The 81,692-nt window shown below is 72.4% G+C and carries 69 protein-coding genes (1 of these 69 only partly in view); 37 read left to right on the top strand and 32 right to left on the bottom strand.

The features are described from left to right. The 9 genes from AB0E07_RS24975 to AB0E07_RS25015 all read left to right on the top strand — a co-directional run. On the top strand, positions 1-38 hold the final stretch of the coding sequence (locus AB0E07_RS24975; RefSeq protein ID WP_362256233.1) for a riboflavin synthase. It extends 565 nt beyond the left edge of the window; only the last 38 of its 603 coding nucleotides appear in the window; the start codon falls outside the window, past its left edge; its stop codon occupies positions 36-38. After that, on the top strand, positions 35-676 hold the full coding sequence (gene pnuC / locus AB0E07_RS24980) for a nicotinamide riboside transporter PnuC (RefSeq protein WP_362256236.1): 642 nt from the start codon (positions 35-37) through the stop codon (positions 674-676). Before AB0E07_RS24975 ends, pnuC begins: the two co-directional genes overlap by 4 nt. Next, complete coding sequence (locus tag AB0E07_RS24985) at positions 673-1,962, top strand: bifunctional 3,4-dihydroxy-2-butanone-4-phosphate synthase/GTP cyclohydrolase II (RefSeq protein ID WP_362256239.1); 1,290 nt, start codon at positions 673-675, stop codon at positions 1,960-1,962. Before pnuC ends, AB0E07_RS24985 begins: the two co-directional genes overlap by 4 nt. A 23-nt stretch (positions 1,963-1,985) precedes the next feature. After that, positions 1,986-2,471 carry a 6,7-dimethyl-8-ribityllumazine synthase gene (ribH, locus tag AB0E07_RS24990; protein ID WP_362256242.1) on the top strand — a complete coding sequence of 162 codons (486 nt, stop codon included), beginning with the start codon at positions 1,986-1,988 and terminating at the stop codon, positions 2,469-2,471. Positions 2,472-2,505: 34 nt separating this feature from the next. Continuing rightward, entirely contained in the window at positions 2,506-2,778 is a 273-nt protein-coding gene (locus tag AB0E07_RS24995; protein ID WP_362256244.1) for a phosphoribosyl-ATP diphosphatase, read from the top strand. Between the two features lie 48 nt (positions 2,779-2,826). Then, positions 2,827-3,675, top strand: a complete 849-nt coding sequence (hisG, locus tag AB0E07_RS25000; protein WP_362256248.1) for an ATP phosphoribosyltransferase — start codon at positions 2,827-2,829, stop codon at positions 3,673-3,675. Positions 3,676-3,685: 10 nt separating this feature from the next. After that, the gene (locus AB0E07_RS25005) at positions 3,686-4,141 is read left to right on the top strand and encodes a PH domain-containing protein (protein ID WP_362256251.1); all 456 of its coding nucleotides are present in this window, start codon (positions 3,686-3,688) and stop codon (positions 4,139-4,141) included. Positions 4,142-4,339: 198 nt separating this feature from the next. Continuing rightward, a complete protein-coding gene (locus tag AB0E07_RS25010) occupies positions 4,340-5,665 on the top strand; it encodes a hemolysin family protein (protein WP_362256254.1) in 1,326 nt (441 codons plus the stop codon). Beyond that, the gene (locus AB0E07_RS25015) at positions 5,662-6,708 is read left to right on the top strand and encodes a hemolysin family protein (protein WP_362256257.1); all 1,047 of its coding nucleotides are present in this window, start codon (positions 5,662-5,664) and stop codon (positions 6,706-6,708) included. The genes AB0E07_RS25010 and AB0E07_RS25015 overlap by 4 nt, the downstream gene beginning before the upstream one ends. A gap of 299 nt (positions 6,709-7,007) precedes the next feature. Here AB0E07_RS25015 and AB0E07_RS25020 read toward each other — a convergent pair whose 3' ends face one another. After that, a complete protein-coding gene (locus AB0E07_RS25020) occupies positions 7,008-8,867 on the bottom strand; it encodes an AAA family ATPase (protein ID WP_362256260.1) in 1,860 nt (619 codons plus the stop codon). 431 nt (positions 8,868-9,298) lie between these two features. Next, positions 9,299-9,712, bottom strand: a complete 414-nt coding sequence (locus AB0E07_RS25025; protein WP_362256263.1) for a hypothetical protein — start codon at positions 9,710-9,712, stop codon at positions 9,299-9,301. Between the two features lie 424 nt (positions 9,713-10,136). Between AB0E07_RS25025 and AB0E07_RS25030 the strand changes: the two genes are divergently transcribed. After that, on the top strand, positions 10,137-11,504 hold the full coding sequence (locus AB0E07_RS25030) for a peptidase C39 family protein (RefSeq protein ID WP_362256265.1): 1,368 nt from the start codon (positions 10,137-10,139) through the stop codon (positions 11,502-11,504). Positions 11,505-11,569: 65 nt separating this feature from the next. Here the strand turns inward: AB0E07_RS25030 and AB0E07_RS25035 are convergent, their stop codons facing one another. Beyond that, complete coding sequence (locus AB0E07_RS25035) at positions 11,570-11,866, bottom strand: hypothetical protein (protein WP_362256268.1); 297 nt, start codon at positions 11,864-11,866, stop codon at positions 11,570-11,572. Positions 11,867-12,130: 264 nt separating this feature from the next. Here AB0E07_RS25035 and AB0E07_RS25040 point away from each other — a divergent pair, with 264 nt between their 5' ends. Together AB0E07_RS25040 and AB0E07_RS25045 are read left to right on the top strand one after the other, a co-directional pair. Continuing rightward, positions 12,131-12,271 (top strand): SCO1431 family membrane protein, encoded by a 141-nt coding sequence (locus tag AB0E07_RS25040; protein WP_362256271.1) that lies wholly within the window; start codon positions 12,131-12,133, stop codon positions 12,269-12,271. Between the two features lie 67 nt (positions 12,272-12,338). Then, positions 12,339-13,001: a TetR/AcrR family transcriptional regulator gene (locus AB0E07_RS25045; RefSeq protein WP_362256274.1), complete on the top strand. Its 663-nt coding sequence runs from the start codon at positions 12,339-12,341 to the stop codon at positions 12,999-13,001. A 52-nt stretch (positions 13,002-13,053) separates the two neighbouring features. Here AB0E07_RS25045 and AB0E07_RS25050 read toward each other — a convergent pair whose 3' ends face one another. Continuing rightward, positions 13,054-14,295 (bottom strand): glycoside hydrolase family 18 protein, encoded by a 1,242-nt coding sequence (locus AB0E07_RS25050; protein WP_362256277.1) that lies wholly within the window; start codon positions 14,293-14,295, stop codon positions 13,054-13,056. A gap of 327 nt (positions 14,296-14,622) precedes the next feature. Between AB0E07_RS25050 and AB0E07_RS25055 the strand changes: the two genes are divergently transcribed. Continuing rightward, entirely contained in the window at positions 14,623-15,795 is a 1,173-nt protein-coding gene (locus AB0E07_RS25055; protein ID WP_362256280.1) for an acyl-CoA dehydrogenase family protein, read from the top strand. 366 nt (positions 15,796-16,161) lie between these two features. Here AB0E07_RS25055 and AB0E07_RS25060 read toward each other — a convergent pair whose 3' ends face one another. Beyond that, positions 16,162-16,599, bottom strand: a complete 438-nt coding sequence (locus tag AB0E07_RS25060) for a hypothetical protein (RefSeq protein WP_362256283.1) — start codon at positions 16,597-16,599, stop codon at positions 16,162-16,164. Between the two features lie 267 nt (positions 16,600-16,866). Between AB0E07_RS25060 and AB0E07_RS25065 the strand changes: the two genes are divergently transcribed. The 4 genes from AB0E07_RS25065 (at position 16,867) to fxsA (ending at position 20,966) form a co-directional block, all read left to right on the top strand. Then, positions 16,867-17,307 (top strand): Lrp/AsnC family transcriptional regulator, encoded by a 441-nt coding sequence (locus AB0E07_RS25065; RefSeq protein ID WP_362256286.1) that lies wholly within the window; start codon positions 16,867-16,869, stop codon positions 17,305-17,307. 48 nt (positions 17,308-17,355) lie between these two features. Then, positions 17,356-18,969 carry an amidohydrolase gene (locus AB0E07_RS25070; protein ID WP_362256288.1) on the top strand — a complete coding sequence of 538 codons (1,614 nt, stop codon included), beginning with the start codon at positions 17,356-17,358 and terminating at the stop codon, positions 18,967-18,969. Between the two features lie 550 nt (positions 18,970-19,519). Beyond that, a complete protein-coding gene (locus AB0E07_RS25075) occupies positions 19,520-20,335 on the top strand; it encodes a polyprenol monophosphomannose synthase (RefSeq protein ID WP_362256291.1) in 816 nt (271 codons plus the stop codon). A 73-nt stretch (positions 20,336-20,408) separates the two neighbouring features. Beyond that, the gene (gene fxsA / locus AB0E07_RS25080; protein ID WP_362256293.1) at positions 20,409-20,966 is read left to right on the top strand and encodes an FxsA family membrane protein; all 558 of its coding nucleotides are present in this window, start codon (positions 20,409-20,411) and stop codon (positions 20,964-20,966) included. A gap of 147 nt (positions 20,967-21,113) precedes the next feature. On the opposite strand, the gene AB0E07_RS25085 is transcribed toward fxsA, so the two are convergent. The 4 genes from AB0E07_RS25085 to AB0E07_RS25100 form a co-directional block, all read right to left on the bottom strand. Further along, positions 21,114-21,488 (bottom strand): RNA polymerase-binding protein RbpA, encoded by a 375-nt coding sequence (locus AB0E07_RS25085; protein WP_003977404.1) that lies wholly within the window; start codon positions 21,486-21,488, stop codon positions 21,114-21,116. A 255-nt stretch (positions 21,489-21,743) separates the two neighbouring features. Further along, the gene (locus AB0E07_RS25090) at positions 21,744-23,099 is read right to left on the bottom strand and encodes an MFS transporter (protein WP_362256296.1); all 1,356 of its coding nucleotides are present in this window, start codon (positions 23,097-23,099) and stop codon (positions 21,744-21,746) included. A gap of 43 nt (positions 23,100-23,142) precedes the next feature. Beyond that, a complete protein-coding gene (locus tag AB0E07_RS25095; protein ID WP_362256299.1) occupies positions 23,143-23,910 on the bottom strand; it encodes a glycerophosphodiester phosphodiesterase in 768 nt (255 codons plus the stop codon). Continuing rightward, positions 23,907-24,560 (bottom strand): hypothetical protein, encoded by a 654-nt coding sequence (locus tag AB0E07_RS25100; RefSeq protein ID WP_362256301.1) that lies wholly within the window; start codon positions 24,558-24,560, stop codon positions 23,907-23,909. The genes AB0E07_RS25095 and AB0E07_RS25100 overlap by 4 nt, the downstream gene beginning before the upstream one ends. Before the next feature lie 99 nt (positions 24,561-24,659). Here AB0E07_RS25100 and AB0E07_RS25105 point away from each other — a divergent pair, with 99 nt between their 5' ends. After that, positions 24,660-26,159 (top strand): PLP-dependent aminotransferase family protein, encoded by a 1,500-nt coding sequence (locus tag AB0E07_RS25105; protein ID WP_362256304.1) that lies wholly within the window; start codon positions 24,660-24,662, stop codon positions 26,157-26,159. A gap of 57 nt (positions 26,160-26,216) precedes the next feature. Here AB0E07_RS25105 and AB0E07_RS25110 read toward each other — a convergent pair whose 3' ends face one another. Both AB0E07_RS25110 and AB0E07_RS25115 read right to left on the bottom strand, forming a co-directional pair. Beyond that, on the bottom strand, positions 26,217-27,803 hold the full coding sequence (locus AB0E07_RS25110) for a hypothetical protein (RefSeq protein WP_362256307.1): 1,587 nt from the start codon (positions 27,801-27,803) through the stop codon (positions 26,217-26,219). Positions 27,804-27,843: 40 nt separating this feature from the next. Beyond that, positions 27,844-28,038, bottom strand: a complete 195-nt coding sequence (locus AB0E07_RS25115) for a hypothetical protein (RefSeq protein WP_015661880.1) — start codon at positions 28,036-28,038, stop codon at positions 27,844-27,846. Positions 28,039-28,297: 259 nt separating this feature from the next. On the opposite strand from AB0E07_RS25115, the gene AB0E07_RS25120 reads away from it, so the two are divergent. The 5 genes from AB0E07_RS25120 to AB0E07_RS25140 all read left to right on the top strand — a co-directional run bounded on the left by AB0E07_RS25120 (position 28,298) and on the right by AB0E07_RS25140 (position 33,681). Continuing rightward, positions 28,298-28,690 carry an ankyrin repeat domain-containing protein gene (locus AB0E07_RS25120; protein ID WP_362256310.1) on the top strand — a complete coding sequence of 131 codons (393 nt, stop codon included), beginning with the start codon at positions 28,298-28,300 and terminating at the stop codon, positions 28,688-28,690. 300 nt (positions 28,691-28,990) lie between these two features. Further along, on the top strand, positions 28,991-30,409 hold the full coding sequence (locus AB0E07_RS25125) for a HEAT repeat domain-containing protein (RefSeq protein ID WP_362256313.1): 1,419 nt from the start codon (positions 28,991-28,993) through the stop codon (positions 30,407-30,409). A 139-nt stretch (positions 30,410-30,548) separates the two neighbouring features. Next, positions 30,549-31,676, top strand: coding sequence for a glycosyltransferase family 1 protein (locus tag AB0E07_RS25130; RefSeq protein ID WP_362256316.1), 1,128 nt, complete (start codon positions 30,549-30,551; stop codon positions 31,674-31,676). Continuing rightward, on the top strand, positions 31,673-32,833 hold the full coding sequence (locus AB0E07_RS25135) for a glycosyltransferase (protein ID WP_362256318.1): 1,161 nt from the start codon (positions 31,673-31,675) through the stop codon (positions 32,831-32,833). The genes AB0E07_RS25130 and AB0E07_RS25135 overlap by 4 nt, the downstream gene beginning before the upstream one ends. Continuing rightward, positions 32,830-33,681 (top strand): SGNH/GDSL hydrolase family protein, encoded by an 852-nt coding sequence (locus AB0E07_RS25140; protein WP_362256321.1) that lies wholly within the window; start codon positions 32,830-32,832, stop codon positions 33,679-33,681. The genes AB0E07_RS25135 and AB0E07_RS25140 overlap by 4 nt, the downstream gene beginning before the upstream one ends. Positions 33,682-33,780: 99 nt before the next feature. Here AB0E07_RS25140 and AB0E07_RS25145 read toward each other — a convergent pair whose 3' ends face one another. Genes AB0E07_RS25145 through AB0E07_RS25155 form a run of 3 tightly spaced genes read right to left on the bottom strand, consistent with a single transcriptional unit; the run spans position 33,781 to position 36,028 of the window. Beyond that, complete coding sequence (locus tag AB0E07_RS25145) at positions 33,781-34,650, bottom strand: biotin-dependent carboxyltransferase family protein (protein ID WP_362256323.1); 870 nt, start codon at positions 34,648-34,650, stop codon at positions 33,781-33,783. Then, the gene (gene pxpB, locus AB0E07_RS25150) at positions 34,647-35,273 is read right to left on the bottom strand and encodes a 5-oxoprolinase subunit PxpB (protein WP_362256326.1); all 627 of its coding nucleotides are present in this window, start codon (positions 35,271-35,273) and stop codon (positions 34,647-34,649) included. Before pxpB ends, AB0E07_RS25145 begins: the two co-directional genes overlap by 4 nt. Then, positions 35,270-36,028 carry a 5-oxoprolinase subunit PxpA gene (locus AB0E07_RS25155; protein WP_362256329.1) on the bottom strand — a complete coding sequence of 253 codons (759 nt, stop codon included), beginning with the start codon at positions 36,026-36,028 and terminating at the stop codon, positions 35,270-35,272. The genes pxpB and AB0E07_RS25155 overlap by 4 nt, the downstream gene beginning before the upstream one ends. Before the next feature lie 155 nt (positions 36,029-36,183). Between AB0E07_RS25155 and AB0E07_RS25160 the strand changes: the two genes are divergently transcribed. The 4 genes from AB0E07_RS25160 to AB0E07_RS25175 are packed head-to-tail and all read left to right on the top strand — an operon-like array spanning position 36,184 to position 44,058. Further along, entirely contained in the window at positions 36,184-36,930 is a 747-nt protein-coding gene (locus AB0E07_RS25160) for a GntR family transcriptional regulator (RefSeq protein ID WP_362256332.1), read from the top strand. Positions 36,931-36,973: 43 nt separating this feature from the next. After that, positions 36,974-38,500 (top strand): hypothetical protein, encoded by a 1,527-nt coding sequence (locus AB0E07_RS25165; RefSeq protein ID WP_362256335.1) that lies wholly within the window; start codon positions 36,974-36,976, stop codon positions 38,498-38,500. 31 nt (positions 38,501-38,531) lie between these two features. Further along, positions 38,532-39,413: a hypothetical protein gene (locus AB0E07_RS25170; protein WP_362256338.1), complete on the top strand. Its 882-nt coding sequence runs from the start codon at positions 38,532-38,534 to the stop codon at positions 39,411-39,413. Positions 39,414-39,450: 37 nt separating this feature from the next. After that, the gene (locus AB0E07_RS25175) at positions 39,451-44,058 is read left to right on the top strand and encodes a hypothetical protein (protein ID WP_362256341.1); all 4,608 of its coding nucleotides are present in this window, start codon (positions 39,451-39,453) and stop codon (positions 44,056-44,058) included. Between the two features lie 12 nt (positions 44,059-44,070). On the opposite strand, the gene AB0E07_RS25180 is transcribed toward AB0E07_RS25175, so the two are convergent. The 8 genes from AB0E07_RS25180 to AB0E07_RS25215 form a co-directional block, all read right to left on the bottom strand. After that, entirely contained in the window at positions 44,071-45,624 is a 1,554-nt protein-coding gene (locus AB0E07_RS25180) for a GMC family oxidoreductase N-terminal domain-containing protein (protein ID WP_362256343.1), read from the bottom strand. Positions 45,625-45,634: 10 nt separating this feature from the next. Continuing rightward, positions 45,635-47,176: an amino acid permease gene (locus AB0E07_RS25185; RefSeq protein ID WP_362256346.1), complete on the bottom strand. Its 1,542-nt coding sequence runs from the start codon at positions 47,174-47,176 to the stop codon at positions 45,635-45,637. Between the two features lie 81 nt (positions 47,177-47,257). Further along, the gene (locus tag AB0E07_RS25190; RefSeq protein WP_362256349.1) at positions 47,258-48,727 is read right to left on the bottom strand and encodes an aldehyde dehydrogenase family protein; all 1,470 of its coding nucleotides are present in this window, start codon (positions 48,725-48,727) and stop codon (positions 47,258-47,260) included. Continuing rightward, positions 48,708-49,850: an aromatic ring-hydroxylating dioxygenase subunit alpha gene (locus tag AB0E07_RS25195; RefSeq protein WP_362256351.1), complete on the bottom strand. Its 1,143-nt coding sequence runs from the start codon at positions 49,848-49,850 to the stop codon at positions 48,708-48,710. The genes AB0E07_RS25190 and AB0E07_RS25195 overlap by 20 nt, the downstream gene beginning before the upstream one ends. 9 nt (positions 49,851-49,859) lie before the next feature. Continuing rightward, on the bottom strand, positions 49,860-51,014 hold the full coding sequence (gene solA, locus AB0E07_RS25200; protein ID WP_362256354.1) for an N-methyl-L-tryptophan oxidase: 1,155 nt from the start codon (positions 51,012-51,014) through the stop codon (positions 49,860-49,862). A 25-nt stretch (positions 51,015-51,039) separates the two neighbouring features. Continuing rightward, positions 51,040-53,484, bottom strand: a complete 2,445-nt coding sequence (locus AB0E07_RS25205; RefSeq protein ID WP_362256357.1) for an FAD-dependent oxidoreductase — start codon at positions 53,482-53,484, stop codon at positions 51,040-51,042. 89 nt (positions 53,485-53,573) lie between these two features. After that, positions 53,574-54,668 (bottom strand): S-(hydroxymethyl)mycothiol dehydrogenase, encoded by a 1,095-nt coding sequence (locus tag AB0E07_RS25210; protein WP_362256360.1) that lies wholly within the window; start codon positions 54,666-54,668, stop codon positions 53,574-53,576. Positions 54,669-54,957: 289 nt separating this feature from the next. Beyond that, positions 54,958-55,701, bottom strand: coding sequence for an IclR family transcriptional regulator (locus tag AB0E07_RS25215; RefSeq protein WP_362256417.1), 744 nt, complete (start codon positions 55,699-55,701; stop codon positions 54,958-54,960). 446 nt (positions 55,702-56,147) lie between these two features. Here AB0E07_RS25215 and AB0E07_RS25220 point away from each other — a divergent pair, with 446 nt between their 5' ends. Continuing rightward, positions 56,148-56,471 (top strand): bifunctional 3-phenylpropionate/cinnamic acid dioxygenase ferredoxin subunit, encoded by a 324-nt coding sequence (locus AB0E07_RS25220; RefSeq protein WP_362256363.1) that lies wholly within the window; start codon positions 56,148-56,150, stop codon positions 56,469-56,471. Continuing rightward, entirely contained in the window at positions 56,471-57,721 is a 1,251-nt protein-coding gene (locus tag AB0E07_RS25225; RefSeq protein WP_362256420.1) for an FAD-dependent oxidoreductase, read from the top strand. Before AB0E07_RS25220 ends, AB0E07_RS25225 begins: the two co-directional genes overlap by 1 nt. 14 nt (positions 57,722-57,735) lie before the next feature. On the opposite strand, the gene AB0E07_RS25230 is transcribed toward AB0E07_RS25225, so the two are convergent. Beyond that, positions 57,736-58,317: a hypothetical protein gene (locus tag AB0E07_RS25230; RefSeq protein WP_362256423.1), complete on the bottom strand. Its 582-nt coding sequence runs from the start codon at positions 58,315-58,317 to the stop codon at positions 57,736-57,738. A gap of 419 nt (positions 58,318-58,736) precedes the next feature. On the opposite strand from AB0E07_RS25230, the gene AB0E07_RS25235 reads away from it, so the two are divergent. From AB0E07_RS25235 to AB0E07_RS25255, 5 genes are read left to right on the top strand one after another with little or no spacing between them, the layout of a single operon-like run. Beyond that, the gene (locus AB0E07_RS25235; protein WP_362256366.1) at positions 58,737-61,583 is read left to right on the top strand and encodes a nitrate- and nitrite sensing domain-containing protein; all 2,847 of its coding nucleotides are present in this window, start codon (positions 58,737-58,739) and stop codon (positions 61,581-61,583) included. Then, positions 61,580-62,017, top strand: coding sequence for a roadblock/LC7 domain-containing protein (locus tag AB0E07_RS25240; protein WP_362256369.1), 438 nt, complete (start codon positions 61,580-61,582; stop codon positions 62,015-62,017). The genes AB0E07_RS25235 and AB0E07_RS25240 overlap by 4 nt, the downstream gene beginning before the upstream one ends. A gap of 9 nt (positions 62,018-62,026) precedes the next feature. Further along, positions 62,027-62,422 carry a DUF742 domain-containing protein gene (locus AB0E07_RS25245; RefSeq protein WP_362256372.1) on the top strand — a complete coding sequence of 132 codons (396 nt, stop codon included), beginning with the start codon at positions 62,027-62,029 and terminating at the stop codon, positions 62,420-62,422. 24 nt (positions 62,423-62,446) lie between these two features. Beyond that, positions 62,447-66,064: a hydantoinase B/oxoprolinase family protein gene (locus tag AB0E07_RS25250; protein ID WP_362256376.1), complete on the top strand. Its 3,618-nt coding sequence runs from the start codon at positions 62,447-62,449 to the stop codon at positions 66,062-66,064. Then, positions 66,045-66,650 (top strand): ATP/GTP-binding protein, encoded by a 606-nt coding sequence (locus AB0E07_RS25255; protein WP_362256379.1) that lies wholly within the window; start codon positions 66,045-66,047, stop codon positions 66,648-66,650. The genes AB0E07_RS25250 and AB0E07_RS25255 overlap by 20 nt, the downstream gene beginning before the upstream one ends. 81 nt (positions 66,651-66,731) lie before the next feature. Here the strand turns inward: AB0E07_RS25255 and glpK are convergent, their stop codons facing one another. The 5 genes from glpK to AB0E07_RS25280 form a co-directional block, all read right to left on the bottom strand. Beyond that, the gene (gene glpK / locus AB0E07_RS25260) at positions 66,732-68,243 is read right to left on the bottom strand and encodes a glycerol kinase GlpK (protein WP_362256382.1); all 1,512 of its coding nucleotides are present in this window, start codon (positions 68,241-68,243) and stop codon (positions 66,732-66,734) included. Positions 68,244-68,265: 22 nt separating this feature from the next. Then, complete coding sequence (locus AB0E07_RS25265; protein ID WP_362256385.1) at positions 68,266-68,991, bottom strand: MIP/aquaporin family protein; 726 nt, start codon at positions 68,989-68,991, stop codon at positions 68,266-68,268. A gap of 323 nt (positions 68,992-69,314) precedes the next feature. Then, positions 69,315-70,967: a GGDEF domain-containing protein gene (locus tag AB0E07_RS25270; RefSeq protein WP_362256388.1), complete on the bottom strand. Its 1,653-nt coding sequence runs from the start codon at positions 70,965-70,967 to the stop codon at positions 69,315-69,317. 120 nt (positions 70,968-71,087) lie between these two features. Further along, positions 71,088-72,320 (bottom strand): lipid-transfer protein, encoded by a 1,233-nt coding sequence (locus tag AB0E07_RS25275; protein ID WP_362256390.1) that lies wholly within the window; start codon positions 72,318-72,320, stop codon positions 71,088-71,090. Next, positions 72,278-72,703: a zinc ribbon domain-containing protein gene (locus AB0E07_RS25280; protein ID WP_362256426.1), complete on the bottom strand. Its 426-nt coding sequence runs from the start codon at positions 72,701-72,703 to the stop codon at positions 72,278-72,280. Before AB0E07_RS25280 ends, AB0E07_RS25275 begins: the two co-directional genes overlap by 43 nt. A 170-nt stretch (positions 72,704-72,873) precedes the next feature. On the opposite strand from AB0E07_RS25280, the gene AB0E07_RS25285 reads away from it, so the two are divergent. After that, positions 72,874-73,410: an NUDIX domain-containing protein gene (locus tag AB0E07_RS25285; RefSeq protein WP_362256393.1), complete on the top strand. Its 537-nt coding sequence runs from the start codon at positions 72,874-72,876 to the stop codon at positions 73,408-73,410. Between the two features lie 2 nt (positions 73,411-73,412). Here the strand turns inward: AB0E07_RS25285 and AB0E07_RS25290 are convergent, their stop codons facing one another. Beyond that, positions 73,413-75,779, bottom strand: coding sequence for a TIM-barrel domain-containing protein (locus AB0E07_RS25290; protein ID WP_362256396.1), 2,367 nt, complete (start codon positions 75,777-75,779; stop codon positions 73,413-73,415). Between the two features lie 213 nt (positions 75,780-75,992). On the opposite strand from AB0E07_RS25290, the gene AB0E07_RS25295 reads away from it, so the two are divergent. Then, positions 75,993-77,960 (top strand): acetoacetate--CoA ligase, encoded by a 1,968-nt coding sequence (locus AB0E07_RS25295; protein ID WP_362256400.1) that lies wholly within the window; start codon positions 75,993-75,995, stop codon positions 77,958-77,960. A gap of 121 nt (positions 77,961-78,081) precedes the next feature. After that, positions 78,082-78,975 (top strand): hypothetical protein, encoded by an 894-nt coding sequence (locus AB0E07_RS25300; RefSeq protein ID WP_362256402.1) that lies wholly within the window; start codon positions 78,082-78,084, stop codon positions 78,973-78,975. Positions 78,976-79,045: 70 nt separating this feature from the next. Here the strand turns inward: AB0E07_RS25300 and ptsP are convergent, their stop codons facing one another. The 3 genes from ptsP to AB0E07_RS25315 all read right to left on the bottom strand — a co-directional run. Next, on the bottom strand, positions 79,046-80,716 hold the full coding sequence (gene ptsP, locus AB0E07_RS25305) for a phosphoenolpyruvate--protein phosphotransferase (RefSeq protein WP_362256405.1): 1,671 nt from the start codon (positions 80,714-80,716) through the stop codon (positions 79,046-79,048). A 78-nt stretch (positions 80,717-80,794) separates the two neighbouring features. Next, positions 80,795-81,244: a PTS glucose transporter subunit IIA gene (locus AB0E07_RS25310; protein WP_362256408.1), complete on the bottom strand. Its 450-nt coding sequence runs from the start codon at positions 81,242-81,244 to the stop codon at positions 80,795-80,797. A gap of 235 nt (positions 81,245-81,479) precedes the next feature. Further along, positions 81,480-81,692, bottom strand: a 213-nt coding sequence (locus AB0E07_RS25315) for a hypothetical protein (RefSeq protein ID WP_362256411.1), incomplete at its 5' end; no start/stop codon positions are given.

Here is an 81,692-nt window from a genome sequence, read left to right on the forward strand (position 1 = left end):
TCGAGAGGCTCCTCGCGGACCGGGGGCGGCAGGCGTGAACTCGCTCAACTCCGAGGCCTTCGTCCTGTTCGGCCAGCACATCATCTGGTCGGACATGGTCGGCAACACCCTGGGCCTCACCGCCCTCGCGCTCGGCTTCCGGCGCTCGCTGTGGACCTGGCCCGTGCAGTTCCTCTCCGGCCTCGTCCTCTTCGGCGCCTTCTACGGCCACCTGACCGGCAGCGCCGGCAAGCAGGCCGTCGTCATGGCCGTCGCGCTGTACGGCTGGTGGCAGTGGAACCGCGGCACCGACCGGGACCGCGACGGCAGGATCTCGGTGCGGTTCGCCACCTGGACCGAGCGCGCCGCCATGGCCGCCCTCGCCGCCGTCGGCACCGTCGCCGTGGCGCTGCTGTTCAAGGCGTACCCGAGCCTGTCCTGGGACCCTTGGCCGGACGCCTACATCTTCGTCGGCACGATCGTCGCCATGTACGCCCAGGCCCGCGGCATGGTCGAGTTCTGGTTCGCCTGGCTCCTCGTCGACCTGGTCGGCGTCCCGCTGAACTTCGCGAACGGCTACGCCTTCTCCGGCTTCGTCTACGTCATCTACGGCGCGCTCGTCCTGTGGGGCATGCGCGACTGGTGGCTGCGTTCCCGCAGGGACACGCGGCCCGTTCCGGAAGGAGCACCCGCATGAGCAGGGTTCCCGTCCTGTACAGCACCGACAACATCGAGGACTGGTCGCTCGACCCGGTCGAGCAGGCCGTGGCCGACATCGCCGCGGGCCGCCCGGTCGTGGTCGTCGACGACGAGAACCGGGAGAACGAGGGCGACCTCGTCATCGCCGCCGAGAAGGCGACCCCCGAGATCATCGCCTTCATGATGAGCGAGTGCCGCGGCATGATCTGCGCCCCCATGGAGGGCGAGGACCTGGACCGGCTCGACCTCCCGCTGATGGTGGAGAACAACACCGAGTCCATGCGGACCGCGTTCACCGTCACCGTCGACGCCTCCGCAGCCCACGGCGTGACCACCGGCATCTCCGCCTCCGACCGCGCCACCACGCTCCGGCTGCTGGCGAGCGGCGACGCCGTGCCCGGCGACTTCGTCCGCCCCGGCCACATCTTCCCGCTGCGCGCCCGGCCCGGCGGCGTCCTGGTCCGCGACGGCCACACCGAGGCCGCCGTCGACCTCGCCCGCCTCGCGGGCCTGCGCCCGGCCGGCGCCATCGTCGAGATCGCCGGCGAGGACGGCCGGATGCTCCGGCTGCCCGAGCTGATCCCGTTCGCCCGCAAGCACGGCCTGACGATCATCTCCATCGAGGACCTGATCGCCTACCGCCGCTCCGCCGAGCCCACCGTCCGCCGCGAGGCCGAGGTCCACCTGCCGACCTCGCACGGCACCTTCACCGCCTACGGCTACCGCTCCACCGTCGACGGCGTCGAGCACGTCGCCCTGGTCCACGGCGAGATCGGCGACGGCAGGGACGTCGTGGTCCGCGTCCACTCCGAGTGCCTGACCGGCGATGTCTTCGGCTCCGCGCGCTGCGACTGCGGACCCCAGCTGGACGCCGCGCTCGACCGCGTCCAGGACGAGGGCCGCGGCGTCGTGGTCTACCTGCGCGGCCACGAGGGCCGCGGAATCGGCCTGCTCTCGAAGCTGCGCGCCTACGAGCTCCAGGAGCGCGGCCGCGACACCCTGGACGCCAACCTGGAGCTCGGCCTGCCGGCCGACGCCCGGGACTACGCGGCCGGCGCCCAGATCCTCAAGGACCTCGGGGTCACCAGCGTCCGCCTGCTGACCAACAACCCCGACAAGTCCGACGCGCTCGTGCGGCACGGCGTCGAGGTCACCGAACGCGAACCGATGCCCGTCACCGCGGGCGAGCACAACCTCCGGTACCTGCGCACCAAGCGGGACCGCATGGGACACGACCTGCCCTGGCTGGAGGCGGCCCCCGTCTCCGCCTGCGGCAACCAGTAGCGAGAAAGCACACAAGGAGAGACGTGAGCGGCAAGGGTGCACCGGAACTGTCCGTACAGCGCGTGGACGACCTGCGGGTCGCCGTCATCGCGGCGCAGTGGCACGAGAAGGTGATGGACGGCCTGGTGGACGGCGCCCTGCGCGCCCTGCACGACCTCGGGATCGACGAGCCGACCCTGCTCAGGGTCCCGGGCAGCTGGGAACTGCCGGTCGTCGCCAAGGTCCTCGCGGGCCGAGGCTACGACGCGGTGGTCGCCCTCGGTGTCGTCATCCGCGGCGGCACCCCGCACTTCGAGTACGTGTGCCAGGGCGTCACCCAGGGCCTGACCCAGGTCTCCGTGGAGACCGGCGTCCCCATCGGCTTCGGTGTCCTCACCTGCGACACCGAGGAGCAGGCCCTGGACCGGGCCGGGCTGCCCGGCTCCAACGAGGACAAGGGCCACGAGGCGGTGACCGCCGCGGTCGCCACCGCGGCCACCCTGCGTTCAGTATCCGAACCCTGGCACTGACGAACCGGGTGTGTGGCATAGGCTGAGCGTCACCATGTCCAAGAAGACGTTCGAGGAGCTCTTCGCCGAGCTCCAGCACAAGGCCGCCACCGGCGACCCCGCCACCTCCCGCACCGCCGAACTGGTCGGGAAGGGCGTCCACGCCATCGGCAAGAAGGTCGTGGAAGAGGCCGCCGAGGTCTGGATGGCCGCCGAGTACGAGGGCAAGGACGCGGCAGCGGAGGAGATCTCCCAGCTGCTCTATCACGTCCAGGTGATGATGGTCGCCCGGGGGATCTCCCTCGACGACGTCTACGCCCACCTCTGAGCCACCGCCGCACACCCGCCCACCCCACACGCAAAGGAAGCCGACCTCATGCTGCGCATCGCCGTCCCCAACAAGGGTTCCCTCTCAGGCCCTGCGGCGGACATGCTGCATGAGGCCGGCTACCAGCAGCGCCGGGAATCCAAGGAACTGCGGATCGTCGACCCGGAGAACGAGGTCGAGTTCTTCTACCTCCGCCCCCGCGACATCGCGATCTACGTCTCCTCCGGCCGCCTGGACATCGGCATCACCGGCCGCGACCTGCTGATCGACTCCGCGGCCGACTCCGAGGTCATCCTCCCGCTCGGCTTCGCCCGCTCCACCTTCCGCTTCGCCGCCAAGCCCGGCACCGCGAACGGCATCGAGGACCTCAAGGGCAAGACGGTCGCCACCTCCTACGAGGGCATCGTCGAGGGCCACCTCGCCGACAACGGCATCGACGCCTCCGTCGTCCACCTCGACGGCGCCGTCGAGACGGCCATCGAACTGGGCGTCGCCGAGGTCATCGCCGACGTCGTCGAGACCGGCACCTCGCTGCGCAACGCGGGCCTGGAGGTCTTCGGCGAGCCGATCATGAAGTCCGAGGCCGTCGTCATCCGCCGCACCGGAGCCGACGCCGAGGACCCCAAGGTCCAGCAGTTCCTGCGCCGCCTCCAGGGCGTCCTGGTGGCCCGGACGTACGTGATGATGGACTACGACTGCCGGGTCGAGCAGCTGGAGAAAGCCGTCGCCCTCACCCCCGGCCTGGAGTCCCCGACCGTGTCCCCGCTGCACAACGAGGGCTGGGTCGCCGTCCGCGCGATGGTCCCGTCCAAGGAGGCCCAGCGGATCATGGACGACCTGTACGACATCGGCGCCCGGGCCATCCTCACGACGGCCATCCACGCCTGCCGCCTCTGAGAGCCCCGCCATGTCCGAACTGCCCGCACTGCCCGTCACCTTCCGACCGGGCCGCACCCGTGCCGTCCTGCTCACCGCCGGTGCCACGATCTTCGTGGTCATCACGGCCGTCGCCCTCCTGCTGGAGAAGCTCGGCCCGGGGGAGCGCCTCAGCTTCGTCCTCACCGGGGCGCTGATGTTCGGCGTCCTGGCGATGCTGGCCCGGGTCAAGGTCGTCGCCGACGACTCCGGGGTCACGGTCGTCAACATCGCGAGCCGGCGCCGGCTGGACTGGGCCGAGATCCTCCGGGTCAACCTGCGCCCCGGCGACCCCTGGGTCTTCCTCGACCTCAGCGACGGCACCAGCCTGCCCGCGCTCGGCATCCAGCCCGGCATCGCCAAGCAGCGCGCCATCGAGGACGCGCGGACCCTGCGCGCCCTCGCCGAGGCCCGCTCGATCCGCGACTCCGGCGAACACCGGGCCTGAGTGAGGGCGCTCACCCTGCCGCACGGGCCCGGGTCTTGATTAATCTGTTGGCGGAGGCGTTTTCACGACGCCTCCGCCGCTGATGTTCCCCCCGGTCCTCAGAGGCCCCCTGCTACCCGAGGAGTGACTCCCTCCAGCGATGGACGGATCGTCCTGTAGTACCTGCGCCGCCCCCTCCCGACATATCGAGGCGGCGGCATGACCATCCCCCTGCTGCTGCTCGCAGCCGCGTTCCTGCTGATCCTCGCCAACGGCTTCTTCGTCGCCGCCGAGTTCGGCCTGGTGACGGTCGACCGGCCCGAGGCCGAGAAGGCCGCCGCCGAGGGCGACCGCCGGGCCCGTACGGTCGTGGAGTCCCTGAAGGAACTCTCCTTCCAGCTCTCCGGCACCCAGCTCGGCATCACCATCACCTCCCTCGTGGTCGGCATGCTCGCCGAACCCGCCCTCGCGGCGCTGCTGAGCGGCCCGATCACCGCGCTGGGCATCCCCGAGGGAGCCGTCTCCGGGGTCGCCGTGATCGTCGGCATGCTCATGGCGTCAGCCGTGCAGATGGTGATCGGTGAACTGGTGCCCAAGAACTGGGCGGTCTCCCGGCCGCTCCAGGTGGCACGGTTCGTCGCCGGACCCCAGCACCTCTTCGCCCGGATCCTCCGGCCCGTCATCGCGGCCCTCAACGCCGTCGCCAACCGGATGGTGCGCGCGCTCGGCATCGAGCCCACCGAGGAGCTGGCCTCCGCCCGCACCCCCGGCGAACTCGTCTCCCTGGCCCGCCACTCCGCGCGGGCCGGCACCCTGGAGCAGGACACCGCAGACCTGTTCGTGCGGACCCTGTCGCTCGGCGAGCTGACCGCGCAGCACGTGATGACCCCGCGGGTGCGGGTCAGCGCGCTCCAGTCCTCGGCGACCGCCGAGGACGTCGTCAACCTGACCCGCGCCACCGGCCTGTCCCGCTTCCCCGTCTACCGGGACCGGATCGACGAGGTCGTCGGCATGGTCCACCTCAAGGACGCCCTCGCCGTCCCCGCGCCGGACCGGCTGCGCACCTCCGTCGACCGGATCGCCCGGCCGGCCCTGCTGGTCCCCGAGACCCTGCCGGTCCGGCCGCTGCTGGCCCGGCTGCGCAGCGAACAGCCCATCGCGGTCGTCGTCGACGAGTACGGCGGCACCGCCGGTGTGGTCACCCTGGAGGACATCGTCGAGGAGATCGTCGGCGAGGTCCGCGACGAGCACGACGGCCAGGACCTCCCCGAACTCGCCTCCGCCCCGGCGGAGGACGGCAGGCCCGCCTGGGACGCCGACGGCAGCTGCCGGGTCGACGTCCTCAGGCGCATAGGACTCGACGTGCCCGAGGGCCCGTACGAGACCGTCGCCGGACTGGTCGCCGACCTGCTCGGCCGGATCCCGGTCCCCGGCGACCGGGCCGAACTGCCCGGCTGGCGGCTGTCGGTGCGCCAGGTCGGCCACTACCGCGCCGAGCGGGTCCGCCTGGTGCGGACCGCCCCCGTGCCGGAGGCCGTCCGATGAGCCTCGTCCAACTGCTCTTCGCCGGCCTGCTCGTACTGGCCAACGGATTCTTCGTCGGCGCCGAGTTCGCCCTGGTCTCGGTCCGCCGCAGCCAGATCGAACCGCTCGGCACCGCCCGCGCCCGGCAGGTCCTGTACGGCCTGGAGCACCTGCCGCAGATGATGGCCGCCGCCCAGTTCGGCATCACGATCTGCTCGCTGACCCTGGGAGCGGTGGCCGAACCGACCGTGGCGCACCTGCTGGAGCCCCTCTTCGAGTGGATCCACCTGCCCCACGCGATGATCCATCCGCTGGGGTACGTCATCGCCCTCGCGACCGTCGTCTTCTTCCACCTCGTCATCGGCGAGATGGTCCCGAAGAACCTCGCGATGGCCGCGCCCGAGAAGGCGGCCCTGTGGCTCAGCCCGGGTCTGGTCGCCTTCGCCCGGCTGTGCCGGCCGATCACCGTGGCCCTCGGCGCCTGCGCCCAGGGCATCCTGCGGCTGTTCCGGGTCGAGCCCAAGGACGAGGTCGAGGCGGTGTTCACCAGCGAGCAGCTCAACCGGCTGGTGGAGGACGCCGGTCAGGCGGGCCTGCTGGACCCGGAGGAGCAGGAGCGCCTGGAGGACGCCCTGGAGCTGGGCTCCCGGACGGTGACGGACGTCCTGCTGGGCCGGGAGTCACTGGTGACGGTCCCGCCGTCGGTGACACCGGGCCGGATCGTCGAGCTGACCGCCCGCACCGGCTACTCCCGCTTCCCGGTGGTGGCCGAGACGGGCGCCTTCATGGGCTACCTGCACGTCAAGGACGTACTGGACCTGGAGGACTCGGAGCGGGCGGTGCCCCAGCAGGTCTGGCGCCCCATGACGACACTGCGGCCGGAACTCCCGCTGGACGACGCCCTCACGGTGATGCGGCGGGCGGCCACGCATCTGGCCCAGGTCGCGGACGCCTCGGGCAAGGTCCTGGGCCTGGTCGCCCTGGAGGACGTACTGGAACACCTGGTCGGCGAGGTAACGGACCCGGCCCACCGATCCCTGCCCCAACAGGCCCTGGCCAGCTGACCAACAGCCCCCGCGCCCCCACCAGGGGCGCGGGGACCCGCACCTGCCCAACACGGGTATCGACCACCCCCTGAGGGGCGCGGGGAACCGCGCGCCAAGCCACGACCCACCCGCACCTGCCCAACACGGGTATCGACCACCCCCTCAGGGGCGCGGGGAACCGCGCGCCAAGCCACGACCCACCCGCACCTGCCCAACACGGGTATCGACCACCCCCTGAGGGGCGCGGGGAACCGCGCGCCAAGCCACGACCCACCCGCAGCCGCCGCACAACGACAACCCCACCCCAGGAGGCGGCCCTACACCCCAGGAGGATCCTGGGGCCCCCGCCCCGACAGAACCTCCCCGTACGCCTGCATCAGATCCGGCAACCGCAAGGTCGACAAGTCGTCCCGGGTCAACACCCCCGGGTATGTCGACAACCGCAGATCCCGGTACGCGCAGCTCTTCTCGTACAGCGTCCGCAGGAACCGCCCGTTGCCCAGCTCGTCGATCCACCCCTGGTCCACCACGTGCCCGGCGATGGAGCGCAGCTCGTCCAGCGCCTCCTCGTCCCACACGTCGCCGTTCTCCCCGGCGAGCACCTCACCGATGGAGGTGAGTTCCAGCGGCCGGTAGGAGGGGAAGTCCACCCGGGTCGTGAAGCGGGAGGACAGCCCCGGGTTGGCGGCCAGCAGCCGGTCCATGCCCTCCGGGTAGCCGGCCAGGATCACCACGAGATGGTCCCGGTTGTCCTCCGCCCGCTTCAGCAGGACCTGGAGCGCCTCGTCCCCGTACGCGTCGCCCTTGCCGTACCCGGAGTTGGACAGCGCGTACGCCTCGTCGACGAAGAGCACGCCGCCGAGCGCCGAGTCGATCAGTTCGTTGGCCTTCACGGCCGTCTGCCCGAGGTACTCGCCGACCAGGTCAGCCCGCTGGGCCTCGACCAGATGGTCACCGCCGAGCAGTCCGAGGGCGTAGAACACCCGCCCCAGGATGCGCGCGACCGTGGTCTTCCCGGTGCCCGAGGGGCCGGAGAAGACGAAGTGCCGTTTGGGCGGCTGCACCGGAAGGCCCTGCCCGGCCCGCAGCCGGGCCATGTTCAGCTGCGCCGACAGCGCCTTGACCTGGCGTTTGACCGGCTCCAGGCCGACCATGCGCTCCAGTTCGGCGAGCGCCTCCTCCAGCAGCCCGGGATCGGTGGGCCCCGCCGGCGGCGGCTGCCCGGGAAGCCCGGCCCGCTCCCGCACCCCCGGCTCCGGCACCGGCGGCAGGGGCCCCGACGCCACCGGATCGAGCCCCGAGAGCTTCAGGTCGCGCCCCTCGAAGAGCGGGTCGAGGGTGTCGGGGCCGTCGACGGAGTCCTGCCCGAAGCCGGCGAGCGCGATCGGCGCGAGATCACCCGCCTCGTCGAAGCCGTCGCCCTCGGCGATGGCCGCGAGCCGCGCCGAGGTGTCCATGAAGGCGGCGTCCACCCGGTGCACGGCCCGGTACAGGGGGAGCGCGGCCGCCGAGCGGCCGGTTCCCTCGTGGGCCCGCGCCAGCCAGTAGCGCAGCTCCTTGCGCTGCGGCTGCTCGCTGCGGCAGCGCATCAGGGCCGCGGAGAGCAGCGGCTCGGCCTGGCCGTACATCTCCAGGCGGACCCGGGCCATGCCGCCGAACAGGCCCGCCTCGATGCCGAGCATGGGGTCGTCGATCAACGGGTCGGTGTGCCGGACGAGTTGTTCCCAGTCCTTGACCAGGTAGGCCCGGCAGGCGTGCAGGAAGCGGACCTGGGCGTCGGTGTCCACCGGCGGCAGGCCGGCGAGGGCCCGGTCCAGCTCCGGTACGTGCCGGCCGTCCAGCCAGTGCGAGGCGTGCGCGAGCAGCAGATCGCGCGGGCTCTCCAGCACCGGCTGCACCCACCAGCCCAGCCAGTACCAGGAGTTGAGGGTCCGCCGGTGCCGGGTGCGTTGTTCGCCGAAGCGGTCCCGGTGCCGGAACATCCGCAGCAGCGCGGTCGTCGTGTCGACGCGCAGCGCGTGCAGCCCGAGCCAGCCGTCGGCCATGCCGGGATCCAGCCGCACCGCGGTGCGGAACTCCTCCTCGGCCTGCGGATAGGCGCCCATCGTGTAGGCGTCCACGCCTCGCAGCCAGGCGAGGTCGGCCGGGGCCTCGGGGCCCCGCGTGCCGAAGTCCATCACGTCCCCCACGAACCGTGCCCCCGTCGGTCGGTCACCGGGCCGTGGTCCGTCTGCCGCCGGAGTCGAACCGCCGTACCGCGGACCGGAGTTGCAGCGGTGCGCGGAGCCCGGATCCCAGGTCGCACCTAGGGCATCGTACCTGCGGTGGTGTCGCCCGCCCCAGGGTGCGGCACGAGCCCGTTCGGCGAGGTGGGAGCAGAGGGGGCGCACGGTTAGGTGACCGAGGGTGAGCGAATCGTGCCTCGGTGCGGCCGAACTTCGGGGGAGGGCAGAACGAAGCCCCCGATCACGGGGGAACAACCGGGGGCTTCGCGTCTTGGGGGCGGTCCCGAACGGGCCGCACATCCAGAACGTAAGACCTGTACGGCCTTTGGGTCAAGCGGAGTTGGGGCAGTCCGGGAAGTTCCCGCGAGAGGATCTTCACGAGTTCACCACACAGCGGACGGTCCGTCACTCAACGTGAGGAGACGGTTCGTCTCCCGCGTCCCGGCAGGCCCGGGACGCAGCTCGTATCCCTCCCCGCGCTGCCGTACCAGCACCTCGGAGTGGGGGCGCGAGGGGTCCGCCGCGAAGTGCCGCTGCTCCGCCCCGACCCAGCCGTCCCAGAACTCCCGCTGCTCGTCCCCGTCCCTCGACCGACCGCGCGCCCAGGACTCGGCCCGCGGCAGGTCCATCCAGAACAGCAGGGCCAGATGCGGCCGCAGCGCGCGCCGCCCGGCGCCGACCCCTTCGACCAGGACGACGGGGCGGGGCTCCAGGGCGACGGGCGGTCCGAAGCGGCGGGCCCGCCAGTCGTAGGGGGCGTAGTGCGCGGTGGTTCCGCGGGAGAGGGGGGTGATCACCTGCGTCAGCAGTCGGCCGGTCCAGTCGAACAGCTCCTCGTGGCTGGCGATGTCGTCCAGCCGCAGGACCGGCGCCCCGTCCAGCGCGGTGGCCAGCCGGGCGGCGAACGTGGACTTCCCGGATCCCGCGTGTCCGTCGATCCCGATCAGTCGGACCGGGCCGCAGGATGCGGGAAGGCGGTTCAGGCGCGAGGCGAGGTCGTGGATGACGGTTCCCGGGAGTGAGTCGTGGGTGCGCCGGGGGTCCGGTGGCGCACCGGAAGTCTAGTGACGCGGCGACCCGGGGATGCCAGTGGTCCAGTCCAATATTCCTGGGCGCGGCATGCCCCGAAGTGCTGGCAGGAGGCGCCCCCTGCGTTCATAGTTGGCGCACACACCAAGCACTGGACCTGCCCCGACTCGGACACCTGGGGGTCTTCCGCCCATGAGCAGAGCCGAACAGCCGTCCCGCAGAACCGTCCTGACCGCCGCGGTCGCCGCGGCCGTGGCCGGAGGCGCCGGCGCGGTCCCGGCCGTCGCCGCTCCGGCGGGCGGCGCCGGCCGACCCGGGCACGGCCCGGCCCGGCCGATCGACAACCGATCCTGGACGACGTACACCGACTGGCGTTCGGGCACCGCGAAGGGCACCCGCGCCGTCGCGGGCGCCCGCCCCGGCCTGGTGATCGCCGCCCCGGCCGGCGTGGCCGACTACACCGACCCGCACACCGGCACCACCGGAGCCTGGGAGTACGCCACCTGGACCTCCCCGGTCCACCGGCTCCGGGTGCCCGCCACCGAGGCCATCGCGTCCTGGAACGCGGACACCCCGGCCGGGACCTGGATCCAGGTCGAGCTGAGGGGCACCTACTCCGACGGCACCGACACCCCCTGGTACGTCATGGGCCGCTGGGCCGCGGGCGACCAGGACATCCGGCGGACCTCGGTCGACGACCAGACCGACGACAAGAGCACGATCTGGACCGACACCTTCTCCATCGACGACCCGGCGACGGGACTGCGCCTGAACTCCTACCGGTTGCGGCTGACCCTCTACCGCGAGCCGGGCACCAGGCTGACCCCCACCGTGTGGCGGCTCGGCGCCATGGGCTCCGACGTCCCGGACCGCTTCACCGTCCCGGCCTCCACGCCCGGTCTCGCCCAGGAACTCGCGGTCCCGCGCTACTCGCAGGAGATCCACGCGGGCCAGTACCCCGAGTACGACAACGGCGGTGAGGCCTGGTGCAGCCCCACCTCCTCGCAGATGATCATCGAGTACTGGGGCGGCCGGCTCACCGAGGACCAGCTGGCCTGGGTCGACCCGTCGTACGCCGACCCCCAGGTGTGCCACGCGGCCCGGTTCACCTTCGACTACCAGTACGAGGGCTGCGGCAACTGGCCGTTCAACGCGGCCTACGCGGCCACCTTCGACGACCTCCAGGGCGTGGTCACCCGGATCGGTTCGCTGACCGAACTGGAGACGCTGATCGCGGCCGGCATCCCGGCCATAACGTCCCAGTCCTTCCTCAAGGAGGAGCTGACGGGGGCCGGCTACGGCACGTCCGGCCATCTGATGACCGTCATCGGCTTCACGGCCCAGGGCGACGTGATCGCCAACGACCCCGCCTCGCCGAGCAATGACGCGGTGCGGCGGGTGTACCTCAGGCGCGAGTTCGAGAACATCTGGCTGAGGACCAAGCGGTACAACGCGAGCGGCCGGGTCGTCTCGGGCACCGGAGGCGTCTGCTACCTCTACTTCCCGGCCCGCCCGTCGGTGCGCCAGCGACTCGCACTGGCGAGCGTCGGAATCCGCTGACCCCCGGGTGGGGCCCTCCCGCCTCCCTGGAGGACCCCACCCGCGACTGCGTCTTCCGGCGCGCGTCACGCCCGGAAGACGTGGAAGCCGGCGAGGCAGATCTTCTTCCGGTCGTACTCGCTGACCGCTGCGGCGTGGGCGCGCTGTTGCTGCTGCATCACGGCACCCCACACCAGGCCGCACACCACGACGAGCAGCCCGGCCAGGACTCCGCCCGACACGGTCATCGCGACGCCGACCACCACCGCGGCCAACGCCATCCAGAGCCGCACGCCCTCAGCGTCGGGCGGCTTGAACGAGCCCCGGTGCGGGGACTCCGCGGGCAGGGACTCGTACCAGCCGCGGAGATGCTGCACGTTCATCGACTGGCAGGTTGGACACACCATGCCAAACCCCTTACTCCACTCGGCACTTGGCCGAAGGTTCGGGTCCGCGGTACGGGTCCGGCAAGCCACCCGCCCGGTGTGTGATCGACCTCACTGAATGCGGGCAACACGGGCACCGGTCGGCACGCGCGCAACGCTCGCGCAGCCGGTCGGTCACACGGGCGGACGCCATGGACGGGGCTCGTCGGCTGTGAGCAAGGTCTCGGCGGTGGGAGGGCCTTTCGGTGGCAAGGTGGACGGATGAGTACGAATGCAACCACCGCCGCCCGGGTCCGCACCGGCGGTCCCCGCCAGGACGGTCCGAAGGTCCTCGAACATGTCATGGGGTGGACCCTCGTCGTGGTCGTCGCGATGCTCGTGACCCAGCTCGGCCTGATGTGACCTGATTCATTTCCGGACCTGCGATACTGCGGGGGTCTTGCCGCCCGCTCGTAGACCAGGGTCGACATTGAACCAACAGCAGCGCGTCGCGGTGCCCCGTCCCAGGGCCCGCGGCACCGAGCGGTCGGCCGCCCGCCGTGCCGAACTCATCGCCATCGGGCGACGGTTGTTCGCCGACACCTCCTACGACGCGCTGTCGATGGACGACATCGCGCGCCAGGCCCACGTGGCCAAGGGGCTGATCTACTACTACTTCCAGTCCAAGCGCGGCTACTACCTGGCCATCGTCGAGGACGCCGTGGCCGATCTGGTCGCCTGCGCCGCGAGCGGTCTCGAACTGCCCTCCGTGGAGCGGGTGCACCGCACGATCGACAGCTATCTGCGCTACGCCGAGCACCACCAGGCCGCCTACCGCACGATCGTCAGCGGCGGTGTCGGCTTCGACACGGAGGTGCAGGAGATCCGGGACGGGGTGCGCGCGGCGATCGTCGCGACCATCGCCGAGGGCGCCTACGGCCGCACCGACATCGGCCCCACGGCCCGGACCGCCCTGCTGGCCTGGGTGTGCAGCGTCGAGGGCGCGACCCTGGACTGGACGGCCCGGCCCCTGCTGTCCCGCGAGACCATGTGCGAGCTGCTCGTCAGGACACTGGGCGGCACCCTGCGCGCCGTCGAGGAACTGGACCCGGAGTACCCGGCTCCCGCCCCGGCCCGCCGCGCCGGGGCATGACGAGGGGGCGGAGTCTCGTGGTCTCCGCCCCCGGGTCCCCCCTGTCAGGGGTTCACTTGATGGCCTTGATCAGCTCACCGCCCGCGGTGTCACCGCTCAGCTCCCAGAAGAAGGTGCCGGCCAGACCCTGCTGGTTCTTGTACGTCATCTTGGTGGCGATGGTCGCCGGGGTGTCGTAACTCCACCAGTTGGAACCGCACTTGGCGTAGGCGGTGCCGCCCACGGTGCCGGTCGCCGGGCACTTGGTCTTCAGCACCTTGTAGTCCTCGATGCCCTGCTCGTACGTGCCCGCCGCCGGACCGGTCGCGGTGCCGCCGGGGGCCGCCTGGGTCACTCCGGTCCAGCCGCGGCCGTAGAAGCCGATGCCGAGCAGGAGTTTGGAGGCCGGGATGCCGAGGCCCTTGAGCTTGGCGATGGTCGCCGCGCTGTGCATGTTGGCCTTCGGGATGCCCGAGTAGGAGTTCAGCGGCGAGTGCGGGGCCGTCGGACCGGTCGCGTCCCAGGCGCCGAAGTAGTCGTACGTCATCGGGTTGTACCAGTTGACGTACTGCGCGGCGCCCGCGTAGTCGGCCGCGTCGATCTTGCCGCCGGCGGTGGCGTCCGCGGTGATCGCCGCGGTGACCAGGTTGCTGCCGCCGAACTTCGCGCGCAGCGCCTGCATCAGGTTCTTGAAGGCCGCCCGCCCGCTGGTGTCACAGCTCAGCCCGCAGGCGTTGGGGTACTCCCAGTCGATGTCGATGCCGTCGAAGACGTCGGCCCACTTGGAGTTCTCGACCAGGTCGTAGCAGGACTGGGCGAACGCGGCCGGGTTCTGGGCCGCCTGGCCGAAGCCGCCGGACCAGGTCCAGCCGCCGAAGGACCACAGGACCTTGATGTGCGGGTGCTTCTTCTTCAGCTCGCGCAGCTGGTTGAAGGTGCCGCGCAGCGGCTGGTCCCAGGTGTCGGCGACCCCGTCGACCGACTCGGCCGCGGTGTAGGTCCGTTCGGTGGCCGCGTAGTTGTCGCCGACGACGCACTTGCCGCCGGTGACGTTGCCGAAGGCGTAGTTGATGTGGGTGAGCTTCGCCGCGGAACCGGAGGTGTCGATGTTCTTGACGTAGTACTTGCGGTCGTAGGTGCCCCATTCGGTGAAGTAGCCGATCACCTTGGAGCCGGCGGCCCGCTCGGCCGCGGGAGCGTTCGCGCCCGCGCCCGCGGCGGCGGTGCCCGCCCCGGCGAGCAGTCCGGCGCCGAGGACGGCCGCGCAGGCGGCGGAGACGAGCGCCCGGAAACGGGTGCGGTGGGGTATGTGCATCGGGTGTCTCCTCGTGGGGGAGAGGGGAACGCGCGCCGATTGGCATGAACGCGGTAAAGCGTTGTGTCCGCACCCTAGGAGGACTAGACCAGTCGGGTCAATGGTTCGGACCAATCCCGCCGGGCTTGAGTTTTCTTGGAGTAAGCGGTCGTTAACTGGTGACTCGGTGCCTCCGATCGGGCATACTCACAGCGCGCAGCCGCTGGTCAGCAGCTTCCGAGACCCGGAAGTGCGAGCATCGGCCCGCACCATGTGAGACCCCGGCGGAGTCGCCCCACCCAAGGCGCACGGCCGCCGATGCGCCCGAAAAGGGAGGAGAGCGTCGACATGCCCGACCGCGCCCCGCAACCGGTGGACCGTCAACTGCCCACGGACGAGGCCCGGGATCTGATCTCGCTCGTCCGGGACATCGCCCAGCGCGAGATCGCCCCGAAGGCGGCCGAGGAGGAGGACGCCGGACGCTTCCCGCGCGAGGTCTTCTCCCTGCTCTCGGAATCGGGCCTCCTCGGACTGCCCTACGACGCCGACCACGGCGGTGGCGAGCAGCCCTACGAGGTCTACCTCCAGGTCCTCGAAGAGCTCGCCGCGGCCCGCCTCACGGTCGGCCTCGGCGTCAGCGTGCACACCCTCGCCTCCTACGCGCTCGCTGCCTACGGCACCAAGGAACAGCAGGTCGAGCACCTCCCGGCGATGCTCGGCGGAGGTCTGCTCGGCGCCTACTGCCTGTCCGAGCCGTCGTCCGGCTCCGACGCCGCCTCCCTGCGCACCAAGGCCGTCCGGGACGGGGACGACTGGGTGATCAGCGGCACCAAGGCCTGGATCACCCACGGCGGCATCGCCGACTTCTACACGGTCATGGCCCGCACCGGCGAGGAGGGACCGCGGGGGATCACCGCCTTCCTGGTGCCCGGCGACGCCGAGGGGCTGAGCGCGGCGCCGCCCGAGAAGAAGATGGGCATGAAGGGCTCCCCGACCGCGCAGGTCCACTTCGACGGTGTGCGGGTCTCCGACGCCCGACGGCTCGGCGAGGAGGGACAGGGCTTCGCCATCGCCCTGTCCGCACTGGACTCCGGGCGGCTCGGCATCGCGGCCTGCGCGATCGGCGTGGCCCAGGCGGCGCTGGACGAGGCCGTGGCGTACGCCGCCTCGCGCAAGCAGTTCGGACGTCCGATCGCGGACTTCCAGGGGCTGCGCTTCATGCTCGCCGACATGGCGACCCGGATCGAGGCCGGCCGGGCGCTCTACCTGGCGGCGGCGCGGCTGCGGGACGCGGGGCGCCCGTTCGCCAAGCAGGCGGCCATGGCCAAGCTGCACTGCACGGACGCCGCGATGAAGGTGACCGTCGACGCGGTGCAGATCCTCGGCGGGTACGGCTACACCGCCGACTTCCCCGCCGAGCGCTACATGCGTGAGGCCAAGGTGCTCCAGATCGTGGAGGGCACCAACCAGATTCAGCGGATGGTCATCGCCCGTCACCTCGTGGGTCCCGAGGGGCGCTGAACTCGCCGGGCCGCACCGTCGGCGCCGCCAGCCTGACCCACTCGGGGTCGTGGTGGCCCGGCAGGGTGCGGCCCCGGTCCGCCCAAGTGCGCATCAGATCCCGGTAGATGGGCGGGTCCGGGAGTTGCGGCGGTGCGAGCGGAACCGATTCTGCGGGCTGCGGCACGAAGACGATCCGCGGACGCTCCGCCGTCGAATGTGTGAGGGCCATACCAGGGCAACGCCGGGCGGCCGCACAGGTCACCGATCCGTCGAATCGGGCGTGCGTTCGCCGCCCTCACCCGGGCACGCCGAACCCGCACCACGACCCGCTGGAAGTGGTGCGGGAGGCCGGCCGTCAGAGCCGGGAAAGCGGGGCGTGGTGGCTCAGGCCGCGGCCTGGCCGCGCATCGTCGGTACGCGCATCGGGCGCGAGCCCGGACCGCCGACGTGCGAGAAGGGCTGGGTCCGCCAGTCGAGTCCCTGAGGGAGCGTCAACAGCAGCGCGGTGACCTGCTCCTGGGGCTCGGCCGACTCGTCCGCCGAGCGGGCCTCGGAGGCGCGGCGTCCGGTGCCGGCGCACACCGTCAGGCCGAACGGGTTCCACGGAGAGGCGCACAGGGCGTGCTCCGGCAGGACCTCCTCGTCCGCCAGCAGCGCGATGGGCTGCGCGCAGTCCGGGCAGATCACCCGGTACATCTCGAAGGTGTCGTACGCGTCGAACTCGTCGTCCCCGAAGTCGGGTTCGACGCCCTCCGGCTCGGGTTCGACGACGAGCTGCGGGCGCTTGGGTGCGGTACGACCAGGGCGCTTAAGACTCTGCATGGGATTCTCCCCCTCGGGCTGGGCCGTGAACGGCGCTGCGGCCTCGACCACAGCAAGCACTTCCCGCCCGGTCTCGGCGGTAATCACGACCGCATCACGGAGGAGCCCCGAGTGCTGTGGCGTTCGTCACATGCCGCCCGCAGGTGCCCGAGGCGGCCCATTTGTCCCCCGGGTGACGCACCGGCGCCACCCGTCACATCACGGAACGGGTATGACCTGGACCGCTCAGCTATCCCATGAGGTCAGGGGCACTGTAGGTTCTGCGCCATGGAGGAGCTGGACCGACAGATCGTGCAGCTGCTCGTCAAGGACGGGCGGATGAGCTACACCGACCTGGGCAAGGCCACGGGCCTGTCCACGTCGGCCGTGCACCAGCGGGTGCGACGGCTCGAACAGCGTGGTGTCATCCGCGGGTACGCCGCGGTCGTGGACCCCGAGGCCGTCGGGCTGCCCATGACCGCCTTCATCTCGGTGAAACCCTTCGACCCGAGCGCCCCGGACGACATCGCGGAGCGCCTCGCCGGCGTTCCCGAGATCGAGGCGTGCCACAGCGTGGCCGGCGACGAGAACTACATCCTCAAGGTGCGTGTGGCGACCCCGCACGAACTGGAGGAGCTGCTGGCCCGCCTGCGCTCGCTGGCGGGGGTCTCCACCCGTACGACGGTCGTGCTCTCCACGCCCTACGAGGCCCGGCCGCCGCGCGTCTGACCCCACCTGCGTGCCGGGCGGCGCACGCGAGGCGGGAGACTGTTCCCCATGAGTGAGCGCACTGCCCCGTCCGATTCCGCGTCCAGGACCGTCCTGCTCCGCCGCGGAGAGGTCCACAGCCCCGCCGACCCCTTCGCCACCGCGATGGTCGTCGAGCGCGGCCAGGTCGCCTGGGTCGGTTCGGAGGGCGCCGCCGACGCCTTCGCCGACGGTGTGGACGAGGTCGTGGACCTGGACGGCGGGCTCGTCACCCCGGCCTTCACCGACGCCCACGTCCACACCACCGCCACCGGTCTCGCCCTGACCGGCCTCGACCTGTCCGCCGCCCCCTCCCTGGAGGCGGCCCTCGCTCTCGTCCGGGACTTCGCCGCCGCCCGCCCCGCCGACCGGGTGCTGCTCGGGCACGGCTGGGACGCGGCCCGCTGGCCCGGCGGCCGGCCCCCGACCCGGGCCGAGCTGGACGCGGCCACCGGCGGCCGCCCCCTGTACCTCTCCCGCATCGACGTCCACTCGGCGGTCGTGACGACGGCCCTGCTGGACCTGGTGCCGGGCCCGCCGCCCGCCGACGGCCCGCTCACCGCGGACGCCCACCACGCCGTACGGGCCGCCGCGCTCGCCGCGGTGACCCCGGCCCAGCGCGCCGAGGCCCAGCGGGCCGCGCTCGCCCACGCGGCCTCCCTCGGCATCGGCACCGTCCACGAGTGCGCGGGCCCGGAGATCTCCTCCGAGGACGACTTCACCGGGCTGCTCCGGCTCGCCGCCGACGAGTCCGGGCCGCGGGTCGTGGGCTACTGGGCCGAACAGGACGTCGACAAGGCGCGGGAGCTGGGCGCGGTGGGCGCGGCGGGCGACCTCTTCGTCGACGGCGCGCTCGGCTCGCACACCGCCTGTCTGCACCAGCCGTACGCCGACGCGGGCCACTCGGGCCTCGCGTACCTCGACTCCGCCGCCGTCGCCGCCCATGTCGCCGCCTGTACCGAGGCGGGGCTCCAGGCGGGCTTCCACGCCATCGGCGACGCCGCCGTGACGGCCGTCGTGGAGGGCGTGCGGGCCGCGGCGGAGAAGGTCGGCCTCGCCCGTGTCCGGGCCGCCCGCCACCGCGTCGAGCACGCCGAGATGCTCACCCCCGAGACGATCGCCGCCTTCGCCGAACTCGGCCTGACCGCCTCCGTGCAGCCGGCCTTCGACGCCCTGTGGGGCGGCGAGGAGGGCATGTACGCCACCCGCCTGGGCGCCGAACGGGCCCGCACCCTGAACCCGTTCGCGGCCCTGCTGCGGGCCGGTGTCCCGCTCGCCTTCGGCTCCGACAGCCCCGTCACCCCGCTCGACCCCTGGGGCACCGTCCGGGCCGCCGCCTTCCACCGCACCCCCGGGCACGGCATCTCGGTGCGGGCCGCCTTCACGGCCCATACCCGGGGCGGCTGGCGCGCGGTCGGCCGCGACGACGCGGGCGTCCTGGTCCCGGGCGCGCCCGCCGACTACGCCGTGTGGCGCACGGACGAACTGGTGGTCCAGGCGCCGGATGACCGGGTCGCCCGCTGGTCGACCGACCCCCGCTCCGGCACCCCCGGCCTGCCCGACCTCACCCCCGGCCGTGACCTGCCCGTCTGCCTGCGCACGGTGGTGGGCGGCCGGACCGTGTTCGTACGCCCGGGCGAGTGATCTCCCGGGCCGGCGTACCGCCGATCAGGCGCCGCGACGGCGTCGCACGACCTGCGTATCCTCGGCGCTGACCTGGGAGTTGGCGAAGGAAGCGCAGGTCGAACGGCTGTTGACAGCCGACGGCGGGGGGCCGGTAGGTTCGGCCGAGTCCACCACCGGACGCCCGACCAGGTATGCGCGAACTTCCGGGACTCGTCGCGAACGCCGCTGGGTCAGGGACGGTGTGCCGCACCGGCGCACCGCCACTGGGAGCCAGGCTCAGCGTCCGCGTCACGGCGAGGGAACGTTCCGGCCGGTCGGGGAGGTGTGACCCGGGTGGGGCCCGGGCGCTCAGTAGACAACGGCTTTCGGTCGACCCGCAGCCAGCGGGCCCCAGGTCGGCCCGAAGGGCGCCGGGCCCCCATCCGCAGAGTCCACCGCTCATGATCCCGAAAAGCAGATGGCTACCCCGCTCTTGTGGAATCGACACCACCATACGAACGTGATGTCACTTAATCGCAGGCCGAGCCCACTAAGGTGGACCTCTGCGGACGCACACGAAGGGGCAGCAGTGAACGACGGCGACGGGATCATCCGTGAGGAGCAGTCCTCGGGGAGGCGGTTCGGCCCGCTCGGCACGGCGTTGGTGATCATTCCGACCTACAACGAGGCGGAGAACATCAAGGCGATCGTCGGCCGGGTGCGCTCGGCCGTACCCGAGGCCCATGTCCTCGTGGCCGACGACAACAGCCCCGACGGCACCGGCAAGCTGGCCGACGAGCTGGCCGCCGAGGACGAGAACGTCCGGGTCCTGCACCGCAAGGGCAAGGAGGGCCTCGGCGCCGCCTACCTCGCGGGCTTCCGCTGGGGCATGGAGCACGGCTACGGCGTCCTGGTCGAGATGGACGCCGACGGCTCGCACCGGCCGGAGGAACTGCCCCGGCTGCTCACCGCCCTCAAGGGCGCCGACCTGGTGCTGGGCTCCCGCTGGGTGCCCGGCGGCCGGGTGGTGAACTGGCCCAGGAGCCGCGAGTTCATCTCCCGCGGCGGCAGCCTGTACTCGCGGATGGCGCTGGACCTGCCGCTGCGCGACATCACCGGCGGCTACCGCGCCTTCCGCACCGAGACCCTCCAGGGCCTCGGTCTGGACGACGTCGCCTCCCAGGGCTACTGCTTCCAGGTCGACCTCGCCCGCCGCGCCGTCAAGGCCGGCTACCACGTCGTCGAGGTGCCCATCACCTTCGTCGAACGGGAGCTGGGCGACTCCAAGATGAGCCGGGACATCCTGGTGGAGGCGCTGTGGCGGGTCACGACCTGGGGCGCCCAGGAGCGGGCCGGGAAGATCCTCGGCAAGGTGAAGCCGCAGCAGCAGCCGCCCCGGCCGTAGTCCACGGGGCCGCACAGGTCCCGTTGATCGTCCCCTTATCCCGCACTGAGCCGGACCCAGGCACACTGGACGCATGACGACTGGCGCACCGACTCCCACGCATCCCGCCCGGCCCCGGCGTTCCCGGCTGCGCACCTTCCTGCCGCTGGGGATCGCCGCCTGGCTGGTGCTGGAGATCTGGCTGCTCCTGACGGTCGCGGACGCGGCCGGCGGCCTCACCGTCTTCCTGCTGCTCCTCGCCGGCCTCGTGCTCGGCGCGGTGGTCATCAAGCGGGCGGGACGGCGCGCCTTCCGGAACCTCAACGAGACCCTCCAGCGCGGCGGCGCCCCGGCGCCCTCCGGCGGCGGCAACGGCCTGATGATGCTCGGCGGACTGCTGCTGATGCTGCCGGGCCTGATCTCGGACGGGATCGGACTGCTGCTCCTGATCCCGCCGGTGCAGAAGGCCCTGGCGCGCTACACCGAGCGCACCCTGGAGCGCCGACTGCGCACGGCCGGTCCGGGCACGCTGGGGGACGCCTTCCAGCAGGTCCGCATCCACCGGCCCGACGGGAAGGTCGTGCAGGGCGAGGTCGTCCGGGACGAGCCGAGGGACACCCCCGAGGGTCCGCGCCCGCCGCTGACGCACTGAACCGCCCCTGCCGGAACCGCCCCTGCCGGAACCGCCTCTTCCGGGCAGCCTGGGACGAGCACGGCAAAAGCCGCGGGCTCCGTACGTTCTTTCGAACGTACGGAGCCCGCGGCCTTGTGCTGTATCGGGTTCCGGACCCGGTGGGGGTCAAGCCGACTTGCGGCTGTCCCTCGGGTGGACCGCGATGTTCATCGCGCCGGAACGCAGAACGGCCAGACGCTCCTCAAGGACCTCTTCGAGTTCCTCGCGGGTGCGCCGCTCCATCAGCATGTCCCAATGCGTACGCGCGGGCTTGGCCTTCTTCTCTTCAGGGCCGTCGCCGTCAACGAGGAGTGCCTGGGCCCCGCAGACCTTGCACTCCCACTCCGGCGGGATCTCCGCCTCGACCGAGAAGGGCATCTCGAACCGGTGCCCCTTCTCGCATGCGTACTCCACGGCCTGGCGCGGAGCCAGGTCGATGCCGCGGTCCGTCTCGTAGCTGGTCACCACGAGGCGCGTGCCGCGAAGAGCTCGCTCACTCATGAATCGTGCCTCCCGGGCTTGTCGCCCACAGGACAGGTGTCGCTGTCGTCGTCATCCGGTCAACGTCCGGTCGGCGGTAAAGATTCCCGTTCAGGGTCATGCGTCGCCGTCGTAGCCGCCCCTTGTTGTACCCACCAGTGCCCGGTTTGTCACATCTGCTAGCAGATGTCACCCAGCGTTTCGGCATCTTTGACGCGCAGTAACGGTACGCCTGGCAGGCCAAACGCGTACACTACAGCCCTTTCGCTCTGAACGCTAAATCCTCGCCGGAACCGGGTTGCCCGCGTCGCTGATCGCGCGCCGCACCGGAACCCGGGCCAGCAGCGCGAACCCGATCACGAAGAAGGCGACCAGCGAGATGATCGCGTCCCGGTAGCTGCCGGTGAGCTGGTAGGTGAGCCCGAACAGCAGCGGCCCCAGCCAGCTCATCCCGCGGTCGCTCACCTCGTAGGCGGAGAAGTACTCCGCCTCCTTGCCCGGCGGTACGAGGTGGGAGAACAGGGAGCGGGACAGGGCCTGGCTGCCGCCCAGCACCAGGCCGATCCCGGCCGCCAGGACGAAGAACCACACCGGGGCGCCGGCCGGCAGGAAGTACCCGGCCGTCAGGGTCACCGTCCACGCCACCAGCGAACCGAGGATCGTCCGCTTGGCGCCGTACCTCCGGGCCAGCCGGCCCAGCAGCAGCGCCCCCGCCACGGCCAGGACCTGGACCAGCAGGATCGCGCCGATCAGCGTGGACTGTCCGAGTCCCAGTTCCTCGGAGCCGTAGATCGACGCCTGGGAGATCACCGTCTGGATGCCGTCGTTGTAGACCAGGTAGGCCAGCAGGAAGGCGAGTGTGAGCGGATGGCGGCGCATGTCGCGGATCGTCGCCACCAGCTGCCGGAAGCCCGTGGTGGTCGGGGCCGCCGTCCCGTCGGTGGTGGTGCGGCGGTCGCGCAGTCTGCGCAGCGGCACCAGGGTGAAGGCGCCCCACCACAGTCCGGCCGAGGCCAGGCAGATCCGGACGGCGGTGGACTCGGAGACGCCGAAGGAGTCGTGGGCCAGATAGAGCACCAGGTTCAGCACCAGGACCAGGGCGCCGGCCGCGTACCCGAAGGCCCAGCCCCGGGAGGACACCGCGTCGCGTTCCTCGGGCCGGGCGATCTGCGGGAGGTAGGAGTTGTACAGCATCATCGCCACGGACTGCGCCGCGTTGGCGACGATCAGCAGCGCGCCGCCGAGGAGATAGCGGTCGCCGTCGAGGAAGAACATCGCCGCGGTCGCCGCGGCCCCGGTGTACGCGGCCGCCGCCAGCAGCGGCTTCTTGCGGCCCCTGCGGTCCGCCGCCGCACCCACCAGCGGCATGACCAGCACGGCCACGATCACCGAGAGGGAGACCGAGTAGGCGAAGAAGGATCCGGCCCGCACCGGGATGCCGAGCGGATGGACGAACCCGTCCGCGTCGGCCGCCTCCTCGGCGACCGAGGTCAGGTACGGGCCGAGGAACACGGTGAGCACGCTCGTCGAATAGACGGAGCACGCCCAGTCGTAGAAGTACCAGCCGCGCTGCTCGCGCCGCCGGTCCGCGGCCTCCTCGGCCGCCTTCGTCCCCATGGTGCCGGTGTCCACCCGCGCCCTCGCTTCCCCGTCCGGGCACGCGGTCCGCCGGGTCTCAGACCCAGACGCCCCGGTCCTCCATGACCTTGCGCAATGTCTCGATGTGATCGGTCATGATGCCATCGACTCCCAGGTCCAGGAGCCGGTGCATACGGTCCTCCTCGTTGACCGTCCACACGTGCACCTGGAGGCCCAGCGCGTGGGCGGTGCGGACGAAGCGCCGGTCGACCACCTTGACGCCGGACTGCGCCTCGGGAACCTGCGCGGCGACCGCCGAGCGGCGCACCGCGGCCGGCAGTCCCCAGGAACGCAGCCGCAGCCCGAGCACCCCGCGGGTGCCGAACGAGGTGGCGAGCCTGGTTCCGGCCAGCCGCCGCGCCCTGACGACCCGCGCCTCGGAGAAGGAGCCGAGGCAGATCCGGTCCCAGGCGCCGGTGCGCTCGACCAGGTCGAGGAAGGGCAGCAGTGCCGGTTCCGCCTTGACGTCGACGTTCCAGCGCGCCTCGGGGAACTCCTCCAGCAGCTCCTCGAACAGCGGCACCGGTTCCGCGCCGGCCACCCGCGCCTGCCGTACGTCCGCCCACGGCAGGTCGGTGATGCGGCCCGCGCCGTCGGTGACCCGGTCCAGGGTCGAGTCGTGGAAGGCGACCAGCCTGCCGTCGCGGGTGGCGTGGACGTCGGTCTCCAGGTACCGGTAGCCCAGGTCCACCGCCCGCCGGAACTGCGGCAGCGTGTTCTCCAGGCCGTCCGCGGACCCGCCCCGGTGGGCGAAGGCGATCGGGCCGGGGTGGTCGAGGTAGGGGTGGCGTATCGGCGTGCTCACCGTCGCAGTATGGCCCGCCGGGGTTGACCGGCGGCAACGACCGTGCTGCCGTCGGGTGCCGGGGGCACGGCGAAGACGCGCAGGAACAGCTGGGCGAGCGGGCCGATCGACACCGCGTAGAGCAGGGTGCCGATGCCGATGGTGCCGCCGAGCAGGAAGCCCGAGACGACCACCGTCACCTCGACCGCGGTGCGCATCAGCCGGATCGAGCGGCCGGTGCGCCGGTGCAGCCCGGTCATCAGACCGTCGCGGGGGCCCGGCCCGAAGCGGGCGGAGATGTACAGGCCGGTGGCCACGCCGTTGAGGACGATGCCGGCCACCAGCAGGGGGATCCGGACCGCGAGGGTGTGCGCCGCGGGCAGGGCGGCCAGTGTGCCGTCCATGGCGATGCCGACGACGAAGACGTTGGAGACCGTGCCGAGGCCCGGTCGCTGACGCAGCGGGATCCACAGGAACAGCACTCCCGCGCCCACCACGATCGACACGACGCCGATGGTCAGACCGGTCAGTTCGGCCAGGCCCTGATGCAGCACGTTCCAGGGTTCGAGGCCGAGGCCGGACTCGACGAGCAGGGCCGAGCTGGCTCCGTACAGAGCGAGACCGGCGTACAGCTGGATCAACCGTCGCCCGAGACGGTTCCTGGTGGACAAGGGGTGCCCCCTATGGTGGTAGTGGCCTGCCTCATGACACCCTGTGGCTTGAGGAGAACGGCCATCCATGGCCAATTCGGGGAAGGTGGACTGATTTCCATGGCGCAGTGGACCTCAGCGGTGGGGCCGGCGCAGCTCGCCCGGCTGCTCAGCTCCCAGCAGGACCGCCCCGCCGGCCCCGGCACGCGCCGCCCGCCCGCCTACCGCGCGCTCGCCGACGGCATCCGGCTGCTGGTGCTGGAGGGCCGGGTGCCGGTGGCGGCCCGGCTGCCCGCCGAGCGCGAACTGGCCCTGGCCCTGTCCGTCAGCCGGACCACCGTCGCCGCGGCCTACGAGGCGCTGCGCGCCGAGGGCTTCCTGGAGTCCCGGCGGGGCGCCGGCAGCTGGACGGCCGTACCGGCCGGCAACCCGCTGCCCGCGCGCGGACTCGAACCCCTGCCCCCCGAGGCCCTGGGCTCGATCATCGACCTCGGCTGCGCGGCGCTGCCCGCGCCCGAGCCGTGGCTCACCCGGGCCGTCCAGGGTGCCCTGGAGGAACTGCCGCCTTACGCGCACACGCACGGCGACTATCCGGCCGGGCTGCCCGCCCTGCGCGCGATGATCGCGGACCGCTACACCGCCCGGGGCATCCCGACCATGCCCGAGCAGATCATGGTGACGACCGGGGCGATGGGCGCGATCGACGCCATCTGCCATCTCTTCGCCGGGCGCGGCGAACGGATCGCCGTCGAGTCGCCGTCGTACGCCAACATCCTCCAGTTGATGCGCGAGGCCGGTGCCCGGCTGGTGCCCGTCGCCATGGCCGAGGGGCTCACCGGCTGGGACATGGACCGCTGGCGCCAGGTACTGCGCGACGCCGCGCCCCGGATCGCCTACGTCGTCGCCGACTTCCACAACCCGACCGGCGCGCTCGCCGACGACGACCAGCGGCGCCGGATGGTCGACGCGGCGCGCTCGGCCGGCACGGTGCTGATCGCCGACGAGACGATGAGCGAGCTGTGGCTGGACCCGGACGTCACGATGCCGCGCCCGGTGTGCGCCTTCGACCCGGCCGGCGCGACGGTGATCACCGTCGGATCGGCGAGCAAGGCGTTCTGGGCGGGCATGCGGATCGGCTGGGTGCGGGCGGCCCCCGACGTGATCCGCAGCCTCGTCGCGGCCCGCGCCTATGCCGACCTGGGCACGCCGGTGCTGGAGCAGCTCGCCGTGAACTGGCTGTTCGGCACCGGGGGCTGGGAGCAGGCGGTGGAACTGCGCAGGGCCCAGGCCCGGGAGAACCGGGAGGCCCTGGTCGACGCGGTGCGGCGGGAGCTGCCCGAGTGGGAGTTCGAGGTGCCCCGGGGCGGACTGACGCTGTGGGTCCGCACGGGCGGACTGTCCGGCTCACGGCTCGCCGAGGTGGGGGAGCGGGTCGGGGTCCGGGTGCCGTCCGGGCCCCGGTTCGGGGTCGACGGCGCCTTCGAGGGGTATGTGCGGCTGCCGTTCACGGTCGGCGGCGCGGTGGCGGAGGAGGCCGCGACCCGGCTGGCCGCCGCGGCACGCCTGGTGGAGAGCGGCGCGACGGGCGGTGGCGAGACACCCCGCACCTTCGTGGCGTGAACAGCACGGAACCCCGCGCCCTGGGCGCGGGGTTCGGTGTTCTGCGGTCGTGGTGAATCAGGGAGTCTCCGCCGCCACGGCCTCGGCCGGGACCGGCTCGGGTTCGGGCGCCGGGTGCTGTTCCGCGTCCGCCGGGGTGGTGCGGGGCGGGAGCAGGGCGAGGACGGCCTGGCGGTGGGCTCCGCCGGTGGCGTCGTCGTAGGGGTCGGGGGTGGCCGGGACCTGGAGGCGTAGCACCGGTCCGGTGCCCAGCCGGGCGTAGCCGCGGCCGGGCGGGACCTGGGCGACCGGGGTGGTGGGCGGCGGCGCGCCCAGGTACCCGGTCAGCTGGTCCGCCGTGGCGGGGCCGAGGACGGCACGCGCGCGTGTGTGCTGCCGCACGGCGTCGCTCAGCAGGTCCGCGTTGTCGAACTGTTCGGCCACGACCACCGTGACGTTCGCCGCCCGGCCGTGCCGAAGCGGGACCTGGAGCAGGGACTGCGGGTCCCGGTGACCTTCCGCCGCGGAGAGGTGGGCGAACGCGGTCGGCCGGTCGAGGAGGATCCACAGCGGTCGCCTGGTGTCCTCCGGTGGCGGGTGCCCGGCCTGCCGGGCCCGGTTGGCCGCGATCAGCCGGCGCTCGGTCTCGTGCGCCGCCCACTCCAGGCTGGCCAGCGCTCCGGCGGGCGCGCACTCGACGGCGAGGACGCCGTCCCGGCCGGTGAGGCAGGCGTACTCGCCGGTGCCGCCCCCCTCGACGACGACGACGTCGCCGTACTGGAGCGCCTGGAGGGCGATCGAGCGGAGGAGGGTGGAGGTGCCGCTGCCGGGCTGGCCCATCACGAGCAGATGGGGCTCGGTGGACCGGATCCCGGTGCGCCAGACCACCGGGGGCATGTCGCGCTGCTCCTCGCCGTGGGTGAGCGGGAGCGTGCGCTGGACCTCGCCGGGGTCGGTGAACCCGAGCACGGTCTCGCCCGGTGCCGTGACGAAACGCTGGGCGGCGATGTCCGTGGGCAGCGGCGGCAGGGCCGTCAGGGAGAGCTGGTTGCCCTCCTCGTCCCAGAGGAAGCGGTACTCGCGGCCGCGCCCCGACTTCGCGGTGAGCAGGTGCTCGATCCGCGCGCGGGCCTCGGGCTCGCCGTCGGTGAAGTAGGCCGGGTAGCGGACGGCGAGGCTCGTGACCCGTCCCGCGGCGTCGAACTCGTAGCCGGGGAAGGCGTTCTCCCACTCGCCGCCGTGCGCGTACAGCGGAGCGGGGTCGTCGGCCGTGGAGAAGTACGGCACCAGCGCCTCGTACAGGGATTTCAGGCGCTCCGTCTGCGACTCGTCCGGCCCCTCGGGGGCCGGTTCGGTGCGGTCCCGGCCGTGCCAGGCTGCCGCCGCCATCAGGCTGATGACGGCGAGCAGCGGGCCGTACGGGACGAGCGCCACGACCAGGATCACCGAGGCCACCAGGAACAGCAGCGGCCCGCGCTTGTCCTTGGGGGTCTCGGCCCACTTGCGGCGCCCGGCCGATGCCAGTCGGCGCAGTCCGCGGGTGATCCTGATCAGCGGATGGAGGACGTCGGTGGCGCTGTCGGCCGCCGTTCGGGCCAGCTCCCGGCTCCGGGCGATCTGCGCGCTGCCGGTGCTCAGGATGCGGGGAAGGGGGCGCCGGGCCACTGCGGTCTCCAGGAGGTGCGTGCGGACGGGACGGGCGGGATCAGAACTTGATGCCGCCGAGGAGGCTCGCCAGGCTCTCGCCGCCGGCCTTGATGCTCGGGGCGATGGCCGTACTGGCCAGGTAGAAGCCGAACAGGGCCGCGACCAGCGCGTGGGACGCCTTCAGCCCGTCCTTCTTGAAGAACAGGAAGACGATGATGCCGAGCAGGACCACACCTGAGATGGACAGGATCATTTGGATCTCCTGGTTCGTGGGGACAGTCACCATGAGTACTTCCAGGATCACAGGATGTATCCATACGATAAAAGGTGCAACTGGGTGAATTCCGGCGGATTTCCCCCGAGTGGCAGAGCCGTCCCGTACCGGTTGAGCTGCGCCGATGCGTCCGAGCGGGTACGTCGTGATCCTTACCTCGGGCACAACGGGTCATGTGCCGCGTGAGCCAGTACCCTGGCGATTCACCTGAACGGTTGTAAGGAGAGGCGGTCCGGCGATGAGTGAAGCCCCCGACCCCGAGGTCGTGGAGCTGGCGACCAAGATCTTCGATCTGGCCCGGCAGGGGCGGACCGAAGCGCTCGTGGCGTACCTCGACGCCGGTGTTCCGGCCAACCTCACCAATGACCGCGGCGACTCCCTGGTGATGCTCGCCGCCTATCACGGCCACGCCGAGGCGGTACGGGCGCTGCTCGCCCGCGGCGCCGAGGCCGACCGGATCAACGACCGGGGTCAGACCCCTCTCGCCGGGGCCGTGTTCAAGGGGGAGACGGACGTCATCAAGGTGCTCGTGGACGGCGGCGCCGACCCGCTGGCGGGCACTCCGTCGGCCGTCGACACCGCCCGGATGTTCGGCAGGACGGAACTGCTGGAACTGTTCGGCGCGCACTGAGCGCACCGCGTTGAACAGCTGAGACACAGAAAACGGGGGAGGCGGTAAAGGGCCGCCGAAATTTCGGTCGCGGCAGGTGGAACCGCCGGGTCATCATGACGACGTGATTCACGGACGCGATGGCTGGGCAGGTGTTGCCGCACCGCGCGGGCCGTGATGCGGTCCGCATGGGCCACCTACGAGAGGCAGAGGAAGATGGCTTACAGCAAGCAGGAAACGGCGGGCGCCCCGACGTGTTGTCACGCATCCAGGTAGAGCACGTCCCCGGTTGCGTCGACGCTTGATGTGAGGCTGTTTCCCATGTTCGATCCGGTCATAGCGCCCAGCGGTACGCTGCTCGGCCTGCTCCAGAGGGGCCGCGGCGACGGCACGCTGCACGCGCTCACCGCACCGCGGGCCGACGCGCTCGCGGCCCTCAACCACTGTGTGCTGAGCGACCCCCGCCACGACTGGCAGGTGGAGAACCGCTCCCTCTACTACGCCCGCCTCTACCTCGACCTCAACGGCGAGCTGGACGAGATCGAGACCCATCTCTTCGCCGTGGAGGACGTCTTCGACGCCGAGGAGTCACGGACCGGCCTGGCCCTCGCGGTCCTCGGCCACCTCGCGTCCTACGGCAGGCGCGACGCGCTCGCGCTGCTGCGCAGGTACGCCGCCACCGGCACCAACTGGGCCTGGGCCCTCGACGAACTGGCCCTGCGCGACGACGACGCCGGACTGCGCGCCCTGGCCGCGCCGGTGCTCGCGCGCTTCGCCACCGACACCGCCGGCGAGGCCGAACTGGCCGCCGCCGTGCGCGACGCCTTCGAGCCACGCCCCTGGCGGCTGTGGGCGGAGGATCCGCGCCCGTCGATCGCCACCCGCGTGCGGGCCGCCCAGGAGGCCGGCTGCTTCGACCGCTGGCAGCGCCAGATGCGCCCCACCGGGCCCCGGCCCGGCTGGAGCGTGGGGGCTGTCTTCGAGTGGGCCCAGCAGGGCATCGACCGCGGAGCCGCGCTCCATGTGCCGGCCGCCCGCTGCCTGTCGGCGGTCGCCGGACCCGAGGACCGGCCCGAGATCGTCCGGGCCGCCCGGGAGGGCACCGAGGGAGCCCGCTGCACCGCCCTGCGCTACCTCGCCGACAGCGACGACCCCGACGCGCTCGACCTGATCGAGGCGGCCGTGACCTCGGGCCCGACCCCGGTCGCGGAGGCGGCCGTCGACGCCTTCGAACGCATGCGGGGCGACCTCGTCGTGGACCGGGCCCGCGGCTGGGCCCGGCGCCCCGACCGGCTCGGCGCGGCCGCCGGACGGGTGCTCGCCTGCCGCGGCGGGGCCCAGGACAGCGAACCCGTCCTCGCGGCCCTGCGCGAGGCCGTCCGGGGCGAGGGCCCCGACGCTCCCACCCTGTGGACCCTGGTGGACGGCGCCGGACGGCTCGGCATCGCCTGCGCCGCCCCCGTCCTGCGCCATGTCTACCGCGAGACCGCCTCGTCCCATCTGCGCGGCCGCACCGCCCGTGCCCTGGCCGCCACCGACCCCTCCTTCCCGTCCGGCTTCGCCGTCGAATGCCTGTGGGACTGCGAGGAGACCACCCGCGAGATCGCCGCCCGGCACGCCGAGACCGGTGACAACCGGGTCGTGGAACGCCTGCGCCGGCTCGCCGCCGACCCGGCCGAGGAGGACGAGGTCCAGACAGCCGTCCGCAGCCGGATCGGACCCGACACGCCCGCCGGGTGAACGAGGGGTGACCCGCGGGTCAGGCAGGCGTGGACACGGCCTGACCTGCGCGGGTGTGCAGCGGAACGCTCATGGGACGTTCCCTGTTCGGAAAGATCCACGTTGACGCGGCCACGTCCAGCACGGCGACAACACCGGTATGCGAGTCGTCATCGTGACCGAATCCTTTCCCCCCGATGTGAACGGCGTGGCCCACTGCGCGCTCCAGACCGCCCGACACCTCGTCGATCGCGGTCACGCCCCCGTCGTCGTCGCCCCGGCCCCCGCCCCCGGGAGCAAGCTCGGCGCCCTCGCGCCGTGCCCCGTCGTCCATGTCCCCTCCCTCCCGCTCCCCGGCTACCCCCAGGTGCGCGTCGCGCTCCCCAGCCGGCGCCTGGCCTCGACGCTGATCGAGCACAACGCCGACATCGTGCACCTGGCCAGCCCCTTCGTCCTCGGCGTCCGCGGCATGGCCGCCGCGGCCCGGCTCGGCATCCCCGCCGTCGCCGTCTACCAGACCGACCTCGCCGGATACGCCCGCACCTACATGGGCGCCGGCGAGGCCGCGGCCTGGCGCCGTATCCGCTCCGTCCACTCCGCCGCCGACCTCACCCTCGCCCCGTCCAGCGCCTCCCTGAACGACCTTCGGGCGCACGGCGTGCCCCGGGTCAAGCTGTGGCCGCGCGGCGTGGACACCGTCCGCTTCCGGCCCGACCTGCGCGACGAGGCGCTGCGCCGGGAACTCGCCCCGAACGGTGAGCTGATCGTCGGCTACGTCGGCCGGCTCGCCCCCGAGAAGCACATCGAGCTGCTCGCCGGCGCCTGCGCCCTCGACGGCGTCCGGGTGGTGATCGTGGGCGACGGACCGAGCCGACCGAACCTGGAGCAGGCGCTGCCCGGCGCGGTCTTCCTGGGCCGCCGCACCGGCGACGACCTGGCGCGGATCTTCGCCTCCCTGGACGTCTTCGCGCACACCGGCCCGTTCGAGACCTTCTGCCAGACCGTGCAGGAGGCCATGGCCAGCGGAATCCCCGTGGTGGCGCCCGCCGTCGGCGGCCCCCTGGACCTCGTCGCCCACGGGCACACCGGACTGCTGTTCCCGGCCGGTGACGCCACCGCGGTACGTGACGCGGTGCGCGCCCTGCACGCCGACCCCGCGCTGCGCGCCGCCTACGGCACCGCCGCGCGCGCCATGGTCGAGGGGCGCACCTGGGCGGCCGTCGGCGACCAGTTGATCGGTCACTACGCGGGCGTGCTGGCCGACCGCAGAGCGGCGGTGGCGGCGTGACCGAGTCACTGCGCATCGTCCGGCTCGCGAACTTCGTCGCGCCCTCCTCCGGCGGACTGCGCACGGCGCTGCGCGAACTGGGCAAGGGCTTCAAGGCGGCCGGACACGAACCCGTCCTCGTCGTCCCCGGTGAGCGGCACACCGACCGCGAGACCGAGCAGGGCCGCGTCATCACCCTGCCCGGCCCGGTGCTCCTCGGCACCGGCGGCTACCGCGTGCTCGCCGACAAGCGGCGCGTCGCGGCCCTCCTGGAGGAACTCGGCCCGGACCGCCTGGAGGTGTCCGACCGTACGACCCTGCGGTGGACCGGCAAGTGGGCGCGACGCGCGCGGGTGCCCGCCGTGATGGTCTCCCACGAGACCGCCGACGGAGTGCTGCGTACCTGGGGCGTGCCCGAGGGCACGGCCCGGCGCGCGGCCGACGCGCTCAACGTCCGCACGGCCCACACCTACTCGCGCGTGGTGTGCACCACGGAGTTCGCCGAGCGGGAGTTCGTACGGATCGGGGCGCGCAACGTCGTCCGCGCGCCGCTCGGCGTCGACCTGGTCCAACGGCATCCCGTGCTGCACGATCCGGGGCTGCGGGCCCGGCACGCGCGCCCGTCCGAGGCGCTGCTCGTCACCTGCACCCGGCTGTCGGTGGAGAAACGGCCGGGCACCGCGCTCGACGCGCTGGAGGCGCTGCTCGGCCGGGGGCGCCGGGCGGTGCTCGTGGTGGCCGGGGACGGGCCGCTGCGCGCGCGGATGGAACAGCGGGCGCGCGAGCGAGGGCTGCCGGTGACCTTCCTCGGGCACGTCTCCGACCGCGCCCTGCTCGGCGCGCTCCAGGCGTCCGCCGACGTGTGCCTGGCGCCGGGCCCCGCGGAGACCTTCGGGCTCGCCGCCCTGGAGGCGATGGCGTGCGGCACGCCCGTCGCGGTCAGCGTGTCGTCCGCGCTGCCCGAGGTGATCGGCTCCGCCGGGGCCGTCGCCGCGGACCACGGGGAGGGCTTCGCCGACGCCGTGGAGGACCTCCTGGCGCGTCCCGAGGCCCAGCGCCGCGAGGCGGCACGCGCGCGAGCCGAGTGCTTCGGCTGGGACACCGCGGTCGCCGCCTTCCTCGCCGCGCACGACGCGCCCGCCCCCGGGCGGGACCGGGTGCCGGAGGGCGTCGTATGAGACCGCTGCGTTTCGTCGCCCTCGGCGACTCGCTGAGCGAGGGGGTGGGCGATCCCGTCGGGGACGGGTGGCGCGGCTGGGCCGCGCTGCTCGCCGGCGGGCTCGCCGACACGCCCGTGGACTTCACCAACCTCGCCGTCAGCGGGGCACAGACCCGGGACGTCCTGGAGCGCCAGCTCCCCGACGCGCTGGCGCTGCGGCCCGACGTGGTGTCCGTCCTCGTCGGCGTGAACGACACGCTGCGCTGCACCTTCGACATCCAGGCCGTGGCGGCACGGCTGGACCGGGTGTACGCGGCGCTCGCCGAGCGGGGCGCGGTCGTCCTGACGGCCTGCCTCCCCGATCCGGGGGCGATGCTCGGACTCCCCGGCGCGCTGGCGCGTCCGCTGGCCCGGCGCCAGCGGGCGGTCAACACGGTGGTGCACGCCCTGTCCGAGCGGTACGACGCGGTGCACCTGCACGCGGCCGAGGCCGCCTGGACCGGAGACCGGGCGATGTGGAGCGCGGACCGGCTCCATCCGGGGGAGCGGGGGCACCGGCAACTCGCGGTCCGGTTCCACGCGCTGCTGGCCGAGGGCGGGCTGGCCACCGGCGCCGCGCCGGCCGTGGAGCCCGAGTTCCCCGCCCCCACCAAGTCGGCGAGCCTGTGGTGGCTGGCCACCGCGGGGACCGGGTGGGTGGCCCGCAGGTGCACCGACCTGCTGCCGCAGCTGCTGACGCTGGCCCTCGACGAGATGCGGCACCGGGCGCGCGGCACGAGCGCCCGGCTGGACCTGCGGACGGCCGCGGCGGTGTCGGCGGCCCTGGCCGCCCTGTCGGTCACGGAAGCGCACCCGGACGCCGCTTGACCGGCCCCCCCACGGGGGCGTGGTGGGGCCGCGGGTGGGACGGGGCCCAGGGCCGGGTCCCCTTCCCCGGGGGCCCAGTGCCGGGCCCCCGGCCGAGGGTCACCTTCCCTGGGTGACGGTGAAGCGGATCGGTGTTCCCGGTCGGGCCTGGGCCGCCGACGGGAGGTCCTGGGGGCGGACCACCGCGATCACCGGGTAGCCCCCGGTGGTCGGGTGGTCGGCGAGGAACACGACCGGCCTGCCGTCCGGAGGGACCTGCACCGCGCCCAGGACCATGCCCTCGCTGGGCAGTTCACCGGGCAGCGCCCGCTCCAGGGCGGGCCCCTCCGTGCGCAGCCCGATGCGGTTGCTCGCGGGGGAGACGCGGTACACGGCGCTGAGGAAGGCGGACACGGCGCCCGGCGTGAACCAGTCGTCCCGGGGGCCCAGGGTCACCCCCAGGACCAACTCCCGGGGCGGGCCCGGCTGCGGCGCCACGTCCACGCGCGCGGGCGGGGCGCCGGGAGGGCCCAGGGCCAGCACCGCGCCGTCGGTCAGCGGTGGGGGACCCAGTCCGGACAGCAGGTCCGTCGAGCGGCTGCCGAGGACCGGGTCCACCGCGATGCCCCCGGACACGGCCACGTAGGCGCGCAGCCCCGCGACGGCCGCGCCGATCTCCAGCAGGGCCCCGGCCGGGACCGCCACCGGGGCGCCCCAGGCGGCCGGTCGGCCGGCCACGGCGACCGCGCCCGGCGCCCCGGTGACGGCCGCGAGGACCGGTGAGCGCGGGCGCACCGAGACACCGGTGAGCGTGGTCTCCAGCACCGCCGCCCCGACCGGGTTGCCCACCAGCCGGTTCGCCAGCGCCGCCGCGGGGCCGTCGAGCGCGCCGGACCGGGGCACACCCAGGTGGGCGTGGCCGGGGCGGCCGGTGTCCTGGACGGTGGTGAGGGCCCCCGCGCGTACGACGACCAGCGCACGGTCGCTCATGCGGGCCTCACCGCCGCCGCGGGGACGAAACGCACCCGCGTGCCCGGCGCGAGGAGCGCGGCCGGCACGCGCGCGTGGTCCCACAGCACCGCGTCCGTGGTGCCGATGAGCTGCCAGCCGCCCGGCGACGAGCGCGGGTAGACGCCCGTGTACGGCCCGGCGAGCGCGACAGCCCCGGCGGGCACCGCCGTGCGGGGTGTGCTCCGGCGCGGCACGTCGTAGCGGGACGGCAGGCCGGTGAGGTAGCCGAAGCCGGGGGCGAAGCCGCAGAAGGCGACCGTGAACTCGGTGGCCGCGTGGAGCCGGGCCACTTCTTCGGCGGTCACGCCCCAGTGCGCGGCGACCTCCGCCAGGTCCGGGCCGTCGTAGCGCACCGGGAGTTCGACGACCTCACGCGCGTGGCGCGGCGCGTCGGGGATCTCGGAGGCGGTCAGTTCGGCCGCGAGCCGCGCCGGGTCCGTGACGCCGTCGAGCAGGACCGTGCGGGCCGCCGGGACGATCTCCCGGACCCGCAGCGAGCCCTCCGCGCGGCGCCGCAGCAGTTCCGCGTGCAGGGCCCGGGCCCGCTCCCCGGAGGACACCTCGACGAGCAGGGCGTCAGCGCCCACCGGCAGCGCCCTCACGCGAAGGCCTCCACCCGGACACCCGAGAGACGGAGTTGCTCGCGGACCCGGCGGGCGAGGTCGACCGCGCCCGGCGTGTCGCCGTGCAGGCACAGGGAGCGGGCCCGGACCCGGATGCGGGCCCCGCAGTGGGCGTCGACCTCGCCGAGTCTCGCCATGCTCACCGAGCGGGCGACCACGGTGTCCGGATCGGTGACGACGGCGCCCTCCTGGTCGCGCGGTACGAGGGTGCCCCGGTCGGTGTAGGCGCGGTCGGCGAACGCCTCCGTGACAGTCGGCAGCCCCGCCTCGGCGGCCAGCTCCAGCAGGCGCGATCCGGGCAGGCCCAGCACGGGCAGGCCCGCGTCGGCGAGCAGCACCCCGTCGACGACCGCGGCGGCCTGCCCCGCGTCGTGCACCACGCGGTTGTAGAGGGCGCCGTGCGGCTTGACGTACGACACGCGCGTGCCCGCCGCGCGGGCGAAGACCTCCAGGGCGCCGATCTGGTAGGCCACCTCGGCGGTGAGTTCCGCGGCCGGCACGTCCATCGGGCGCCGTCCGAAACCGGCCAGGTCCCGGTAGGAGACCTGGGCGCCGATCCGTACCCCGCGCTCGGCCGCCTGCTCGCACACCCGGCGCATGGTGACGGCGTCCCCGGCGTGGAACCCGCACGCCACGTTGGCGCTGGTGACCACGGACAGCAGCCGCTCGTCGTCGGTGAGCCGCCAGCGGCCGAAGCCCTCGCCGAGGTCGGCGTTGAGATCGATCGGGGTCATGGGGCTCCTGTCGGGTGACCGCTTCCAGGACGCGGTACCGCTCGTCGTGGCGGCCGCGGCGGTGGGTGGTGCCGTGCCCGGAAGGTAGAGGATCGTTGAACGATCCTTCAATACCCGCGTTGTCTCGTTCTCGTGACTGCGGTTGAATTCCGGGCATGGCAGAGCAGCTGACGGGCCTGGCCGACGACCGCGCCCTCCTCGGGCGCACCAGCACCGCGGAACGCGTGTCGGACATCCTCAGGACCCGGATCGCCGAGGGCTACTTCCCGCCCGGCACCCGGCTGTCGGAGGACGGCATCGGCGGCGCCCTGGGGGTCTCCCGCAACACCCTGCGCGAGGCGTTCCGGCTGCTCACCCACGAGCGGCTGCTCGTCCACGAACTCAACCGGGGCGTCTTCGTCCGGGTCCTGACCGTCGACGACGTCGAGGACATCCACCGCACCCGGCGCCTGGTCGAATGCGCCGTCGTCCGCGGGCTCGGGGAGCCGCCGTACCGCCTCGACCACCTGGAGGCGGCCGTCGGCGAGGGACAGCGGGCGGCGCGCGAGAACGACTGGAAAACGGTGGGTACCGCCAACATCCACTTCCACCGCGCACTGGTGGCGCTGGCGGGCAGCGCCCGCACGGACGAACTGATGCGCGGCGTCCTCGCCGAACTGCGGCTCGCCTTCCACACCGTGGACGATCCGCGCCTGCTCCACGAGCCCTACCTGGCCCGCAACCTGGAGATCCTCCAGGCCCTGCGGGGCGGGGACCGGGCACGGGCGGAACGGCTCCTGGAGGGCTATCTCGACGACTCGCTGCGCCGGGTCGTGGACGCCTACCGGGGCCGGACGGGCGAGGACGCCCCGCCGCCCTCCGCCGAGGCGCTGTCGCGCGTCGGCGACGGCCGTCGCTTCTGAGTCGTTTGGGTCGATGTCAGACCTAGGACCTAGTCTGTGCACCGTGACTTCGCCTGCACCGACGGACAGCGCTCCGCCCCAGCTCAGCGCGGGGCCGCGCCCCGCGCCGGGCCCGGCCGCCGACGAGGGCCTGGCGCGGCGCCTGCGCGCGCTCGCCTGCACGGCACCGCTGCACGACCTGGACGCGCGCAAGGCCAACCTGGCCGGTGAGTACTCGGTGTACGGCATGGCGGAGGTGGCGCTCGCCGCCATCGACCTGGTCACTCTGAACATGGACTTCGACACGGGCGCCGACCACGACCAGATAGTGGCCAGGCTCATCCCGCGCATCGCCGCCCAGGCCCCCCGGCGCCCGGTCGCCGAGCACGAGCGCGTGGCGCGCTGGGTGCTGGAGAACCTGATCAACGTCGGCAGCGTCGACCGCGGGTTCCGCGCCGTGTACGGCACCTTCGCGCCCGACGGCAGCTATGTCCGGCGCGACTACGACTTCAAGCTGATCGAGGAGGTGCCGGGCGCCGGCGGCACCGTGTACCTGCGCACCACCGACGAGGCGGTCAACGTCCTCGTCGGCGCCCTCGACACCGACGTCACCAGCGCCCAGATCGCCGCCGAGGTCAAGCTGGAGGTGCTGATCAGCCGCGGCCGCCTCGCCGACGCCCAACTCGCCGCCGAGCAGGCCCGGTACCGCACCGTGCAGTACTCGGAGACCCTCCGCCGCGCCCTCGACGCGACCCGGCGCAACGTCCGCGCGGTGGACTGGCTCGATTCGGTGCCCGACATGATCGCCGAGGCCCTGGACCACGTCGCCGACCGCTACCGGCACGAGAACGCCATCCTGACCAACATCCGCAAGGCACGCGACGAGTCCGAGGAGCCCGAGCACAAGCGCCGGGCCGCCGAACTCGTCGACATCGTCAAGGACTGCATCCGACGCCACACCCAGCTCCAGTCGCGTCTGCTGGAGGCCGGGCCGCTGTTCCGCGCCGAGCAGGACCGGCAGGCCTTCGCCACGCCGATGACGACCTCGGGCACCGACCTGTACGGGCACCTCGTGGCGCCGCTGCTGCCGCTCCCCGTGGAACAGGCCGTCCGGGTCACCGACGCCTTCTTCGCGCGCGGCACCGGACTGCGCACCCCGGTGTCCGTCCGGGTCGCCGACCTGGTGGACATCCTGCTCACCCCGCCCGTGGAGCGGGAGCACCTCGGCGCCGAGATGCCCGAACCGGACCTCGTCGCCACCCCGGACGACAGCAGGTTCAGCGAGGAACAGCTCGCCGCCGCCAGGGAACTCCTCGACCTGCCCGCCGACGCGCCCCGGCGGCTGTCCGGGCTGCTGGCCCAGGCCCGGCGCACCGACCCCGACCTGCCCTATCTGGTGGCCCTGCTGGCCGTGCACGCGGCCAGCCCCGCCGTCGGCACCGCCTACCGGCAGGGCGAGGAGAGACTCCTGTTCGCCGTGGACGACGGGACCGAACTGGACGACCCGGAGTTCGGCGGCGCGGACCTGATCGTCGGGACCGCCCTGCTGGACGCCGCGGGCATGGCGGCGGACCGGACGGAAGCGGCATGAGCCGAGTGACAGCACAGCGAGGAGACCGATCGTGACCGAGCACGACGAGTGGAGCGAGCCGGAGGCCGCCGCCCCGTCCACCGGTGCCGCCGTCACCCCCGCCGACGCCGCCGACGCCGCGCGGCTCGTCGCCTTCGGCCTCCAGCCCAAGCTCCAGCCCGCCCGCGACCAGGAGTACACCGAGCTGCTGCGACGGCACCGCGAGGACCCGGCGTTCGCCCGGCTCGCGGACGCGGTCGCCGCGGGCCTCGGGCTGGTCGTGCTGGAGGTGTCCCCGCGCGCGGGGATGGCCGTAGCCGCCGCCGAGGACTCCGTGTTCGCCGTCCGCATGGGCGACTACGCCCGGCGGACCTCGGCCGACGGCGGCGACCGCTTCCTGCACGGCCTCGCCCATCTCGCCGTCGCCGCCCTGGCCTTCCCCCGCCCCGAGGACCTCGCCGACGACGGCTACATCGGCCGCGTCTCCGTCAACGGCGTCGACGCGTTCGTCCGCCAGGCCTGCCGGCGGCTGGAGGAGCGGGCCGGGGAACAGGGCGAGAACACCGACCCGGCCACCGACGCGCCCGGACTGGAGGCCGCCTGGCGGATCTGGGCCAGACGCACCGCCACCGGCGCCACCAAGGACGCCCGCAGACTCGCCGGGTCCACCACCGGCATCGTCGGCAAGGCCGTGGTCTTCCTCACCGACTCCGGGTTCCTCCAGCGCACCGGCGACGACAACGGCGGCACCTACCGCACCACCGCCCGCTACCAGCTCCAGGTGCGCGACATGGCGGGCGGCGCCGCCATGGCCGAACTGCTGGAACTGGGCGTCGTCCCGGTGACCGACGGCACGGCGACGCTGCTGCCCCCCGAGGAGGGCGACGACCTCGACCTGGTGGCCGAGGCCGGACTGCCCTTCCACTCCGCCTGAACCACCCCCACCTGCCGAAGACTTACGAGAGTCCGCCATGTACGAGCTGTCCCGGGTCCGCCTCTACTCCATCGGGCCCGCCGGTGCGCGCTACGCCGACACCGTGCTTGACCTGCGGGGCGTGGGCGCGCCCGTGCCCGATCCCGCGCCCACCCAGGCGGAGTTCTTCCAGGACGAGCCCGTGGGCCCGCCGCGCCGGCCCGCGCCCGCCGGCGTGCTGTTCCTGGAGAACGGCGGCGGCAAGTCGGTCCTGCTCAAGCTGATCTTCTCGGTGATGCTGCCCGGCCACCGCAACACCCTCGGCGGCGCCAGCTCCGGTGTGCTGCGCAAGTTCCTGCTCGCCGACGACTGCGGACACGTCGCCCTGGAGTGGCAGCACACCCTGACCGGCGAGTGCGTGGTCGTCGGCAAGGCCAGCGAGTGGCGCGGACGGCAGGTCTCCAACGACCCGCGCAAGTTCGCCGAGGCCTGGTACTCCTTCCGGCCCGGCCCCGGCCTGAGCCTGGACAACCTGCCCGTCGCCGAGTCCACCGCGGTACGCCCGCCCGTCGAGGGCGCGTCCGGCGCGCAGGGCCGCCGCCGCACCATGAAGGGCTTCCGGGACGCGCTCACCGAGGCGGGCAAGGCGTACCCGCACCTTGAGGTGCACTGGGAGGAGATCCACGACCGCTGGATCGAGCACCTCGGCGACCTCGGCCTCGACCCCGAACTCTTCCGCTACCAGCGGGAGATGAACGCGGACGAGGGCGAGGCGGCCGGCCTGTTCGCGGTGAAGAAGGACTCCGACTTCACCGACCTGCTGCTGCGCGCGGTGACCGACACCCGGGACACCGACGGGCTCGCCGACCTGGTCAGCGGTTTCGGCAACAAGCTCGGCCGACGCGCCGAACTGATCGCTGAACGGGACTTCACCGCCGGGTCCGTCGACCTGCTCGGCCGGATCGTGGAGGCCGCCGAGGCCCGTGCACGCGCGCGGGACATCCACGCCGGAGCCGAGCGCCGCACCCGGACCCTGGCGCGCCGGCTGTCGGCCCGCGGGGCGCGGGAACGGGTGCGTGCCGCCGACCTCGCGCAGCGGGTCACCGCCGCCGCCTACGCCGTCACCCACGCCGAGGCGGGACGCGAGCGCAGCGCGCTGGTCGCCGCCGAACTCGCCTACCGGCACGCCTCGCTGGCGCTCGCCGCCGCCGAGAAGTCCGCCGCCGCCCAGAAGCGCGAACTGGCAGACGCGCGCACGCTGCACGCGGCCTGGCAGGCCGCCGAGGCCGTGCTGCGCCACCGCGCCGCCGCCGACCGCGTCGCACGCGTGGCCACCGCCATCCAGGAGGCCGAGCGCGACGCGGCCCCCGCCCTCGCCGCCCGCACCAAGGCCGCCGTCGACCTGGTCCGCGCCCTGCACGCGGCAGCCGAGAGCGCCGAGGACCTCGCCAACGAGGGCGAGGAGCGGTCAGCCGCCCTCCAGGAGGCCGGCGAGGCCGCCCACCGCGACGCCACGGCCGCCGCCACCGAGGCGCAGCGGGCCCGCAGCGAGATCGGCCACCTCAAGCAGCGGCTCACCGAGGTCGAACAGGAGACGGCCGAGGCGGTACGCGCCGGATGGCTGGACGACAGCACCCCCGACGCCGACCCGGCCCGCGCCGCCCTCGCCGCCAGCGACGCCGAGAAGGGCGCCGTCGCCGCCTGGGACAGCGCGCGGGAGGTGTCCCGGCGGGCGTCGGAGCACGCGCGCGAGGCGGGCGCCGCCGAGTCCCGCGCGGAACTCACCGCCGCCCGCGCCGCCGACGCGGCGACCGCGGCCCGGCGTTCCCACGAGGCGGAGTGCCGGCTGGCCGGATCGCTGGCCGCAGAGGAGCGGCTGGCGGAGCTGCTGAGCCTGACCGGCTCGGCCCGCGGCACCGCCGTCCCCCAGCCCCGCCAGGAGGACGAGGAGGAGCGGCCCGGCCTCGGCTCCGAGGAACTGGACCGGTTCGCCGACGAACTGCGCGAACTCCTCGACGACGCCGTCTCCTCCGCCGAGCGCCAGCTCTTCGACCTGCGCACGGCCGCCGCCGACGACTCCCGCATCCTCGGCGCCCTCGGCGACGGCGGACTGCTGCCGCCGGGCCCCGACGTACTGGCCACCGTGGAGTTCCTCGGCGAGCACGGCATCCCCGCGCTGCCCGGCTGGCGCTACCTCGCCCAGGCCGTCGACCCCGCCGACCACGCGCGCGTCCTGGCCGCCCGGCCCGAACTCGTCGACGGCGTGATCATCACCGACCCCGGCACCCACGCGCGGGCCCGCGAGACGCTCGGCGAGGCGGCCCTGCTGCCCCGCTCCGCGGTGGCCGTCGGCACCGCCGCCGCCCTGCTCGCCCCCACCCCGGCCCCCGACACGCTCGGCGGCGACGTCTTCCTCGTCCCCCCGAACCCGGCCATGCACGACGAGAACGCCGCCGACGAGGAACGCCAGGCCCTCAGGGCCCGGGCGACCGAGCGCGACGAGGAGATCCGCACCCTCGCCGCCCGCCTCGGCAAGGACCGCGAGCTGGCCGCCCGGCTCTCCTCCTGGCGCACGGGCTGCCCGGCCGGACGGCTCGTCGAACTGGCCCGCGCCGCGAGCGAGACGGCCGCCTTCGCGGAGGAGGCGGAGGCCGAACTCGCCGAGGCCCGGACCGTACGCGCCGAGGCCGACGAAGCCGCCGCCGAGGCGGCCCTGGTGCGCGACGAGCGGCAGGAGGCCGCGCAGAAGGCCCGGCGCGCCGCCGACGCCCTCGCCGGACTCGCCTTCCGGCTGCGCGAGCGGGCCGGCTGGCAGGCCAAGCTGCGCGAACTCGCCGACGAGGCCACCGAGTCGGAGGCCCGCGCCCAGTCCTGCCTGGAGCGGGCCCGCGCCGCCGACGAGGACCGGCGCGCCGCCCAGCGCGCCGCCGACGACGCCCGCCGCACGGCACGCGCCCTGCGCGCCGAGCGCTCTGAGATCGCCGGCGCGCCCGACGACGTCCCCGCGTCCGGCGCGGACACCCCGCAGTCCTCGCTGCCCGCGCTGCGGGAGGCCTACCGAGCCGCCTCGCAGGTCTACGAGAAGGTCGGCGTCGGCGCCGACCTGCGCGCCGAACAGGCCCGCGCGGAGAGCGACGAGAGCGCGGCGCGCGCCGAACTGGACCGGCTCAGCAACAAGGTCCGTACCCGCGCCGAGCAGTTGCTCCAGTCGCCCGACGGCTCCGACGGCCCGTCCCGGCAGGCGGCCGCCGCCCGCGCGGAGGAGCTGGTGCAGCTCCTGGAGACGCGTATGTCGACCGCCAGCGAACAGCTCGGTCGGCTGCGCGGCGAGGCGGAACGGCACGCGCCCGAGGACGGCGAGGCACACACCGAGCTGGCCGAGGAGGGCCGGCCGCGCGACGCGGAGCACGCCCAGGCGCTGCTGCGCACGGCCACCGCCGAACTCGCCTCCCGCGCCGGGGCGCTGGACCGGGCCCGGGAGGCGCACGGCGAGCTGCTGACCGCGCACCGGGCCGCCGAGGACGCGGCCGGCGGCTTCGACGAGATCGCCGCCATGCTCCGGGACCTGCTGCGCGAGCACACCGCGGAGGAGGACCAGGAGGAGCCGGAGCCCTACCCGGGCACCCCGGAGGAGGCCCGGCAGTCCGCCGCCGAGACCCGCCGCTCGCTGCGCGGCTGCGCCGCCGACCTGTCCGCCGCGGAGTCCGCCGTGCGCGAGGCGAGCGACATCCTGGTGCGGCACGCCAACTCCACCCGGTACGAGCAGGTACGCACCCCGGCACGGCAGCAGATCCGCGAACTGCCCGCCTCCGCGCTGCCCGAGCACGCCCAGAAGTGGGCGGACGCCTTCGCGCCCCGGCTGCGGGTCCTCACCGACGAACTGGAGCAGCTGGAGCGGAACCGGGACTCCATCGTGGACCGGCTGCGCGGCCTCGTGGAGTCCGCGCTGGCCACCCTCAGGTCCGCCCAGCGGCTCTCCCGGCTGCCCGAGGGCCTCGGCGAGTGGTCCGGGCAGGAATTCCTGCGGATCCGGTTCGAGGAGCCCGACCAGGCCACGCTCACCGAGCGGCTCGGCGAGGTCATCGACGAGGCGACCCGCGCGGCCGTGAAGAAGAACTCCGACCTGCGCCGCGACGGCATGTCCCTGCTGCTGCGCGGGGTCGGGGCCGCCCTCCGGCCCAAGGGCGTCGCCGTGGAGATCCTCAAGCCGGACGCGGTGCTGCGCGCCGAGCGGGTGCCGGTCGGACAGATGGGCGACGTCTTCTCGGGCGGGCAGCTGCTGACCGCCGCCATCGCCCTGTACTGCACGATGGCGGCCCTGCGCTCGAACGACCGGGGCCGCGACAAGCACCGCCACGCCGGCACGCTGTTCCTGGACAACCCCATCGGCCGTGCCAACGCGACCTATCTGCTGGAGCTCCAGCGCGCGGTGTCCGACGCCCTCGGGGTGCAGCTGCTGTACACCACCGGCCTGTTCGACACCACCGCGCTCGCCGAGTTCCCCCTGGTCATCCGGCTGCGCAACGACGCCGACCTGAGGGCCGGGCTGAAGTACATCAGCGTCGAGGAACACCTCCGCCCGGGACTGCCGCAGCAGGCCCGGACGGGGGAGGCGGTGCACAGCGAGATCACGGCGACCCGCATGTTCAAGCGGCCGCAGGGCTGAGCGGCACGGCCGTCAGCGGGCGTCCTCCTTCAGCAGGTCCGCGCACTTCTCGCCGATCATCATCGTCGTGACGCACGGGTTGACGGTGACGAGGTCCGGCATCACGGATCCGTCGGCGACCCGGAGGCCCTCGACCCCCTTGACCCGCAGCCGCGGGTCGAGCGGGGCCGCGGGGTCGTCCGCCGCGCCCATCCGCACCGTGCAGGCCGGGTGGTAGACGGTGTTGTGGGTCCGGTGGATGTAGTCCAGCAGTTCGTCGTCGGTGCGGACGTCCGGTCCCGGGGCCAGCTCCGCGCCGGCCCAGCCGCTCAGGGCGGGCCGCGCGGCGATACGGCGGGCCAGCCTCAGGCCGTACGTCATCACCCGTACGTCGTGCTCATGGGTGAAGTACCGGGGGTCCACCCGTGGTTTGTCCCGGTAGTCGCGCGTCCTGAGCCGCACGGTGCCCCGGGACTTCGCCCGGGTGACGTTCGGGGTGAGGCAGAACGCGTTCTCGGAGGTGGGGTAGCCGTGGCGGGCGGTGTTCAGGTCGAACGGCACCGACCCGTAGTGGAACATCAGGTCCGGCCGGTCCAGGCCCGGTTCGGTGTCGTAGAAGATGCCGGCCTCCCACCACTGGCTGGACGTGGTGGGCATGGGCTGTCGCGCCTCCCACATGATCACGCCCTCCGGGTGGTCCTGGAGGTTCTCGCCCACGCCGGGCGCGTCCACCACCACCTGCACGCCGCACTCGCGCAGGTGTCCCGCGGGGCCGATGCCGGACAGCATCAGCAGCTTCGGCGAGTCGATCGCCCCGCAGGAGACGACGACCTCGCGCCGGGCCCGTACCGTCCTGGTGTGGATCAGGTCGGGGTCGAGGTACTCGGCGCCGACGCAGCGCCGCCCCTCCAGGACGAGCCTCTTGGCCCGCACCCCGGTACGGACCTCCAGGTTGGGCCGCTTGCCCATGACCGGGTGGAGGTAGGCCACCGAGGAGGACTGGCGGATGTTGTTCTCGTCGGAGTTGATCTGGAACCAGTTCGCGCCCCGCACCACCGTCGTACCGGTGTTGAAGGCCGTGGTGGGGATGCCCTCCTGGGCGCACGCCTCCAGCAGGGCCGTCCCGCACGGGTCCTCGCCCTTGAGCGTCCGCAGCCGTACCGGGCCGGTGCGGCCGTGGTGGTCGCCGGGGGCGTCGTTGTTCTCCAGGCGCCGGTAGAGCGGGAAGAGGTCGGCGGCGCTCCAGCCCGTACAGCCGCCCGCCGCCCAGTCGTCGAGGTCCTCGGCAGGGGCCCAGAAGGCGATGCAGGAGTTGTGGGAGGAGCAGCCGCCGAGCACCTTGGCACGGGCGTGGCGCATGAAGCTGTTGCCGCTGGCCTGCGGTTCGACCGGGTAGTCCCAGTCGTAGCCGGACTCCAGCAGCCCCATCCAGCGCTCCAGCCGGAGGATGTCGTCGTCGCCGACGTCGCTCGGGCCGGCCTCCAGGACACAGACCGTCACCGCGGGGTCCTCCGACAGCCGGGCCGCGACGACGTTGCCCGCGGTGCCTCCGCCGACCACGACGTAGTCGAACTCTTCGATGTTCATCGGCCCTCCCTCACTCGGCGTCGCTCGTGGGCGCGGCGGATTCCAGCCGGTGCTCGGCGAGGACGCCGGTGCGGTGCCGCTGGACGAACCAGTAGTAGGCGAAGCCGCCGCCCGCGATGATGCCGACGAAGAGCACCGCGCCCCACTGGAAGTACCAGTGGAAGGGCGCGCTCGCGTTGTAGACCGAGGCCCGCGGCCAGATCAGGTTGATCGTCATGCCCAGGCCCCACAGCACGGCCAGCACGTTGACCAGGAGACCCCAACGGCCCAGCGAGAAGCGGCCGTCGCCGGCGGGCTGCCACCTGCCGCGCACCCGGGCCACCAGCATCGGCACGGTCACGCCCAGGTAGGCGAGGTAGATCATGATGATGCCGATGCTGGTGACGACGGTGAAGATCTGCGGCTGGCGGATGTTGACGACCAGGATGGACAGGGCCAGGATCCCGATGATCACCGTCGGCAGCACCGGCGTCTGGAACCGCGGGTGGCACCTGGCGAGCTTCGAGGACGCGGGCAGGTTGTTGTCCCGGGCCATCGCGAAGGCCAGCCGGACCGCTGCGGTGTGGACGGCCAGCGCGCAGACCGTGACCGCGATGAGCACGCACCACAGCATCGCCTTGCCGGCCGTCGAGCCGAGCACGTCCAGCACGATGTACTGAAGACCGTCGGTGGAGAGCCGCTCGCCCTTCAGGCTGGAGACGCTCATCAGCGCCAGCAGCAGGATCAGACCGCCCAGGACGAACGAGGCGACGATCGCGCGGATGATCGCCCGCGGTGCGTTGCGCGTGGGGTCCAGGGACTCCTCGCCGAGCGAGGCGGCCGTGTCGAAGCCGTACATGACGTACGCGGACGCCAGCGACGCGACCAGGAACGCGCCCAGGTACCCGGCGCCGTAGCCCGCGCCCGTGTCGTTGGTCTCCATGACCACCTGCGGGCCGCGCGTGATGTGGACGGCGAACAGGACGATCAGTACGACGGTGGCGATCAGCTCGATGAACACGCCCGCCGTGTTGATCCTCGCCATCAGCTTGACGCCGAAGGCGTTCACCACCGTGGTGAACAGGATCAGCACCGCGGCCAGGATGACCGCGTTGGTCGCCACGTCGTACTTGCCGGTGCCGTCACCCACGAACTGGAACACGTCCGAGATCTGCGGCAGCGTCAGCTGATAGGCCAGCGCCACCGCCGAGATGGACACGATGGACGCGACCAGCATCATCCATCCGGCGAGCCAGCCCAGGTGCCGATTGCCTATCTTCTTCGACCAGTTGTAGACGGACCCGGCGACCGGGTAGCGGGCCGCCAGCTCCGCGAAGCACAGGGCGACCATGAACTGGCCGGCGAAGACCATCGGCCACGACCACCAGTAGGCGGGGCCGCCGCTGCCGTAGCCGAAGTAGAAGAGCTGGAAGGTCCCGGTGAGGATCGAGATGTAGCTGATCCCCGCGGCGAAGGTGTGGAAGTTGCCCAGGGTGCGCTTGAGTTCGGGCCGGTACCCGAACTCGGCGAGTTCGGTGTCGTCGGACTGTCTCGGTGGCTGGATCGTGGTCATGAGCGGGCTCCTGGTATGCCTGAGGGAGGGGAGGGAGCGGCTCGTGCGGGTGCCGAGGTGTGGCGCGCCGCTACCCGGGGATCAGCTGAACCATCCCTGGGGTGCGGGGCTGGTGTTGCGCCAGATGTGTTTGGTCTCGCGGTACTCGGCGAGCCCGGACGGGCCCAGTTCGCGCCCGGATCCGGACTGTTTGAAGCCGCCCCACTCGGCCTGCGGGACGTACGGGTGGTAGTCGTTGATCCAGACCGTGCCGAGCCGCAGCGCGGCCGCCACCCGCGCGGCCTTCGCCTCGTCCCGGGTCCACACGGCCCCGGCCAGGCCGTAGACGGTGTCGTTGGCCAGGCGCACGGCCTCGTCCTCGCCGGTGAAGCGCTCCACGGTGAGGACCGGTCCGAAGGACTCCTCCCGGACCACCGACATCCCGGCGGCGCACTCGTCCAGCACCGTGGGAGGGTAGTAGAAGCCCTGGTCGAGCCCGGGACCGGAGGGGCGGGTTCCGCCGCAGCGCAGGACCGCGCCCTCGGCGACACCCCGGGCCACGTACTCCTCGACCTTGGCGCGGTGCGCCGCGGAGATCAGCGGGCCGGTCTGCGCCCGCTCGTCGAAGGGCCCGCCGAGCCGGATCTCCACGGCCCGCCGGACGACCTCGTCCACCAGCCGGTCGTGCAGCGAATCCTCCACCAGCAGCCGGGCACCGGCCGAGCAGACCTGCCCCGAGTGCAGGAACACCGCCGTCAGGGCCATGTCGACGGCCGTGTCGAAGTCGGCGTCCGCGAAGACGATGTTGGGGTTCTTGCCGCCGAGTTCCAGCGCGACCTTCTTCACCGTCCCGGCCGCGGCCGCCATCAGCCGCCGCCCGGTCTCCGGGCCGCCGGTGAAGGAGACGAGATCGACGTCCGGATGGTCGGCCAGCGGCGCGCCCGCCTCGGGGCCGGCGCCGAGGACCAGGTTGCCGGTTCCGGCGGGCAGCCCCGCCTCGTGGAGCAGCCGCATCAGATGGATCGCGGTGTGCGGGGTCAGCTCGCTCGGCTTCAGTACGAAGGTGTTGCCGGCGGCGAGCGCGGGCGCCACCTTCCACGCCGTCTGGAGCAGCGGGTAGTTCCAGGGCGTGATGAGCGCGCACACACCGACCGGTTCGTGCACCACCCGGCTGTCGATGCCGTCCGCTCCGGTGTCCACGACCCGGCCGGACTCCTCACCTGCGACGAGCCCTCCGAAGTAGCGGAAGCAGGCGGCCACGTCGTCGACGTCGTACTCGCTCTCCACCAGCCGTTTTCCGGTGTCCAGCGACTCCGCGCGGGCGATCCGGTCCTTGTCGCGGACCAGGAGTTCGGCCACGCGCAGCAGCAGGGCGCCGCGCTCCTGAGCCGGAGTGCGCGGCCAGGGACCGGTGTCGAAGGCGCGGCGGGCGGCGCCGATCGCCTCCGCCGTGTCCTTGCCGCCGGCCTCGTCCACGGTTCCCACCCGCGAGCCGTCCGCGGGGCACCGGATCTCCCGGGTCCGCCCGTCGAGCGCGCCCCGCCACTCGCCGTCAATGAACAGGTCCGGCATGGCCGCCTCCCAGCTTGTCGAGGACCCACGCGTGGAAGATCCCGAGGTGATGCTCGTTGGGGACCAGCACACCACCACCCCGGTACGCGCGGGACGCCATCGCGGGCTGTGTCCGCTCGCACGCCTCGAAGTCCTGCTCGTTGACCCGGTGGAACAGCTCCACCGACTTCGACACGTCGGCGCCGGACGCCACCACCTCGGGCGCGTACAGCCAGTCGCACTCGACGACCGTGCGGTCCTCGGCCAGCGGGAACATGCGGTGCACGATCACGTGGTCCGGCACCAGGTTGACGAAGACCGTCGGTTTGACGGTGATGGCGTAGTAGCGGCGGTCCTGGTCGGCCGAGACCTCGGGGAGCCGGTCGAAGCCCGCGCTGCCGTCGACCGTGAAGCCCTTCACCTCCGCGCCGAACTCGGCGCCGTGGCCGACGTAGTACTGGGCGGCGTAGCCGTCGGCGAACTCCGGCAGCACCTCGGTGAGTTCGGGGTGGATCGTGGCGCAGTGGTAGCACTCCATGAAGTTCTCGACGATCAGCTTCCAGTTGGCCCGCACGTCGTAGGTGATCCGCCGGCCGAGGGCGAGCCGTTCGGTGCCGTAGTGCTCGATGGCCGCCGCGTCGCCGAGCCGTTCAACGGCGGCGCCGAGCACGGTCTCCTCGAAGGAGGGGGGTTCGTCGGCGAGGCACACCCAGGCGTAGCCGAGCCACTCGCGCAGCGCCACCTTGATCAACCCGTACGCGACCCGGTCGACGTCGGGCATCTTGATCAGGTTGGGGGCGGCGATCAGCGTACCGTCGAGGTCGTACGTCCAGGCGTGGTACGGGCACTGGAGGGTGCGCCGGACCTCACCGGAGTCCTCCGTGCACAGCCGCGCCCCACGGTGACGGCAGACGTTGAGGAAGGCGCGCAGCTCGCCCTTGCGGGTCCGGGTGATGAGGACGTTCTCACGGCCGACCTGGACCGTGCGGAAGGCGCCCGGCCGGTCGAGGTCGGCGCTGCGGACGGCGCAGAACCACATCGACTCGAAGATGTGTTCCTGTTCCTGCCGGAAGACTCCGGGGTCGGTGTAGTAGTGGCCCGGCAGCGTCGCGATGAGGCTCGGGGGCAGGGGTGTCGTCGTCACGGGTGCTCCTCAGGCGGGCGCGGCGGCGAGGCGGGCGGGGTCGAACAGGCCGATGGGGTGCGGGGTGGAGCCGGTCAGCGCGAGGTCGGCGAGGATCTCCCCGACCACGGGCACGAACTTGAAGCCGTGCCCCGAGAACCCGCAGGCGACGGTGACCGACCCGGGGTGGGCCGGGTGGGGGGCGATGACGAAGTGCTCGTCGGGGGAGTTGGAGTACATGCAGGTCGCGGCCTTGAGGAAGGCGCCGGGCAGGTCGGGGATGCAGCCCGCCATCTGCTCCGCCATCGCCTCGACCTCGTGGTCGTGGACCGTGCGGTCGATGGTCTCCGGGGTGGTGATCGCGCCCTTGCGGAAGAAGGCCACCTTGGCGCCCTGGCCGGGGCCGTCGATCGCCGGGAATCCGTAGACCTGGACGCCGTCGGCGTCCTCCCAGATGTAGATGGGGTGGCGCTCCGGGCGGAACGCCTCGACGCCGTTCCTCGGCTGGAACCAGTACATGACCTGCCGCTCGATGGTGAACGGCACGCCGAGGTCGGTGAGGAGCCGCGGTGCCCACGCGCCCGGGCAGATCACCAGCCGGCCCGCGGTGTAGGTGTTCTCCCCGGTGTGCACGCGCACGCCGTCCCGGTAGGGTTCCCAGCGGGTCATCGGCTCGTCGAAGTGCAGGTCGGCGCCCTGCCGGGTGGCGAGTTGGAGGTGGGCGGCGACCGTGTTCTCCGGGCGCAGCAGGCCGGCTTTCCTCTCGTACAGCGCCACCTCGTCGTCCCGGGGTGTGAGCGTCGGGAAGCGGCGGCGCAGCTCCTTGGCGTCGAGCATCTCGTGCGGCAGGTCCCACTGGCGGGCCGACCGCAGCGAGCCGGAGACGGCCAGCGTGTCGGGGCGGCCGACCATCACACCGCCGCACAGGGTGGCGATGTCCCGGCCGGTGGCCCGTTCCAGCTCGTCGTACAGCTCGTAGGCCCGCAGCAGCAGTGGTACGTAGGCGGGGTCCTCGAAGTAGGACTGGCGGGTGATGCGGGAACCGCCGTGGCTGGAGCCCCGGTTGTGGACCGGGCCGAACTTCTCCAGGCCGAGGACCCGGGCGCCGCGGGCGGAGAGGTGATGGGCGGCGGCGCTGCCCATACCGCCGAGACCGACGACGATCACGTCGTACGTGGGTGACATCTGCGCGTCTCCTGACGTGCGGCCGCTAGCGGCGGATGCGGGTCATCTTCGGGTCGAACAGGGGCTCTTCGGCGACGGTGGCCGGGAGCCGCTCGCCGAAGTACTCGATGTGCACGGCCGTCCCGGCGGGCAGCACCGGCAGCCAGGCGTACGCGACGCAGCGGCCGAGGGTGTAGCCGTACGCCGCGCTGGTCACGTAGCCGGACGGGACTCCGCCCACCAGGACGGGCTCCTTGCCGAGGACGACGTGGGCGGGGTCGTCCAGGAGCAGTGGGGTGAGCCGGCGTTCCCCCGGCCGGTCGGTGAGCGCGTCGCGGCCGAGGAACTCCTTGTCGGGGCGGACGGCGAACCCGAGGCCCGCCTCGTACGGGTCGTGCTCGTCGGTCATGTCGACGCCCCAGGCCCGGTACCCCTTCTCCAGGCGCAGGGAGTTGAAGGCCGAGCGGCCCGCAGCGATCACACCGAGGTCCCGGCCCGCCTCCCAGAGGGTGTCCCACAGGCGCAGGCCCAGATCGGCGGTGGTGTAGAGCTCCCAGCCCAGCTCGCCGACGTAGGACAGGCGCAGGGCGGTGACCGGAACGTGCCCGAGGTAGGTCTCCTTCGCGCGGAAGTAGCCGAAGCCCTCGTGCGAGAAGTCGTCGGCGGTGAGGGGCTGGACGAGGTCACGGGCGAGCGGGCCCCAGACACCTATGCAGCAGGTACCGGAGGTGATGTCTCTGAGCTGGACGTCCTCGGGGGCGTGGCGGGCCAGCCAGTCCAGGTCGGCGGGGGAGTTGGCGCCGACCTGGAAGCGGTTAGGTGCGAGCCGGGCCACCGTGAGGTCGGAGCGGATGCCTCCGGTCCGGTCCAGGAGGAGGGTGTAGGTGACCGCGCCGGGCTTCTTGCGGAGGTTGTTGGTGGTCATCCGGTCGAGGAAGCCGAGGGCTCCGGGTCCGGTGACCTCCAGCCGGCGCAGGGGTGTCATGTCGTACAGGGCGACCTTCTCGCGGGTCGCGCGCGCCTCCGCGGCGGCGATGGGGGACCAGTACCGGGAGGACCACGCGTCGCGCGGCGGGAGCCGGAGTCCGTCGGCGAGGGGCGCGTTCGCCTCGTACCAGTGGGGGCGTTCCCAGCCGCCGCCCTCCAGGAAGAACGCTCCGAGCCGCTCCTGGCGGGCGTGAAAGGGGCTCACGCGCAGGGGACGCGGCCGCTCCATGGGCTGGAGGGGGTGGAGAACGTCGTACACCTCGACGAACTGCTGTGAACCGCGCTCACGGACGTACGCCGGTGAACGCTGTACCTCCTCGAACCGCGTGAGGTCGCACTCGTGCACGTCGACGGCGGGCCGCCCGTCCACCATCCACTCGGCAACGGCTTTGGCGACACCGGCGGAGTGCGTGACCCAGACCGCCTCGGCCAGCCAGAAGCCGCGCAGCCGCCGTGACTCGCCGAGCACCGGCATGCCGTCCGGGGTGAAGGAGAAGACGCCGTTGAAGCCCTCCTCGATCCCGGAGTCGCGCAGGGCCGGGATCAGCCAGCGGCAGTCGTCCCAGCTCGGCGCCCAGTCCTCCGGGGTGAAGGGGAACGACGAGGGCATGTCCAGGCTGCGGGCGCGGGCCTCGTCGTAGGGCAGCACCGCGAACGGGTCCACGGGCAGCGGCCGGTGGGCGTAGGAGCCGATACCGAGCCGGTCGGTGTGCTCCCGGAAGTACAGGTCGCGGTCCTGGAAGCGGAGGATCGGCCTCGACGCCTCCTCCTCGTGAGCGGCCAGCTCGGGCAGCGGCTTCGTCCGCGCGTACTGGTGGGCGAGGGGCTGCAGCGGTACGTCGACCCCGGCCATGCGGCCGATCACGGGGCCCCAGAACCCGGCGGCCGACACGACGTGGTCCGCGGGGAAGGTGCCCCGGTCGGTGACGACCGCGGTGACCCTGCCCCCCTCCTGTTCGATGCCGGTGACGGTGTGCCGGTCCAGGAAGCGGGCGCCCCTCGCGGTGGCCCGGTCCATCTGGGCGCGGGCGGCCGGCAGGGCGCGGGCCAGGCCGTCGTCGGGGGTGTGGAGGCCGCCCAGGACGGCCGACTCCTCGATCAGCGGCCAGAGTTCCTTGCAGCGGGCGGCGCTGACGATCTCGCCGCGGATGCCCCAGGCGGCGGCGTAGCCGGCCCTGCGGTGGAGTTCGGCGAGGCGTTCGGGGGTGGTCGCCAGCTCCAGACCTCCCACCGGCTGGAAGCAGGGAACTCCGTCGACGGTCAGCGCGTTGAACTTCTCGACCGTGTACCGGGCGAACTCGGCGAGTGTCCTGGACGGGCTGGTCCGGAAGACGAGACCCGGGGCGTGGGAGGTCGAGCCGCCGGGGGCGGGCAGGGGGCCCTGTTCGAGGACGGTGACGTCGGTCCAGCCGCGCGCGGTCAGTTCGTCGGCGAGCGAGCAGCCGACGATGCCGGCGCCGATGACGACCACGCGGGGGGACTGGCTTTCGGGCGTGCTGGACATGCCCCTCCTTGCCGGGGTGGGGTGAACGCGCTCAGGGATGCCGGGACACGGGCGGACGACGGGACGTTCGAAGCACGCCCGGGAGGGCCCTAAGGACCCTGGAGGACCACCACCGAGCGCAGGACCTCGCCCCGGTGCATCTTGGCGAACGCCTCCTCGACCTGGTCGAGGGCGATCGTCTCGGTCACGAAGGCGTTGAGGTCCAGCAGCCCGTACAGGTACTGGTCGATGAGGAACGGGAAGTCCCGGCTCGGCAGACAGTCGCCGTACCAGGAGGACTTGATCGCGCCGCCGCGGGAGAACACGTCGAGCAGGGGGAGTTCGACCGTCGTCTCCGGGGAGGGGACGCCCACCTGGACCAGCAGGCCGGCGTGATCGCGCATGTAGAACGCCTGCTTGAACGTCTCGGGCCGTCCCACCGCGTCGATCGCGATGTCCACGCCGTGGCCGTCGGTGAGGGCCCGTACCGCCTCCACCGGATCGGTGCCGCGGGAGTTGACGGTGTGGGTGGCGCCGAACCGCTCCGCCTGGTCGAGCTTCCTGTCGTCGACGTCCACGGCGATGACCTTCATGGCGCCGTTGAGGCAGGCGCCCGCGATGGCCGCGTTGCCGACCCCGCCGCAGCCGATGACGGCGACCGAGTCACCTCGGCCGACGTTGCCGGTGTTCACGGCGGCACCGTACCCGGCCATCACTCCGCAGCCGATGAGTCCGGCGGCCTCGGGGCGTGCCGCCGGGTCGATCCTGACCGCCTGTCCCGCGGCGACCAGGGTCTTCTCCGCGAAGGCGCCGATGCCCAGGGCGTTGCTGAGCGGGGTGCCGTCGAGCAGGGTCATGGGCTGGACCGCGTTGCGTGAATCGAAGCAGTACCAGGGGCGGCCGCGGAGGCAGGAGCGGCAACCGCCGCAGGGGGCCCGCCAGGCGAGGACCACGTAGTCGCCGGGCGCGAGGTCGGTGACGCCCTCGCCGACCGCCTCCACGGTGCCGGCCGCCTCGTGCCCCAGCAGGAACGGGAACTCGTCGTTGATCGCGCCCTCGCGGTAGTGCAGATCCGTGTGGCACACCCCGCACGCCTGCACGGTGACCAGAACCTCCCCGGGCCCCGGATCGGGCACGAGGATCGTCCGCACCTCGACGGGTGCGCCCTTCTTCACAGCGACTACGGCACGGACCTCGTGTGGCACGACAAGCTCCTCTGCTGTTGCGCAATGCACGATGGGTTGCGCGATGAGGAACATATTGAGAACGCCATCAAGCGGCCGTCAAGAGGGGCGAGTTAACCCTTGGCAAAAGGCGCGGGCCGGTGGAAACGTGCCGGACACACAGCGGCGCGGGACCAGGTCTTCCCGGTCCCGCGCCGCTCTGCTCGCTGTTCTCGGCCGGCTGTCTCCGTCAGGCCGCGCGCCCATCGGCTCGAGGTCGGGCGCCCGTAAGGGCGTGGTCCGACCGGCCGGTTGTCCGCCGGACCGTGGGTCAGAAGCCGTACCCCATCCGGCGCGACAGCTCCGCCCCCGCCGCCACGATGCGCTTGGCCACCTCGGGCAGCCGGTCGGCGTTGAGCCGGTAGACCGGCCCGGAGACGCTGATCGCCGCGATCACCTTGCCGTCGTGCGAACGCACCGGGGCCGCCACGGCGGCCAGCCCCAGCTCCAGCTCCTCGGCCGTGATCCCGTACCCCTGCTCGACGACCGCCTCCAGCTCCCCGCGGAGCATGGCGGCGCCGGTGATCGTGCGGTCGGTGAACCGCGGCAGCGGACGGGCCAGCAGGCCCTCCCGCAGGGTGGGCGGCATGTGCGCGAGCAGCACCTTCCCGCTGGACGTGGCGTGCAGCGGGGTGCGTCTGCCGAGCCAGTTCTGGGCTGTCACCGACGCGGTGCCGCGGGCCTGCATGATGTTGACCGCCGCGTCGTCGTCGAGGACCGCGATGTTGACGGTCTCGCCCAGTTCGTCGGCGACCTCCCGGCAGACCGGGACGCCCTCCTGGGAGATGTCCAGCCGCACGGCCGCCGCCCCCGCGAGGCGCAGCACGCCGGCCCCCAGGTAGTACTTGCCGCGGTCCTTCGCCTGGGCCACCAGGCCACGGTTCTCCAGGACTCCGAGCAGCCGGAAGGCGGTCGACTTGTGTACGTCCAGCTCGTCGGCGATCTCGGTGACGCCCGCCTCACCGAGCCGGGCGAGGATCTCCAGGACGCTGACGGCCCGGTCCACCGACTGCACGGCGCTCGCCGCGCCCCTGCCGCCCTGTTTCTCCGCGCCCGCCGTCCTCGCGGCCGGGCCGGACTGCTGTCTCTGCGTGCGGGTCATGGCTCAACTCTCACCACCTGGGGGCCCGGTTCGGGCCGCATCTGCGGGAAACCCTTGACGCGGCGGTCACCCCGCCCGGATTCTGTTGCGCATAGCGCTTGCTCGTGCGCCATACGAAACATCATGTTACCGAAGCGTCCGGTCCTCGGAAGGGGCCGAGCAGCACGTACGGCCCTTCGGGGGCGCGGCACGCTTCAGTTCCGTCTCTCCTTCCATGTTCTCCCGCCGGACCGACCGACGAAGGTCGACGCCCGGCACTCCCTGCCGCACCAGGGCCACATCCGCCGTACCCGAACCACATCCGCCGCTTGTGAGCCACATCCGTCCGGACTCCGCGTCCAGGACCGAGAGGGGGGCCCGTGATTCCCGTCTGCCGCCTCGAAGACCTCCCCGAGGGTGAGTCCGTCCGCATCGGGACGACCCCGCCCGTCGCCGTGTTCCGCACCGACGACGGTGAGCTGTACGCCATCGACGACACCTGCACCCACCAGGACGCCTCGCTCTCCGAGGGCTGGCTGGAGGGCTGTCTGATCGAATGCCCGCTGCACGCCGCCTCGTTCGACCTGCGCACGGGTGAGCCGACCTGCCTGCCCGCCCGCCGTGCCGTCCGCACCCACCGGGTCACGGTCGACGACGGCGTCATCCATGTCCACCTGGCGGTGGAGGAGGGTACGGCCGCATGATGAGGACCGTGACGGTCGTCGGTGCCTCCCTCGCCGGGCTGTACGCGGCCCGGGAACTGCGCGCCCAGGGCTTCGACGGGCGCCTGGTGATCGTCGGCGACGAACCCCACCACCCCTACGACCGACCTCCCCTCTCCAAGGACTTCCTCACCGGCCGGGCCGACGAGGGCCGACTCGCCCTCACCGACGCCGAGGAGCGCGCGGAACTCGGTGCCGACTGGCTGCTCGGCACCAGGGCCCTGGGCCTCGACGCCCGCGGGCGTGCGGTGCTGCTCGACGACGGTCGTGCCCTGCCCACCGACGGTGTCGTCGTCGCCACCGGCGCCTCGGCCCGCCGGCTTCCCGGCGACGGCCTCGGAGGCGTCCACACCTGGCGCACCCTGGACGACGCCCGTGCCCTGCGCGCCGGGATCGCCGGCTCTTTGCGCCGGGTCGTCGTCATCGGGGGCGGCTTCATCGGGGCCGAGACCGCCTCCTCGTGCGCCCTCCTCGGCCATGCCGTCACGGTGGTCGAGGCCGCCCCCCTTCCGCTCGTGGGCCAACTCGGCCCGGAGATGGCCGCCGTGTGCGCCGCCCTGCACCGACGCGGCGGGGTGCGCCTCCTCACCGGCGTCGGAGTCGCCGGACTGCGGGGCGCGGCCGCCGTCACCGGAGTGGCGCTGACGGACGGACGTGTCCTCGATGCCGACGTCGTCATCGTCGGCATCGGGGCCGTCCCCAACGCCGGCTGGCTGGCGGGGTCCCCGGTCTCCGTGCACGACGGCGTCGTGACCGACGAGGGCTGCCTGACCGCGCTGCCCCAGGTGGCCGCCGTCGGTGACGTCGCCCGGGTGGGCGGGGTCCGCGCGGAACACTGGACCTCCGCGACGGAACAACCCCGGGTGGCCGTCACCAACCTGCTCGCCGGGCACACGGTCGAAACGGCGGGCTCCGTGCCCTACTTCTGGTCCGACCAGTACGGCGCACGCATCCAGTTCGCGGGCCGTCACGGTGTGGGCGACACCCTGCGGGTCCTGGAGGGCGGCATCACGGCGGGCGCACCGGCCGAGGGCGGCCTGCTCGCCGTGTACGAGCGGGACGGCCACGTCACGGCGGTGCTGGGAGTGGACCGGCCACGCCCGTTCACACGGGTGCGGCGGGAACTGGGGGAGCGGGCGGACGGGGTGGCCCGGCGGCCGTCCGGCGAGGTGCCGGGCTCTGACGCTGGGTGCCGGTGTCGGTGCGCGACGCATCAACCGGCCGGAGGATGATGGCGCACGCCGCCTCAGGAGTGCGACAGCTGCCCCGCGCCGCCGCGCCCGGGTATCCGCTCCTGGGCCCGCTCGGCCGCCTTCGCCTGGCGCCGTGCCCTGCGCCGCTCCCGCCGCAGTGCCCGCGCGGTGCTCGCCGGGGTCGAGACCACCCCGTTGCGCTGGTTCCAGACCTGGCGCGTCACCCAGACGTCCAGCGCGCCCCACGTGGCGACCACCGTGCTGGCCACGCTGCTCAGCACCATCGGGAACGCCAGCCAGGACCCGGCCAACGTGCACAGGAAGGCCACCATCGCCTGGATCAGCGTGACGGCGATGATCAGGACGGCGCGCACCGCCGCCGTCCTAACCGGGTCGGGCATCCGGCGCCGCCTGGCCGGTTCCTCGACCCACAGCGGCCGGTAGGGCGTCCGGGTCTCCTCCTGCTCGTACCGCTCGCTCCGTTGGTGCGCCTCCGGCAACTCCCGCCCCTTCGCCGGTGCTTCGCCCCGGGCCGCCGGGATGCCGAGATCCGGTGGCCGAGGGCTCCGAGGCACCGTCGAGGATGCCGTCGCTCCGCCGTCGTCGGGCGCCCTGCGCCGCTCCACCGTGCCCATCACCGTGTCACTCCCCACCGCCGGCAGACCACTCACATCCATGTCCGAAGACCCGTACTGCAGTGGCTGCCCGGCTTGCGCTGATTTACGCCGCCGGGAGGCGAGACACGGCTCCTGTGGCCGATTCCGCCCCCGTTTCCCATGAAGAAGGACGAACGACCTCGCCCGAAGATTCCCAACCAGGGAAAAATTCCGGCCAATTGGCATGGCGCGTGCGCGAGGCCGTCACGAACGGCCGAGGCCGGATTCCGGGAGGCAATCTCACCCAATGGCCGGACAACTCCGCATCTCTCGCCGTCGGTGCGGAAGTTCAGGTTCCGGACGGCTCTTCGAGTTACGTGCGCGTCGGTAGTAGGCTCGCGCCGTTTGTTGACGCACATGTGTACCCCCGGCCGGCGGGGGTCGAGCTGGGGGAGGCCATGCGCTTTCGCGGGAAGTCCATCCGCCGGAAGATCGTGGCGTTGCTTCTCGTGCCGCTGGTGTCCCTGACTGCGATCTGGGGATTCGCCACGGTACTGACGGGTCGCGAGGCACAAGAGCTGTTCAACGTGTCGTCCGTCGTGGAGAAGATCGGCTACCCGATCGAGGACACCGTCCGTGTCCTCCAGCAGGAGCGCCGGCAGACACTCGTCCACCTCGCCGACCCGCGCGCCTCCGACGGGCTCACCGCCCTGAGGCGCAGCCGCAGCGCCACCGACGACGCCATCGCCGAGATCCGCAGCAACGCCAAGGATCCCGATGTCCGCGACGCCATGGGCCAGGGCACGGACGAACGCCTGGCCGCCGTCATGGACGCGTTCGACGGGATCAGTTCCCTGCGCCGCAGCGTCGAGGACGGCACCGTCGACCGGGAGACCGCGCTCAACCTCTACAACAGCCTGGTCGACCCCTGCTACGTACTGCTCGCCAACCTCCATGTCGTGGACAACGTGGAGATGGACAAGCAGTACCGGGCCCTGGTCAATCTCGCCCGCGCGAGGGAACTGCTCTCCCGGGAGGACGCCCTCCTCGGTTCCGCGCTGATCGTCGGCAGGCTCTCGCACAAGGAGATCCGCGATGTCTCCGACTACGCCGCCCAGCGCAGCCTGCTCTACGACGTCAACCTCCCGCTGCTGCCCTCCTGGGAGCGGGACCGCTTCACCCGCTTCTGGAAGAACGCCGCCAGCGCCCCACTGCGCGTGGCCGAGCAGTCCGCCGTCTCCGTCGGCCCCGGCGCCCCCAGTGGTGTCACCGCGAAGAGCTGGGACGTCGCCGCCGGCAACGTCCTGGAGGAGCTGGCCGAGCTCAACGACCAGGCGGGCGACCGCTACCAGGACCGGGTCCGACCGGTCGCGATGGGCGTCATCGCCAAGGCGGCGGTAGCCGGCGCCCTCGGACTGGTCGCCCTGCTGCTCTCCCTCTTCCTCTCGGTGCGCATCGGCCGCGGCCTCATCCGCGATCTGCGCCAACTGCGCCTGGACGCCCACGAGGCGTCCGGGGTACGGCTCCCCAGCGTCATGCGCAGGCTGTCGACCGGCGAACAGGTCGACGTCGAGACCGAGGTCCCGCGCCTGGAGTTCGACCGGAACGAGATCGGCGAGGTCGGCCAGGCGCTCAACACCCTCCAGCGCGCCGCCGTCGAGGCCGCCGTCAAACAGGCCGAACTGCGGGCCGGTGTCTCCGAGGTCTTCGTCAACCTCGCCCGCCGCAGCCAGGTCCTCCTCCACAAGCAGCTCACCCTCCTCGACACGATGGAACGCCGGACCGAGGACACCGACGAACTCGCCGACCTGTTCCGCCTCGACCACCTGACCACGCGTATGCGCCGGCACGCCGAGGGCCTGGTGATCCTCTCCGGGGCCGCCCCCTCCCGCCAGTGGCGCAAGCCCGTCCAGCTCATGGACGTGGTGCGGGCCGCCGTCGCCGAGGTCGAGGACTACGAGCGCATCGAGGTCCGCAGGCTGCCCCGCGTCGCCGTCACCGGCCCGGCCGTCGCGGACCTCACCCATCTCGTGGCCGAACTCCTGGAGAACGCGACCGTGTTCTCCCCGCCGCACACCGCCGTCCAGGTGCTCGGCGAACGGGTCGCCAACGGCTTCACCCTGGAGATCCACGACCGCGGACTCGGCATGGCCGCCGACGCGCTCCTGGACGCCAACCTGCGGCTCGCCGAGACCCCCGAGTTCGAGCTGTCCGACACCGACCGGCTCGGTCTCTTCGTCGTCAGCCGGCTCGCCCAGCGCCAGAACGTCCGGGTCTCTCTCCAGCCCTCCCCGTACGGCGGCACCACCGCCGTGGTGTTCATCCCCGACGCCCTGCTGACGGACGACGTGCCCGACACCAACGGCATCGGCTTCCGGCTGGACCGCCCCGGCCCCTCGAAGGAGGCCGAGCTGGAGGAGACCCGCAGGCTGGAGGAGAGCCGCCGCTCCGCCCTGGCCCAGGTGCCCGTACAGCTGCCGGGCCTGCCCACCCAGCTGCTGGACGGGCCCGTCGAACTGGAGGCGCCGGTCGACCTGGACGCCCTCGACGACTTCGCGGACGAGGAGGACGGCGAGCGCGGCGGTCTGTTCCGGCCGCGCCGCTCCCACCTCTCCCGCGCGCAGGACGGTCCCGCGACGCGCCACGAGCCGATGAGCACCGGCGGCCCGGTCCAGGAGTCCGGACAGGACCCATCCGGTTCGGCGGTCCCGGGTCCCCGGCGCCACACGCCGAAGCTCGTCAGCTCGCACGGGCGGCCGGTCTCCGAGCAGCGGCTCCGCCGGGCCGACACCCCCGGAGAGCCCTCCGCGCCCCAGGGGCGCCCGGAGCCGGGTGCCCCCGCACCCCTGCCGACCCGGCGCCGGGGAGCCTCCCCGACCCGTCGCGGCGCCGGCACCCCCGACCCGGCGGCCGAGCGGTCCGCCGCGGGAGAGCCCACGGGCCGGGACCGCTCCGGGGAGCCCCCCGCGCTTCCCCGGCGCACCCGGCGCGCCGAGATCGAGTCCAGCAACGCGAACCCGCAGGACCGGCGGACCGAGGCCGAGCCGCCGCAGGACGGTCCCGTCACGGGGCCGCTGCCCCGGCGTGTTCGCCAGGCCAACCTCGCCCCACAGCTGAAACGGGATCCCGCCCGACCGACCGAGGGCCCGGAAGAGCCCGTCGAACGGGACGCCGACGAGGTGCGCAGCCGCATGGCCTCGCTCCAGCGCGGCTGGCAGCGCGGCCGCGAGGAGAACGCCGCGGGCGACGATGCCCAGAGCAGCGGCACAGCACGACGAGGAACGACTAAGGGGGACGGTCGATGACCGCACCGAAGGTGACCGACCACACCGCGCCCACGGCGTCCGGCGAGCTCAACTGGCTCCTCGACGACCTGGTGGACCGCGTCGCCAGCATCCGCAGGGCCGTCGTGCTCTCCGGGGACGGCCTCGCGACCGGGGCGTCCAAGGACCTGACCCGGGAGGACAGCGAGCACCTCGCCGCCGTCGCGTCCGGCTTCCACAGCCTCGCCAAGGGCGTGGGCCGGCACTTCGAGGCGGGCAGTGTGCGGCAGACGGTCGTCGAGCTCGACGACGCCTTCCTCTTCGTGACGGCCGCCGGTGACGGCAGCTGCCTGGCCGTTCTCTCCGACGCCGACTCCGATGTCGGCCAGGTCGCCTACGAGATGACCCTCCTGGTGAAGCGAGTCGGTGTGCATCTGGGCACCGCTCCACGCACCGATCTGTCCGCGGGCGGGTAGTGGGATGACATGAGCGCAGACGGTCAGGGAAGAAGCCATTGGTTCGACGACGAGGCAGGACCTGTCGTCCGTCCGTACGCCATGACACGGGGCCGCACCACGAGTGCGGCCCAGCACCGCCTCGATCTCATCGCGGTGGTCGTCACCGAGTCCCACGGCGACGACCCGGAAGAGGACTCGACCCTGTCCCCGGAACACGTGGACATCGTCGACCTGTGCCGTGACACCCCTCAGTCCATCGCCGAACTCGCCGCCGAACTCGACCTCCCGATCGGAGTGGTCAGGGTGCTCGTCGGTGACCTCGTGGCCGGGGAACTCGTCCACGTCAACCGGCCCGTCCCGCCGGCCGAACTGGTCGATGAGAGTATCCTGCGCGACGTGATCAACGGCCTCCGGGCGCTGTGACCGGCGCGGAAGCGGGGTACTGACGTGACTGGCTGGCAGTTCTGGGTCGACCGGGGCGGCACCTTCACCGACATCGTCGCGCGACGCCCCGACGGCCGGCTGCTCACCCACAAACTCCTCTCGGAGAACCCGGCGCGCTATTCCGACGCCGCCGTCGCGGGAGTGCGCCTGCTGATGAAGGGCTCCGACGAGCCCGTCGACACCGTCCGCATGGGCACCACCGTCGCCACCAACGCCCTCCTCGAACGCGAGGGCGAACGCACCCTCCTCGTCGTCACCCGGGGCTTCCGCGACGCCCTGCGCATCGCCTACCAGAACCGCCCCCGCATCTTCGCCCGCCGCATCGAACTCCCCGAGCCGCTCTACGAACGGGTCGTCGAGGTCGACGAGCGCGTCGCCGCCGACGGAACCGTCCTGCGCGCCCCGGACCTGGAAGCCCTCGCCGGACCACTGCGCCGTGCCTACGACGACGGAATCCGCGCCGTCGCCGTACTGTGCATGCACAGCCATCTCCACCCGGCCCACGAACAGGCCGTGGGACAACTGGCCGCCCGGACCGGATTCCCCCAGATCTCGCTGTCCAGCGAGGTCAGCCCCCTGATGAAGCTCGTCCCGCGCGGAGACACCGCCGTGGTCGACGCCTACCTCTCGCCCGTGCTGCGCCGCTACGTCCGGCACGTCGCCGACGAACTGCGCGACGTCCGGCTGATGTTCATGCAGTCCAACGGCGGCCTGGCCGAAGCCGGACAGTTCCGCGGCAAGGACGCCGTCCTGTCCGGCCCGGCCGGCGGCATCGTCGGCATGGCCCGGATGTCGCAGCTGGCCGGATTCGACCGGGTCATCGGCTTCGACATGGGCGGCACCTCCACCGACGTGTCGCACTTCGCGGGCGAGTACGAACGCGTCTTCACCACACAGATCGCCGGGGTCCGGCTGCGCGCGCCCATGCTGGACATCCACACCGTCGCGGCGGGAGGCGGCTCCGTCCTGCACTTCGACGGATCCCGCTACCGGGTGGGACCCGATTCCGCGGGAGCGGACCCCGGGCCGGCCTGCTACCGAGGCGGTGGCCCGCTCACCGTCACCGACGCCAACGTCATGCTCGGCCGCATCCAACCGGCTTACTTCCCCCAGGTGTTCGGCCCGGGCGGCGACCAGCCGCTCGACGCCGAGCTGGTCCGCACCCGATTCACCGCCCTCGCCGACCGGATCAGGGAGCGGACCGGCGACGACCGCAGTCCCGAGCAGGTCGCAGACGGTTACCTCCACATCGCCGTCGCCAACATCGCCAACGCCGTCAAGCGGATCTCCGTGCAGAAGGGCCACGACGTCACCCGCTACGCCCTCACCACTTTCGGCGGCGCGGGCGGCCAGCACGCGTGCAGGGTCGCCGACTCGCTCGGCATCCGCACCGTCCTCGTCCCGCCCATGGCGGGCGTCCTGTCCGCACTCGGAATCGGACTCGCCGACACCACGGCCATGCGCGAGCAGTCCGTCGAGGCCCCCCTGACGGCCGCCTCGATGCCGGACGTCCTCAAGACCGCGGACGACCTCGAAGCGGCCGCCCGCACCGAACTCCTCGCCGAGGACGTCCCCGAGGACCGCGTCGACGTCGTACGCCGGGCCCAGCTCCGCTACGACGGCACCGACACCGCCCTCACCGTCGGGCTGGCCGAGCCCGACACCATGCGCCGCACCTTCGAAGAACGTCATCGCGCCACGTACTCCTTCGTCCTCGACCGCCCGATCGTCGTCGAAGCCCTCTCCGTCGAAGCCACCTGCATCACCGAAGCCCCCGATCTCTCCACCCCGGCCACTCGCCGGGACCACCCCCAACCCCCCGGTACCGTCCGCCTGCACACGGGCGGCACCTGGCGCGAGGTACCCCTCCACCGCCGTGAGGACCTCCCTCCCGGCGAAGCCGTCACCGGACCAGCGATCATCGCCGAGGCCGGCTCGACGACCGTCGTCGACGACGGCTGGCGGGCCGCGACGACCGACGACGGGCATCTGGTCATGGAACGCCCGACGATTACGGAGAGTTCCGATCTCGACACGAAAGTCGACCCGGTTCTCCTGGAGGTCTTCAACAACCTCTTCATGTCGATCGCCGAACAGATGGGCGCCCGTCTGGAGGCCACGGCCCAGTCCGTCAACATCAAGGAGCGTCTGGACTTCTCCTGCGCCCTCTTCGATCCCGACGGAAACCTGGTGGCCAACGCCCCGCACATCCCCGTCCACCTGGGATCGATGGGCACCAGCGTCAAGGAGGTCGTCCGGCGGCGGGGCGCGTCGATGCGACCCGGTGACACCTACGCCGTCAACGACCCCTACCACGGCGGCACGCACCTGCCCGACGTCACCGTGATCACCCCGGTCTTCGACACACAGGGTGACCGGATCCTGTTCCACGTCGCCTCCCGCGGCCACCACGCCGAGATCGGCGGCATCGCCCCGGGCTCCATGCCGGCCGACAGCCGCACCATCGAGGAGGAGGGCGTCCTCTTCGACAACTGGCTTCTCGCGGAGGGCGGTCGCCTCCGGGAGGAGGAGACCCTCCGCCTGCTCACCGAGGCGCCCTTCCCCTCCCGCAACCCCCGGACCAACCTCGCCGACCTGCGGGCCCAGATCGCGGCCAACCAGAAAGGCGTGGACGAAGTCGGGCGCATGATCGAGGACTTCGGCCTCGACGCGGTCCAGGCCTACATGCGGCACGTTCAGGACAACGCCGAGGAAGCGGTCCGCCGCGTCATCGACACCCTCGACGACGGCACCTGCGCCTACGAGACCGACTCCGGTGCCGTCATCCGCGTCGAGGTGCGCGTGGACCGGGCCGGCCGCTCGGCCACCGTCGACTTCACCGGCACCTCGCCCCAGCTGGCGACCAACTTCAACGCGCCCTTCGCCGTGGTCAACGCGGCGGTCCTGTACGTCTTCCGCACTCTCGTCGACGACGACATCCCCCTCAACGACGGCTGTCTGCGCCCCCTGAGGATCGTCGTACCGCCCGGCTCCATGCTCGCGCCCGAACCGCCCGCCGCGGTCGTCGCGGGCAACGTGGAGACCTCCCAGGCGATCACCGGAGCGCTCTACGCGGCGCTCGGCGTACAGGCCGAGGGGTCCGGCACCATGAACAACGTCACCTTCGGCAACGCACGCCACCAGTACTACGAGACCGTCGCCTCGGGCTCCGGCGCCGGCGACGGCTTTCCCGGCGCGCCCGCGGTGCAGACCCATATGACCAACTCGCGGCTCACCGACCCCGAGGTACTGGAGTGGCGGCTGCCCGTACGGCTCGACGAGTTCTCCGTCCGGCGCGGCAGCGGCGGCGACGGCCGGTGGCCCGGAGGCGACGGAGTGGTCCGCCGGATCCGCTTCCTGGAGGACATGACCGTGTCGACGCTCTCCCAGCACCGCAGGGTCCGTCCCTACGGGCTGGCCGGCGGCGCGCCCGGGGCCCTCGGCGTCAACCGGGTGGAACGGGCCGACGGAACGGTCACCGCATTGGGCGGCAGCGACGCCGCGGACGTCGGACCCGGCGACGTACTCGTCGTCGAAACCCCCGGTGGCGGAGGCTACGGCCCACCCGCCGCCCGACCCCATCAAGCAGGAGAAGTGAACGATGATCTTCGGGCGTTCTGAGCGCGGCAAGCCCCCGGTCGAGCCCGTCACGCTCAAGATCCTGGTGGCCGGCGGCTTCGGCGTGGGCAAGACCACGCTGGTCGGCGCGGTCAGCGAGATCCGGCCGCTGCGCACCGAGGAGTACCTCACCGAGGCAGGGCGCCCGGTGGACGACACGCGCGGGGTGGAGGGCAAGCACACCACCACGGTGGCGATGGACTTCGGCCGCATCACCCTGCGCGAGGACCTCGTGTTGTACCTCTTCGGCACGCCCGGTCAGGAGCGGTTCTGGTTCATGTGGGACGAGCTGTCCGAGGGCGCCCTCGGAGCAGTCGTCCTGGCCGACACCCGGCGGCTGGAGGACTGCTTCGCCGCCGTCGACTACTTCGAACGGCGCTCCATACCCTTCCTCGTCGGTGTCAACTGCTTCGAGGGCGCCGACCGCTACCCGTCCGACATGGTCCGACAGGCCCTCGACCTCGGCGAGGACGTACCGCTGGTCCTGTGCGACGCCCGCGACAGGGAGTCGGTCAAGGAGGTCCTCATCGGCGTCGTCCAGCACGCCATGGCCCTCTCGGCGGGCCGCAGACACGCCGTCACCACCTGAACCACGCCCGCTTCGCACGGCCCGTACCCCCGCCGACAGGGGTACGGGCCGCGGCTCGTGGAGCCCCGTACGCGCGCGTGGCTACTCCGCGTCGTCCTCCAGCCAGCCGAAGCTCTTCTCCACCGCCTTGCGCCAGTTGCGGTACTCCCGGTCCCGCACCGCCGGCTCCATCGACGGCGTCCACTCGACGTCCTTGCGCCAGTGCGACTTCAGCTCGTCGAGGTCGTTCCACACACCGGTCGCCAGGCCGGCCGCGTAGGCGGCGCCCAGGCACGTCGTCTCCGACACGCGGGGCCGGATCACCGGCACGCCGAGGACGTCCGCCTGGTGCTGCATCAGCAGCTGGTTCCCGGTCATGCCGCCGTCCACCTTCAGGGTGGTGATCTGCACCCCGGAGTCCTGGTACATGGCGTCCACGACCTCGCGTGTCTGCCAGCTCGTCGCCTCCAGCACGGCACGCGCGAGATGCGCCTTGGTCACGTAGCGGGTCAGGCCGGTGACCACCCCGCGCGCGTCGGACCGCCAGTACGGTGCGAAGAGGCCGGAGAAGGCGGGCACGACGTAGGCGCCGCCGTTGTCGTCCACGCTCGCCGCGAGGGACTCGATCTCGTCCGCGGAGCGGATGATGCCGAGCTGGTCGCGGAACCACTGGACCAGTGCGCCCGTTATGGCTATGGACCCTTCCAGACAGTACACCGGCGCCTCCCCGCCGATCTTGTAGCCCATCGTGGTGAGCAGACCGTTCTTCGACGGTACCGGCCGGTCGCCGGTGTTGAGCAGCAGGAAGCTGCCGGTGCCGTAGGTGTTCTTGGCCGTGCCCACGTCGTAGCAGGCCTGACCGAACACCGCCGCCTGCTGGTCGCCCAGCGCGGAGGCGACGGGCACTCCGGCGAGCTGTCCCACGGCCGTGCCGTACACCTCGGCGGACGACCGGATCTCGGGCAGGACCGACTCGGGGACGTTCATCGCGGCGAGGATCGAGGAGTCCCACTGGAGGGTCTCCAGGTTCATCAGCATGGTGCGCCCGGCGTTCGTGACGTCGGTGACGTGCCGCCCGCCCTCCGTGCCGCCCGTGAGGTTCCAGATCAGCCACGAGTCGATGGTGCCGAAGGCGATCTCGCCGTGTTCGGCGCGGGCCCGCAGCCCCGGCACGTTGTCCAGCAGCCAGGCTGCCTTCGGCCCGGAGAAGTAGCTGGCCAGCGGCAGGCCCGTCCGGTCACGGAAGCGGTCCTGGCCGTCCGTTCCGCCGAGCTGGTTGCACAGCGCCGAGGTGCGGGTGTCCTGCCACACGACGGCGTTGTGCACCGGCTTGCCCGTCGAGCGGTCCCACAGAACGGTCGTCTCGCGCTGGTTGGTGATACCGAGCGCGCTGAGCTGGTCCGCACGCAGGCCGGCCTTGGCCAGCGCCCCGGCGACGACCGCCTGCACCTTGGACCAGATCTCGGTGGCGTCGTGCTCCACCCAGCCCGGCTTGGGGAAGATCTGGCGGTGCTCCCGCTGGTCGACGGCGACGATCGCGCCGTTCCTGTCGAAGATGATGCAGCGGCTGGAGGTGGTGCCCTGGTCGATCGCGGCGACGAACTTGTCCGTCATGACGTCCCCTTCGTGGGTTCCTTCAGAAGGCTGCGTTGAAGATGAGCCCGGACAGCGCTCCGCCGATCAGCGGTCCCACCACCGGGATCCACGCGTAACCCCAGTCCGAGGCGCCCTTGTGGGGGATCGGCAGGACGGCGTGCGTCAGTCGTGGGCCCAGGTCACGGGCCGGGTTGATGGCGTATCCGGTCGGGCCGCCGAGCGAGAGACCGATGCCGACGACCAGGAACGAGACGATCAGGATGGCCGTTCCGGACTGGCCGAGCCCCTCCGTCAGCCCGAACGCCAGGATCGGCAGGACCAGACCGACGGTCGCGATGATCTCGGTGACGAGGTTCGCCACCGGGTTGCGGATGGCGGGGGAGGTCGCGAAGATCCCCAGGGTCGGCTGGGCCCTGTCCTCCTCCGCGTTGGCCTGGAACTGCGCGAAGTAGACCAGCCAGGCGAGCACCGCGCCGAGGACCGCGCCCACCATCTGGCCCGCCACGTAGACGGGGACCTTGTCCCACTCGCCGGTGTCGACGGCGATGCCCAGCGTCACCGCCGGGTTCAGGTGCCCGCCCGACAGGGGCGCGGCCGTGTAGGCCCCGGCCAGGACGCCGAAGCCCCAGCCGAAGGCGATCACGACCCATCCCGCGTCCTTCGCCTTCGAGTGGTTCAGCACGACGGCGGCGACGACTCCGGCGCCGAACAGGATCAGGATCGCCGTTCCTATGACCTCACCGAGGAAGATGTCTCCCTTGCTCATGGCGGCTCCTAGGCGCGGGCCCGGCGTGATCGACCCCGGACCTTCGTGCAGGGTGCGGTTCCCATGGCCACTTCAGCCGAAGGCAGGGAGGGTCCCGCGCCCCGCCCGGCGTCCGTGACGAGCGTGCCGTGGTCGTCGCATCGCCTGTGGGCCCTGGCCGGATCCGGCGGGGACCGCGTGGCGCGGTGCCTGGTACGCCGCGATATGTACGGCGATGTCGACTGCCACCGGAAGTGTTCACCTGCGCCCCAAGAGCGTCAAGGTCGTTGACGGCACGGGTTCCGGGCAGGGCGGGGCGACCGGCGGGAGCGGGGGAGAACGGCTCAGGCCCGGCCCGGCTCCGCCACGGCCCACCGCGTCGGTGCGGCGGTGGCTCCGGCGCCGCGCCGGACCTCGTGCCCGGGGAGTCCCGGGCGGCCCAGTACCCAACTCGCCCCGCGCAGGGACTTCGCGGCCTGCTTCAGCGGGGCCAGACAGGCCGCGGCCTCCCGGTGGTCGGTCACGCTGCCCGGTACGCAGAGGACCGTGGCCAGGGAGAGGGTCACGGGCAGCCCCGCCGCCGACCAGGACGCGTCCAGCACACTGGCGGCCATCGGATCGAGCCCGTCCGGATCCGCCAGGACCAGGAAGTCGTCGCCGCCGATGTGCCCCACGCGCGTACTGTCCGATGCCGCGTGCTGGAGGGTCCGGCCCACGGCGCGGATCAACTCGTCGCCCGCCGCGAACCCGGCGCCGTCGTTGACCCGCTTGAAGTGGTCGACATCCAGCCAGCTCAAGGCGAACGGCCGGCCGTCGGCGATCCGCCGGTCCACCTCACCGGTGATCGCGTCCGAACCGGGCAGCCGCGTCAGCGGGTTGAGCCCGGCCGCCTCCTCCACCCGGGACTCGGCGAGCGCCCGTACGAGGTCCGCGAGGCGCACGACGCCCACGCACCGCCCGCACCGGTCGACCACCGCCACGTCGTCGGACGTACGGCCCCGGTCGCCCACCGCCACGACGTCCAGCACCTCCCACGCCGTGGCGTCGACACCGACCGTGCGCGGCGGGTCGCCCAGCTTGAACGCGGGCCGGTCGGCGTACAGGGCGTGGCCGTACCGGCCCGACATGGACAGCAGGAACCGCGAGCGGTGCACGGAACGCACGGGCACTCCGCGGTTGTCGATGAGCAGCACCCCCGACACCTCGGGCGAACCGGTGAGGATCATGCGGACCTGGCCGGCCGAGGCGGTGGCCGGAAGCAGGGCCGCGGGCCGCACGAACTCCCGCACCGGGGGCCCCGAACGCGGGGACGGTCCCGCTCCGGGGCGGCGGGGCGGAACGTATACGTCGGCCGCGGGCCGTCGGGCGGGCGGGGCGAACAGATCGCCCTGTGCCAGCTGCGCGCCCGCCGAGACCGCCGCCGCGTACTGCAGTTCCGTCTCGACGCCCTCCACGCACAACAGGGCGCCCAGCTCGTCGCACAGGGTCCGCATCGCGCGTACCGCCGGCGACCGCACCAGCAGCGACGCGTCGAGCTTCACCAGGTCGGGCTCCATGTCGATGAGCAGTCGCAGCGGTACGTCGCCGTCCCCCACGCCGTCCGCACTGATCCGGAAGCCCTGTTCCCGCAGCGAGCCCACCGCGCTCAGCAAGGCCTGATGAGGGACGTGCGTGTACGGGGGGACGATATCGAGGGTGATCTCCCAGGGCATCCGCCCCGACTCCCGCACGGCGCCCTCCAGCCGGGGCAGCCCGCCCAGGTCGGCCAGGGTGCCTGCGAAGACGTTGACGTGCAACGGCAGCAGACTCTCCTTGCGTACGGCCGCACGGATCGCCGACACGGCCAGTCCGCCGTCGAGTTCAGGATCGCGCCGGGCCTCCGCCAGGATGTCCCCGGTCTCCGGGCGGGCAAGCGTCTCCAGCCCCGCCACCGCACCGGTCGTGAGGTTGACCACCGGTTGGAAGGCGAAGCGGAGCGTGTCCGACCAGGTGTGCACGGCAGCATCATCGCGCTCCCGGAAACGCCCCGAGTCCAGTTCATGAGACGTTCACGCAGGATTCCGGGCCGGTCACGGAGAGTTGACGAGGCGCCGGCGACCCCTCGCTCCGCGAACGGGTCAGCGGACCGCGATCACCGCCGAGCCGTGCCCGAACAGCCCTTGGTTCGCCGATATGCCGACGCGTGCGCCACTGACCTGTCGCCCTCCCGCCGCGCCTCTCAACTGCCATGCCAGCTCGCACACCTGGGCCACCGCCTGAGCGGGAACGGCCTCCCCGAAGGAGGCGAGCCCGCCACTGGCGTTGACCGGTATGCGCCCCCCGTGGCTCGTGTCGCCCTCCCGCAGCAGCTTCGCGGCCTCGCCCTCGGCGCACAGCCCGAGATCCTCGTACCACTGCAACTCCAGGGCGGTGGACAGGTCGTACACCTCCGCCAGGGAGAGATCCTCGGGCCCGATACCGGCCTCCTCGTACGCGGCACGGGCTATGGAGGCCCGGAAGGTCTCCCCAGCCGGTTCCACGGCGACCGCCGAGTCGGTGGCGATGTCCGGCAGGTCGAGCACGGTGTTGGGGTATCGAGGGGTGACGGTGGACACCGCGCGAATCCGTACGGGTTCCGGTATGCCCCGACGGCGGGCGAAGTCCATGCTCGACAGCACCGCCGCGGCTCCGCCGTCCGAGGTCGCGCAGATGTCCAGGAGCCGCAGCGGATCGGCGACCACGGCCGACGCGGCCACCTCCTCCGGGGTGACCCGTTTGCGGTAGCGTGCGTAGGGGTTCAGCGCCCCCATGGCGGAGTTCTTCACCTTGACCCGCGCGAAATCCTCGGTGGTGTCCCCGTACAGCGCCATCCGCCGGCGGGCGTACAGGCCGAAGTAGGTCGGATTGGTGGCTCCGAGGATCCGGAACCGCAGCCAGTCCGGATCGTCGGGTCGGTCGCCGCCGGCCGGCCGGAAGAAGCCCTTGGGGGCGGCGTCGGCCCCCACCACGAGGACCGTGTCCGCGAGCCCGGCCAGTATCTGGGCCCGCGCCGCGCCGATGGCCTGGGCACCCGAGGCGCATGCCGCGTACACGCTGGTGACCCGGGCCCCCTGCCAGCCGAGGGCCTTGGCGAACGTGGCCCCGGCCACGTACCCCGGATACCCGCCGCGCACGGTGTCCGCGCCCACGATCGCTCCGACGTCACGCCAGTCCAGTGCCGCGTCGGCCAGCGCGGCCCGCGCGGCGGCCGCACCGTATTCCACGAAGCCGCGCCCCCACTTGCCCCAGGGATGCAGCCCCACGCCCAGTACCGCCACGTCCTGCGCCGTCACGCCGTCACCTCCGTCGGCCGCCACCACCAGGTCGTCCATACCGCCTCCGCGTCCTCATGGAGCACGCCCGGTACGACCTCCACCTCCATGCCCACCGCCAGATCACCCACGGTGATCCCGGGAGCCGCCTGCCCCAGCACCACCAGGCGCTCGGCCTCCAGTTCCACAGCGATCAACGTGCACGGCTCCCACGGAAGTTCCGCGTTGCTCACATAGGGTGACGGTGGCCGGTAGCGGCTGTCCGTGAAGGACCAGATGCGGCCCCGCCGGGAGAGCGGGACCTCCTCCAGTTCGCCACCCGGGCACCCCGGGTTGCGGCAGTACGTGTCCTCACGCGGGAAGAACACCGAAGAGCAGGTGGAACAGCGCGTTCCCAGCAGCCGGAAGCCGTCCCCGTCGCCGGCGAACCAGCCGACCACCACAGGAGTACGTGTACGCGACAAAACCCCTCCCGGCCAACAGATCTGACGGAACGTCAGAAGTGTGCCACGGGGGCCGCGCAAAGGCACCGGTCCCGCCTCCGCCGAGGAACACCGCACACTCGGACCGCCCCCGGAAGACGACGTTCCTATGATCGGATACAGTCCGCCGCGTGTCCGAAACCCAACATCCCAGCCTCAACTCCGCGCCCGGCTCCTACTGTTCGAGCTGCGGAGCGCCCTACGGAGAGGGCGTCTCCGGCTGGCCCCGCACCTGCCCGGCCTGCGCCACCGTGGCCTACCGCAACCCACTGCCGGTCGCGGTCGCACTCCAACCCGTGTACGACACGAAGGGCACCGCCCTGGTCGTCATCACCCGAACCATCGCCCCCGCGCGCGGGGGCATCGCACTGCCCGGCGGATTCGTCGACGACCGCGAGGACTGGCGCCAGGCCGTCGTCCGCGAACTCAAGGAAGAGACGGGCATCGACGCCGCCGCCCGAGACGTACGGCTGAGCGACGCGATGAGCTCGCCCAACGGTCATCTGCTGCTGTTCGGGCTGCTGCCGGAACGGCCCGCCGACACCCTTCCGCCGTCCGAGGCGACGGACGAGACGGAGGGCTGGCACCTGCTGCGCGGCGCCGAGGAACTGGCCTTCCCCCTGCACACCGCGGCCGTCCGAGCTTTCTTCGAGGGCCGCTACATCTGACCTCAGGTCCCCGACAGCCCTCGGATCCGCACCGGGTGGGGCGGCTCGCTCACGCCGCCCTCACCCTCCCGTTCCACGACCACCCGGCCGCCCTCCCAGCGGGCGACGTAGCGCTCGATCTCCGGCTCGTCCCACCCGTCGCCCGCGTCCGACACGACCAGCCCGCCCCCGGTCCGGCCCCGGGCGGGCGCCCACACCTCCAGCTCCAGCCCGCCGTCCTCCCCGCGCACCGGGACGACGGCGCCCGCGCGCGCGAGCACCGGAATCCGCGAGAGCGGAGCCTCCACCAGCACCTGACCCGGCCCCTCGTAGGCCTGCTCGGTGACCGTGTCGTACCAGAGACCCCGAGGCAACTGCACCGCACGCCCGTCCGTCCCCGGACCGAGCACCGGAGCGACCAGCAGGCAGTCGCCCAGCAGAAAGGCGTCCTCGCAGTCCCGCAGCCCCCGGTCCTCGGGAGCACCCCACCAGAGCGGCCGCACATAGGGCGCCCCCGTACGCCGGGCCAGATGCGCCAGCGTCATGAAGTACGGCAGCAACCGCCGGCGCTCCACCAGCGCCACGCGCGCGTGGTCCAGCACCTGCGGACCGAACTCCCATGGCTCCCTGCGCCCCGCCCGCAGGCTCGCGTGCGTACGGAACAACGGCAGGTACGAACCCAGTTGGAACCAGCGCAGATACAACTCGGGGGAGGGGCTCCCGTCGAAACCTCCCACGTCAGGACCGGAGTAGGGCACGCCGCACAGCCCCAGACCCAGCACCAGGGAGAGCGACGCGCGCAGTCCGGGCCACCCCGTCGCCACATCCCCCGACCAGGTACCGCCGTAGCGCTGGAGTCCGGCCCACCCGGAGCGCGAGAAGACGAAGGGCCGCTCCCGGGGCGACAGTTCGCGCAGGCCCTCGTACGCGGCCCTGGCCATGCACAGCGCGTAGACGTTGTGCGCCTCCTGATGGTCACCGCCGCGCCCGTCCAGGTCGTGCCGGGCCGACCGCGGCAAGGTCGGCTCGCCGAACGCCGCGAACGACGTCGGCTCGTTCATGTCGTGCCAGAACCCCGCGAAACCCTGCGCCAGCCGCTCCTCGTACAGCGCACCCCACCACGCCCGCACGCGTGCGTGCGTGAAGTCCGGGAACACCGCCCCCCCCGGCCAGACGACCCCTTCCACGACACGCCCGGAGGCGTCCCGCACGAACGCGTCCAGTTCCACCCCGCCGTCGTGGACCGCGTTGCCGACGGCTGCCTTGACCGCCGGATCCACGACCGACACCAGCCGGACTCCGTCCCGGCGCAACTCCTCCGCGAGCTGCGGCAGCTTGGGAAAGCGGTCCTGATCCACGGTGAACACCTGATGACCGTCGTAGTGGTCGATGTCCAGATGGACCGCGTCCAGCGGAAGATCGCGCTCCGAGTAGCCCGAGACGATCCTCCGCACCTCCTGCTCACTGCCGAACCCCCACCGCGCGTGATGGTGCCCCAACGCCCACGCCGGCGGCAGAGCGGGAGCCCCCGTCAGCGAGGCCCAGGTGAGCAGCACGCGCGCGGGAGTACCCACCATCACCCAGCAGCGCAGCGGCCCGCCCTCCATCCGCAGTTCGCACGTCCCCGCTCGGTCGTGGCCGGAACCGGCCCCCTCCTCGCCCTCCCGCAGCGTCACCGTGCCGTCCCAGGAGGTGTCGTGGAACACCAGATGCGTGGCCGCGTCGGCCACGACCATCTGCACCGGCATCGTGATGTACAGCGGATCGTCGTCCGGGCCGAAGGAACCACCGGGATCGGTGTTCCACAGGCGGTAGGTCCCGTTCCGCAGGCGCGGCCCGGAAGCCCGCCCCCCGAGACCGAAGAAGCGCGCGTCCGCGGCGACTTCCGACCGCTGCATCCAGCGCGCCGGACCACCCTCCACCGGCTCCCACCACCGCGGCGGGACATCACGCCGCAGGGTGACACCACCGGGCGTGAGGACCTCCACGGAGCCGTGCCGCGAGACCACCACCGTCACCCGTTCGGCCACCACCCGCCAGCCGCCGTCCTTGTCCGGCTCCAGGACGGCCCGCGGATCCGGTTCAGGACAGCGGCCGGCCAGCGCGTACGACGGCTCCGCCGCCGCCCCGTCCCAGCCCCAGAAGACCGCCCCGTTCACGGTCACCATGACCCGCAGCACCGTGCGGTCGAAACGCAGCAGCCCGCCACCCGGCCCGGGCTCCGCGCCACGCACCGGACCCGGCACCCGAGCGCGCTCGGCACCCCTGGGCGGGAGGCCCGAGGCGTCGGCCTGCTTCCGGCGCCATGCCGCCCGCACGGTACGCAAGCTCTGGGCGGCTCCCGCGGAGCCGACCGCCTTCATCGAACGCACCAGGTCACGACCGTCCATGCTGCTCAGCCTGCCACTCCCCGAGCCCTGAGCGGGCGCCGTTCAACTGCCGTTCACCCGTGCCGGGACCACATCTTCACGACACGGACTATGTGTGGCGCGCCCTGGTGCGGGAGGTGATCACATGGCATCGTCCGTGTCAGCCGTGTCACGCGCACACCCCAGCCCGTGCGCGGACGACGCACACGACGCGCACAGCCCGGGAGCCGCCCCATGTCGACCCTGACCTCCGATCCGCTCTGGCAGCCGGATCCGGAACGCATCGCCGACGCACAGGTCACGAAGTTCCAGGCCTGGGCGGCGGAACGCCACGGAGCACCCGCGCAGGGCGGGTACCCGGCGCTGCACCGCTGGTCGGTCGACGAACTGGACACCTTCTGGCAAGCCCTCACGGAGTGGTTCGACGTACGGTTCTCCGCCCCGTACACCCAGGTCCTGGGCAGCCGCGCCATGCCCGGCGCGCAGTGGTTCCCCGGAGCGACCCTCAACTACGCCGAGCACGCCCTCCGTGCCGCGGAGACCCGCGCCGACGAACCCGCCCTGCTCCACGTCGACGAGACCCACGAACCCGCCCCGGTCACCTGGTCCGAGCTGCGCCGCCAGGTCGGCTCTCTCGCGGCCGCCTTGCGCGACCTCGGGGTGCGCCCGGGGGACCGCGTCAGCGGCTACCTCCCGAACATCCCGCAGGCCGTCGTCGCCCTCCTGGCCACGGCCGCCGTGGGCGGCGTGTGGACCTCCTGCGCCCCCGACTTCGGCGCCCGAAGCGTCCTCGACCGCTTCCAGCAGGTCGAACCGGTCGTCCTGTTCACCGTCGACGGCTACCGCTACGGCGGCAAGGAACACGACCGGCGCGACACCGTCGCGGAACTCCGCCGGGAACTGCCCACCCTGCGGGCCGTCGTCCACATCCCGCTCCTCGGCACCCAAGCACCCGACGGAGCCCTGGAGTGGTCGGCCCTCACCGGGTCCGACACCGAACCCGTCTTCGAGCAGGTGCCCTTCGAACACCCTCTGTGGGTGCTGTACTCCTCCGGCACCACCGGTCTGCCCAAGGCCATCGTCCAGTCCCAGGGCGGCATCCTCGTCGAGCACCTCAAGCAACTCGGGCTGCACTGCGACCTCGGCCCCGAGGACACCTTCTTCTGGTACACCTCGACCGGCTGGATGATGTGGAACTTCCTCGTCTCCGGCCTCCTGACCGGCACCACGATCGTCCTCTACGACGGAAGCCCCGGCTTCCCGGACACCGGCGCCCAGTGGCGCATCGCCGAACACACCGGCGCCACCCTCTACGGCACCTCCGCCGCCTACGTCATGGCCTGCCGCAAGGCCGACGTGCACCCGGGACGGGACTTCGACCTCTCCAAGGTGGAGTGCGTCGCGACCACCGGTTCACCCCTGCCCCCCGACGGATTCCGCTGGCTGCACGACGAGGTCCGCGACAACCTCTGGATCGCCTCCGTCAGCGGCGGCACCGACGTCTGCTCCTGCTTCGCCGGAGCCGTACCCACTCTGCCCGTCCACATCGGGGAACTCCAGGCCGCGGGCCTCGGCACCGACCTCCAGTCCTGGGACCCCAGCGGCAAGCCCCTCGTCGACGAGGTCGGCGAACTCGTGGTCGCCAACCCCATGCCGTCCATGCCGATCCGGTTCTGGAACGACCCCGACGGCAGCCGCTACCACGACAGCTACTTCGACACCTACCCCGGCGTATGGCGCCACGGGGACTGGATCACCGTCACCGAACGCGGCTCGGTCGTCATCCACGGCCGGTCCGACTCCACCCTCAACCGCCAGGGCGTCCGGATGGGCTCGGCCGACATCTACGAGGCGGTCGAGCGGCTGCCCGAGATCAAGGAATCCCTCGTCGTGGGCATCGAACAGCCCGACGGCGGCTACTGGATGCCCCTCTTCGTCCACCTCGCCCCCGGAGCGTCGCTCGACGACTCCCTGCTGAGCCGCATCAAACAGACCATCCGCGAGGAACTCTCCCCCCGCCACGTGCCCGACGAGGTCATCGAGGTCCCCGGCGTCCCCCACACCCTGACCGGAAAGCGCATCGAGGTACCCGTCAAGCGCCTCCTCCAGGGCACCCCCCTCGACAAGGCCGTCAACCCGGGCTCCATCGACGACCTCGACCTCCTCCATTTCTACGAGGACCTCGCCCGCAAGCGTTCCTGACACCCCGGTCGACCTCACCTCGGACCATCGCCCGACAAGGCGAAGTCCGAGGCCAGGGCCATTGTCAGTGGCGGCGGTTACTGTGAGTGAGCATTGATCGACCGTGCTCACAGGGGGAAACATGGCACGCACCGACCACCAGACCATGCGACGCGTCCTGCGCCGCGAAATCGCCGGCACCATCGGCCTGCTCACCGACGAGCACGACTTCCGCGCCATGCGGCGCTACCGGAGCTTCGCCTTCGACGACCACCGGACCTACCTCCGTCAGGTCGAGGCCCTCCTCAAGACCCGGGCCGCACAGGGCAGCCACACGACAGTCGCCCTCTTCGACCCACACGAGTACGCGGCCTACTGCGAGGACACGGGCCTGGACCCCGACATCCCCGCCAGCCGAACCCGCTTCACCGCCGAACTCGCGGCCACCGGCCCCAGTCTGCCCTTCGACGGACGACCGCTGGCCGAACTCGTCCCCGAACTCATCGACGAAGCCGTCCGCCAAGCCACGTGGGAGTACGCCACCACGCTCCTCACCCGCCTGGGACCCTGCAGCACCTGCGGAGAGGACATCGGCCGTGCCGCCTTCGCACGGGCCTCCGCCCTGCTCGCCCGCATCCTCGACACGGCCCGACCCGGTCATCGGCACCTCGTCTGCAGCATCTCCAGTACACCGGAAGCCCTGGTCGCCGTCCTGCACGCCGACGGGACCACAGAGGGCACCACGGAACTCGACGAGGCGGAAGCACTAGAGTTCACCACCGTGCTGGCGCTCGGTATCGCCACGCAGTGCGCCGGCGGACTCGTCATGCGCACCACCACCCCCGGCGCCACCGACACTCTCTACGGCTGGCGCCTGCGCGGGGACGGTCTCGAAGCCCTGACGGCCGGCGAAGTCTTCGACGCCTACTGCACCGACATCGAATCAGGCGACCTGATCTCCCCGGAGTCCAACGTGGACTACTCCGTCCCGCCGGACCTCGGCGAGGTCGGAACCGACCCCGCACACGACCACTGAACACCGAGGGGCGCCCCACCCGAGGTGGAGCGCCCCTCACTCCCGGGTCACCGGGGCCCGGGACCGGCCACTACTCGCCGGACAGCACAGCCTGCGCCGCGGCGCGCGCTTCTTCCGCACTGTCCGCGGCACGTGCCGCCGCGGCGGCACGTTCGCACTGCGCCAACGTGAACTTGGCGAGCGTCGCCCGCACATAGGGAATGGACGCGGCACCCATGGAGAGAGAGGTGACACCCAGACCGGTCAGCACGCACGCGAGCAGCGGGTCGGACGCGGCCTCACCGCAGACACCACAGCTCTTGCCCTCGGCCTTGGCCGCCTCGGCGGACAGGGCGACCAGGTCCAGCAGCGCCGGCTGCCACGGATCCTGAAGGCGGGACACCGCACCCACCTGACGGTCCGCGGCGAAGGTGTACTGCGCGAGGTCGTTCGTCCCCAGCGACAGGAACTCGACCTCCTGAAGGACCGAGCGCGCCCGCAGGGCCGCGGACGGGATCTCGACCATCGCGCCGAACTTCGCCCGCAGACCGGCGGTCCGGCAGGCGTCGGCGAACGCCTTGGCGTCCGCACGGTCGGCCACCATCGGGGCCATGACCTCAAGATAGACCGGCAGGCCCTCGGCAGCCTTGGCGAGCGCCGTCAGCTGGGTCCGCAGGACGTCGGGGTGATCGAGCAGCGTACGCAGCCCCCGCACACCCAGCGCGGGGTTCGGCTCGTCGGACGGGGTCAGGAACTCGAGCGGCTTGTCAGCCCCGGCGTCCAGCACCCGTACGACGACCCGGCCCTCCGGGAAGGCCTCCAGTACCTGCCGGTACGCCTCGACCTGCTTCTCCTCGGACGGGGCGTTCTTGCTGTCGTCCAGGAAGAGGAACTCGGTACGGAACAGACCGACACCCTCGGCGCCCGCCTCCACCGCGGCGGGCACGTCCGCCGGTCCACCCACGTTGGCCAGCAGCGGCACCTTGTGCCCGTCGGCCGTGGCACCCGGACCGGTCGAGGCGGCCAGCGCCGCCTTGCGCTCCGCCGCAGCGGCGCGCATCTGCTCCTTCCGGTCCTCGCCCGGCTCGACGAAGATCTCGCCGGTGCTGCCGTCCACGGCGATCATCGTGCCCTCGGCCAGCTCACCGGCCCCGGGGAGTGCCACCACGGCCGGGACACCGAGCGCGCGGGCCAGGATCGCGCTGTGACTGGTCGGCCCGCCCTCCTCGGTGACGAAACCGAGCACCAGCGTCGGGTCCAGCAGCGCGGTGTCGGCCGGCGCAAGATCACGCGCCACCAGCACGTACGGCTCGTCGCTGTCCGGCACGCCCGGCATGGGAACGCCCAGCAGCCGGGCGACGATACGGTTCCGCACATCGTCGAGGTCCGCCACGCGCCCGGCGAGGTACTCACCGGCGCCGGCCAGCAGCTCGCGGTACGCGGCGAAGGCGTCGTACACCGCGCGCTCCGCCGTGCTGCCTACGGCGACACGGCGGTCCACGTCCGCCATCAGCTCGGGATCCTGGGCCATCAGGGCCTGGGCCTCGAGAACCGCCTGGGCTTCGCCCCCCGCCAGATTGCCGCGCGCCATCAGGTCGGCTGCCACAGCATCCACGGCCTTGCGGGCGCGCCCCTGCTCACGCTCCGCCTCCTCCGCCGGGATCTGCTTGGACGGCGGTTCGAGCACCGCCGTCCCCATGTGCCGAACCTCGCCGATCGCCACACCGTGGCTCACGCCGACGCCTCGCAGCGTTGTCTCCATCTCACCCGTCTCCGTTAGTGCGGCGGGTCCCACCGCCGCTGTGGTTGTCACTGCATGCCGTCGTGGACGGCGTCGATGTCACTGCCAGGTGAAGAGAGAGTCGCCGGACTTCACGTCGCCCTCGTCGCGGAGATCGGCAAGAGCCTCGGCGGTGGCCTCCAGGGCGACGATCGGGCAGATCGCGGACTTCCCCGCGGCCTCCACAGCGGCCGGGTTCCAGCGCACGATGCCCTGACCCCGCGTCACGGTGTCGCCCTTGTTCACGAGGAGCTCGAAGCCCTCGCCGTTGAGCTGGACGGTGTCGATGCCGAGGTGGGTCAGAACGCCGTGCCCCTCCCCGTCCACCACCACGAAGGCATGCGGGTGGAGGGAGACGATGACTCCGTCCACGGGGGAGACGGCCTCGCAGGGCTCACGAACGGGGTCGATCGCCGTACCGGGGCCGACCATGGCTCCGGAGAAGACCGGATCGGGCACTGCTGCCAGTCCGATGGCCCGTCCTGCGAGCGGGGACGTCACGGTGGTCATGGGGAGCCTCCCAGGGGTGGAGATTCATATGGGCCGTCACTGCCTGTACCGGACGGCGCACTGTTCAGCAGGGTATGTCACATGAAGTACCAGTTCGAGCGAGCGAGCCGTTGGTGGTCTAGACCATAACCCCAAACGATTTGCGTGCGCTCCACGGCCCCGTGTACTGTCGTACTCCTGCTTACGGCATGGGTGATGCGAACGAAGCGTCCCCGCCTTGGCAGCACCAAACAAGTCAGATCCTATCCAGGGTCACTTTCTGCGTGCTCGCAGAACAGTGGTCAGGGAGTCGGAAAAACACTGATAGAGTTTGGAACACCGAAGGGAAGCCCGGAGGAAAGCCCGAGAGGGTAAGTACAAAGGAAGCGACCGTTCCTTGAGAACTCAACAGCGTGCCAAAAGTCAACGCCAGATATGTTGATACCCCGTCTCCGGCATCAGCCGGGAC

It is taken from the genome of Streptomyces sp. NPDC048002, assembly GCF_040653275.1.
GTDB lineage: Bacteria > Actinomycetota > Actinomycetes > Streptomycetales > Streptomycetaceae > Streptomyces.

Bases quoted from the DNA above. Each gene is read 5' to 3' on its own strand.
- AB0E07_RS24985 (WP_362256239.1), top strand. From the start codon at position 673: ATGAGCAGGGTTCCCGTCCTGTACAGCACCGACAACATCGAGGACTGG.
- AB0E07_RS24995 (WP_362256244.1), top strand. From the start codon at position 2,506: ATGTCCAAGAAGACGTTCGAGGAGCTCTTCGCCGAGCTCCAGCACAAG.
- hisG (WP_362256248.1), top strand. From the start codon at position 2,827: ATGCTGCGCATCGCCGTCCCCAACAAGGGTTCCCTCTCAGGCCCTGCG.
- AB0E07_RS25005 (WP_362256251.1), top strand. From the start codon at position 3,686: ATGTCCGAACTGCCCGCACTGCCCGTCACCTTCCGACCGGGCCGCACC.
- AB0E07_RS25010 (WP_362256254.1), top strand. From the start codon at position 4,340: ATGACCATCCCCCTGCTGCTGCTCGCAGCCGCGTTCCTGCTGATCCTC.
- AB0E07_RS25015 (WP_362256257.1), top strand. From the start codon at position 5,662: ATGAGCCTCGTCCAACTGCTCTTCGCCGGCCTGCTCGTACTGGCCAAC.
- AB0E07_RS25020 (WP_362256260.1), bottom strand. From the start codon at position 8,867: ATGGACTTCGGCACGCGGGGCCCCGAGGCCCCGGCCGACCTCGCCTGG.
- AB0E07_RS25030 (WP_362256265.1), top strand. From the start codon at position 10,137: ATGAGCAGAGCCGAACAGCCGTCCCGCAGAACCGTCCTGACCGCCGCG.
- AB0E07_RS25035 (WP_362256268.1), bottom strand. From the start codon at position 11,866: ATGAACGTGCAGCATCTCCGCGGCTGGTACGAGTCCCTGCCCGCGGAG.
- AB0E07_RS25040 (WP_362256271.1), top strand. From the start codon at position 12,131: ATGAGTACGAATGCAACCACCGCCGCCCGGGTCCGCACCGGCGGTCCC.
- AB0E07_RS25050 (WP_362256277.1), bottom strand. From the start codon at position 14,295: ATGCACATACCCCACCGCACCCGTTTCCGGGCGCTCGTCTCCGCCGCC.
- AB0E07_RS25055 (WP_362256280.1), top strand. From the start codon at position 14,623: ATGCCCGACCGCGCCCCGCAACCGGTGGACCGTCAACTGCCCACGGAC.
- AB0E07_RS25060 (WP_362256283.1), bottom strand. From the start codon at position 16,599: ATGCAGAGTCTTAAGCGCCCTGGTCGTACCGCACCCAAGCGCCCGCAG.
- AB0E07_RS25065 (WP_362256286.1), top strand. From the start codon at position 16,867: ATGGAGGAGCTGGACCGACAGATCGTGCAGCTGCTCGTCAAGGACGGG.
- AB0E07_RS25070 (WP_362256288.1), top strand. From the start codon at position 17,356: ATGAGTGAGCGCACTGCCCCGTCCGATTCCGCGTCCAGGACCGTCCTG.
- fxsA (WP_362256293.1), top strand. From the start codon at position 20,409: ATGACGACTGGCGCACCGACTCCCACGCATCCCGCCCGGCCCCGGCGT.
- AB0E07_RS25085 (WP_003977404.1), bottom strand. From the start codon at position 21,488: ATGAGTGAGCGAGCTCTTCGCGGCACGCGCCTCGTGGTGACCAGCTAC.
- AB0E07_RS25105 (WP_362256304.1), top strand. From the start codon at position 24,660: ATGGCGCAGTGGACCTCAGCGGTGGGGCCGGCGCAGCTCGCCCGGCTG.
- AB0E07_RS25115 (WP_015661880.1), bottom strand. From the start codon at position 28,038: ATGATCCTGTCCATCTCAGGTGTGGTCCTGCTCGGCATCATCGTCTTC.
- AB0E07_RS25120 (WP_362256310.1), top strand. From the start codon at position 28,298: ATGAGTGAAGCCCCCGACCCCGAGGTCGTGGAGCTGGCGACCAAGATC.
- AB0E07_RS25125 (WP_362256313.1), top strand. From the start codon at position 28,991: ATGTTCGATCCGGTCATAGCGCCCAGCGGTACGCTGCTCGGCCTGCTC.
- AB0E07_RS25130 (WP_362256316.1), top strand. From the start codon at position 30,549: ATGCGAGTCGTCATCGTGACCGAATCCTTTCCCCCCGATGTGAACGGC.
- AB0E07_RS25140 (WP_362256321.1), top strand. From the start codon at position 32,830: ATGAGACCGCTGCGTTTCGTCGCCCTCGGCGACTCGCTGAGCGAGGGG.
- AB0E07_RS25145 (WP_362256323.1), bottom strand. From the start codon at position 34,650: ATGAGCGACCGTGCGCTGGTCGTCGTACGCGCGGGGGCCCTCACCACC.
- AB0E07_RS25155 (WP_362256329.1), bottom strand. From the start codon at position 36,028: ATGACCCCGATCGATCTCAACGCCGACCTCGGCGAGGGCTTCGGCCGC.
- AB0E07_RS25160 (WP_362256332.1), top strand. From the start codon at position 36,184: ATGGCAGAGCAGCTGACGGGCCTGGCCGACGACCGCGCCCTCCTCGGG.
- AB0E07_RS25175 (WP_362256341.1), top strand. From the start codon at position 39,451: ATGTACGAGCTGTCCCGGGTCCGCCTCTACTCCATCGGGCCCGCCGGT.
- AB0E07_RS25180 (WP_362256343.1), bottom strand. From the start codon at position 45,624: ATGAACATCGAAGAGTTCGACTACGTCGTGGTCGGCGGAGGCACCGCG.
- AB0E07_RS25185 (WP_362256346.1), bottom strand. From the start codon at position 47,176: ATGACCACGATCCAGCCACCGAGACAGTCCGACGACACCGAACTCGCC.
- AB0E07_RS25190 (WP_362256349.1), bottom strand. From the start codon at position 48,727: ATGCCGGACCTGTTCATTGACGGCGAGTGGCGGGGCGCGCTCGACGGG.
- solA (WP_362256354.1), bottom strand. From the start codon at position 51,014: ATGTCACCCACGTACGACGTGATCGTCGTCGGTCTCGGCGGTATGGGC.
- AB0E07_RS25205 (WP_362256357.1), bottom strand. From the start codon at position 53,484: ATGTCCAGCACGCCCGAAAGCCAGTCCCCCCGCGTGGTCGTCATCGGC.
- AB0E07_RS25225 (WP_362256420.1), top strand. From the start codon at position 56,471: ATGAGGACCGTGACGGTCGTCGGTGCCTCCCTCGCCGGGCTGTACGCG.
- AB0E07_RS25230 (WP_362256423.1), bottom strand. From the start codon at position 58,317: ATGGGCACGGTGGAGCGGCGCAGGGCGCCCGACGACGGCGGAGCGACG.
- AB0E07_RS25235 (WP_362256366.1), top strand. From the start codon at position 58,737: ATGCGCTTTCGCGGGAAGTCCATCCGCCGGAAGATCGTGGCGTTGCTT.
- AB0E07_RS25240 (WP_362256369.1), top strand. From the start codon at position 61,580: ATGACCGCACCGAAGGTGACCGACCACACCGCGCCCACGGCGTCCGGC.
- AB0E07_RS25245 (WP_362256372.1), top strand. From the start codon at position 62,027: ATGAGCGCAGACGGTCAGGGAAGAAGCCATTGGTTCGACGACGAGGCA.
- AB0E07_RS25255 (WP_362256379.1), top strand. From the start codon at position 66,045: ATGATCTTCGGGCGTTCTGAGCGCGGCAAGCCCCCGGTCGAGCCCGTC.
- glpK (WP_362256382.1), bottom strand. From the start codon at position 68,243: ATGACGGACAAGTTCGTCGCCGCGATCGACCAGGGCACCACCTCCAGC.
- AB0E07_RS25265 (WP_362256385.1), bottom strand. From the start codon at position 68,991: ATGAGCAAGGGAGACATCTTCCTCGGTGAGGTCATAGGAACGGCGATC.
- AB0E07_RS25275 (WP_362256390.1), bottom strand. From the start codon at position 72,320: ATGGACGACCTGGTGGTGGCGGCCGACGGAGGTGACGGCGTGACGGCG.
- AB0E07_RS25290 (WP_362256396.1), bottom strand. From the start codon at position 75,779: ATGGACGGTCGTGACCTGGTGCGTTCGATGAAGGCGGTCGGCTCCGCG.
- AB0E07_RS25295 (WP_362256400.1), top strand. From the start codon at position 75,993: ATGTCGACCCTGACCTCCGATCCGCTCTGGCAGCCGGATCCGGAACGC.
- AB0E07_RS25300 (WP_362256402.1), top strand. From the start codon at position 78,082: ATGGCACGCACCGACCACCAGACCATGCGACGCGTCCTGCGCCGCGAA.
- ptsP (WP_362256405.1), bottom strand. From the start codon at position 80,716: ATGGAGACAACGCTGCGAGGCGTCGGCGTGAGCCACGGTGTGGCGATC.
- AB0E07_RS25310 (WP_362256408.1), bottom strand. From the start codon at position 81,244: ATGACCACCGTGACGTCCCCGCTCGCAGGACGGGCCATCGGACTGGCA.